The sequence below is a fragment of the Alteromonas profundi genome, assembly GCF_010500865.1.
In the GTDB taxonomy this organism is placed as follows: Bacteria; Pseudomonadota; Gammaproteobacteria; order Enterobacterales; family Alteromonadaceae; genus Alteromonas; species Alteromonas profundi.
On record NZ_JAAAWN010000001.1, the window covers coordinates 1 to 115343 of the forward strand.

The following is a 115343-nucleotide window of genomic DNA, read 5'->3' on the forward strand; positions in this document are numbered from 1 at the left end:
GCTGAACGTTCGTCTACCGAGTACATCAACTTTCATATCCAACGATTAAGATCCTGTTGTAGATTGGCTATTTCAATAGCATGCCCGATCTAAAACGGAACTAAAGATGTGTTAGCCGTACGCTTACGCTTGGTTCAGTTTTCAACTTAAAGTGTGGGTGTCCACGAGGGGTGGGTGTCCAAACTCCTCGGACGCCCACAAAACTGACGCCATAGACATCCACATAAATAGGTGTGGGGTGGGGTCAGCTTGGTTTAGTTTTCAACTTAAAGTGTGGGTGTCCACAAGGTGTGGGTGTCCAAAAACTGCAATATGTGGGTGTCCCGCAGTGACTATAGCCTTTGGCTGAATGAGAGAGACAGAAAGTCTAGGCCTGGGTTTGGCTTTTTAAAGCCGGCATTTGAATAATGGAGATACCTGAGTGATACTCGATACTCATTACTTTTGCCGAAGGTAGTAGAAAAGCCAATTCGATCTTCAAATTGATAATGTGTTGATACGTCCTTTCCAGCGAACTGGGTATCATCCAACAACGAAACCCCTATGCCTAACTCTAATTCCACGGGCTTATTAAATGCTGTGCCGATAGGCAATCGCACTATAGGTGAAAGCGCGAGTACAACGTTGGAGTCGTATTTGTTTTGCTCTCCATATTCCCAGAAGTTGGCACTGGTCTCCATAGTTAAAGTAAGCGGCCATGAAATATCTAAGGGCTGATCGATATTGTATTGGTAAGCTAACTTGATGCCGTTTACCGAGCCTTCGCCTCGAATGAAATCGATGGCATATCCGTGGTTAGCGTAAGCAGGTGTTAAAACAGTGAATAAAAGTAATGCGAATATAAATGTGTTTTTCATGTGTGTTCCTCCACCGCCTATATAGGGTGGGGAATTGAATAACCCAATTCTAAATTCTGTATAGGTTCAATCGAAATTTACGAATAATTTTATTTATCTATCTTATGCTAAATATTGCTGGTTTTCTGGTTCCACTACTTGTTAAGTAGTGCACGTTGGTAGGATGGAGGGGACACAAGGGGAAATGTTGAAATTAAGAGGGAGATAACACGAAAGCAGAAAGGTAGGACGATGGACAGAATTTTTAATAAAAAACAAGGCTATTCACTATGGTGAATAGCCTGAGGCTATATTAGTGTCAACGTCTATGCCGAGCGAAGCTCCCTACGAAGAATTTTACCTACGGTAGATTTTGGAAGTTCCTCAAGTACAGTTATGCGCTTAGGTATTTTATAGTTAGTTAGGTGCTTCTTACAGTAGTCGATAACCTCTTCGGTATTAAGGGCTTTGCCTACGGTAATAAACGCACATACTTTTTCCCCCGTCCTGTCATCGGGTTGCCCCACAACCGCGGCTTCCATGACATCCGGATGTGATGTAAGTACATCTTCAATTTCATTAGGATAAACGTTAAAGCCTGAAACTATAATCATATCTTTGAGGCGATCGACTATCTTAATCGCTCCAGACTCAACGCGTATGCCGATATCACCGGTTTTGAAAAAACCATCTTTTGTCATGACTTTGGCGGTTTCATCGTCTCGATTCCAATACCCTAGCATTACTTGAGGCCCACGTACGGCAATTTGTCCGGATTCCCCCTGACCTGCTGGTTCATCGTTCACATCAAGTAAGGCGACTTCGGTATCTTGTAAAGGCATGCCAACAGTACCGATTTCTTCTTGGCCTGGGAGATTAAACGATACAACCGGCGCAGTTTCTGATAGGCCGTAGCCCTCGGTGATCATATTACCAGTTACGTCTTTCCAAATTGAGACTGCGCCTTGGGTAAGGGCGGTTCCCCCCGACATGGTTAGATGAAGACGAGAAAAGTCTAATTTAGCAAATTCAGGATGACGTCCAAGACCAACAAACAGTGTGTTAATACCGGCGAATGCGGTTATTGAGTAGGGTTTAAGCGTTTGTATAAAGCCGTCTATATCCCGCGGGTTTGGGATAAGAAGGATTTGACTGCCTTTGGAGAAGAGTGCCATCATGCATACGGTAAACGCGTAAATATGGTACAAGGGCAGTGGGCAAACCACAATTTCTTTGCCCTCTTCGAATTCGCCGCCCAAACGGTCGATCATTTGGATACAGTTGGCCAAAATGTTTTTATGGCTTAACGCCGCACCTTTAGACACGCCAGTAGTGCCACCGGTATATTGTAGCATTGCTAAGTCATCTAACTGCATAGCCTTTCTGTTAAAAGATGGCTGTTCTTCTCCTTCACTAATGGCCTGTGACAGCGACACGGTATTACCTATTTCCGCAGCTGTCGCTGGGTCGAGTAGTTCAGTGGCTGACGTAGTGATAACGGTAGAAATTTGCGTGTCATTTTCTATTGCCGCAAATTTTGGATACAAGTCACTTAAGATGATAAGAGCACAGGCTCCGCTATCAGTAAATTGATGTTTCATCTCCCTTTCAGTGTAAAGAGGGTTGGTGTTTACCACAACTAAACCAGCGCGTAAGGCAGCATATACAGCAATTGGGTTTTGAATGAGATTAGGTAGCTGAATAGCAATTCTATCGCCGGCTTTTAATTTTGCGCTATGTATAAAATAACGTGCTAAGGCAGCAGATTTTTCATCAATATCTTTAAACGTAAGTGTTTGACCTAATGCGGTATAGGCAGGGTTGTCCGCGTATTTTTCCAGTACGCTTTCTATGTAATCTGCAAGGTTGGTGACACTGTCGGGGTAGTTAATCATAAAACATCATCCAATTAGCCTGTTAATAGGGTAACAGTAGCAAAGGTGTATTTTTATTTACATACTAATTACATTATAACGAACTATTTTTCTGAGTGATGAATGCGCCCGTTATCAATAATTAATATTTTGTTTCTGTATACTTCTTAGACCAAATAGTGCGCCGCCTAACACCCCGGCTCCACTTTGCAGCATAAAGCCTAAGGTTCCTCTTGAACCTGCGATGAGGGTGATATTCATAATAGGCTGCATAGCAAGCAATGTTACTGCTATTGCTACCCCGCCCGATAAACTAAAAAGTAAAAGTATAGGTAGGGCAGAAAGAGGGCGCGCTGATTGCTGGCACCATCGGATAAGAGTGATGGTTGCACCGAATGCAATACACAAGGCGACGGCGATAATTACCCCATAAGTAGGTAATAAACCAATGAAATCTCCAACGATAGTTGTGAGCCAAGTAAACCAAGGAATAAAAACGTCTAAGGCGGATAGGTTAACAAGCACGCAAAGAGTATGAAAGAGTGATGCAAAAGCAAACGTCACTAACCATGCAGGGAAAAACTGTATTGCAAACCATCGTGTGAATTTCGAAAGCTTTGTAAAACGAGGCTGCTTATTTTGCATATTTAATCACGAATCAAAGTTAGAGGTCTCTAGTGCACCATAGCAAAGCCTTACATTTATTTCCTATATGAATTGTGAGCAAATGGTATGGCTTTCTCAGTGCGGTATTGCCATTATCACTAAAACAATGTGGTTTAACATGCTCGGGCCTAAATACATATCTAAAGGAGAGGTGATAATGAGAGGGGGAGTAATTATGGCAGGGCTGATTAGCTTGTTCGTGGGTGCAAGTGAAAGGGTACATGAGACAGCGTATACACTTACTACATTAACAAGTAGCCTCTCCTATCCTAAAGCTATGGTGCAGTTACCCGATCTACGCTGGCTTATTACACTTCGTAATGGCGAGTTAGTATTTGTCGCACCAAATGGCGATGTTGAGCGCTCTAGGCTTGATCTTCCCCAATTGTACACTGAAGGCCAAGGGGGAGTGCTTGATGTGGAACTCGCTACTGATTTCACTTATTCAAAAAACGTTTTCTTTTCTTATTCAAAGGGCAGTAAAGCACAAAATCATTTAGCGGTGGTGCGCGCTACACTAGCGCATAATAGCGCTGATTTTAGTGAGGTCACGGCTATTTTTTCTGTGGATACACTGAAAGATACACCGGTACACTATGGGGGGAAGTTACTTGCGCTAGATAATAATGAATGGTTGCTTACATCAGGAGATGGTTTCGATTTTCGAGAGCAAGCGCAATTGCTTACTTCACAGTTAGGAAAGGTACTTAGATTTAGTAGCACGGGTGAGGCAAGCGCTTCGGCCCCTTTCCCTAAGGCACCTTACATTTATACCTATGGTCATCGTAATCCCCAGGGTCTTATAGCTTTACCAGACGGTATTTTGCTTTTACACGAACATGGCCCTGATGGCGGCGATGAAGTTAATCAGCTTATAGCAGGAAATAATTATGGCTGGCCGGTGGTCACCCTCGGCAAGGATTATTCAGGGGCAAGTATATCTCCCTTTGAGCACTATCCTGGTATGGTAGACCCTATCGTCGATTGGACGCCTTCTATTGCACCGTCATCTATGACGTATTATGCTCACCCCGCATTTCCTTCTTTACATAATCATGTGTTAGTAACCGCACTTAAAGCCCGCGCCATATATGCGTTAGATATATCTTCAAGCCCAATTGAGCAAAAACGAATCTTTCCTAGCGTAAATAAACGGTTGCGCGATGTAGCAATAGGAAAGGACGGCAATATCTATCTTTTGACCGACGGCGAGAAAGGCCAACTTATTCGTGTATCTGCGAAGTGAAATTGCACTGCTATAGTGCTCTAAATGCAGAGTTAAGCGCAGGTATATTGATGAATTCACATGGCAGAATGGGTTAATCAACTCGGTTATTTTAGACGAATTTGGCCGGGTGATTGAAAAAACACCGCAAACCATTATAAATATAGAAAATACCTAAAATAAATAGCGGTGACCTTACTTATGTGAATAGTTCTCATTTACAAAAGCGGTTGGCTTGTAGTACTTCAGGTGGTTTCTTTTAGTTGTTGATTTGCAGTTGTTTTTTTGTATTTTGTATCTTGGGGTAAGCGTCTCCTTTACATTTATTTCATTTACATTACCGACCGGTTTTCATTTTGCAAAGCCATAACGTCTTTGTCCACTTTTGCACGTATTACCAGCGGCTGCAAAATCAGTTAAGATAGTGCGATTCAAAAATGCGCATGGTTAACTCCGACGTATTACAACCCCTACGTATAACTAATACCTACGTATAACCAAGACCGAGAGAATTATATGAGTTTGTATTCAGAATACATGGCAGAAATCGAGACCCGTAAAACGGAACTTGGTTTGCATCCAAAGCCTATCGACAGTGCTGACTTACTGTCAGAAATCATTGCCCAAATCAAAGATACTGAAAATGAGCACCGTGAAGACTCACTTAATTTCTTTATCTACAATACGTTGCCGGGAACCACTAGCGCAGCTGGCGTAAAAGCTGAGTTTCTAAAAGCCATTGTATTAGGCGAAGAAAAAGTAGCTGAAATTACACCAGAATTTGCTTTAGAGCTTCTTTCTCACATGAAAGGTGGCCCATCTGTAGAGGTATTGCTTGACCTAGCCCTTTCTGACGACGACGCTGTGGCAAAACCAGCGGCTGAAGTGCTAAAAACACAAGTTTACTTGTACGAGGCGGATACTGAACGTTTAGAAGCGGCTTATAAAGCAGGCAATGCAATTGCAAAAGACATCTTAGAAAGCTACGCAAAGGCAGAGTTTTTCACTAAGTTACCTGATGTGCCTGAAAAAATAGATGTAGTGACATACATTGCGGCAGAAGGTGATATTTCTACTGACTTACTTTCTCCTGGTAACCAAGCCCACTCTCGTGCAGACCGCGAATTACATGGCAAATGCATGATAACGCCTGAAGCCCAGCAAGAAATTGTTGAGCTCGGTAAAAAGCATCCTAACGCCAAGGTTATGCTTATTGCTGAAAAAGGCACCATGGGCGTAGGTTCGTCACGTATGTCTGGTGTGAATAACGTGGCATTATGGGCCGGTGAACCGGCGAGCCCGTATATTCCATTTGTGAATAAAGCCCCTGTGGTTGCCGGTACTAATGGTATTGCCCCCATATTCCTAACCACGGTAGATGTAACAGGCGGGATTGGCTTAGACCTTAAAAACTGGGTTAAGAAAACTGATGAAAACGGTGAAGTTGTTCGCGATGCTAACGACGACCCAGTGCTTGAAGAAGCGTATTCGGTTGCAACCGGCACAGTATTAACGATTGATACCAAGGCGAAAAAACTTTACAAGGGTACAGAAGTAGTAGCTGATGTAGCCAGTGCCTTTACGCCACAAAAAATGGAATTTATGAAAGCCGGTGGCTCTTACGCGGTGACATTCGGTAAGCAACTTCAATCGTTTGCAGCAAGCACACTCGGTATCGAAGTGCCTCAAGTTTACGCACCATCAAAAGAAGTGTCTGTAGCAAACCAAGGCCTAACAGCGGTAGAAAAAATCTTTAACCGCAATGCGGTAGGGGTTAAGTCTGAAACGCCGCTTCACGCTGGCTCAGACGTACGCGTTAAAGTAAATATTGTGGGTTCACAAGATACTACCGGTCCAATGACCTGCCAAGAGCTTGAGTCAATGGCTGCGTCAACGATTTCCCCGCTTGTTGATGGTGCATACCAGTCGGGCTGTCATACCGCATCGGTATGGGATAAGAAAGCGCAAGCTAATATACCTAAGTTAATGTCGTTCATGAACAACTTTGGTGTTATTACGGCACGGGATCCTAAAGGCGTTTACCACGCAATGACCGATGTTATCCACAAAGTATTGAACGATATCACGGTTGATGATCGCGCCATTATTATTGGTGGTGACTCCCATACCCGTATGTCAAAAGGCGTCGCCTTTGGTGCCGACTCAGGTACGGTTGCGGTAGCACTTGCGACAGGTGAAGCGGCAATGCCCATTCCAGAGTCAGTAAAGGTAACCTTTAAAGGCCACATGAAGAGCCACATGGATTTCCGTGATGTGGTACACGCTACGCAAGCGCAAATGCTTAAGCAGTTTGGCGGTGAGAATGTGTTCCAAGGCCGCGTGATTGAAGTACAAATCGGCACATTACTGGCTGACCAAGCGTTTACGTTTACCGATTGGACAGCTGAAATGAAAGCTAAGGCATCAATCTGTATTTCAGACGATGAGACGATGATTGCGTCGCTAGAGCTTGCTAAAAAGCGTATCAACATCATGATCGACAAGGGCATGGATAACGACGCAAATATGCTTCAAGGCCTTATTGATTTAGCTGACAAGCGTATTGCTGAAATCAAATCTGGAGAAGAGCCAGCACTTGCACCAGATGACAATGCGAAATACTACGCAGAAGTGGTGGTTGATTTAGACCAAATCGATGAGCCAATGATCGCTGATCCAGACGTAAATAACGATGATGTTTCTAAGCGTTATACCCACGATGTAATTCGTACCGTATCTTATTACGATGGTAAGTCTGTGGACTTGGGCTTTGTTGGCTCATGTATGGTTCACAAAGGCGACATGCAAATTATTGCACAAATGCTGCGTAACCTAGAAAAGCAAAATGGTAAAGTTGAATTTAAAGCACCATTGGTTGTAGCACCACCAACGTACAATATCGTTGATGAGCTTAAAGCAGAAGGCGATTGGGATATTTTAACTAAATATGCCGGTTTTGAATTTGATGATGCTAAGCCAAAAGAAGCGGCACGTACTAAGTACGAAAACATTATGTACCTAGAGCGCCCCGGATGTAACCTATGCATGGGTAACCAGGAAAAGGCTGAACCAGGTGACACTGTAATTGCTACTTCTACACGCCTATTCCAAGGCCGTGTAGTAGCAGATTCAGAAGAGAGAAAAGGCGAGTCGTTACTAGGTTCTACCCCACTTGTAGTGCTATCTACAGTATTAGGTCGCTTCCCAACTATAGATGAATACAGGTCTGCGGTTGAAGGCATTAACCTAACGGAATTTGCTCCACCATCTGAAGATATGGCTGTTCAACCAAAATTTACGCCAAGCGTAGCGGTGAAAACAGTTCACTAAGCATCAACACATATTACGTGTAAAACATTTATGCGAAAGCCCTAACCTTGGTTAGGGCTTTTTTTTGCCCAGCGAAGCTGGCAAATCCGTTAGGTCGGAAGAAACCTTCCATCTACCCTCATGGACACCCACTTTCTCTCATCACCTTCGCGCATGGACACCCACCGTAAATAAGCCAATTCATAGTCAAAAAGGACGCTCTTTTTTTAGCCACCCACAGAGACTGTGGATGTCTAAGCGAGGGTAAGAAACAGTGGGTGTCCAAGCGGGGGGCGGTGTCCAAGCGAGGGGTTGAAACTGTGGGTGTCCAAGTTGGGAGGGGGGGGGAACTGTGGGTGTCCACGCGGGGGAGGGGAAGAACTGTTCGTTGGTGCAGTTTAATTGGATGGCGGGTTGCGTACACTTTGTGGAGGTAAATCAACAAAGGGGGGCGGAATGAAATATGTTTATTATTTAGTTGTAATGCTACTTTGTAGCCCTGTTTTTCGCGGGTGGGCGGAGTCTGCGCAGCCTAACACCGGCCAAATTGATATCGGCTCGCTTCAATTAGCGAAGCGCTATGAAGGCAATATCAATGTGGCCGATTACTTGATAAGTGAAAAGCTTGATGGCATTCGTGCGCGTTGGACGGGGGCGCAACTGATTACCCGTAACGGTAATGTCATTCACGCACCTCCTTGGTTTACTCAATATTGGCCCGAGGTTGTGTTGGACGGTGAGTTATGGACCCAGCGAGGGGATTTTGAAAATATCGCATCAATTGTATTATCAGATAACCCAGATGGGCGGTGGCAGCAGGTAAAAATGATGGTGTTTGATATGCCTAAAGAAAGTATGCCTTTTGCTACACGAATGGAAAACCTTGCGGCTTTGCTTAGAAAAAACACAAGCGAGACCTTAGTCATAGTGCCGCAATTTAGGCTTCATTCACTATTGGCTCTGGAACAGAAAATAGATGCTATTACAGCAGCGGGCGGGGAGGGACTTATGTTGCATCACCGCAACGCGCTTTACAAGAGCGGGAGAAGCCAGCAGTTACTTAAGGCCAAACGTCATCAAGACGCTGAAGCAAAGGTGGTTGCTTATATCAAAGGCCAGGGTAGGTTCAGCGGTATGCTAGGATCTTTACTGCTAGAGATGCCAAACGGGGTTCGATTTAAAGTGGGAAGTGGCTTTACCCTTTTAGAACGTCAACACCCTCCGCCCATAGGTAGTTGGATAACCTACAAATATTTTGGTAAAACAAAAAAAGGCGTTCCACGTTTCGCCAGTTTCCTACATTCTCGGCCTAGAAAAGATCGACCTGAATAATTATAGAGTATCAATCGTGATACCACGTTAATTGTCATAGAGGCGCATGGTTTCAAAGCGAAGATAATTGGTTTATCCAATAGTTTACAGTTACCCATCGGTGTGATTTATTTAAACCTTGTGATTGGTAAGCTAGCCACCACATTACTTTAGTGTCATTTCTGTTTTTTGCGTTGTAGTGAAGTGAGGGAGTGCGAGTGCACTATTGCGTATACAAAATGGCGACTATAAACAAATAAAACAGGCTTAAAATGTAAACTTGTTGGATGAATTACTATAATTAGCGTGATTTGTTCATTCTACCTTGCGCCCACAGGGTATCTAACCGCTCACTCCCCATGCGCAAGCTAACCAAGAGGAAGAGACTGTGTTACAAGACTATCGCAAACACGTTGAAGAACGTGCCGCCGAAGGGATCCCACCGAAGCCGCTAAATACTGAGCAAGTGGCTAGCTTAGTTGAGCTACTTAAAGATCCGCCTAAAGGCGAGGAAGAATTTCTTATTTCATTACTCTCAGAACGGGTTCCCCCAGGTGTAGATGAAGCCGCCTACGTAAAGGCTGGGTTTCTAAGCGCTATAGCCAAAGGTGAAGATAGCTGCGCGCTTATCTCAAAAGAAGATGCCATTAAGCTCCTCGGTAATATGCACGGTGGGTATAATATTGCCACCCTAGTTGAATTACTCGATGACGAATCTTTAGCTCCGCTAGCGGCAAAAGAACTCAAGCATACCTTATTAATGTTTGATGCCTATCACGATGTGGAAGAAAAGCACAAAGCTGGTAATAAATTCGCCACAGAGGTGATTACCTCTTGGGCTGAGGGAGAATGGTTTACTTCTCGCAAGTTAATGGACGACAAAATAACCTATACGGTGTTTAAAGTTACTGGCGAAACCAATACTGATGATTTGTCCCCTGCGCCAGATGCATGGTCGCGGCCAGATATACCGCTGCACGCACTTGCTGCCTACAAAATGCCCCGTGAGGGGCTAGATCCTGATGAGCCGGGTGTCAAAGGTCCAATGCGTCAAATTGACGAAGTAAAAAGTAAAGGCTACCCGGTGGCCTTTGTTGGTGATGTAGTGGGAACCGGTTCTTCGAGAAAATCAGCTACCAACTCAGTGTTATGGTTTTTCGGTGAGGACCTTCCTGGGGTACCAAACAAACGTAGCGGTGGCGTATGTATTGGCGGTAAAGTGGCGCCCATTTTCTTCAATACAATGGAGGACGCGGGTGCATTAGTGTTTGAAGCCGATGTAGATAAGCTAAATATGGGCGATGTAATCGACATCTACCCGTTTGAAGGCAAAATCACTAACCACGAAACAGGCGAAGTATTGTCACAATACCAATATAAATCTAAGGTTATTCTTGATGAGGTACGCGCCGGCGGCCGAATTAATTTAATCATAGGCCGAGCCCTTACCGATAAAGCAAGGGAAACCCTAGGCTTAGGTGCTACCGACTTATTCCGTACCCCCGAGCAGCCAGAAGATACAGGTAAGGGCTTCTCTTTGGCGCAAAAAATGGTGGGTAAAGCATGTGGTGTAGAAGGTATTCGCCCCGGTACCTATTGTGAGCCTAAGATGACCACAGTAGGTTCTCAAGATACCACAGGGCCTATGACCCGTGATGAATTAAAAGACCTCGCGTGTTTAGGTTTCACCGCCGATTTAACCATGCAGTCTTTTTGCCATACCGCCGCGTATCCAAAGCCGGTTGATATTGAAACCCAACACACCCTGCCAGACTTTATTATGAATCGTGGCGGGGTTTCTCTACGCCCCGGTGATGGTATTATCCATAGTTGGTTAAACCGTATGCTTCTGCCAGATACGGTAGGTACAGGGGGCGACTCACATACCCGCTTCCCGCTGGGCATTTCCTTCCCTGCAGGCTCTGGCCTAGTAGCTTTTGCTGCCGCCACAGGGGTAATGCCTTTAGATATGCCAGAGTCTATTTTGGTGCGCTTTAAAGGCGATATGCAGCCGGGTATTACGTTGCGAGATTTAGTTCACGCAATCCCACTTTATGGCATTAAGCAAGGCCTGTTGACGGTGGAGAAAAAGGGTAAGAAAAACGCGTTTTCTGGCCGTATTCTTGAAATAGAAGGGCTGGAAAACCTTACGGTTGAGCAGGCGTTTGAATTATCAGATGCCTCTGCTGAGCGTTCTGCCGCCGGTTGTACGATTAATCTGTCAGAAGAATCTATCGCCGAGTACCTAAGATCGAACATCACTATGTTGCGCTGGATGATTAATGAAGGGTACGGCGACCCGCGCACCCTAGAGCGTAGAGCGCAAAAAATGGAAGAGTGGTTAGCTAACCCTCAGTTAATGCGCGCTGACGGCGATGCTGAATATGCTGAAGTCATTGAAATTGACCTTAACGATATTAAGGAGCCTATTGTTTGCTGCCCTAACGATCCTGACGATGCGAAAACATTGTCAGAGGTAGCGGGCGATAACGTTGATGAGGTATTTATTGGGTCGTGTATGACCAATATTGGCCACTTCCGGGCCGCCGGTAAGTTGCTTGAGCAATATAGTAAAACCTTGCCTACGCGTCTGTGGATGTCTCCGCCCACTAAGATGGATAAAGCTCAACTTATGGAAGAGGGGTATTACAACATATATGGGCGAGTGGGAGTGCGCACCGAGATGCCTGGGTGTTCGCTTTGTATGGGTAACCAAGCACGGGTAGAGCCAGGCGCGACAGTGCTCTCCACCTCTACTCGAAACTTCCCTAATCGTTTAGGTGATGGCGCAAATGTCTATCTTACATCGGCTGAGTTAGCCGCGGTGGGCGCTATTGTTGGGCGTATTCCAACGCCAGAAGAATACATGCAATACGCCAGTAAAATTAACGCCATGTCGGACGAAGTCTTCCGTTACTTAAACTTCGATAAAATGCCCAGTTTCAAACAAGCTGAGGAAGAAGCAAAGGCGAATATCATTCCAACGTTGAATGTTGCTTAACTTAGCGTATAAACTACCAAGCCGGACACTCGCTGAGTGTCCGGCTTTTTTATGGCCAAAAGGAACGTCTCATGGGTAAATATTTATTGGTTATCGTAATGCTAATCGCAGGGGGTGGCTGTGCGCAGGCACAGGTAAATCAAGCGCAGCAGCTTAACGCTGTACAGTTTGATACTATCACTGTGAGCATTGGTGGCGAAAAATATAAGGTAGAGTACGCAAAAACCTTCGAACAACGGGCCCGGGGGCTTATGTTCCGCAAAGAATTATGTGAAGATTGCGGCATGCTTTTCAATTTCAATGCTTCGAAATATGCGGGCATTTGGATGAAAAACACTTTTATACCCTTAGATTTGGCATTTATCGACAGAAATGGCGTGATTACAGATATAAAACCTTTAACGCCGCACAGTTTAGAATCTGTGGGGTCGTCTAAAAAGGTACTTTACGCGCTAGAAATGAACCAAGGGTGGTTCGCCAAGCACAATATAGCTGTGGGCGACCAAATCGAAATAGACCGTTAATCTACATCTGGTGACGAAACCAAGGTGTAGTTAAACCAGTAACAAACTGGTGTTTACCTGGAGTTAAATAAAGTGACAAATGCCTTATCGATAGCTAAGTTCGGCGGTACCAGCGTTGCCAATTATGAAGTGATGCAAAACTGTGCGCGAATTGTTGCCGGTAATGAAAATACGCGCATAGTGGTAGTAAGTGCCTCAGCAGGGGTAACCAATCATTTGGTGAACCTAGCGCACACCCCTATGACGCAGCAACAAACAGAAGAAACCTGTCAGGCAATTGCCGATATTGAATATGCAATTTTGAACAAGCTTTCAGATAAAGACAGTGTTGCGCCTAAATTGCAGGATTTATTGAGCGAAGTTCGCGCCTTGGCTTTCCATGAAGAAATACTGCACCGCAATGATTTAAAAGATCAACTATTGTCAATGGGAGAGCGTATGTCATCGCTCATGTTCTCCAGTGTATTGGCAGAAACAGGTGTAAAAACCATAAATTTTGACGTGCGAAAGGTACTTCGTACTAATGGCGAGTTTGGCGAAGCCAGCCCACAAATTGATGATATCGCAACGTTAGCTAAGCAGCTACTTGCCCCTGAAATCAAAGACGCCATTGTGGTTACACAAGGCTTTGTGGGAGCAGATGAGGAAGGGCGTACAACAACATTAGGGCGCGGTGGTTCTGATTTCACAGCAGCCCTATTGGCAGAAGCCTTAGATGCTGATACGTGCGAAATTTGGACAGATGTTATCGGCGTTTATACTACCGACCCGCGTATTACCGATGCAGCGCGCCCGTTACCAGAGCTTAGCTTTGAAGAAGCCGCGGAAATGGCGACCTTTGGCGCCAAAGTGCTACATCCTGCTACTATGGAGCCGGCGCTACGTAAAAATATCAAAGTATTTGTGGGGTCTAGCAAAGAGCCTGAGAAAGGCGGAACGTGGATAGTTCGAGATTGCGAGCACGAGCCCCCTTACCGCGCTATTACCCGCCGTAAAGAGCAGGTAATGGTAACCGTTAAAACACCGAAAATGATGTATGCACAGGGCTTCCTACAACAGGTTTTTGCCATTATCGCTAAGCATAAATTAAGCGTAGACTTAGTGACCACCTCAGAAATTTCTGTGTCATTCACCTTAGACAACCCGGCTAATTCGGTTGCGCAGCGGTTAAATAAAGAAACCATCGCAGAGCTTGAAACTATATGTGATGTTAAGGTTGAAAAAGGTTACGACTTGGTCACTGTGGTAGGTAACAATATGCAAACCTCGATAGGTGTATCGAGTAAAATTTTAGCCGCAGTATCCGACTTTAATTTACGAATGATTTGCTTTGGCGCTAACCCACACAACCTGTCGTTTCTGGTCAATGAAACAAACAGTGATGAAGTGGTACGCAAACTTCACAAAGCGTTGTTTGAGTAGCCTAAATAAGTAATAACGAATGAGAGAAAAAGGGCGCTTATAGCGCCCTTTTTAACAGAAGTTAGATGTTTCGTTTAATAGAACGAAAGCGTATCGCTAAACCTTAAACTGGCGAATAGATTGTTGTAATTCGTCAGCCAGTTTGGCCACCTCATGGCTCGAGTCTGCCGTTTGCTGGGCGCCTGTTGTGGTTTCTTCTGCAATACTCACAATAGTTTCCAGCTTTTCACTGATTTCTTGGGAGACCGTATTTTGTTCCCTAGCAGATTGTTCGATTTGTGAGCTTACGTCATGAGCTTTGTGAACCGCATCGGAAATAATATCCAGCGCTTGGGTCGCTTTTTCAGTTTGCGCCACACAGGCATTGGTTTGCTCTTTACCTGCATTCATCACGGCTACAGCACGTTCAGCTCCTGCCTGTAATACTTCAATCATGGCGTTAATTTCTTGTGTCGACTCTTGAGTACGACTTGCCAGTGTCCGCACTTCATCTGCCACTACTGCAAATCCTCTGCCTTGTTCGCCGGCACGGGCCGCTTCAATTGCAGCATTAAGTGCAAGTAAATTAGTTTGGTCGGCAACCCCTCGAATAACATCAAGAATACCGCCAATACTTGCGCTGTCTTGATGAAGTTTATTAATCACTTCTGCAGCATCCTCAACCTCGCGGGCTAAGACCTCGATGGTATTTTTATTTTCAAGTGAGATTTGGCGCACATTTTCCGCTTCGGCATCGGCGTGGCGAATTTGACTTAGCGTGTCTTCAGCATTTTGTACCACAAGTTGCGATGTGGAGTGCATTTGCGTTGTAGCGGTAGCCACTTGCCCAATCTGCGATTTTTGATCTTGAATAGAGTGGGTGGTTTGTGCGGTAACCGCTGATGTCTCTTCAGAGGCCGCAGCGAGTTGCTCTGCACGTTCGTTAATTGCTGTAATCAGTGCTTTTAAACTACCGATAAGGTTGTTGCAGTTACGTGCCAATAAGCCAAATTCATCTTGTGCACTGTCATCAAGACGGTGAGTTAAATCGCCAGAAGCCGCTACGTTAAGCAATTGGTTCACGCGATGAAGGGGAATGGTAATAGCACGCACGGTAACATAACCAATACCTGCGGCCACAGCTATAGATATAAGTACCACAATAATCACAAAAGAGTTGCCGGTTGCTATGGCTGAGTTTACTTGCTCTTCAATATCAGCGGCTTTGCTATCAGCAAGGGAAAGTAGCTTCTCTAGCTCCACAATGCCTTGGGCAATATTGTCATCTGATGCATTAAGTGCTTGTTCTGCTTGGTTCTTATGCTCTAGTCGTTCAACATGCAATTGAACTACGCCATCGTTTGCAGTAATTGCGTTAAGGGCATTGTTCACCAACTCATTAATTTCCTGCAAACTACCCGAGTCGTCTCTACCACCAGCAGCCTGCATCATATCGCTTAGCAAAGTGGCTACTTTATCTACTACCAAATCCACTTCGTTGCCTAGGGTTTGCGAACGTACCAAGGTTTCAGTATTCACATATTCATACGAAGCGGTTAGCAGCGTAAGAAGGGAGGTTTCTAATTGCCCGCCAATGTCTGACGCACGGCGCAAATTCGCATCGTTTTGTACGGCCTCTAAATCTGAAAAGTCCAAGATGTAGGTTGAAGCGTCATCTGCACTGTCTTCGGCATCGCCCAGTTTATCATCTATTGCATTGCGTAAGTCCATGAATTGCTGGTGATTTGTATACATAGACTCGACATTTACCACATAGGCGTCATAGGCATCGCGTACACTATTTAGGGTTTTTTTGAGTTCCGGTTGGTCGGTTACAGCCTTAGCAAGCGTGCTAAACTCTTGCTCGAAGTTTTCCTGACTTTCTTTGAACGCCTGATGTTTGCTTTTTAGGCCGCTTAGGTTTTCTTCGATATATGACTCGAAGGTAAGACGCCCCATATTAAGAAAACTGGCTTTTAATGCGTTGCTTCCGGCTACGGTAGGCAAGGCAACATCGTTAACTTCTTCGGTGGCTGACCCTATAGAATTTAAGTTATAGAGCGACACTACACTTATGACAATCAGTAGCAAGCTGATTGCAACAAATCCCCCGATTACGCGAGTGGCTACAGTAATCTTCATCGGAACTCCTAGACTGATGCTTTTTAATTTTTATACAAGACGATATTACCTTGCAATAAAGGTTAAATATACCTCTTAATCCCGTTTGCTATATACTTTGGACGTAAAAAAGTAACTTAACCTTTACCACTCTTTACTATCGGCAGCGAATGGTATTTGTTTACCAAAAAAGAGTAATTATGTTGCTGACACTAAAATAAACCGCCACTAAGCGGTAACTTGAATTAAACGGTGCTCTTCTATATATAGCATTGTCAGCGCTTGCCCCCAAACATAGCCAGTATCCAGGCCGATAAAATGCGCGCTATGGGTGTCGCCATTAAGCGCAGCCCAATGGCCAAAAAGTACCTTTTCGCTAGGCGCAAGTTGTTTATTTGGAAGCTCAAACCAAGGCAGTAGCCCTTTTGGGGCTTGGGATGGGTGGGTCTTTGTATCAAACTCAAGCTGCGCATTTTTATCCACAAATCGCATGCGTGTACAGGCGTTAATAATAAAACGTAGCCGGGCCACACCCGATAATGATTTTTTCCACGATTTAGGGGAATTACCGTACATAACTTCTAATAGTTGCGTGTAGTTCGGTTGTTTTAAATAGTAACTTACTTCCTCGCTTAAGCTTAACAACTGTTGCGTGGACCAAGCAGGGTAAAGGCCCGCATGCACAATAGTATGCTCTGGGCTAACACGAAGTGCTAACGGGAATTGGCGTAACCAATCTGCTAGTTCGCGTTTGTCGGGGGCCTCTAACAACGGTTGAAGGTTATCCGCCTTCTTTGCCTTGCGTATACCATTCATGGTGGCGAGAAGGTGTAAATCATGATTACCCAGCACGCTTGAAAAGCTATCGCCCAGCGACTTTAGGTAGCGTAATGTACCAAGCGAGTCTTCGCCCCGCGCTACAAGATCGCCAACCGCGTAAAGTTTGTCATTTTTCGGGTCGAATTCCACTTTGTTTAATAAGCGCTGAAGGCCTTGGTAGCAGCCTTGAATATCGCCAATAACGAAGGTTCTTTGCAATGACATAAATAACCTAACTAATGAATAACGTTGCGTACGGCTAGGCGAAAAGCCTCGATAGGCACGCGGAAGCGTTCACCGTTTTCGTGCTCCATTTCGTAATAGCCTTGCATACTGCCTACAGGCGTATCGATAACTGCACCACTTGTGTACTCAAAGGTTTCACCTGGGCCTAAGATAGGTTGCTTACCCACCACGCCAGCCCCTTGCACTTCAGCAGCTTTGCCATTGGCATCAGTAATTCGCCAATAACGGTTAATTAGCTGCACCGTACTTTCACTGTGGTTAACTATACTAATATGATAAGCAAAGGCAAATTGGGTAGCGTCGGATGGAAGATGTTCAGGTAGGTGACGGGTTTTCACCCGCACCTCAATATTACAATCGCTCATGGTAGTAGCCTTATGACTCGTCAGAGTTCTCTAGGGCGCTTACTGCGTTGGCAAGAGTCGCGAAATCTTTTAAAGAAAGTACCTCAGCCCGTGACGTAGGATCAAGCCCTAATTCACTTATTTGGGTTTCATTCAAACAATCTTTTAATGAATTGCGAATAGTTTTACGGCGCTGGTTAAATGCTTGTGCGCACACGCGCTCAAGGGTATTTAACGAGATGACGTCCACCGGTGCAGTGGCATGGGGAACCAAACGAACCACTGCAGAATCCACTTTCGGAGGTGGCTTAAACGCACCAGGCGGAACGTTCAATACCGGTATAACATGGCAATAATACTGCGCCATAACCGATAGTCTGCCATAGCTTTTCGAACCTGGCCCTGCCGCTAAACGATTTACCACTTCTTTTTGCAACATAAAGTGCATGTCTTCAATGCTAGCGGCGTGGTCAAACAGGTGGAACATAAGCGGCGTAGAGATGTTGTATGGAAGGTTACCAAACACTCTCAGCTTAGTTTCAGGCGCCGACATCGACTTTAATAACGCGGTAAAATCTAACGTCATAGCATCTTGCTCTATAACATTAAGTTTTGTGCCGTTAAAAGGATGATGACGTAATCGTTTCGCAAGGTCTCGGTCTAACTCAATAACAGTAAGTGCATCAACTTCATCACATACTGGATCGGTCAGTGCCCCTAAACCCGGCCCTATTTCTACTAAATTTTGTCCGCTTTGTGGGTTAATTGCTGAAACGATTTTTCCAATAACATAATCGTCGTGCAAAAAGTTTTGCCCAAAGCGCTTTCTGGCCGTATGGCCTAAATGTGTTTTACTCATTGTGTGTGTTGTGCAAGCTCAATCGCTTTTTCCAATGCTTTTCTGAAACTGCCAGGATCGACGTTTCCAGTACCGGCTAAATCAAGGGCGGTACCGTGATCTACTGACGTTCGAATGAAGGGTAAACCTAGTGTGATATTCACTGAGGCGCCAAAACCTTTGTATTTTAACACAGGTAGGCCTTGATCATGATACATTGCAAGCACAACATCCGCATCGTCTAAATATTTAGGCTGAAAGATGGTGTCGGCGGGTAAAGGACCTGTGATATTCAATCCTTCTTCACGCAGTGCATCAAGGGCAGGAATAATGGTATGAATTTCTTCAGTACCTATATGGCCGTCTTCGCCAGCATGCGGATTTAGGCCACACACATAAATGTGCGGGGACTTAATACCAAATTTTAGCTTTAAATCGGTATTAATAATGTGAATAACTTTATGTAACCGTTCTTTCGTTATGGCACGAGAAACATACTCAAGTGGTATATGGGTGGTCGCTAAAGCCACATTAAGGCCTTGCGTTGCTAACAGCATCACTACATCAATCGTATTCGACTGATAGGCAAAAAATTCAGTGTGGCCACTAAAAGACACGCCAGCCTTATTGATGATGCCTTTGTGCACTGGGCCTGTCACCACCGCAGCAAAGTCGCCATCCATATTTGCCTGACAAGCCTGGCGCAATGTTTCTACCACATATAAACCATTTTCGCTGTCGAGCTCGCCTGGCACTACATTAGCTTGCTTGTCTATCTGCTTAATATACAGAGAGCCTGCAGGTTGTATCTGCAGATTATCGGCATCATAAGGGAGTAACGTCAACGGTAAGCCAAGCATTTCGGCGCGGTCTTTTAAAACCTCGCCATCAGCGAAAACAACTAATTGCGCCTGCCACGACTCCTGGGCCAGTTTAATTATTAAATCTGGCCCTATGCCGGCAGGCTCTCCTGGGGTAACTGCTATTTTTAACGGTGTTGTCATTAAATCAGTCTATTTACTTTCAAGTACTTCGATATACGCCGCATCGCGCATTTCACGTAGCCAATTTTCCGTTTCTTCTGAAAATTTACGGTTAAAAATGAGCTGGTAAGCTTTATCTTCTTTCTTACGCTCAGTGGCGTCGTCTATGCGTCTATCGATAAGTTGGATTAAGTGCCAGCCGTGAACTGAGCGTACCGGTTCACTGTATTCATCTGGCGATAATTGCGCTAAGGCGTCTTTGAAAGCAGGAACGTAGTTATTTGGATCTGCCCAACCTAGCTCTCCGCCGCGTAGCGCAGAACCGGGATCTTCCGAATGCTCTTTTGCTAGCTCTTCAAAGCTAACTTCGCCCGCTTCTAACTGTGTTTTAAACTCGCTTAACATCGCTTTCGCTTTGTCTTCACTAAGAATTATAGAAGGCTTTACTAGTATGTGGCGAGCGTTAACTTCTTCCACGGTTACTTTTTCTATACCACGGGTATCCATAACTTTAAGAATATGGAAGCCTGCGCCACTACGTATCGGCCCTACAAGTGCATCTTTACCCTTACCTAGCACCGCTTCTGCGAATAACGTAGGCATGGCGTTTATGTTTAGCCAGCCCATATCACCGCCTTCTAGTGCTTCGTTACCTGACGATGAAGCAATAGCGATCTTTTTAAAGTCAGAGCCTGAGTTCAGTAGTGTTAAAACTTTATCTGCACGGTCGCGGGCAGCAGTAATATCTTCGTCAGTAGGATCAGACGGGAAGCCTATTAGAATATGACCTAAACGGTATTCTTCTTGCTCAGCACCTTGCTGTTCCATCAGTTCAAGTAGGGTATTAATTTCCTGTTCGGTGATATAAACCCGACGACGGACATTCGCACGACGCACCTCGCCCATAATGATTTCTTCACGTATATCTTCGCGGTAATCTTCATAAGAGATACCTTCGATAGCCAACTGTTTACGTAGCGCCTCTACGGTGACGTTTTGGTTAGCCGCGATGTTAGAAATCGTTTGCTCTAACTGGGGATCGCTAATTTGTATCCCCATACGCTCTGCCATTTGCAATTGTAAGCTCTTAATAATTAATCGCTCAATTGCCTGGGTGCGTAATGCCCTATCAGAAGGTAACGATTGGTTGTTGGCCTTCGCATTTCGCTTCACATCACTGATGAGCGCCTGAACCTCGCTTTCTAGCACAACGCCTTGGTCGACAATAACCGCTACACGGTCAAGCATAACTTCTTGCGCTACACTACCGAATGATAGTACTGCGCCTAGTAACAAGGCACGGATTATGAACTTCATACTCACTCTTTTCTTATTGGTTAATGCTTTCACGTTCGCCAGCGACAAACGCAACAACGGGTTAATTTAAACTATATGGCTGCCGATAGCCAAACAAGCCATCTTGTAGCATGCTTCTTCGCGTGCCAGATGAGCCTATACCTTTGAAAATAAATTGCATAGAGACACCGGAATCGAAATCATTTGTTGATTGCTCCCCGGTAGTACTATAACGGTTATTTAAGTTTCGATACGCTACCACTCGTACAGCCCAACAGCAGGACTCGTATTGAAGGCCTGTATAGGTTTCGATACTCCGATTGTCTTCCAGATCTCGGTAGGTACGTCCTACCCATTGCCAGTTTTCAGTAATAGGCCAACTTGCTGAAATACCGATTTGATCAATGGTTTCGTCACTTAAGTCACGTACATAGCGATGACTCAATTGAATAAAACGGGCGGCATCTTTACGGTATTCTATGCCAGCACTACTTAAATCTACTTTGTCTGTATCAGTGGTTACCTGAACATCTGAATGTACATACCAGTTCTTGTTCAATCGCCAGTCTACTTCAGCTGCAAGGGCCGAACGGTCTTGGTTTTTAGTCGCCGCCACTACCTTATTATCTTCAAGGTAGAATATCTGACCCACACTTAACACAAATTGTTCCCGATTGTTTTTATCGAGCATGCGGGTAGTTAGCCCTAACGTAATTTGGTTATTGTCACTGATTCGGTCAAGACCGGTAAATTCTTGTCCTCTAAACAGCCCCTCTACATCGGTTAGCAATGGCGTAGAGTCGTACAATCCAATATCTGTTTGGTCTTGATAAGAGGTATATAAATATTGAATTTTAGGCTCTAGTGTCATTGACATGTCCGGGTTAAACCATGCGCTGTCTTTTTCAAAATACAGTGCCCCAAACAGCCTTGCCTGACCTAAGGTTCTATCTACGTTTTCGCTAAGCTCGTTGTCTTGAATATTTTCTTGGCGATAAAAGGTTTGCAGTAGGGTTGTTTCGGCCACCAATTCGCCCCATGCAGAACGTAAGGGCATAGACAGCGTAGGCGCAATATGAAAACGGGTAGCTTTCGGTGCGCTTTCAGAGGTGCTATCAAAATACGCCAGTTCAGAGTCAAGGATAAAATCGAAGTATTCACCTAACGAGGTTTGATAGTTTACCTTCAGTTCAGGTAACGCACGGTAGCTTTCCGCAGTATCCCCTAACACTTCGAAGTCTTTAACATGCATACCTACTAGCAAATCTTGCGAGTAGTAGTTAAGACTAACGGTTCTATACAAATGAGTATCTGATCGGTTGTAGTAATCAGAGCCTAAATCAACCAGGTAGTTGTCATCGCTTAACCCATTAAAATCTACATCAAGCACCCAGTTATCAGTAAGTTGGCCCTGATGCTCTAATCGATAGAAATAACGGTCGGGGTTCCCGTCCATGTCATTATCGCTGGGTAAATATTCTACATACGCCATGCTTTCGCTAGACTCGCTCAAATGACGAAATTGGGTATTTAACTGCAACCCGCGCAACGTCATAAGTCGAGGCGTAATCGTCATATCGTAATTGGGAGCGATATTCCAATAAAACGGCTGTCGGTAGTCTACGCCGGTAGTACTTGAACTGGTGAGTTCAGGAAACAGTAACCCGGTTTGGCGCTGATTACTTACAGGGAATGCAAAATAGGGGAGGTAAAAAACCGGCACATCGGCCACATAAAAGCGGGTATGTTTGGCTTGTCCCCATACCGTGCCTTTTTCCAAACTGATTTCGCTGGCGCGAATCATCCAATCTTCATCACCTTCTGGGCATGTAGTGAAACTTACCTCTTTAAGAACAATACCCGTATCGGTATCAAGTAAAATATCTTGCGCCGCTCCTTGCCCCACAAAGCCAGTTAATTGGTAACGGGTATTTTGCATTTCTAAACGTTCTTCTTTTGAACGTAAAGATACGGCATCACTTTGTACGCTTAATTGGGCGTCTTGGTATTGTACGTCGCCTTTGGCAATTAAATCTTGGCCATTTTCGTTTACCTGCGCTTGATTAGCGCTAATAATCGCGGTGTCAGAGGTAATATCTACGTTGCCAGAAAACAGTGCTACTTTGTTCTCAATAATTTCTGTTCGGTTTGCTTCAACCTTTACATGCCCTTTTGGCATTAAAGCAGAACTGCTGAACGACACAGGTTCCACATTACAAACGGATAATGGGGGCGTAGTCTCAGGGAGATCTTCCTGTGCGTTTGCGACAGACAATAAAAGGGTCGCAGAAGCAAACGTGGCGCAGGTCTTTTTCATGCGGTGGTGAGCGGCCTGTTTAATAATTAAGTGGGTAAACCAAGTACAGTGACCATAGAAGGCACAATTTAGTTCGCCAAAAATGTTAATAATACACTGCCGCCGAATAAGGTGCAGCAGTTATCGTTATTCGTTGTGCGCCAATTCTAAGCACTTCTGGGCTATTTACCAACCGTTGTGCGTAAAAAAAACCAGATAAGTCTTCATATCGGGGCGTTCTTTACAAAATTATCCGTTTTTTTCGTTTATTCATCTAGTCTCATTGAGAAAAACCACGCCACCGCCACCGGGGCCATTGAAATCTACCGTATCGTACTTACTTTTAAAGCGTTTGTTGTCTGGTATAGTGCTGATAAGTGTAGATAGGTTGAACATATCTACATTGGCATCACGCCCCCACCATAGTGATGGGGATAATTAAGGAGCGCAGTTAAATGGCGGTGTGGGGAAAAGTTTTAGGCTTTCTTTTTGGTTTCATGTTTCTAAAGATCCCTGGCGCCATTTTAGGGCTTTTCGTGGGACATATATTTGATAAAGCCTATAGTCAAGACTTCAATCAACTTGGCGGTTTTGGTCGGTTCTTTAGCGATCAAAATAGTCTCAAGCAGCAAGCGGTCTTTTTTCACAGCTTATTTTCCACGTTAGGTCATTTAGCAAAATCGGATGGTCAGGTAACGCCAAGAGAAATTCAAATTGCCACAGCCCTGATGGATGATATGAATTTAACTGGGCAGGCGCGCAAAGAGGCACAAGAAGCGTTTAGGGAAGGAAAATCCCGCGACTTTCCATTACTCGATACCTTAAAAGGCTTATATGACGGCTGTCATGGACGTCGCGATATTTTGCAGGTTTTTCTTGAAATTCTTATTCAGGCTGCCTTTGCTGACGGGCAGCTATCTCAAGAAGAGTATGTAGTATTAGAAAAAGTGGCTAAACCATTAGGGTTTCGTCGTCGCGATCTTGATTATCTTATTTCTATGTTTGAAGCAGAGCTTCGCTTTAGACAGCGAGGCGGACAGCAGCGTGGGGGGCAACGCCAATCGCAGCAACAATCAACGTACACAGATAAGCAATCGTTAGACGACGCCTATCGAATTCTTGGCGTGTCAGCGAGCGACGATGAAAAGGTAATTAAGCGAGCTTATCGCAAAAGAATGGCCGAACATCACCCCGATAAACTCGTATCAAAGGGGCTGCCTGAACAAGCAATGGAAATTGCCAAAAAGAAAGCGCAAGATATTCAGTCTGCCTACGAAATGGTAAAACAAAAGCGTGGCTTTAAATGAAACGCGAGCTAACTTATGTGCCTGCTGCTAGTCAGGTACACATCGATAACTTTATAGAAATGTTGTGGCTGGAAAAAGGACTATCTGAACATACTCAGCAAAGTTATCGTACTGATTTGAAAAAGTTAGCCATTTTTTGTAATAACCACGGGGTTAAGGACATTAGCTTACTTAGCACAGAAACCCTCCAAGACTATCTGGCATATCGCCACGACAAAGGTTTGTCCACCAGAAGTACCCAACGGGCGATGAGTGCCATGCGGGCTTTTTTTGTGTACTTAATTGGGCAACAGGTGCGAATTGATAACCCGGTGTCTTCCCTGGCTAACCCCAAAATTCCTAAGTCGTTGCCCAGCTCCCTTAGTGAGGCTCAAGTAGAAGACTTGCTACATGCGCCTAACACTGATGATCCCATCGAATGCCGTGATAAATGTATGCTTGAGGTATTGTATGCCACTGGGCTTAGGGTAAGTGAACTGATTGCTTTAACCCTCGATCAGGTAAGTTTGCAGCAAGGGGTTGTGCGCGTAGTGGGGAAAGGTAATAAAGAACGCTTAGTGCCACTAGGTGAAGATGCCATTGACTGGCTGCTTACCTATATAAAAACGGCCCGGCCCACCTTGGCCACCAAACAATCTGACGTTGTCTTCCTAAGCCGCCGAGGGCAGCAAATGACGCGTCAGACCTTTTGGCACCGTGTAAAGTATTACGCAGTTAAAGCGGGTATTACACAACATTTATCTCCTCATACACTTCGTCATGCCTTTGCCACACATTTGCTTAACCATGGCGCAGACCTTAGGGTTGTACAAATGTTGTTAGGACACAGCGATTTATCCACTACCCAAATATACACACATGTGGCTACTGAACGGTTACAAACCCTCATTCATAGCCATCACCCACGGGGGTGACGTGTAGGTATGACACGACCAATGTCTATGTTACCTTCAAACGGCTGTGTTAGGATTAGGTATTGTTAAACGCGTGTTGGCAAAGTAAGAAATGAAACTTATTTTGCGGTTTATCGGTCTTAATATGACAACAATAAGGCCAAGGTATTTACTAACGCGTAAACGCAGAATTATTCGGAGTATAGGTAAAGTGAAAGTAGTAAAATTAGGGGTATTGGTTCTTGCTGTTTGTACGAGTTTCTTCTCGCAAGCCGCTGATGAAGAGGCCATAAGAAGTAAATTAACAAACATGCTAGGGCTTAAAGTCAATACTATCGCAGATGCACCTTTACCTGGCTTAGTGCAAGTTACGACCGACCGAGGGTTGTTCTATGTAAGCGACGATGCAAAGTATCTTGTTCAGGCGCACATCTATAATATAGATAAAGGTATGCGCGATGAAACAGAAGCCGCTTTAGCGTCGTTACGTGTTAAAGGCGCTGATGAATTTGCCTCTTCAAGTATTACCTACAAAGCGAAAGACGAAAAATACGTTATTTCGGTGTTTACCGATATAACGTGCGGGTATTGTCGAAAACTTCACAACGAAGTGGGTGCACTTAATGATGCCGGTGTTACCGTACAATATTTAGCGTTTCCACGAGCAGGAATTAATAGCGAAGTCTATCAAGATATGGTGTCAGTATGGTGCGCCGATGATCCCAATGATGCGCTAACCTCAGCGAAAAATGGCGGCGCAGTAACCGCTGCTAGGTGTGAAAACAAAGTGGCTGAACAATATATGTTCGGAAAAACGGTAGGGGTGAATGGTACCCCCAACATTGTCTTGCCTAATGGCGAGGTCATTCCCGGCTACCTTCCTGCCACACAAATTGTAAGCAAGCTTAAAACAGCAGGCTAATTAGGCCAAATTACGTCTTTATTTACTATTAGAGCACACGGGCTTAGCCTCGTGTGCTTTAGGTTTTACCTAGCGCAACATCATGGGTATCATGGTCCCTAATTTAGTTGTTTCGATGGTATAACATGATTTTGCCTATCATGCGCCGCGATGTTAGCGATGCGCCCTTAGCTTCACATCTTCACCCCGTACTCGACCGTATCTATCGGGGCCGTAATGTTCACGATATTGATGAGTTGGAAAACTCCCTTAAAGGGCTCACTCACTTCAATCAGCTTAAAGGTGTTGAGCAGGCTGCGGACATACTGGCCACTATCATTGCCAACAACAAGCGCTTGATTATAGTGGGCGACTTTGATGCCGATGGCGCCACAAGTACCGCATTATGTATTCTTGCATTACGCATGATGGGGTTTGCTAATGTAGACTATCTGGTGCCCAACCGATTTGATTTTGGCTATGGTCTTAGTGTGCCTATTGTAGACGTCGCTAAGCAAAAAGGTGCAGAAGCCATTATTACGGTGGATAACGGTATAGCCTGTATTGACGGCGTAAGCCACGCCAAAGCATTAGGCATGTCGGTTATCGTAACCGACCATCACTTACCGGCACAAACGCTACCGCCAGCAGATGCAATTGTTAACCCTAATCAACCAGGGTGCGATTTTCCTTCCAAGAATTTGGCCGGTGTGGGCGTAGCATTTTATTTAATGCTGGCATTAAAATCCCAGTTACAAAAACGTAGCTACTTTACTGAAAAAGCTATTACGCCTCCTAATCTTGCCTCTCTGTTAGATATTGTTGCGGTAGGGACGGTGGCCGATGTTGTCGTATTAGATAAGAATAACCGTATTTTAGTGCATCAAGGGTTACAACGTATACGTGCAGGGCAATGCCGTCCCGGTATAAAAGCATTGGTTGATGTAGCAAACCGCGATCATGGGTTACTTACCTCCACCGACCTTGGCTTTGTTATTGGGCCGCGCTTAAATGCAGCAGGCCGTTTAGATGATATGTCCCAAGGCATAGCGTGTTTGCTTGAAGATGACACCTTGCAAGCGCGTATGATTGCCAGTGAACTGGATGCATTAAATCGCGAGCGTCGAGAGATAGAAACGGGCATGAAAGCCCAAGCTGAAAAAGTGTTGGCTGCGCTTAATTTTACCGAAGAAAATGCCCCGGCGGCGCTCGTGGTATATCAAGCCGACTTTCACCAAGGTGTGATTGGTATTGTAGCTGGGCGCTTAAAGGAAAAATATTTAATACCTGTGATTGCGTTTGCCCATCAGGACGATGAAATCATCAAGGGGTCAGCGCGTTCAATTCCCGGCGTACACATTAGAGATGTGCTCGAACAAGTTAATACACAGTTTCCAGGCGTAATCGACAAATTTGGGGGCCACGCAATGGCAGCAGGGCTCAGTTTACCTGTGGCCAAGCTTGATATCTTTACCCGCGCGTTCGAGCAAATCGCTAAACAGCATATGGACAAACTCGAAGGGAGCCAGGTATTACTGTCAGATGGCCCGTTAAGTCGAGACGAATTATCATTGCCCTTTGCCCATTTACTTCGCCAAGCGGGCCCTTTCGGGCAAGGTTTCGAATCGCCCCTCTTTGACGGTGAATTTGCTATTGTGAAACAACGCCTAGTGGGCGAGAAGCATTTAAAATTAGTGCTTAAAGATGACAGTGGGCAAGAGATAGATGCCATTGCGTTTAACATAGATATTCACATATGGCCAAACGCGATGATTAAACGTGTGCACTTAGCCTATCGATTAGATGTAAATGTATTTCGTGGCCAAGAGACAGTACAGCTTATTGTTGAACAGATCACCCCAGCTTAGCGAGACGTCGATGAAAACGGACAGTGAAAAGTTAGTAAAAAAGCATGGGCAGCTAAATCAATCGGACAATATGAAAGTGGTATCCCATGTACAGCGCGATGAAGGCGACTGGGTTAGACATACCTTAATGTTAGAAAATGTCCACGTGCCCTTCGTGTTTCGCCGTAAACAGGGCTATCAAAGTTTACTGGGTGCTAGGGTTAATGTTACTTACTATCGACATATTGAAGAGGTCGCCGGTATTGAGTTTGAAACCATGAAAGTGGTACGAATTAAGCGCAGTTAAACGGTGCGACTAAACCTTTATAAATGGACGTCCCATGAACAATGAGTGGTTAACCGCGTTTGTACTTCATCGCCGTGCTTACCGGGAAACCAGCTATATCGTCGATTTTTTTACCTTAGAACAGGGTAAAGTAAGTGCAGTGGCTAAAGGGGTTCGAAATAGCAAATCAGATCGAAAGAGTTTGCTGCAACCTTTTCAATCCCTTAAATTGCAGCTTGCGGGTAAATCGGAGCTTAAGAATTTACGTCAGCTTGAAGGCGCAGCCCCTCCTATTCCGCTTGTGGGTACCGCGCTTTTCTGCGCTATGTATATTAATGAAATCACCAATCGAATTATGCCTGTAGGTTTACCTAGCGATGGCGCTTTTACTGCGTATACCAACGCATTGACGTCGCTACATCTAGATAGCGATATTGAAGTGTGTCTGCGTCAATTTGAGCGTGCTTTACTTGATGAAATGGGGTTAATGCCAGATCTCACTACGGATGTAGAATGGGGGGAACCCATTAGCGGCGAGCACCTTTATTCATTGCAACCTGAACTTGGTTTCTGTCGCGCCCCAAAAGGGCACCGACATGCTCTACCAGGGGCAGCACTTATGTCTCTCGCCCATGACCAATACACCCCGCTAAGTAAGAAAGTGGCGAAAGTTCTTTATCGGGAGTTGTTAAAGCCATTGGTAGGTGATAAGCCGTTAAAAAGTAGGGAATTATTTGCGCATAGAAAACCTAAATAACCCAGCGTTACGGTTATTTAATCTGTACTTTTTCCCATGTTTACGGGCAAAAATTTGTTACACTAGTGCTACATAAATTGACCAACGACCCACGTTTCATCTCGCGAGGGGAGTTATTTCTGTTACAACATAGGTATTTACAGATGAGCTCTATTCTTCTAGGCGTTAATATCGACCACATAGCTACACTTCGTAACGCACGGGGCACATCTTACCCCGATCCTGTACATGCAGCTGATATTGCAGAGCGTGCCGGCGCGGATGGGATCACGGTTCATTTACGCGAAGATCGTCGTCACATTAAAGACCGAGATGTACGCGTGCTTGCGCAAACCATTAACACCCGCTTAAATCTTGAGATGGCGGTGACCGAAGAAATGCTTTCTATCGCTGAGGAAATTAAACCGGTTTTTTGTTGTCTTGTACCAGAGAAGCGAGAAGAATTGACCACGGAGGGCGGGCTAGACGTAGCGGGTAACCTACCTGTAATGAAGCAAGCATGTGAACGTTTGGCTGCCGCAAATATAAAGGTGTCACTTTTCATCGACGCTGAGCAGCGCCAAATAGATGCGGCAGTGGCGTGTAATGCCCCCTACATTGAAATACACACGGGGCAATATGCCGAAGCAACCAGCGAAGAAGCGCAAGAGAAAGAATTGCAGCGTTTAGTTAGCGGTATTGAATATGCCGATAGCCAAGGGCTAAAAGTTAATGCAGGTCATGGTTTGCATTACCATAACGTAAAGCCTATTGCCGCTATTCCACAGCTTATTGAGCTAAATATTGGGCACGCCATTATTGCTCGGGCCGCCTTCGATGGTTTAGCTACCGCTGTGGCAGATATGCGCAAATTGATGCTAGAAGCAAGAGCCGGCATTTAAGTTATAGTGACATCTAACCTCGGAGAACGTACGTGGGGATAGCTGGTTTAGGCACAGATATTGTTGAGTTTGCACGCTTTGAGCGGGAGGGCGAGGTTAATCAACGCCTTGCCAAACGAATTTTAACTGAATACGAAATGCAGATTTTTACCCAAAGCCATACCCCCCTTCGCTATTTAGCTAAGCGCTTTGCAGCCAAGGAAGCCACAGTTAAAGCCCTAGGTACGGGTATAGGCAATGGAGTAAGTTGGCAGCATGTAGAAGTGCGTAATAATCAATTCGGCGCTCCCTTATTGCATTTTAGCGGTGAAATTGCCCGGCTGTGCGAGGCGCGGGGCATCACCCGCAGTTATATTAGTATTTCAGACGAACAGCACTACGCGGTTGCTACCGTGATATTAGAGTTTTAGCAAGAGCGGAGAACACGTGGTTACCTTTTATAAACCTAAAGGCGATAGCAATAATAAGGCGGCAGCGCCCGTTACCATCGACAGTTTAGATTGGAAAGGCCAGGGCGTAGCAAAGGGCAAAACAATGCACTTTGTTAGCGGTGCGCTGCCTGGGGAAACGGTTGCTATTAAGGTAACAAACAGCAATAAAAAAGTGCGCAGCGCACATGCTATCCGAGTCGATAACCCTTCTTCACACCGCGTAAAGCCTTTCTGTCCGGTTGCATCTCGCTGTGGCGGTTGCCAGCTTCAACATATTGAATCTGAAGCCGCACTATCGTTTCGCAATCTAGCTATTAAAGAAATGCTGCAACGTCAGCTTAAGTTTGCTGATGAGGCTTGGCACACGCCTATTAGCGGCCCACGCCCGGCCTATCGTCGAAAAGCGAGACTGGCTTTAGATGCGCGACAGCCAGAAAAATTTAAGTGTGGGTTTAGAGAACAGCAGGGTAAGGCGGTGGTGGATATACATCAGTGTCCCGTTTTACTTCCTACTTTAAGTAACTTAATTGCGCCCCTTAAGAAAGTGCTCAATAGCCATGAAAACAAACGTTTTTTAGGGCATGTTAGTTTACTTGCGGGCGATAATGTGGCGCAAGTCACTATTAAGCATACGCAAACCTTGGCAAGCCAGTATGTTGATGCCTTTGCAAGCTTTGCCTCACACCATAGGGTGAACCTTTTACTTGAAGACAGTAAAGGCGCGATACAGCCTGTGTTAGTTCACGCGCCTCTTATTTGCTCTACCCTTGATGGTGCTTATTTAACGCCTGGGCCAAACGATTTTGTGCAAGTTAACCCTGCTGTGAATCAGCAAATGATTGAACAAGCCATCGCGTGGCTCTCTCCTAGTGAAGGAGAACGTATTGCTGATTGGTTCAGCGGTCTGGGTAATTTCACATTGCCTATTGCTAAACGAGGGGCACAAGTACAAGCGGTTGAAGGCGTGGCAGAAATGGTGCAAAGGGCTAAGCACAATGCCCGCGAACAGGGCATTGATAATGTGCAATGGCTACAGTTAGATTTATTTGATGAAGACTCAGTTGCACATGCGTTAGCCAGTGGTATTGATAAAGTCTTGATAGACCCCTCTCGTGAAGGCGCGTTGACAGTTAGTCATGCGTTAGTAAAAGCAAAGCCAAGTACGATAGTGTATGTTTCTTGCAACCCGAGTACTTTTTCTCGAGATGCAGAGGTGTTGATTGAGGGAGGTTATACAATGGATAGAGCCAAGGTGGTAGAAATGTTTCCCTATACCCAACATATGGAAATGATGGCGCGATTCACACGCCAAAGTAAATAGCGAGTAACGGTTATGGTGTCCACAAGAAAAGTACATGCCGCAGAACGCCCACCATTTGAGGTGTGGCTAGATAGCCTTACCTTAAGTGAGGAAACGAAAGACAAGTTAAGAAGTGTATCTTCGATACCTGAGCGTTTATTGGTTGGCCAAGAAATGGTAGAAATTTTGTGCCAACTCAATATGGATGACGTAACGCTGCAAGCGGCCCTTGTTTTTCCCTATTGCGAGCAGCACAACCTATCTGATGACGATATAGCTCTGGAATTTGGGAGCGAAATTCGCGACCTTATTGTGGGTGTGCGTCGAATGGATGCCATTAAATCGCTTCACGCGAGAAAAAGAAACGGCTCCTCGTTTAATAACAGCTCAGATGAGCAGCATATCGATAGTATACGTCGTATGTTGCTAGCAATGGTAGAAGATGTACGTGCTGTAGTCATTAAGATGGCTGAGCGTATTTGTGCCTTGCAACAGGTTAAAAAAGCCGATGAAGAAACCCGCGTAATGGTGGCCAGAGAATGTGCAAGTATTTACGCGCCTCTGGCTAACCGTTTAGGTATAGGCCAGCTTAAGTGGGAATTGGAAGATTTAGCCTTTCGTTATCTACATCCTATTACCTATAAAAATATCGCCAAGCAACTAGACGGCAAACGTAAAGCGCGGGCTGACTATATCGATGCCATAGTGGACGATTTGCAATCGGTACTCAATGTGGAAAATATTCGTGCCGAGGTGTACGGGCGACCTAAGCATATTTACAGCATTTGGAAGAAGATGCAGAAAAAGCGGCTTACCTTTGAGCAGCTTTTTGACATACGCGCCGTACGAATTATTGCCGAGCGTTTGCAAGACTGTTATGCCGCCTTAGGTACAGTACATGCAAGTTACAAACACCTTCCAAGTGAGTTTGATGATTATATTGCAACACCTAAGCCCAATGGTTATCAGTCGATTCATACGGTGATACTGGGCCCGGAAGGAAAGCCTGTTGAAATTCAAATTAGAACCCAGCAAATGCATCAGGATGCAGAGCTTGGGGTAGCAGCTCATTGGAAATATAAAGAGGGGAGTACCGGTAAGCAATCGGGATACGATGAGCGTATTAACTGGTTAAGACGTATTCTAGCTTGGCAGGAAGAAGTGGCCGAGTCGGGAGATTTAGTTGAAGAGTTGCGCAGCCAAGTATTTGACGACAGAGTCTATGTATTTACCCCGAAAGGTGACGTAGTCGACTTACCCCAAGGCGCTACACCTTTAGATTTTGCATACTATATTCACAGTAACGTAGGTCACCGTTGTATTGGCGCGAAAGTGAATGGACGTATCGTGCCTTTTACCTATCAATTGCACAGCGGCGATCAAATAGAAGTTCTTACCGGTAAAGAGCTTAACCCTAGTCGAGATTGGATGCACCCCGGGCTAGGTTATGTGCATTCATCACGTGCAAGAGCCACCATTCATACCTATTTTAAAAAGCAAGATAGAGATAAAAACCTTACCGCCGGTAAAGAGTTACTAGAGCGCGAATTGCAGCGCGCGCATTTACCGCAAAAAGTGCCTATCGAAGCCTGCGAAAAGCACAACCTGCAAAGTGTAGATGACCTTTATACCGCTATAGGCGCCGGCGATGTACGCGTGATGCAGGTGATAAACTTTATTCATCAGTTGCATGAGCCTGAACCACAAACGCCTGAAATTAGCCCTAAGGTTAAAACCCGAAAAGTGGCGGGGGGCGCGGGTAAGAAAGATGCCATTGTGGTTCAAGGGGTTGGGCACTTAATGAGCCAATTAGCCAACTGTTGTAAACCTGTTCCTGGTGAACCTATTATGGGCTATATCACCCAGGGGCGCGGGGTAAGTGTGCATAAAGAAAATTGCGATCAGCTAAACCATTTACTGTCGCAGCACCCAGAACGGCAAATAGAAGTGAATTGGTCAGAGTCACTAAAAGTAGGCTTTGAAACAGCCATCGATATTTTCTGTTTCGATAGAACCGGCATGTTGCGTGATATCACCACCGTTTTAGCGAATGAAAGCGTGCCCTTGTTAGGCGTTAATAGCTTAAGTGATAAGCACCGCCAAACCGCACTTATCACCATTTCGGTAGAAGTGCAGGATCTTGACTCCTTGTCTAAAGTGCTCGCTCGATTACGTCAATTAAACGGAGTAACGGATGCCCGGCGAAAAGCAAATTAACCTACCAGCCACAGAGCGGTTGCTAAGTATTATGGCGCAGCTACGGGATCCTAAACTTGGGTGTCCATGGGATGTGAAGCAAACCATGAAGAGTCTAACGCGCTATACCATTGAAGAAACCTACGAAGTAGTGGATGCAATTGAAAATAAAGGGTTGAGTGAGGTAAAAGAGGAGTTAGGTGATTTACTCTTTCAAATTGTTTTTTATGCGCGTATTGCACAAGAACAGCAACACTTTTCTTTTGATGATGTCGCCGATGCGATAAGTCGTAAGCTAATACGCCGACATCCTCATGTTTTTGCTGCACCTTCAGGGCAGGAAAATAACCTGTCATCAGAGGCCCTCGCCAAGCAGTGGGAGGCGATAAAACAACAAGAAAATGCCCATAAAAATAATTCGCAAGAGAGTGTTTTAGACAGAGTTCCTAACAATATGCCCGCCTTGATGCACGCGCAGAAATTGCAAAAAGCTTGCGCAAAGGTGGGGTTTGATTGGCCGCATGTTTTGCCAGTACTGGACAAGGTACAAGAAGAGGTACAAGAAGTACGTGAAGAGCTAGAAGCTAAAACGGTGAACCAACAGGCTTTAGAAGAAGAAATTGGCGATGCACTATTTGCCATGGTAAATCTGGCGAGACATTGCAATGTGGATGCTGATACCGCGCTGCGTAACGCGAGCAACAAATTTGCCGCACGCTTTAAACACGTAGAAACGTTAGCACAGAAGCAAAATCGCCCCTTGGCCGATATGCCTTTAAGCGATATGGAAGCTCTGTGGCAAAAAGTGAAAGCCAAAGAGAAAGGCAATTGTTAGCCTATTTAGGCCGCTTAACTATACCGCAAGCGATATAATTAGCTGCCATCATTACAGTATTTCCCATTCATAATGTTTTTAATATCAAGGCGCGGTAAAAAAGTGCGCTTGGGTGTGGTTTTTTTACGTTTAGGGGGTTCGCATTTTACTCAATTCCTGTATAATTCGCGCCCTGCCCAGTTACGCCCACCTTTGGGAAGGTGGAAGAATCGGCCGGCTCGAAGGGGTCTTTGTGTTGATTTTATGGTGATTTCTGGTGTTCAGAAATCAGTAACGACGATATTATTCGGGTGATATTTAAATGAAAACTTTTGTTGCTAAACCAGAAACGGTACAACGTGACTGGTATGTGGTAGACGCCACAGACAAAACATTAGGCCGTTTGGCTTCTGAAATTGCATTGCGCCTTCGTGGTAAGCACAAGCCAGAGTACACGCCTCACGTGGACACTGGTGACTACATTGTAGTTATCAATGCAGAAAAAATTACGGTTACTGGCCGTAAAGCGCAAGGTAAAAAGTACTACGCGCACAGTGGCTATCCAGGTGGTCTGAAAGAAACAAACTTTGAAAAACTTCTTGCTTATAAGCCAGAAATGGTTCTTGAGAAAGCAGTTAAAGGTATGTTGCCAAAAGGTCCTCTAGGCCGTGCAATGTTCCGTAAAATGAAAGTTTATGCTGGTGCAGAGCACAAGCATACCGCACAGCAACCACAAGTCTTGGACATCTAAGGAGCAACTGACATGGCAGATACTCAATACTACGGCACTGGCCGCCGCAAAAGTTCTACTGCTCGTGTGTTCCTGCGTCCAGGCACAGGTAGCATTAAAGTAAACCAACGTCCTCTTGACGAGTACTTTGGTCGTGAAACCGAGTGCATGGTTGTTCGTCAGCCACTAGAACTTGTTGAAATGACTGAAAAATTCGACGTATACGTTACGGTTAAAGGTGGTGGTTCTAACGGCCAAGCTGGCGCTATTCGCCACGGCCTGACTCGTGCTCTTATGGAGTATGACGAAGCACTACGCCCTGATCTGCGGAAAGCAGGCTTTGTTACTCGTGACGCTCGTCGCGTTGAACGTAAGAAAGTGGGTCTACATAAAGCACGTAAGCGTCCACAATTCTCAAAACGTTAATTTTTACGTTTTTTGTATTGCAAAAACCCGGCTCATGCCGGGTTTTTTATTGCCTGAAAAAAAGTATAAATTTTGGAGGGTTTTGTTTACCGGTGCGTATTATTAGTAAGGTCTAGGTAGAGATAAGAAAGCGTGTGAAAATTGTTTATCTAAATACACAGTCGAGAGTACCCCAACAGACCAAGGATAACGGGACGCTCTACGACCTTATCAACGAACACGAAGGTGCACTAAGGCGCTTTATTCGTGTGCGGACCCGAGCTAGTGCCCAGGAAGTGGATGATATACTGCAGGAAATGTATGCGAAGTTATTTTCAATGGAAGGCATGGTAGAGAAAACCGAGCAACGGCAGGATACATTCAGGAGTTTTTTGTTTACCGTGGTGACGAATCTTATCATCGATCGTGAACGCCGCGCTAAAGTAAGAGCTCGGGATGCCCACGAAAGCTTTTCTGAATCACTCTATACTAATTTTGAAAATGAACCGGAAAAGCAAGCAGGTATTGCTGAAAAGCTGTCTGAAGTGGAGCAGGTATTAGACACGATAAATCCCTATCATCGTTCCGCGTTTGTGTTATGCCGCGTGGAGGGTAAACCGTACCGAGAGATTAGCGATATATTGGGGGTGTCTGTGAGTACGGTTGAAAAGTATATTGCGGCAGCACTGACTGCCATAAGAAATAAGGTTTGCGATTGATGACGTTAGATACTAACACGCAAAGTGAAATTAATCAGACAGCGAGTAACTATGTGGTTCGCCTATACTCCGGTGAATTAATCGCAAAAGAGGAGCAGGAGATCCTTAGTTGGTGTGACAAAAGCGAGGCTCATCAAATTGCTTTTGATGAAGCAATAACAGTATGGGAGGCAGCAAGTCAGTTACCTACTAGTATGAGCCTAAGGGAAAAGCTTGAAGGGCGTTTTTATTATGCCCGCTATATAGCCGCGTCTATTGTAGTTGCACTGCTGTGCCTCATTTTCTTTCAACAGGGCAATTTTGGTGGCAAAGCAGAGCCCTTGTCGCCTTCTCAGCATTATACTACGGCGATAGGTGAGGTGAGCAATGTCGGTCTGCCTGACGGCTCGATAATTACACTAAATACCGACACAGCCGTTGATGTGAAATTTAGCCCCCAAAAAAGGGAATTATGGTTACAAAAAGGCGAGGCTTTTTTCGATATAGCTAAAGCCCCCACACGCCCTTTTCTTATCCACACAGGGGGTAAGACAATTCGGGTAGTGGGCACTAAGTTTAACGTTAAGCTATCCGATAGCGGTTTTGATATCGCTGTTTCCGAAGGGATCGTGGCCATTGAGGAGTCGCAAGTAAGTGAACCGTCTCATTTTGCTATTAACGTAGAGCCCGTATTGCTTGAAGCCGGGGCAATGGCCACGTTTGATCAAGAAAATACACTAATTGCTAAACAAAATACTGATGTTGTCGAAAAAGCCCAAAGTTGGCGTTCTGGCTATCTTCGGTTTGATGATGAACGGTTAGATAAAGTGATAGAAAGCTTTAATCGCTACAGAACAAAAAAGATAGTGGTAGATGAGGAAGTCTCTAGCATGCGGATCAGCGGCGTTTTCACCCTCTCAGAAGGCGATGCAATCCTTACCGCATTGGAAGCAACATTGCCTATTGATGTACAAAAAAATGACAAAAACATTATTGTGGTAAAAAAATAGCGGAGGAATTTTTGTTGGGCTGCGTATTAGTAAAAGGGAACACAATACAATACTAAAGGAGCAGCCATGACGTTGCCAAAAACCACAACAAGTGCTTTAGCCTTGTGTATTGCGCTTGCACTAGGTTCAAGCGCTCACGCACAACATATCGATGATATCTCAATTCAATCCACCTCGTTAGATAGCGCACTGCTGTCGCTAGCAGAGCACAGCAATATACAAATTCTGTTTTCTGATAAGCGTATACAGCAACTTTCATCACCGCCATTGACAGGCAGCATGGACGTACAAGATGCTTTATCTTACCTACTCAAGGGAACGGGATTTACGTTCAAAAAAACGTCGAAAAGAACGTATATCGTTACCCCCATGGAGAACCAGCAGGCCCCGGTGCAAAGGGCTGATTCTCCCTCTTTGCAAGAGGGCGACACGACCGCGAACGTAGAGACAAAAGAAGCCAGCGTTGAGCGCATCCAGGTAACGGGTTCAAACATACGCGGTATGCAAGATACTGGCGCACTGCCTGTTACTACTATGTCTGCAGAAGACATCGAAGGCTTGGGATTAAGCAGCGGCGCGGAAATTTTAGCTGAATTACCCCAACAGGGGGCAGTAAATTTTAATAGCGAGCGTGTGGTTGGCGGGGTTAACGACGCACGGGGCGATGTTTCTTCAGTTAACCTAAGAGGGATAGGTACAGGTTATACCCTCACGTTGCTCAACGGTAGGCGTCTTGTTTTGCATCCGGGTACGCAAGCTGAAAACCTTGTGCCTGTCACCACAGTAAACTCAAACACACTGCCGGTTAAAGGGGTAAAGCGCGTTGAAGTGTTACGAGACGGAGCGGCAGCTATATACGGAACAGACGCCATTTCAGGAGTAGTTAACTACGTATTAGATGACAAATACACGGGTGGGGAACTTCAAGCCCAATATGGCAATAGTAAGGGCACAAGCCGTGACCAAATCAATTTATCAGGCGCTGCTGGTTGGTTGTTCAACGACGATAAAAGCCATATCACATTCAGTGGTGGCTACTATCACCGCGATATGGTTATGGCAAGCGAGCGCGATTATGCCGCTAGCTCAGATTTACGTAATTTCGATGAACTAGGCAGTGATTTTATAGGTGACACTCAGCTGGATAACCGCACTACCACCACCCCGTGGGGAGAATTTTCATCGGATAGTTTAGGCACTTTTCATTTGCAGCCTAGCAGTTATGGCGATTGTAGCGGGCAGGTTAGCGATGATGTTTGCGCCTCTTCAGGTTCCATACCCCGAGATCTAAGGTTTGATTCTAATGCCCAGCGTAGTTTGAGTTCGCAAGTTGATAGACTAAATCTATATGCGTTAGCAAATCACTACATTAACGATGACATAGAAGTTTACGCAGAAGGCCTATATTACTCAGCAACCGCTAAACGCATTCGGGAACAATCAGGTAATTTAACTGCGCAACGATTTACGGTTGCCGCAGATGCTTTTTACAATCCATTCGGTGAAGAAGTAACAGTACGCCGTTATCGTCCTATAGATACAGGGCCGCGCAACATTGAAGTTGATGACTATAGCTATCGCTTCCTTGCTGGAACCCGTGGTTACCTTGGCAATTGGGACTTCGATTCCGCTGTGCTTTACTCAAAAGCTAACACCCTAGATTCGGCGAATCGGATCAACACTACCTCGTTCCAGCAGGCTGTAAATAGTACTGATGCAAGTACAGCATACAACATTTTTAGTGGGGCAAGCCTGATAAGCCCAAACTCAATTGATGATACCGAGGTTTCTCAAAGTGTAATTGACAGCTTTACCATTGATGTAGAACGTGAATCCGAAACCGAATTGGCCTCTATTGATGCAAAGATTTCGCGGCCCGATTTATTTAGCCTTCCGGCTGGCGATGTAGGCTTCGCTGCAGGGCTTGAATATCGCTACGAAAGCTTCTTTGATAAACGAAGCGATGCCTTAAACGGCGCCCTGTATTTTACCGATTTAGTAAGCGGTACGTCGACGGAAATTGCAAGCCAAGTGTTAGGTAGTAGCCCCACTCCCGATGCCAGCGGGAGTAGAAATGTAGTGTCTGCGTTTGCTGAATTCGCGGTCCCGTTACTTGTTGATAAACCTTTCATTGAAAGTTTAAATATGCAAATTGCGGGTCGCTATGAGGATTTCTCTGATGTGGGCAGTATTTTTAAACCAAAAGTAGCAATGGCATGGACGGTAAACGAAAACGCAATGATACGCGGTGCGTATTCTGGCGGTTTTAAAGCCCCTGGTTTACCGCAAACTACAGCGGTTGATGTGGCGCGTTCTAATACACGAAGCGACCCATTGACGCAAACTCGCCGTGGCACGCTTGAGCTTAGAAATGGTAGCGATAGCTTGAGTCCAGAAGAAAGCGAAAACTACTCTTTAGGAGTGGTGCTTACACCAATGAAAGATCTCACATTAACCGTGGATTGGTGGGAAATTCAGCAAGAAAATACGGTAGGGATCTTAAACAGCCAGACCTTAATTTTATATGATGCGCTATTACGTAGCCAAGGGAGCGAATACGAAAATGTGGTACGTGACGAAAATAATGAGATTATCTATATTCGTAACGACTACACAAATTTACTGCCTAGGGAAATCTCGGGTATTGATTATAGCGCAGACTATCGTTTTGAAACCGAGGTTGGCAAGTTTTCTATAAAACTCAGCGCAGCGAATTTAAGGAAGTTTGACCAAGGTACCGATAGCATCACAGATAGGGTGCTTGAGGCCCAAGCAGCGGGCAATGAAGCCCTTTTGTACGACGCAGAACAGGTCTCAGTTTCAGGTACAAGCGGAAGCCTAATTCGCCAAAACGAGCGTCCTAAATGGCGGGCGAATGTATCTTTAGGTTACAGCAAAGATGCATGGCGTGCGGGGGTTAAGTATCGTTATGTGAGCGATGTTGAAGATACCAGTTTAAATTACACTAATGATGACGGTGATTTAGTTAACTACATTATTGATGATTGGTCGACACTAGATGCCTATGTGAGCTATCGCTTTAGCGAAGATGCCCTGTTTAGCGGGCGCACTAAGGTCACTGTCGGTATGCGAAATCTCACCGATGAGGCCCCGCCTTTTACTGATGAAACCTTTGGTTACAGTAGTAGCTTACATTCCTCGTTAGGGCGCTACACCTACGTAACGGTAAATCACAAATTTTAACTTAGCCGAATGCCGTTCCTGATAGCCCCCGTTGGGTATACCTAATTGGGACGGCAATTTCATGGAGATATTATGTATCGATTTTCAGTATTGTTTTGCGCGTTTTTTATGCTTTTCACCTCGTCAAATGTCGCTGCATGCGAGTTTGATGAAGTCACATTTAAGGCCGATTTTGCGGCGGCAAGTTTAGATAATTGTGAATTGAACGATAGTGGTGAGTATGTACTTACTTTTCTGCCGGAAGATAAGCCTATTAATCCTAGCCCTTGGTATTATTTCAGTGTTACCGCTAGTCAGCCCGAAGCCATACAGGTGATATTAACGTTTGACGGATTTTCGCCACGCTATCTACCTAAAGTAAGTCATGATAAGTCCCATTGGACCTATTTGCCCTTTGATACAAAGGGGGATGGCATGACAATAACGCTCAACGCCAGCCCAAAGCCGCTTTACGTTGCCGCGCAAAAACCGGTGTTAAACCAGCACTATACTGCGTGGATGGCGGATGCAGCAAAGCAGTTTGATATTCAGCGAGTGACGTTAGGCCAGTCGGTAGAGGGGCGGGATATAGCTGGCTTTACATTAGCAAAAGAAAGCAATACTGAGTGGGTTATTTTTGTTGGGCGTCAGCATCCCCCTGAAGTTACAGGTGCGGTGGCAATGTTTTCGTTTTTGGAGCAATTTTTAACTACGACCAAAAATGCGCCTGCATTTTTATCGCGTTTTAATGTTCTTGTAGTACCTAATATTAATCCAGATGGAGTTTTCCACGGTCATTGGCGTCACAATTTAGGGCACAAAGACTTAAACCGCGATTGGAACGTTTTTGCCCAACCGGAAACCCGTGCAGTAAAAATTTACCTTGATGGGATCACCGACGCTGGTGGGAAAATAGTAATGGGGATGGATTTTCACTCCACTCACAATAATGTGTTTTATACTATCCCGCAAACTGAAAGCATTGCTCCTACTCCCATGGTAGTCACATGGCTTGATAGCTTACAGCAGCAAACTAAAGGGGTGTTTAAAGTGGTAGATAAGCCTGGCACATCACCAGGTAAAGGCGTGTTTAAGCAGTTTATGGCAGATGTATATAACGTTCATGGGGTCACCTATGAAGTAGGAGATAACGAACCGGACGAAAAAACACGCTATGTCGCTCGGCATGCTGCAAATACGTTAATTGATATATTGCTTGCTACAAAACCTGAAGACTTTATGCTGCAAACGTGTGGTGCCAATGAATGTTGATGATTAAGTGAAATTAGCGAAGGGCTTAGATAATCAAGATACCTGAAAACAGGCATTTAAGCGTATGTAGCAGTGAGCTTTTCAAATAACAATGTTTTAATGTTTAACAAGAATTTGGGTGAAATTCGCCCAAATTCTTGATTTCATTTCAAACCCTCAAAAATTCATATCTTAGAGCGCATATTAATTTATTGCTTAAATATCAGTAAAACCTTGTGTTTATAAGGGCTTTTCTTTTATCATTTGCGGTCGAAAATTTAGTAAAATCTCGTGAATTCTTAGGTGTGTGAAAAAAAGCCCCTAAGTTGCTTTCATGACAAGCCATATGATGCCACGACGCAAGCGTGATAAAACCAGTATAAGTTTGTGTTACACATCATAACTATCCAAACCTGGAGAAATGTGGATGAGCAATGTATCTGTAGATGCAACAGAGTCTGCACACAATGATAACCAGCCAGAAAACAACACTCGTCGTCGGTTTTTGACCGTTGCCACGTCAGTCGTTGGTGGTGTAGGTGTTGTTGGTGCTGCAGTGCCTTTTATTGCGTCCTGGAATCCAAGCGCTAAAGCGAAAGCGGCCGGTGCTGACGTTGAAGTTGATATCAGCGGGATTGAGCCTGGACAATTAGTACGTGTAATGTGGCGAAGCAAGCCTGTATGGATTGTTCGACGCACGCCAGAGATTCTTGAAGAATTAGCTGCGCACGAAGATAAGCTTAAAGATCCAAACTCTGAAGCAGAGCAACAGCCTACGTTTGCTCAAAATCGTTTCCGTTCAATGAAAGAAGAGTACCTGATTCTTGTGGGTATCTGTACTCATTTAGGGTGTTCTCCACAGCACCTTAAAGACGGCGCTTTTGAAGAAGTGGTTGAAGGCGTGCCTGATGGTTTCTTCTGTCCATGCCACGGTTCAAAATTCGATATGGCCGGGCGTGTATTCCAAAACGTACCTGCACCATTGAATTTGGTGGTACCGCCTTATCAGTTCGTTGATGATACTAATATCATCATTGGTTCAGAAGCGGAGGCTGTATAATATGAATGGTTTTCTAGCTTGGATTGAAGAACGTATCCCTATGATGCGTGTGGCGAATATGCACGCCATTCAGTATCCTGCTCCCCGCAACATGAACCTTTGGTATGTGTTTGGGTTCCTCGCCACCATTGTATTGGTTAATCAAATTGTTACTGGTATTTGGTTAACGATGAACTTTGTCCCTACTTCTGAAGGGGCATTTAAGTCTGTTGAATACATTATGCGCGAAGTCGACTACGGTTGGATTATTCGCTATATGCACAGTACAGGCGCATCGGCGTTCTTTATTGTGGTTTATCTGCATATGTTCCGTGGCATGATTTACGGTTCGTACCAGAAGCCTCGTGAGCTTCTATGGGTGTTTGGTATGTTTATTTACCTAGCACTTATGGCGGAAGCATTTATGGGTTATGTGTTGCCATGGGGACAAATGTCCTACTGGGGTGCACAGGTAATCGTATCATTGTTTGGCGCTATCCCTGTAGTGGGCCCTGATCTTGTTATCTGGCTGCAGGGTGACTACGTTATCTCTGGTGCTACGCTAAACCGCTTCTTCGCCTTACACGTTATCGCGTTACCGCTTGTTATCGTTATTTTAGTGTTTTTACATATTATTGCGCTTCACGAAGTGGGGTCGAATAACCCAGACGGTATTGCAATTAAACACAAGAAAGGCTCACTGCCTGAGTCAGAAAAAACCAAATACAAAATTCATGAGTATTATACAAGCAAGTACGATATTGCTGATGATGTATTGCCATTCTTCCCACACATAGTGTTAAAAGACTTAGTGGCTTTCTGTGTGTTCTTGGCCTTGTTTACTTATGTACTTTTCTTTGCCCCTGAAATGGGCGGTAAGTTCCTTGAACATCCTAACTTTGAAATAGCTAACCCGTTGAAGACGCCTGAGCATATCTTCCCAGTTTGGTACTTCACGCCGTTCTACGCCATTTTGAAAGCGGTACCTGACAAACTATTTGGGGTATTGGCCATGTTTGGTGCTATTGCAGCCTTGTTTGCGTTACCTTGGTTAGACCGAGGTCGTGTGAAGTCGTGGCGTTATCGTTGTGGTTTGCACAAAGTAAACCTTATTGTGTTCGCTATTGTGTTTGTTTTCCTAGGTTACCTAGGTGGTACACCACAAGAGAACTGGAAGATTATCGCTTCGCAAGTAGCAACGGTTATGTACTTTGGTTTCTTTGTTGCTTTGTTCCTATACAGCAAAAATGAAAACACCAAGCCTGTACCAGAGAGGATCCCTAAATGAAAAAATTGATGTGCTTTTTAGCATTCTTCCTACCTGGGGTAGCGTTTGCCGCTGGTGGAAACGTGCATCTAGATGAGGCACCTATCGACTTATCAGATAAGGCGTCTTTGCAGCGTGGTGCGCAGTTGTTCATGAACTACTGCTTAGGCTGCCATTCAATGCAGTACCAACGCTATCAACGCACTTTTGCTGATTTGGGTATTCCTGATGAGCTAGGTGAGCAGTATTTGCAGTTTACCGGTGACAAAGTCTCAGACTATATCACTCGTGCTATGCCAGAAGCGTCAGCGGCAGGTTGGTTTGGAGCAGCTCCGCCAGACCTAACCCTTGTCGCTCGTGTGCGCGGCGAAGACTGGATATACACGTACCTTCGCTCGTTCTATGTTGATGAAAGTCGCCCATTTGGTGTGAATAATACTGTGTTCCCAGAAGTGGGTATGCCACACGTATTACAACCCCTTCAAGGCACGCCTACGCGTACATATGAAGAGCATATGGTTGACGGCGAAAAAGTTAAGCGTTACGTAGGCATCAAATCAGATGGTACGGGCGCACTTTCACCGGATGAGTACGACCAAGCTGTTGCAGATATTGTTAACTTTTTGGAGTACACCGGTGAGCCAGCCAAGCTTGAGTCGCACAGGATTGGTAAGTGGGTATTAGCGTTTATCGCAGTGTTGTTTGTATTTGTTTACTTACTTAAGAAAGAATACTGGCGAGAAGTGCACTAATTCGCATAGAATTATGTATAATATGAAAGGGGGCATCTCGCCCCCTTTTTTGGCATTTAAAATTCGCCCATTATATTGGGTTTAACTAGTTTCTCGACGGAGGAAAATGAATGGCCGTAGCCGCGAATAAACGTTCTATTATGACGTTGTTCTCTGACACAATCGATATTTACAGTCACCAGGCGCGTATTGTGTTGGCAGAAAAAGGTGTGGGTGTTGAAATCAGCTACACAGATCCTAGCAATCTGCCAGAAGATCTGCTGGAGCTTAACCCTTACGGTACCGTTCCAACGCTTGTTGACCGTGAGCTGGTGCTATATAACTCGCATATCATCATGGAATACCTAGATGAGCGTTTTCCGCATCCTCCATTGATGCCGGTATACCCTGTGTCTCGTGGTCAAAGTCGTCTAATGATGCACCGCATTGAGCAAGATTGGTACTCGCTAGCTGCCCGTATTTTCCGTGGAGAAGGCGATGTAGAATCTACACGCAACGATTTACGCGAAGCGTTACTGGCACTTGCTCCTGTATTTGGCGAAATGCCTTATTTCATGAGCGAAGAGTTCAGCTTAGTTGACTGTTATCTCGCACCGCTATTATGGCGCTTACCAGCTTTAGGTATTGAGCTAAATGGCGCGGGTAGCAAAGAAATCAATGCTTATATGAACCGTATTTTCTCACGCAGTTCATTTAAAGCATCGTTGACTGACCAGGAACGCGAGATCCATAACCCGCTATGACATCCATGACGTCTAATCAGCCCTATTTGTTGCGGGCCTTTTACGAGTGGATCGTGGATAACGACTTAACTCCTTATATGGTTGTCGATGCAACCAACGAGTTAGTTGATGTGCCACAAGAGTTTGTTAAAGACGGCCAAATTGTGCTTAACGTATCGCCGAGTGCGTGCGTTAACTTTATGCTTGATTTAAATGGTATCTCTTTTCAGGCTAGATTTGGTGGGCAACCCCGTCGGTTAAGTATGCCCTGTGAAGCTGTTATGGCTATTTATGCCCGTGAAAACGGTGCAGGTACAGTGTTTGCTACCGAAGAAGAAATGGCGAAGAATACAACTGATCCTGCGCCATCTCAGCCCCAAGGTCCTGCGTCGCTTGACGATAATGACATAACTGATAATTCAGACGCGCCCGTGCCGCCCAAAAAGGGTAAGCCTACGCTTAAAATTATTAAGTAATTAATACTGACTTTCTGCTTCTGGGCAGAAAGTCAGTTTATCGTGATTTTTTCGTGATATTTCTGTGATAAATTCCCGCCACTATTTCCTTCGAGCTTTATCAACAAAGAAGGAAAAGCCATGTTACGTTTCAATTCAAAAGGTTTTCGTAAAACAGTTTTAGCTACCGCGCTTTTTGCTAGTGCCGGTTTAGCGCACAGTGCCGATTTAGAAGTAACGGTACAAAATCTCACTCAAGGGATCTATTTTACCCCTATCTTAATTTCAGCCCACAGTAACGACGCTAGCCTGTTTGAATTAGGCGAAACAGCATCTGTAGAGTTACAAGCTATGGCCGAAGGGGGCGATATTAGCGGCTTGGCAACGGCTACTGAGGCACTATCTGCAAACAATATAGCCAACCCAGCAGAGGGGTTACTTGGCCCCGCTATGAGCACAACGGCGAGCGTTACCACCGATGAAGGAAACGACGTACTTAGTATTGTAGCTATGATGCTACCGACTAATGACGGTTTCATCGGGTTAGATAACTGGGCTATTCCTGAAGCGCCAGGTACCTATACCATTTACCTTAATGCCTATGACGCAGGCACAGAGGCCAATGATGAGATTCGCGGCAGTGGTGCCCCCGGCGAAGCAGGGTTACCTGTACCCCCACCCTTAGAAGACGTGGTGGGCAATAACGGCGTAGGCGTAACGGCTACTGTTGCAAATGACAGTGTACATATTCACCCTGGCAATATTGGTGATGATGATGCCACAGGTGGGGTAAGTGATGTAGATAACACCGTCCAGCGCTGGTTGAACCCTGTAGCCAAAGTGACTGTTGTCGTGAGCGAATAAGGGGGAACTATGAAGCGTTTAAATAAAACACTGTATAGCGTAAGTCTATTAGCGATGGCATTAGCCCTATCTGCCTGTTCACACGATGACGACGACAACGAGATAAGCGAGGTGGCGCCACCGCAGCCAGTAACCTATACATATCAAATAAAGGTGACCAATTTAACCTCGGGGCAGCCTGCTTCGCCTATTGCAGTGGCATTGCACAACGCTGATATGCCGCTGTGGACAATAGGAGAGAGCGCGTCAGACGGTTTAGCATTATTAGCAGAATCGGGGGATAACAGTGAGTTTTTAGCAAATACTGCACTGCTAGCCACGGCATCAGCCGAGCAACCCACACTACCGGGAGAAAGCATGGAAGTGAGCGTATCTATTGAAGATAATGCTGCTTCCACGTTAACGGTTGCAGCTATGTTAGGGAATACAAATGATGCATTTACAGGCTTCACTGCGATGGATTTATCACAGCTTGAAGTCGGCGAAACCTCCACACGTGTTAGTGTAGCTTATGATGCTGGTACCGAGGAAAACACTGAGTCTGCCATGTCGGTGCCTGGCCCCGCGGGAGGTGGTGAAGGCCCCAGTGAAGGTAGAGAAGCGCATGACTTTGTCTCTATGCATCCGGGTATAGTGTCGGCGGAAGGTGGCCTTTCATCTTCGGTACTTACCTCAGATCACCGGTTTGATAACCCGGTGTTAAGAATTTCTGTAATGAGAATGGAATAATTTTCAACACACTCCGGTCTTGTGTTTTAAGGGCAATACTGGAGTGTGACATGGTTCTTGTAATATTTAGCTGCAATCGACAACAACGCTAGATACAACAATGTCTAAACCAACATGGGTATCTGCACGATCTCGTTTCTACGTACGCCTCGGCAGAAGCGCTGCTATCCCAACAATACCTACTTATTATTGTGGAAGCGAAGGGAAGCCCTGCATGTAGTGAAAAAATAGCCAACATACGTGCTCAATGTGAAAATAGCTGCATAATGGCTATTGAACCAGACTGGATATTGACTGATGGCGCTAGTTACTTAGAAGCTGGCGCAGACGACCACCTTCCTCAACCGTTTAACGAGCGCGTATTTATCGCCCGCGTTCGCGCCCACTTACGGCGCGTAAATATGCTCGAAGCCTATGCAAATAATCATGAGCTAGCAACATCGGATGTTGTGGAAGCGGGCCCCTTTATCATCGATACTCAGTTACATAGCGTTACGGTTAATGGTGAAAGCGTAAAGCTTACCGCCCGAGAATTCACCTTACTTGAGCATCTTTGTCGCCACGCAAACCAGGTGTTTTCCAGAGATCAGTTGTTAAGTGCCGTTTGGGGGTATAACCATCAGGGCTACGAGCATACGGTTAATACTCACATGAATCGGCTGCGCAATAAGTTAGACGCCGTAGTGTCGTATCATCAAGCAGGTCAGTTGTTAGAAACCGTTTGGGGAGTAGGATATAAATTTAACAATAACGGGACGCCTACTGAGTTTGTAAGGGAAACAGCCTTGCGCGGGAATACAGCCTTGCGCGGGAATACAGCCCTGAGCGAGAGAACAGCCCTGAGCGAGAGAACAGCCTTGAGCGAGAGGAAACCCACAGGTAGAAAAACCTGGGCAGAAAAACGCCTTTGCGGGATAAGAGCGTCTTTAGCTCGGTGAAAGGGATGAACGCAGTATATAGCGACAAGCAGTGCTGGTAAGCTGTCACTAACCGTTACTTAAACCAAGAAAAGGGTGGCAGTACCTAAGAAAGCAAAAATACCCACCACATCGGTAATAGTAGTTAAAATAACGCTACCTGCAAGGGCGGGGTCTATTTTGAGACGCTTCATTATCATCGGCAAAGTGGCGCCTGCTAATGCCGCAGCAATCATGTTTACCAGCATAGCGAACGCAATTATCACGCCTAGCATATAATCTTGCTTCCACAGCGCAATAACACTGGCAATTAATACCGCCCAAATGGCACCATTTAAAAAGCCAATCGCGATTTCTTTGCTAATCAGCCAGCGTGAGTTATTTGCATTTACATGGCCTAGCGCCATACCCCGAATAACTAAGGTTAGGGTCTGGTTTCCTGCTACCCCCCCCATACTTGGTACTATGGTATTTAAAATAGCAAGAACGGCTAACTGACTTAACGTGGCCTCAAATAAGTCGCTCACCATAGCGGCCATCAACGCAGTAACTAAATTTACCGCCAGCCATACAGAACGTCTTTTTGTACTTTGTAGCACAGGGGCGAAAGTATCTTCGTCATCGTCTAAGCCTGCCATACTCATCATCGAGTGTTCAGCATCTTCACGAATAATATCTACCACGTCATCAATGGTAATTCGCCCTACTAAGCGGTTTCGCTCATCAACTACAGGCGCTGATAGCCAATTATAACGTTCAAATAGACTGGCTACTTCATCATCGGGCATATTAACCGGAATCGCTTCCGATTCTTCATCCATAATATCAGAAACTTTTGCATCGGTTTCTGCGGTAAGCAGGCGAGTGACTGGAATAATACCAACCAAATTATCGGTACGATTTACAACATAAAAGGTGTCGGTATTGTGGGGCAATTCGCCTTTTAAGCGAATATAACGAAGCACCACATCAATGGTAACGTCGGGACGCAGCGTAATGGTGTCGGTATTCATAATGAAGCCGGCAGTTTCTTCACCATAAGATAAGGCTTGTTCTGCTCTTAGCCTATCTTGCGCATCCATCGACTCGAGAATGTCATGTAAAATTGTATCGGGAAGGCTACTTAAGGTTTCCGCTAAGTCATCGGTATCCATTTCCTCTAGTGCATCAACCACATTAGCGGGCAGCATTTTAGTGATAATGCCGTTACGCACGTCATCTGACAGTTCTTCTAGTATGTCGCCATGGAAATCGCTGTCGATTAACTCCCATAGTTCATCCCGAGTACGGCTTGGGCTAGATTCTAAAATATGGGCAACATCAGAGGGGGGAAGTTCTAGCAGCAGTTTTCGTACAGAAACGAATTGGCCATTGGCTAATGCACCATTTAGCGCTCTCAATTGATTTTGAACATATTTAGAGACTAGCGCTTCTGCCACAAACTTTGCCTAACAATTTGGATTTACAGTATTTATAGGATATATCAAATGACTGGGCGCTGTCATGATAATTGCAGCCTTAAGGCCATAATATTCGCGCAATACGTACTTGGTCGGTAGGTTCGCAGGTAACGAGAGAGTCCCGTGCCCCTTACTATTCGTCTTCGTTAAAGCGTCCTTGGATTAGGGCTTCAATCGCATCCATAGCTTCATGGGCAGCATTGCCTTCAACCACTACTTTAACCTCTTCGCCTTGATGGCTTTCTAGCATCATTAACCCTAATACACTGGTTGCGTCTGCCTGCTTATCGGCTTTCACTAAGGTAATTTTAGCGTCAAACTGATTGGCTAATTGTACCAACTGCGTGGCCGCACGTGCATGCAGCCCCAGCTTATTAATAATAGTCAGTGTTTTTTCGATGGTCATTATTGGTTCAGCTCTCGGTGTCTCAACTGCACATCTGGATGTAAATCTTCAAACGTTTTGGCCAACGACTGCGCTATGTAGACAGAGCGGTGTTGCCCGCCAGTACAGCCAATGGCAATAGTGACATAACTACGATTATTGCGCTCTAAATGGGGCAACCATGTTGTTATTAAGTTTTGTATTTGCCAGATAAACTTGGTTACTACCGGCTGCGATCCTAAAAATACTTCCACCGGGCCGTCTAACCCCGTTAAGTGTCGTAGATCGGGTTCCCAATGAGGGTTGGGGAGAAACCTTGCATCAAAAACATAGTCGGCATCTTTTGGGATACCATGTTTAAACCCAAATGACTCAAATACCAATACTAAGCGTGAACTCTTTTTACCTAAAATACGCTCTCTTATTAGCTCAGCTAACTGATGAACGGTAAGTTTATCCGTATCTATATATAAATCGGCGCGCTCTACAATGGGCGCCAACAATTCAGCTTCCGCTTTGATAGATTCCGACAGCGACTTTTTAAGTTTAGCTAAGGGATGCAGACGGCGCGTTTCACTGAATCGCTTGACCAGAATATCGTCGCCAGCATCAATATAGACAATCGTCATCGACCACGAGGAGGGAAGGTAATCGAGAATTTCAACTAAGTCATCAGGGTTTTTGGGCAGGTTTCGTACGTCGATACTTACTGCAACCTGGTCGTACTCATCTGCCACCGTGTGAGTAAGCGTGGGAAGTAAGTTAACCGGTATATTATCAACGCAATAATAACCTAAATCTTCCAGTGCGCGTAACGCAACTGATTTACCTGAGCCAGAACGTCCACTAATAATAATTAGCTTCAACTGCCTTCTCCCTAATACTGAATAATATCGATTTTACTCGCACAATGCGGCAATGATGTCGTCGCTTGTCGTGGCTCGTCTAATTGCTTTTACTGTATCTTTATTACTAAGTTTCCCCGCCACGCTCGCCAGCGTTTGCAGGTGTCCTTCGGTTTGTTCTTCGGGTACTAACAATGCGAAAAAAATATCTACAGGCTGGTTGTCTAACGCATCAAAATTAATCGCTGGGGTGCAGGTGACAACAATCGCCATTACCTTTTCTAGATTAGGTAAACGCCCATGGGGAAGCGCAATGCCATTACCTATGCCTGTACTACCCATTCTTTCGCGGTTAAGAAGACTAGTAAGAACCGCAGACTCGTCGATACTGTCATTATTGCTTGCGGCAATATGACTAATTATCTCAAGGATCTTTTTCTTACTGTTACATTGAACCGCACATTCAGTGCGGTTCAGACTTACTATAGCTTCAAGTTCCATAGGAGTAATTTAATGCTTTTTCAGTTTTTCCTTATGCTTGATAACCTGCCTGTCGAGTTTATCAACCATGCTGTCTATCGCTGCATACATATCTAAGTTTTCTGATGAAGCAAAGACCTCGGCACCACTTAAGTGCATAGTCGCTTCGGCTTTTTGATTTAGTTTTTCAACGTTCAGGATGACATGTACATTAGAAATGTGATCAAAGTGACGTTCAAGCTTGCTGAACTTGGTATCGACATAATTACGCAAAGAGTCGGTGATTTCGACGTGATGACCAGTAAGGTTGATTTGCATATTTCGTCTTCCTTATATTTTCAAGCCTGTTAAATAAGGCTCTTGCGTTGGTTCGACGGTGGAATCGATAACGATTCCCGGTATTTTGCTATTGTTCGCCGAGCTACCTTAATACCTTGCTCGGCCAACAATTGAGCAATCTTGCTATCACTTAGTGGCTTGCTTGGCGTTTCCGCCGCCACAAGCTTTTTGATCAGCGCACGGATCGCAGTGGATGAACATTCACCACCGGACTCAGTCGCCACGTGGCTAGAGAAAAAGTACTTAAGTTCGAAAATACCACGTGGGGTGTGCATGTACTTTTGTGTTGTTACCCGCGAAATGGTGGACTCGTGCATATCAACCATTTCTGCGACATCATTCAACACCATAGGTTTCATCATTTCAGGGCCGTGTTCGAAAAAGCCCATTTGCTGTTGCACGATACAGTTCGCCACTTTCATCAAAGTATCGTTACGCGATTCCAAACTCTTGATAAACCATTTAGCTTCTTGCATGTGTGAGCGGATAAATTGCGAGTCGCTGCTATTTTTAGCCCGCCGACTCATAGCAGCATATTGCTGATTCACACTTAACTTCGGTAAGCTATCTGGGTTTAATTCAACCACCCAACGACCATTTTTCTTGGTCACAGAAACATCGGGTATAACGTACTCTGGTTCTTTGGTAATTAACGCGCTGCCAGGACGTGGGTTTAGCGTTTGAAGCAGGCGCATAGCCTCACGTAACTGATCTTCTTTCAACCGACTCTTACGCATCAGTGTGCGGTAGTCTTTGCTGCTAAGGAGGTCTGAGTAGTCTTCAATGAGCTGCTTTGCTTCATGCAACCAAGGCGTATCTTCTGAAAACTGGCGCAATTGAACCATAAGGCATTCTTGCGGTGTACGTGAGCCCGAACCGATAGGGTCGAACATTTGAATGCGTTTTAACACACATTCTATTTCGTCCATTTCTATTAGTTCTTCAGTATCTTCTGAGTTTACCGCCTCTAATATCTCGTCAAGTGATACGGTTAAGTATCCCGACTCATCAATTGAATCGATAATCGCTGTGGCAATAGCTCTGTCTGTGTCAGAAAAATGAGTAAGGCGCATCTGCCATGAAAGGTGAGCTTGAATATCGTCAGTGGTCTCGCCTTGAAAGATTTGCTCTTCGTCATTGTTTGCAGGCCCTGGAGCGGGCGCGGATGAGGCAGAATAGTACTCATCCCACGTACTATCGATAGGCAATTCGTCGGGAAGGTCATTTTTTTCTAAGGCATCACCGGCTTCAAGGGTGTCACTTGAGGCGGTGGGCGCGACTTCTAATGCTCCGTCGTCACCGTCGATGTTGTTTTTTTCACCTTGACTCTCATCGCCGCCTTCTTCAACTTCTAGAAGCGGGTTTGAGTCTAAAGCTTCTTGAATCTCTTGTTGGAGATCAAGCGTAGACAACTGCAGCAGCTTGATTGCCTGCTGAAGCTGCGGTGTCATGGTAAGTTGTTGGCTGAACTTTAACTGTAAAGATGGTTTCATCTACGTCTTATTTATGTGCTCTTATTGTGAATATATTGGGAGCGAAACTTTCACATTACAACCCGGTTACATTAACTATAGCCTGAATTGTTCCCCTAGGTATACATCTCTTACTTTTTGATTACTTAAAACCTGTTCTGCGGTGCCTTGGGCAATTAATTCGCCGTGGCTCACAATGTATGCTTTTTCACATACATCTAAGGTTTCTCTTACGTTATGGTCGGTGATAAGGATTCCTATACCACGATCTCGTAAGTGTTGAATAATTTTCTTTATATCATTAACCGAAATAGGATCAACACCTGCAAAAGGTTCATCAAGCAGAATAAACTGTGGGTTGGCGGCAAGTGCGCGTGCTATTTCAACACGACGTCGCTCACCTCCAGACAAACTCATGCCCGTACTATTACGTATATGGTTAATATTAAATTCATCAAGCAGCCCATCGGCTTCTTCTTCCTGCTGTGCTGCACTTAGGCCTTTTCGCGTTTGCAAAATAGCCATAATATTTTCAAACACCGTCAGCTTTCTAAATATAGAGGCTTCTTGAGGTAAATAGCCAATGCCCTTACGAGCACGCTCATGCATAGGAAGGTGAGTAAGTTCATCCTCATCTATGGTGATCGTGCCTTTATTAAGAGGAACTAACCCTACAATCATATAGAAGGTGGTTGTTTTACCTGCACCATTTGGCCCTAAAAGGCCTACTATTTGGCCTGTAGATACTGACAAGCTAACATCTCGCACTACTTGGCGTGATTTATAGGCCTTGGCTAAATTAGTTGCGCTTAACGTGGCCATGCTTACTTGTCGTCCTCATCGTCGTTTTCGTCTTGCTCACTTGATTCAGTTAGCCTACGAATAGCCTCGGGGCGAAATACGGTTGTTACACGGCCATCTTTCCCCTCGCTGCCGCCGGTGGCAAGTAGCTGCTCGGTGACCATATCAAAGGTAATCTTATCGCCTTGTACCATGCTGGTGTCTTGTTGCAGTTCTGCACTGCCGTTTAGCGAAATTGTACGTTTGGCAACTTCATAACGTATTTCGTTCGCTTTCGCGGTAACCGGTGTACCATCTTCAAGGGTTTGCGAATAACTTGCCGGTTTTCCGCGAGCGATAAAAATTTCACGTCCTTCACCTTCAGAGGCAACTACTTCTACTTCGTCAGCGCTAATAACTAGCGAGCCTTGGGTGATACTTACGTTATCTTTAAACAAGGATGTCTTATTTTTCCCATCAACAAACTGTGACTTAGAGTCCACGGTGATAGGCTTATTAAAGTCGTTTTCTGTCGCCGAGGCATTGTACGCAGCTAATGCGAAGAAAAAGCTAGTTGCCAGGAGAATAAATGGTTTGTACATGATCAATTAACTCATATTCCTGGGTACGCAAATTTGCATTAAACCCATTACTATTAATGACATATTGAAGGCCGCGGATTTCTACGGGTTGATCAGATGTCATCTGCTTGGTGTTCAAATTTATTTCAATAAATGCAGTTGTAATAGTTTTTACAAAATCATCTTCGGTTTGGTTTTCAATTTGAACATTATTTTCTAATTGAATCAGTTCATTATTGTATAACGTACCTTCAGTAGCAGTGACTTCCCACGGCGATGCTGCATTTTCTGTATATAGTGTATATCTGGGCTGTTGGAACAAAACAAACCCCAGTTGATCATAATGTTCCATTGAACGGGCGAATACTTTGTGATTTAGCTGGCCGTCTTGGTTGTATAAGGTGGTGGTTAAGTTTTTTGCTTTATAGGCTGGTTTGAGTGCATCAAGCCCGTTAGCGCTTGCTTGTTCCGGCGCTTCTTCCATCCAAATAGGCAAATACATTAACAAAGCCAGCACAAACAGCGCAGAGATACTGAGCCCTAATCGGTTAAAGCCAAACTTATTCACACGCTTGCCCCTTGAATTCCGCCTAAATTACCTTGAGCTTGAAGTAGGGTGTCGGAAATCTCACGTACGGCGCCAAACCCGCCGCGGGTTTGGGTAACCCAATTAGCTTGGTGAATTACCATGGGGTGGGCATCATTCACTGCAATCTTAATATCTGCATGCCTAAAAATCCCTGTATCTGGCATGTCATCGCCCACCGCTGCTACTTGCGCGGAGGTAAGTGATAACGTGGCCATTAACGCAGATAATGCTTGTTGTTTGTTTTCTTCGCCTTGAATAATGTGCGCAACGTTTAGCGCCTTCATTCTATCTTCCACAATTTTAGAACGTCGCCCGGTAATTACAGCCACCTCTACGCCGTGGCTAACAAGTGCTTTTACACCGTAGCCATCACGGGTATGAAAGGCTTTTAATTCTTCGCTGTTATTACCTAAATAAATGCGTCCATCAGAAAAAACACCATCCACATCACAAACAAGCAGCTTTATTTGCGCAAGCTGGTTATACAGCGAAAGGGGCAAAGGGGCATATAACGTGTCTTTCATCGCCTCACAGGCCATTACAAAACTCCTGCTCTAAGTAACATATGCATGTTAAATGCACCAACCGGTTTTCTTGCTTCATCAGTAACCATCAACGCGCTAATTTTATGTGCTTCCATTACATTTAACGCTTCTACCGCTAATTGTTCAGGCTGGGTAGTTTTTCCTCCCACCGTCATCACGTCTTGTACCAAGGCGGTATGTAAGTCTACTCTGGCGTCTAAAATACGGCGTAAATCACCATCGGTAAAGATACCCACTAATACACCAAGCTCGTCAACAATGCCTGTCATACCTAAGCCTTTATGCGATATTTCGAGCAAGGCATCTGCCACTAGCGCATCATGTTTAACTAAGGGGAGGTCATCGCCTGTAAGCATAATATCACTTACTTTTAACAGTAATTTCCTGCCTAAACTGCCCCCAGGATGAGATAATGCGAAGTCATCAGACGTAAAGCCGCGTTCATCAAGAAGCGCTACCGCGAGTGCATCGCCCATCACTAAGGTAGCCGTGGTACTCGATGTAGGTGCTAACCCCAACGAGCAGGCTTCTTTTTCCACGCTAATATCTAACACGACATCGGCGTGTTGGCCTAACGCGCTATGTTTGCTATTGGTCATGGCAATAACCGGTACATTTAAGCGTTTTACCACGGGGAGTAAGTTCACCAATTCTGCGGTTTCACCGGAATTTGAAATAGCCAGCATTACATCCCCTTTACTTAGCATTCCCAAATCGCCGTGGTTGGCTTCGCCCGGGTGCATAAAAAAGGCAGGGGTTCCTGTGCTTGCAAAGGTGGCGGCAATTTTATTGCCCACATGGCCAGATTTTCCCATGCCACTGACAACCACTTTGCCTTTACAGTTTTTAAGCATAGTACAGGCATCTACAAAGTCTTGTCCCAGCCGCGACGCCAAGGCACTAATCACTTTCGCTTCTATGTCGATAACACGCTTTGCCGATGTAATAAATGAATGTTGTTCTGTTACCATTAGCTAAACAGCCAAACTTGATACCCTATAAAGCAAGAGATAAAGAGTACCCCGTTGGTGCGGGAGATCTTACGCTTACCGATAAGGTCGAAACTAAATAAGAAGAGTAATAAGGTTAGCCCCAGCATTACCCACATATCTCGGTTGATAACATCAACGTCAAGTAATCCAGGTGCAATGAGACCAGGCATACCTAATACGGCCAAAAGATTGAATATGTTGGAACCTATAATATTGCCCAGTGCTAAGTCGTCTTCGCCTTTTAAAACCCCAGCTACACTGGCCGCAAGTTCCGGTAGGCTTGTACCTAGTGCAATAATGGTAAGGCCTATGATTAAATCAGAAATACCGAAATAACGGGCAATTTCTACTGCTGAACCCACCATAAAGTGTGCACTTAAAGGCAGTAGTACAAGCCCAACACCTACCCAGATCAACGCAGAGGTTGTAGGCACGTCCTTCGGGATTTCATCCGCGGTTTCAGCCACAAGGGGATCTTCTTTATCAACCTGCAATGACAACCACGCCATCATTGCCAAAACGAAGATAAACATGCCTAAGAGAATGATCCCTTCATAGCTTTCTAACTTGCCATCAAATAGAAAACCAACCGCAATAAGTGAAATAAACAATAACGCAGGAAGTTCCCGTTTTAACGTGGTAGACGATACCAATAGGGGTTTAACTAATGCCGTGATACCTAACACCAAAGCGATATTAGTGATGTTCGAACCCAACGCATTACCCACTGCGGTGTTCGTATTTCCGTTAGCAGAAGCAATAGCTGAAACCACAATTTCAGGGGCAGAAGAGCCCATGGCAACTATGGTAAGTCCTATCATCATAGGCGATATGCCTATATTTTTGGCTAGTGCAGAAGCTCCATAGACGAAGCGATCGGCACTCCAGCTAAGAACAATAAGCCCAAGGATAAAAATAGCGACGTTTAAAAGCACAACAACCTGTAATCCTGACGATTTTCAGCGATTGTCGCAAAAACAAGGTCGTTTGCCTATCGTATCTGTGGGTTATTTTTATTAATGATAGAATACGCGGTGAATATTTAGCCTTACGGCGGCTTTCTATGCGGTGTACAGGGTAAAATTAGACCATTCGATAATATAGAACATATATTGTAACTTTTTGCTTTTGGCGCAAGCCTTGAAAAAGCGTACAATGCCACTAAATTACACTCGTCAGTAAACTTTACTCCATATTTGTGTTCCTAAGGCACAGTTATTGCTGTTTTGTTTCATTACGCGGGGCAAAAAGCGCCATTCGCTGTACTAGTAGCCATAGGCACTACTACCGCTTACACCTAGTAAACACTCAAGGGTTGACCATAAAAACGCTATGGATCATTTAGTCGAAGTAGACAAACTTACCTTTAGCCGAGCTGACCGTCTTATCTATGACGGGGTTTCGCTCAACGTGCCAAAGGGAAAAATAACCGCCGTAATGGGCCCAAGTGGCATCGGCAAAACCACCTTATTAAAGTTAATTGGCGGGCAGTTAACGCCTGATAGCGGCGATGTGCGCTTTGACGGTAACTCAATTGTATCGATGAACCGCAAAACCTTATACCAAACGCGTCGTCGCATGAGCATGCTTTTTCAAAGCGGAGCCTTATTTACCGATATGAGTGTGTTTGACAATGTGGCGTTTCCACTGCGTGAACACACCGCGTTATCTGAAGAGGTTATCGCCACAACTGTCGCACTTAAGCTACAGGCTGTGGGCTTACGTGGTGCTGCCTCGCTCATGCCTAGTGAACTATCGGGTGGTATGGCCCGTCGTGCTGCGTTAGCAAGAGCTATTGCGTTAGACCCCGATCTCATCATGTACGATGAGCCCTTCGCTGGGCAAGATCCTATTTCAATGGGCGTGCTGGTAAAACTCATTCGTGAGCTAAATGATGCATTAGGACTGACCAGTATAGTGGTAACCCACGATGTGACGGAAGTACTCACTATTGCTGATTATATTTATATTTTGGCGGATAAACGGGTTATTGGTGAAGGTACAGCGCAGCAAATAAGAGAAAGTGACTCTGAGTTGGTGCAACAGTTTCTTACAGGGCAAGCTGACGGACCGGTGCCGTTTCATTATCCGGCAACAGATTTGGAACAAAGCTTGTTTGGAGATACTAAGTGAATTTCTTTCAATCAATTGGCGCGTCCACGCTAGCAAAAATGAGTGCAGTAGGGCGCGCAGCTATTATGTTGTTTGGCGCATTATTTGCCTTGCCGCGGTTAAAAAATGTGCCACTGACAATTAAGCAAGTTTATGTGGTGGGCGTTCAGTCTTTGTTAATCATAGTAGTGTCAGGCTTGTTTATCGGCATGGTTATGGCACTGCAAGGTTATACCATTTTAGTTGATTATGGCGCTGAAGGGAGTTTAGGCCCCATGGTGGCGCTATCTTTATTACGAGAGTTAGGCCCTGTGGTAACCGCGTTGTTATTTGCTGGTCGCGCAGGTTCTGCTTTAACCGCCGAAATAGGCTTAATGAAGGCCACTGAGCAGCTGAGCAGTTTAGAAATGATGGCGGTTGACCCGCTACGTAGGGTAGTAGCTCCGCGCTTTTGGGCCGGCATCGTGTCTATGCCCATGCTAGCGCTTATCTTCAGTGCCGTAGGTATTTTAGGTGGCCACCTTGTAGGCGTAGATTGGCTGGGCGTTGATGCCGGTAGTTATTGGTCGATTATGCAATCCACAGTAGATTGGCAGCAAGACGTGATAAACGGAGTGATTAAAAGCCTCGTTTTCGCCTTAGTTGTGACTTGGATTGCCATATTTAAAGGTTACGATTCTATTCCTACTTCGGAAGGGATCAGCAAAGCAACAACGCAAACCGTTGTGTTTTCTTCATTAGCAGTATTAGGGCTGGACTTCGTGCTTACCGCCCTTATGTTTGGTATCGAGTAGGGGATTGATTGGTATGAATAAATATAAAACGGAAATCATGGTTGGTGTGTTCGTGGTGTTAACCATCGGCGCTATTTTATTATTGGCGTTGAAAGTGGCGAACCAATCGATGACAAGCGAAGGTGATACCTACACGCTATATGCCAAATTCGACAATATAGGAGGCTTAAAACCCCGCTCTGCCGTTAAGGTGGGGGGCGTTACCGTAGGCCGCGTTAACTCAATTACTTTGGACCAAGATAACTTTACGCCCGTAGTAGAGTTATCCATTTCTAAAAAGTATACAGGTTTCCCTGAGACCAGCTCAGTTTCAATTCTCACTTCTGGGTTATTAGGTGAACAATACGTAGGGTTCCAGCCAGGCTTTTCATTTGATGGCGTGGCCGATTTGCAAGACGGCGATTATCTGCAAGACACCAAGTCAGCATTGGTGCTCGAAGACTTAATAGGGCAGTTTTTGTTTAATCGTGGAAACGACGACGAGTAAGAGATTTTTGGCAACTTGATGAAACCATACGTGGGAAAATCGGGTCTGCTGTTATAGGACACAGTTTAGGAGAGTTACATTGAAAAAGTTGATGGCGGCTATTGGGTTACTATTACTATCGGTAGTAGGTACGGCACAGGCACAAGAACAAGAGATAAGTGGCGAGAATCCATACCTATTAGTAAAGAACGTGGCAACAAAAACCTTTGCACGAATTAAGCAAAACCAGGAGGAAATTAAAGCCGATCCTGAAATGCTGCGCACCATAATGGAAGAAGAGTTGGTTCCTCATATAGACTATAAATTTGCCGCATTTATGGTTTTAGGCAAGCACTTTAAATCGGTACCACGGGAAAAAATGGGCGAGTACATTAGTGTATTTAGACAATACCTAATTACGACTTATGCCGTTGCTATGGGCTACTATGACAATCAAACGGTTATCTTCGAACCTGAATCTAACTTTGATGGACAAAAATCGGTAACGGTACGTGCGGTGGTTCAAGACCCTCAGCGTCCTGAAATTAAAATTGCCTTTAAAGTGCGCAAAGACAGTAAAACAAACGAGTGGAAAGCCTACGATATGGTTGCCGAAGGTATTAGTATGCTCAACAGCAAGCGTAGTGAATTCGAGTCAATTCTTCGTCAAGACGGTATTGATGCTGTTATTGCGCTTATGCGCGATAAAATTGGTAAGCCTGTAGAGCTTAACCAAGATGAACCTTACGATTTAGAGGGAGATACTGAGTGAGCCTGATCCAGATTAATGAATCAGGGAATGTCAGTGTCCACGGATGTCTGGATCAAGCTTCGTTGTCTAAAGACTTTTGGTTAGCTATCTCAGCAAAAGAGCACGAAATGCTTTCCACCAACAAGCGCTGTAGTATTGATTTGAGTGACGTCGAGCGAGCAGATACTGCCGGTTTGGCGTGGCTTATCAATGCGATTAGAGATGGAAAGCAACAGGGGATTGATGTTAGCCTGCAAGCGTTACCCGAAAAGTTACGAAAGTTGGCTAAAATAAGCGGCGTAGATAGCTTTTTACCCGTAGAATAAAGACAGTTGATAGAGAAAAGAAGTAAGTTATGGAATTGTCAGAAATTGAAAACATCCTTAAAGACGCGCTGGATCTCGATGAGGTTCATGTACGTGGAGAGGGCTCCCATTATAATATTATTGCAGTAAGCGATACGTTTAATGAAATGAGCCGTGTAAAACGCCAGCAAGCTGTGTACGCGCCGCTTGCTGATAAAATTGCGGATGGTTCAATGCATGCCATTACGATTAAGACATTTTCTGTAAAAGACTGGGAGCGCGAGCGCCAGTTTAACATTCCTCAATAATCAGGTCTTTTCTCGTGGATAAACTTGTAATAACTAAAAGCCCTGCACTACGTGGTGATGTTCGGATATCGGGGGCGAAAAATGCCGCGCTACCCTTATTAATGACCTGCTTATTAACCGATGAACCTTGTCGGTACACCAATGTACCTCGCCTACGCGATATTACTACTACACTGTCATTATTGCGGGAGTTAGGGGTTGAGGTGGCGCAACCTGCGAGCAATGATGTATTGCTCAATGCCAATACGCTAAAGAGTGTAACCGCTTCATATGATTTGGTTCGCACCATGCGCGCGTCAATTTTAGTGCTAGGTCCTTTGCTTGCGAAACAAGGCAAAGCAAATGTGTCTTTGCCCGGCGGCTGTGCCATTGGTGCACGCCCTGTTAACCTTCATTTAACGGGCCTTGAAAAGATGGGCGCGAAGATTGAAGTAGATGAAGGCTATATTCGAGCTGAAGTTGAAGGTCGGCTAAAAGGCGCACGTATCTTTATGGATATGGTGAGCGTTGGAGCGACGGAAAACCTTATGATGGCTGCAGCAATAGCACAAGGCACGACAATATTAGAGAACGCCGCCAGAGAGCCTGAAATTGTTGATTTAGCGCATTGCCTAATACAAATGGGCGCAAAAATAAAAGGTGCGGGAAGTGATAAAATCACTATTGAGGGGGTCGAACGTCTATCTGGATGCGACTACCGAGTATTGCCCGATCGTATTGAAACCGGAACCTTCTTAGTTGCTGCTGCAGTTACAGGCGGGCACGTACGCTGTACACACGCAGCGCCAGATACATTAGACGCGGTGCTGGACAAGTTGGAACAGGCGGGCGCTAAAATTACCACTGGTGAAGACTGGATTGAATTAGATATGGAAGGTAGAAAACCTACCTCTGTTAGTCTTAAAACAGCCCCCCATCCAGCATTCCCTACCGATATGCAAGCCCAGTTCGTAACGTTAAACTGTATTGCTGAAGGGACGGGCGTAATAACCGAAACTATTTTTGAAAACCGCTTTATGCATGTGCCTGAACTGCAGCGCATGGGTGCCGAGATAGCGCTAGAAGGTAATTCTGCAGTTTCCCGGGGGAGTTCACAATTAAAAGGCGCACCAGTCATGGCCACTGACTTGCGCGCATCAGCGAGCTTAGTGATTGCCGGTTTAATTGCCGAAGGTGAAACGCACGTAAACCGTATTTATCATCTCGATAGGGGCTATGAGTCTATTGAAGAGAAGCTTGGGGCGTTAGGGGCCAATATTAAGCGCGTTCAAGAATAGCCGTGAGATGTTGAAAAGTGTCAACGCTATTTAGGATAGGTCAAAACTTATAAAAAAAAGCCGCTTCATTTTGCGGCTTTTTTTATTTTAACGGCTGGCAAGTTCGCCTACTACCGCTTCAATTGTGATAAGTTTCTCGCCGCGACTTACCTCTAGGGTTAAGGCGGTGTTAGGCGTTGTTTCGGCAATCATATCTAATGTTTTCGATGCGCTTTCAAGTCGTATGCCGTCAATCGCCATGATAATATCACCCGCACGTAAGCCCGCGATATCTGCTGGACTGCCATTAGCAACAGCGGTTACCTCAATACCAGGGTGATTACGATTTTCACTGCCAATAAAGCCAAGCTGCCCGCGAATTACGCGGCCATGATGGATAATTTCATCCATTACACGCTTTGCTAGGGCATAGGGAACAGCGAAGTTGATACCATCGACATTACGCACCCGGTTTCGAGAATCGCGTACTTGGAAGTTAGCATTGGTAATGCCGAGTAATATTCCATTACTGTCGACCAAAGCGCCCCCTGAATTTCCTTGGTTTAATACAGCGTCGGTTTGTATAAAGTCGACGTAATTAGATAGACCATTGCGTCCTGCGCGACTTACGATCCCTTGAGTAATAGTTTGTCCTAAATCAAACGGGTTGCCTATCGCCATTACTACATCGCCAATGTGGGTATCTGGCTCAGTAACTTGTGGGATAACATGAAGGTTGTCGGCGGACACCTTAAGCACAGCGAGGTCAGTAAGGGGGTCGTTACCGACAATTTCCGCCTCTAGAATGCGGCCATCTTGCACCGCCACAAAAATACTATCAGCATTTTGTACCACATGGTGGCAGGTAAGCAGGTAGCCATTTTCGGTCATAATAACGCCTGAACCTAGACTCGTACGTTCTCTCGGTTGATTTCGAAAAAGGCCGGTATCTTTTTCTATACTCACGCTATAAATATTGACCACGGCAGGCGCTGAACGGCTAAGCGGGGTAAAGTAGCTCTCTCGGCTCGCACTGACCGAAGCCTCGGAAAATAACCCTTGGGTAAAGCCATTACCTTTGCGTAAGTCAGGCAACAAGAACAGCAGCAGTAACGCGACTATGGTGCCAAGAAAAACTGATTTAATAATAAAGTTAACAATTGAGCTGCCAGTCACGGTTCACACTTATATTTTGTTCTTATTGAAAATTGGGCCAATGGTGGCGATGCCAAATATATGATTAATCTAAAGGATACCACCTAATTCATAGTTCTGTCGTAAAGAATATGCCAAGGATGATTTATTTTACGTCAAAACCTAATTATGCAATTTATGTACATAAAAAAACAGCGCCTTAGGGCGCTGTTTTCGTTCACTATAGTATCGCTATCGAATAACTAAATACAAGGTTGAATTACCCCGACGTACGTTAAGCGCAATGACACCTTCTGCGCCATCTAAGCTGTTTCGTAGCGCGGCCACCGTATTGGTTCTAATACGATTTACACCAATAATAACGTCATCAGCTTTAAGCCCAATACGCGCCGCCGGGCTACCTCGCTCTAAGTCAGCTATTACCACCCCGTCGTTACCCGCATCATCGGCGCCATTTGCCAAAGTCGCACCTTCTAATGCTGGATGAATTTGAGCTGCCGTAACGGTTACCGATGTGGCATCGTCTAATACTACATCTACATTAACTTCTTTACCTTTGCGAATTAAGGTTAGTTCAACTTCAGCGCCTGCGCCCATACTGGCAATTTTAGCGCGAAGCTCTTGGAAGCTATGTAACGGTCTGCCATTCACTTCAGTAATAATATCACCCGCTTGAATGCCCGCTTCATCAGCCGCAGATTCAGGCGTTACTTCGCTAACAAACGCACCAATATTAATTTCAGCATTCATGGCCTCCGCCAATCCTGCATCAATATCATTCCCTTTAATACCTAATAGGCCGCGGCGTACTTCACCGAATTCAGCAATTTGGTCAACAAGGCTTTTCATCATGTTAGCGGGTATAGCGAAGCCAATACCCACATTACCGCCGTTCGGGCCAAAAATAGCGGTATTAATTCCGACTAGTTCGCCGCGCAAGTTAACTAAGGCGCCACCAGAATTACCACGGTTTATCGCTGCATCCGTTTGGATAAAGTCTTCATAGCCGCCAATATTTAAGCCAGAGCGTCCTAGCGCACTAACAATACCAGAAGTAACGGTTTGGGAAAGACCAAATGGATTACCGACAGCCACCACAAAGTCACCGACCCGTAGACTGTCTGAATCGGCGATAGGCAAAGCCGTTAAATCATCAGGATCAATTTTTAATAATGCGATGTCGCTTTGATCATCAGAGCCAAGCTTTTTGGCAGTAAACTCTCTGCCATCAGTAAGTTTTACCGTAATTTCGTCCGCATTATCAACCACATGGTTATTGGTAACCACGTAACCTTTATCAGCGTCGATAATTACCCCAGAGCCTAAGCCTCGAAAGGGACGCTCTTGAACTTGTTCTTGCGGCGCACCAAAAAAGTACCTAAACATTTCGGGAACCTGCTGCCGCGAGGTTTGTGTTCCCTGAACGGCGATGCTGACTACGGCAGGAGTCGCTTCTTCGAGCATAGGCGCCAGTGAGGGGATTTCATCCTTCTTATCAGAAAAGAAAGGCAGGGCTGCACTGGCAGTTACACTAAAGCCCAAAGAGCTAACTACAACGGCGGACGCCAAAATATAATGACGAAAAGACATTTTCATGTTCGCTTACACTCCTTCATGTTATTGCGACATATTATCGTTCACTAAAGAGTCTGAGGTAATTGAAAAAGTTCCGACGGTTACGACTTTTCTGCGGCAGATTGCTCGGATTTTCCGGCGAACAAGCCAGAGCCCGTATTTGCAAAGTCTTTTGGCTGAGTATCTGCAACCCGCGTGATTTCGGACTTTTCAGTGTTATTTAAATTGTTACGCAGGTAAGTTGTGGCTTGCTCACCATAAAACGGAACTTTGGCATCTTCGTCGTCAGTTTGCGACAGTAGTGCTTCATATTCGTCCATCTGCGACTTTAATGTAGCGCACTGTGACTCAATGCTTTCAATGCTTTGACGCGTTTGATGAATATGATGTTGCGCTTGTTGCGATAAAATTTCTTTAACCTGTTTTTCCGTGTTTTGCGCACTGCCAGCAGACTGCTTTGATTGAACAAAGCGACCTAAGAAAAAACCAATTACCAAACCAACTACTAATAAAGCCAAGGACACTAACAGTTCCATTTCGATCTCCGAATCATACTACTATATTCATCTATTCTGCTTGCTGGGCTCAAATAGATGCAGTTTTCACCTTTAGATTATAGCAAGGTGAGACGCTAAGCACGCCTATAGTTATCATTAATGATTAATATAACAGTGGCAACGCATATCAAGCTGCGATTCTACCGTGATTTCAAGTAAAATTAAGGTCATAATGGAGAAAATCAAGCAGGTCGGTGCAGCCCTGCGCACTATTGACATTATTAGGAGTGGTATTGGCGATGACGCCGTGGGAAAAGTATCAAACAGATTTAGCCTCACCCGAGTTTCATCACGACGCCGCGCAAGAAAATGCGGTGAGAGAGCTTCAGCGTTTATTCGATGAATTAACCAAACGAAGAAAAAAAGCTAAATGGCGGGTAAAATTAAAGTCTGCATTTGGTAAAGGCCATAAAACTGCAGGCATTCAAGGAATTTATTTTTACGGCGGCGTAGGTCGAGGGAAGACGTATCTGGTTGATACCTTTTTCGATTGTTTACCCTTTGAGGAGAAAATGCGTGTACATTTTCACCGATTTATGCACCGTGTGCACGACGAACTAAAGCAGTTAGACCGCGCCGAAGACCCACTAAAATCCATCGCAGCTAAGCTTGCCAAAGAGGCACGTGTTATTTGCTTTGACGAATTCTTTGTTTCGGATATTACGGATGCCATGATCCTAGGGACACTAATGGAGGAATTGTTCAGCCACGGGGTAGTACTGGTTGCGACTTCAAACATTGTGCCGGATGATTTATACAAAAACGGTTTACAGCGCGCACGCTTCCTTCCCGCAATTGACCTAATAAATCAAAATACGCGTGTGGTAAATGTTGATAGTGGCATTGATTATCGCCTGCGAACGCTAAAGCAAGCAGAAATATATCATTATCCGCTGGATGATAAGGCCACAAAGAACTTACATAATTATTTTAGCCAACTTGCACCAGAGGAAGGCTCAGTAGGTCAAACTATTACAGTTAATAATCGCAAAATAGAGACCCTACGTGACGCCGATGGCGTGTTAATGATCGAATTTTCTGAATTGTGCGATGGACCTAGAAGTCAAAGCGACTATATTGAGTTAAGTCGTTGTTATCATTCTGTATTGTTGGCAAACGTAAAAGAGATGGGTCAGCACAATGACGACGTCGCTCGGCGTTTTATTGCCATGGTTGACGAATTTTATGAGCGCCATGTGAAGCTAATTATTTCTGCCGAAGTCGCGTTATCTTCTTTATATGCCGAGGGCCGCCTTAATTTTGAATTTAGACGCTGCTTAAGTCGATTAAAAGAAATGCAGTCTCATGAATACCTTGCTTCTGAGCACTTACCCTAGAAGAATAAGGATGAAAAACAGATGCAGAGCGTCTAAGCCCTGTATTATTGAATGTAATATAGGTAGAATTTAGCCAATTTTTTTCTGCTGCGGGGTTTTATTCATACTCGTAACTTTTTCTCTGACGGCTAGCGCTTTTAGGAAAAGGTTAATCGTGCAGTAGAGTTCCAATCGCGAAAAAAGAGAATATTAAGATGGGAAGAGCATTTGAAGTAAGAAAAGCAGCCATGGCAAAAACGGCTGGCGCGAAAACGAAGGTTTATTCAAAGTACGGAAAAGAAATTTACGTATGCGCGAAAAACGGGGGTACAGACCCTGATACAAACTTATCCCTTCGTCGTTTGATGGAGAAAGCAAAGAAAGATCAAGTGCCAGGGCATGTTATTGACAAGGCCATTGATAAAGCAGCAGGTGGTGCAGGTGAAGATTTTCAACCTATGCGCTACGAAGGCTTTGGCCCGGGCAATTGCATGGTTATTGTCGACTGCCTATCAGACAATGCTAATCGCACAATTACCGACGTACGCAACTGCTTTACAAAGACCAATGCGAAATTGGGTGCGCAAGGGGCGGTTTCGCATATGTTCGATCATCAAGCTGTTTTCCAGTTTGCTGGGGACGATGAAGATGCTGTGCTTGAAGTACTAATGGAAGATGATGTAGACGTAACAGACGTAGAATGCGAAGACGGTAAAGTTACGGTTTATGCGCCTCACACAGAATTTTTCCAAGTAAAAACCGCGCTTACCAGTGCGTACCCTGATATCAGTTTTGATGCAGAGGAAATGAGCTGGATACCGCAAACAGAAACTGAGATCAGTGAAGATGACATGCCTATGTTTGAAAAATTCATGGATATGCTAAATGATTGTGATGACGTGCAAGATGTTTATCACAATGCAGTAACGCCAAGCTAATTGTTCACAGTAATTACGTTGTTTAAACAGTATGAACAGCGCATTTTGCAATAAAAGCAAAAAGCGGCAATTGCTTGAAGAGATAATCATAAGCCTTACGGGAAACCGTAAGGCTTTTTTATATCGTTAACGCCTCCCCAATCACAACCTTAAATGGCTTAGTGTAATTTCTGCTCACACGAACTGTTCTATCGCCATAAAGGCTCACGTACCGCTTACTTACTTAAAAAACTAAATAAAGACAGTCATATTTAGACAAACTAAATAAAGACAGTCATATTTAGACTATCTTTTCAAAAAAACTAAAAGAAAACTAAAAGAGACAGACATGTTTAGAGACGAAAGATCTAAACAGGAGGGCTATTTTATGATTATTTGTATAGGTAAATTTATTTAAAAGGTGGGCCGACAATGTAGATGATTGTTTAAGTCTATTTTCCGCTAAATAGTACTTATTCCTTCATCAAAGTGAAACGTTTATAAATTTAGCTAGTTAAGTTTTTCAAGTGTGGCTAGCCCAGCAATCGCATGGCATTTCGTCGCCCCTGAACTCGTTTTTGATGGTGATTATGGGCATACTGCTCAAGGTGTATCACTTTGCCCGCCGCTTGTTTAAAGCAGGTTTCAAATTGCGTGGTTAAGGTTAGCCATTGTTCGTGTTCAATATTAAGGCGCTCTAAAATAGTAGGCAGGCTAGGGTCGACTTTCCCACGCTTGTTTGGGCTTATTCGCCGGCTGGTGATATCAACAAGCTGAAGATAATCGGGAAGCGTAAAGGGTAAGCCCTGTGGCATTGCTTGCCTTGGGTTGCCTGAAAACGGCATAAGCCGTTTGGGGGTTTTACCTACTCTAGCGGCGTTAATACGGTATTTAATGCTTGTATGGTCTGAGGTTTCGGGCGTTTTTGCTATGTTTGCCCGAACTGGGTTTAAGTCGACATAGGCCATACAGGCGGCAAGGGCCGATTCATCGAGTAAGGCCTGTGATTTAAATCGCCCTTCCCAGAAGTGCCCGGTGCAGTCATCCTCTTTGTTTGCGGCCCTGGCAATATATTCGTTTAATGCACGCATAAACCAGCTGATATCAAATAACCGTTTGCGCCAGATTTCAGCTGTTAACGTCACCGTTTCAATCTGAGTTTCGTGTAACTCTTTACGCAGTTCTAGAGACATGTAGCGCTGTGTGAGTAAGGTACCTTTATACAGCCTGTGCCAACGTTGAATCACCTCTTCTGTACTCAGTGCTTGCGCTTTATCTTTCGCTATATGCAGCACCAAATGTGTATGATTGCTCATTACCGCATAAGCACATACATCAATAGCAAACACCTCACTTAAAATATGAATACGGTCTTCCACCCATTGACGACGATGTTCAAAGCTTCTACCGTTTTCCTCGCCACACAAATATGCACGGCGAACGCAGCGTGACACACAGTGATAATACGGCGTATCTAATAAGCTAATTTGCGACTTTCGGGCTTTAGGCATCAGGTTTTCTGACTTTGATTTATTCACCTAGAAGTATGAAGAGCCGTGCGCGCTAAAGAAAGTGGCCTGAAGTACAGCTTTTATGCTGGGGTGTTGTGCCTGTCTTTATAACCGTTGCGAACGCAGCGTGACACGCAGTGATAATACGGCGTATCTAATAAGCTAATTTGCGACTTTCGGGCTTTAGGCATCAGGTTTTCTGACTTTGATTTACTCACCTAGAAGTATGAAGAGCCGTGCGCGCTAAAGAAAGTGGCCTGAAGTACAGCTTTTATGCTGGGGTGTTGTGCCTGTCTTTATAACCGTTATAACCTCGATGTTGCTCAAAAATAGCCTGAATTCCCCCTAGGTTAAAAAGTTTCCAACTATACTAAATGGGTTGATTGTTTGTTATTAACGACTCACGTTATAATTATGTCTCTTTAGAGCAAATGGAAACTGTCAGTGCCTGCGAATACGATCTCTACGTTAGAGAGTTTATATAGCGAATTCCCAACAGACGACTCGCAACCGATTTATGCCAAATTGAAACAAGCCATTAGGCAAAAAATTACGGCGGGGGAATGGAAATCGGAGCAGCGTGTGCCTTCAGAAGCGGAATTTGTTAAAGCCCTCGATGTAAGTCGAATGACAGTAAATCGCGCGTTGCGTGAGCTAACAGCCGAAGGTTTTTTGGTTAGACAGCAAGGTTCTGGCACATTCGTTGCGCAGAAAAAATCACATTCGGCATTATTTGAAGTGCATGATATCGCAGAAGAAATAGCTGAGCGTGGTCACAAGCATTTTTCAAAGCTTCTAGTGCTAGAGTCGGCGAAAGCATCTGTAGAAGAAGCGATGACACTTGGCGTGCGAACCAATCATCGAATTTTTCGCTCGGTAATTTTACACTATGAAAATGAATTACCTATTCAAATAGAGGAGCGTGTGGTCAATGCTAAGCGAGCGCCTGACTATGACAAGCAAAATTTTGTCGAGAATACCTCTTATGGGTATCTAATGCGTGTTGCGCCAATGACAGAAGGCGAACATTTAGTTGAAGCTATATTACCGAGTAAGTTAGACTGTGAGCGCTTACAGATACCACAAAATGAACCTTGTTTGCAGATAAGAAGGCGTACGTGGGCGGGGGACGATATTATCACCGCCACGCGGTTATTGCATCCTGGTTCAAGGTTCCAACTATTTGGCCATTTTGGTCGTTAGCTCCGTATATCTTTACCTCTATACGTGCTTTATCATTGTTTTGAGTAATACGGCTTCTGATGGAAGCTCATTTACTGTACAACACCTTTCTAATAACATTGATGAATTTTTTTCGGCTTGCATCTTCATAATGATGCCGATACTGCTTTATTTGAGGTTGTCCTGCTACATACACATCTCGGATAATATTTTCGTTGCACGCAAATATCCATCGATTTAAAAGATCTTTAGGGTCACTTGCCGCCACAAAAGGATTTTGGTTATCTAGAACCATAAAATCTGCGCGACTCCCCACGGCTAAACCAAATTTCACATCGCAGGCTTGGTTACCGCCGAGCCGCGCTTGTTGAAAGAGGTTATCACCTATATGTTGTTGTTGGGCTCGATATAAACGATTACGCTGCTGATCGCGGAGCCGTTGGGCGTACTCTAACGTACGCAACTCTTCGACAATAGAAAGGCTTACGTGACTGTCTGACCCTATTCCCCATTTTCCATCTAACAACGTATAGTCTGTCGCTGGAAAGATCCCGTCCCCTAAGTTAGCTTCTGTGGTAGGGCACAACCCCACCGTTGCTTTACTACTCGCCAGCGCACTCATTTCCTTTTCATCTAGGTGGGTTGCGTGAACTAAACACCAACGTTGATCTATACCTATTTCATCACAAAGCCATTGGACGGGCCTTTGTCCAGTCCATGCGACGCATTCTTCTACTTCTTTTTGTTGTTCTGCAATATGAATATGTATTGGCTTATTTTTACCAACTACATCCAACACATCTTCTATTTGGTTTTTATTTACCGCGCGTAAGGAGTGAAAACAAACGCCAGATGTGTGAAGTGAGTGAGGTTTGAGGAATGTTTCGCATTGCTGGTAAAGGGTTAAGTAACTTTCAGTATTATTTATGAAGCGAGCTTGCCCCTCATGAGGTGGCTTTTCGCCGAAACCAGAATAGGAGTACAACACGGGGAGCAGTGTAAGCCCTATACCTGCATCATTGGCAGCTTGAAGCAATTGCTCTGCTATTTCAGACTTGTTCTGATAGGGGGTACCATTTGGAGTATGATGTAGATAGTGAAACTCACCTACTTGGGTGTACCCAGCTTTTAACATGTCGATATAAAGTTGTGTAGCAACAATACGCACATCGTCAGGGGTGAGTTTTTGTACCACCTTATACATCAATTCTCGCCAGCTCCAGAAACTATCGTTTGGATCTAAACTTACTTCTGCCGCCCCAGCCATGACACGTTGAAATGCGTGAGAATGCACGTTAGCTAATGTTGGCAATACGGGGCCGTGTAAACAAACCGTATCCGATTTTGGTGTTGTATTAACCTCTATTTTAAAAATGGCCCCATTTTTTACGTCGATCGCGACGTTACTTTCCCACCCCGTAGCGAGCAAAGCATGTTCAGCATAATAGCGTAGATGGCTATTTTCAGGATGAGGGGATAAAGCGTTCACAGCGGTTCCTTAAAATACAATAGTTATATAGCAGTATAGTAGGGTGATATTGTATATACAAGTTTAATTTATCTGACTTTAATTTCGTTTTTACATGCTTTGTTAGCACTTGTGTAAACATTTATAATTAAATTTTCGTTTGAAATTATTTTTAACTTATTGATAGTTAAACATTAATATTGTTTTTCTAAAAAATAGTTGCAAATATCAGCGCAACAAATTACCTTAAGTTAAATTGTATATACATTTAATTCAGATGAGGCGGTATTACCATGATAAATACAACAACATTCTCCCGTCGCCGAGAAGGCGTCGTCAAAGCCCCCACAGGCTCTGCACTAAGCACCAAGTCGTGGTTCACCGAAGCACCTATGCGTATGTTAATGAACAATCTAGATCCTGAGGTGGCAGAGAACCCTGAAGAGCTTGTGGTTTACGGAGGAATTGGTCGCGCGGCTCGAAATTGGGAAAGTTACGATCAGATTATTGCCAGTTTGAAGTGTTTAGAAGATGACGAAACTTTACTTGTACAGTCTGGTAAGCCTGTCGGTGTATTTAAGACACACACTAATGCCCCCCGCGTCCTTATTGCCAATTCAAATTTAGTTCCTCATTGGGCAAATTGGGAACATTTCAATGAGTTGGACGCTAAAGGGTTAGCGATGTATGGCCAAATGACGGCCGGTTCTTGGATATATATTGGTAGTCAAGGTATTGTTCAAGGGACCTATGAAACGTTTGTAGAAGCGTCCCGACAGCATTACAACGGTACCTTAACTGGGCGTTGGGTGTTAACTGCTGGTTTAGGAGGAATGGGGGGGGCACAGCCGCTTGCCGCCACATTGGCAGGTGCCTGTTCGTTAAATATAGAATGTCAGCAAAGTCGTATCGACTTTCGTTTGAAAACCGGCTACTTAGATGAGCAAGCAAGTAATTTAGATGATGCTCTTGCACGGATCCAAAAATATACCCAAGCAGGTCAAGCTATCTCGGTGGGTCTGTGCGCCAATGCAGCTGATATTTTACCTGAAATAATTAAACGAAATATTCGGCCTGATATGGTGACAGATCAAACATCTGCGCACGATCCACTAAATGGATATTTGCCCACAGGGATGAGTTGGGAAGAGTATCGTAAGCAAGCGCAATCTCAACCAAAAGAAACTATTTTGGCCGCAAAGGAATCTATGGCAATACATGTGCAAGCCATGTTGGAATTCCAAAAAATGGGAGTGCCAACCTTCGACTATGGCAATAACATCCGTCAAATGGCATTGGAGCAAGGAGTAGACAATGCGTTTGATTTTCCAGGCTTTGTTCCAGCGTATATTCGACCCTTGTTTTGCCGAGGTATTGGTCCATTTCGTTGGGTTGCATTGTCGGGCGACCCTGAAGATATCTATAAAACAGATGCAAAAGTAAAAGAATTGATTGCAGACGATAAGCATTTGCACCGCTGGCTTGATATGGCCCGTGAACGTATTCAGTTTCAAGGCTTACCAGCACGCATCTGTTGGGTAGGACTTGGTCAGCGGGCGAAGTTAGGATTAGCGTTTAATGAAATGGTGCGAAACGGTGAGTTAAAGACACCAATCGTAATTGGTCGCGACCACTTAGACTCTGGGTCAGTGGCAAGTCCCAATCGTGAAACGGAAGGGATGCAAGATGGGTCGGATGCTGTGTCCGATTGGCCTCTATTAAATGCCCTTTTAAACACGGCGTCAGGCGCTACATGGGTGTCGTTACACCATGGTGGTGGGGTTGGAATGGGTTTTTCTCAGCACTCAGGAATGGTTATCGTGTGCGATGGCAGTGATGAGGCGGCAGAACGAATAGCACGTGTACTACACAATGATCCAGCCACAGGCGTGATGCGCCATGCTGATGCCGGTTACGACATCGCGATAGCATGCGCAAAAGAACAGAGGCTAAACTTACCTATGAGTGCAAAATAGACGCCCATTTACCAGAATAATTGAGAAAAAACATGTTTGAATTAATGATAAAACCTGGTCAATTAAGCCTTAGCAATTTACGTGAAATTAGCCGTAGAAAAGTGAAACTAAGTTTGGATCCTGCTGCACTTGAAGGTATTCATGCAAGTACCCAGGTGGTGAACGACGTTATTGCAGAAAACCGCACCGTATATGGGATTAATACAGGATTCGGCTTACTTGCCAACACGCGTATTGCACCTGAGGACTTAGAGGAATTACAGCGTAGCATTGTGCTTTCTCATGCCGCGGGCATCGGTGAGTTAATGGATGATAGTACCGTAAAGCTAATTATGACGCTTAAAGTAAATAGCTTAGCCAGAGGGTTTTCTGGAATACGCTTAAAGGTTATTGAAGCGCTGATTACACTGATCAACAAAGAGGTATATCCCTGTATACCGAAGAAAGGGTCCGTGGGTGCATCAGGTGACCTAGCACCATTAGCGCACATGAGTACGGTACTATTAGGAGAAGGTAAGGCACGCTATAAAGGAGAGCAGATTTCCGGAGGTGCGGCTTTATCAATAGCTGGATTAGACCCTATTTCACTGGCGCCCAAAGAAGGCCTGGCACTGCTAAATGGAACCCAAGCCTCTACAGCTTTCGCGCTAGAAGGTTTATTTCAAGCCGAGGATTTGTATGCATCAGCAGTAGTCTGTGGTGCATTATCGGTAGAGGCTGCATTAGGAAGCCGCAGTCCTTTCGATGCTAGAATTCACCAAGCCAGAGGTCATCAGACTCAAATTGATGTGGCGGCTGCTTATCGTCACTTATTAGGTGAAAAAAGTGAAATTGGCAATTCACATCAAGATTGTGAAAAAGTACAAGACCCGTATTCATTGCGGTGCCAGCCGCAGGTCATGGGAGCATGCTTAGAACAAATCCGCAATGCCGCTAATGTATTGCTTGTAGAAGCAAATTCCGTATCTGACAATCCACTTGTGTTTGCTAGCGAAGGTGACATTATCTCAGGCGGTAATTTTCACGCAGAACCCGTGGCTATGGCAGCAGATAACCTCGCACTGGCAATTGCTGAAATAGGCAGTTTATCAGAAAGGCGAATGGCACTATTAATCGATAGTAACCTAAGCAAGTTACCGCCTTTTTTAGTAGACAATGGCGGGGTTAACTCTGGTTTCATGATTGCACAAGTTACGGCAGCTGCTTTGGCCAGTGAAAATAAAACCTATGCCCACCCCGCTTCCATAGACAGCTTACCTACCTCTGCCAATCAGGAAGATCATGTTTCTATGGCTACCTTTGCTGCCCGTCGACTAAAAGACATGGCGGAGAATACTCGTGGAATACTGGCGGTAGAACTTCTTGCGGCCGCGCAAGGGCTTGATTTTCGTAGTCCACTAACCTCGAGTGAACCATTGGAGCAGGCACGTGCCACATTACGCTCACGCGTTCCATTTTATGACAAAGATCGTTACATGGCGGCTGATTTAGAAAAAGCCAATGCGCTCCTTTTGGAAGCCGTGCATAACGACTGTATGCCTGAAAACTTATTGCCTAGTTTTCATTAATGCCTGTGTTTTTTAAGGAGGGAGTATGACTCAAGCTACGCCTATTCTATTAGATAGCCTGTGGCATAACGTTAATGTCGCAACCATGAAAGACGGTATTTACAATAGTATTATCAATGCTGCTATTGGGGTTAAAGATGGCCGTATAGCGTGGCTTGGCGAAGCAGGCAAGTTACCAAACTATCACGCTAATGAAGTGCATGATATTCAAGGCGGTTGGGTTACCCCAGGTTTAATAGATTGCCATAGTCACGTAGTTTTTGGCGGCAATCGCGCAGCAGAATTTGAACAACGGCTCAATGGCATTAGCTATCAGGAGATCGCTAAGAATGGCGGGGGAATTGGTGCCTCGGTGCGAGCCACGCGAGAGGCGAATGATGACGCCTTGCTTAACAGTGCGAAGGCAAGACTCCAAAGCTTAATGGCCGACGGCGTAACAACGATAGAAATAAAGTCAGGCTATGGTTTGTCGTTAGATAGCGAAATGAAAATGTTAAGGGTAGCGACGGCGTTAGGAAACCAGTTACCTATTACAGTGAAGCGTACCTGTTTAGCCGCTCATGCCTTACCACCAGAACATGAAAATAATGAAACCTATCTGGATTATGTGTGTGAAACCGTATTACCTGAAATAGCTGCTTCCGGCTTCGCAGATGCAGTGGATGCTTTTTGTGAAGGGATAGCTTTTAGTAAAGAGCAGGTACAGCGCTACTTTACTAAAGCAAAAGCGCTTGGGTTACCTGTAAAAATTCATGCTGAGCAGTTATCGTCGTTAGGAGGCGCACGCATGGCGGCGAAGTTTAATGCGCTATCGGCAGATCATATTGAATATGCTGAGGAAGAGGATATTCGAGCAATGGCCCAATCAGGTACGGTGGCCGTCTTACTGCCAGGTGCTTTTTACACCTTAAGAGAAACCCAGCGTCCGCCTATCGCTTTAATGCGTCAATATGATGTGCCCATGGCCATTGCTACCGATGTAAACCCTGGTACTTCACCTGCGTTATCGTTACGTTTGATGATGAATATGTCGTGTACATTATTTGGCTTAACGCCAGAGGAATCATTAGCTGGAGCAACTCTTTTTGCCGCTCAAGCATTAGGTATAAAAGACACCCATGGTTCATTAGAAGTCGGTAAAGTCGCTGACTTTGTCTGTTGGGATATACAAAGCCCAGGTGAACTGTGTTACTGGCTAGGAGGTAATTTGGCTAAACGGCGGGTTTATCATGGAAACGAAACGATGCACCAGAAGATAGTTGACTAAAGCAATGGGAAATATATGAATAAACAGTCATTGTTACCTCAGTCTGCGTTTGATTTTACTCAAGGGCAAACACCTTTATTGGTAAGTATGCCTCATTCTGGGCTGGGTTTAACACCGCAGGTAAAAAGTGGGTTGACGAGCGAGGCGACGACGCTGCCTGATACAGATTGGTATTTGCCAGAACTGTATGATTTTTTATCTGAATTAAACGTTGGATGCATAAAAGCGAACTATTCGCGTTATGTTATTGATTTAAATAGACCTGTTGATGATAAGCCTTTGTACGAAAGTAAAACAACCGGTCTTTTTCCAACAATATTGTTTAATGAATCTGCTGTCTTTCAACAGGGAAAAGAGCCTAGTGAAGACTTGAAAAATCTTTATAAAAAAGAAATTTGGCATGCGTATCATACGAAAATTGCTCACGAGTTGGCACGTTTAAAACGCCAATTTGGCTTCGCTATTTTGTTTGATGCCCATAGTATCGCCGAACAGGTTCCAATGTTATTTGACGGGACGCTTGCTGACTTCAATTGGGGAACCAACAGAGGACAATCTTGTGCTCTTTCTTTAGCAACGAGGGTGCAAAACAACGTAGAGGCGCACTATAGTCAAGTCCTTAACGGTCGCTTTAAGGGCGGATATATTACCCGTCATTTTGGTCGCCCTAGCGACGGCATACACGCTATCCAGTTAGAGCTTTCTCAGGCGACTTATTTAGACGAGCGGGGCCGTCATCAGGGCGTTTATAGCGTATGCAAATCGAAGAAGTTATTTATTCGTCAGCAGTTAAAAAGAACAATTAAAAGCTTACTTAGCGCAACCATATAGGCAAATTTACTAAGCCATTGGTTGAGTTTCAATGGCTTCGGTAGTTACTCAATTAAACCAATGGCTCTGGCTTTATTTATCGCGTTAACCCGCTTATCTACATCTAATTTCTTAAAGATGTTCTTAAGATGGAACTTAACTGTGTGGTTAGTCATATAAAGTGCTCGAGCAATCTCTTTGTTAGCGAGGCCATGGGCTAATTGGTTTAATACTTCAGTCTCTCGCTTGCTCAGTGCTTGTTCAAGCGAGTTGTCTTCTTCTCCAAGAAATAACCGGTGATACTGTTTAGCGCATTGGCTTAAAAAAGCAAGTTCTAGTCTGTGTATATTGCTATTTCTAAAGTATTCAATGCACGCTTTAATACTATCTATTGTGAGTCGAGAAAGAAAAAATGGCGTTTTCACTTCAGAGCGCGTAGCGAAGCCTGCAGCACTTATTAAATCGTCAAAGCACAACGATTTTTCACCGCGTGAAGCGTACATAGTAGCCCGCAATACCAGTAGCCGTATCAAGTATAATGTTGCGCCTATTCTCTGTGTGCGGACAATAGCCTCATCAATGTCTGTTTTTGCGTGTTCACTGCTATAGCCTTTTAAGTGTGCTAATCCAAGCGCAAAACATTTTTCACATAACAAAAACCAGTTTTCATGAAGGGCGGCGGTGGGGGATGTAGAACTCCCCAACTCCTTCATCGCAAGCAAAATCTCGTTTGGTTTGCCTTGTGTCATTGCATAAGTTAAGCGATAGATATTACTAAGCGCTTTAAGCCGGGGTAACTGCCTTTTTCTTGCGGTTTCAATACTCAACGCCAATAAGTTAGCAGACGCCTCTCTCATGTTAAAAAGCCGAAAGTACTCGAATTGAGAGGAAAATCCTGCCGCGTATATCTCTGACCATCCATCGGTTGTGCACGCAGTATGTATTAGCTCTTGCATCTTTTCGAATGAAATCGAGCTGGGACTCTGCCAGAATTCTAGAGCAAGTAAATTAATCTCACTGTTTGTCTTTAACCGACTATCTATGCCAAAGTTTTTATTTGCCATTCCAATCGATTCGCTAAGATGTTGTTTCGCTGATTCGAATTTTGCCTGATGTAAAGCTATCTGCCCTAGGTGAAGTACAAGATAGTTTGCGCCAAGTACTGATTCTGCTTGGCGCATGGCACTAAGTCCTTTAACTGCCGCCATTTTCGCATCATTAAACATACCTAGTGCCATAGAGCTTAGCACAATAACAGATTCGATTATTGCAACTCCAAGTAAATCGGCTTTATTCCATCTTGCTAGTTTGTTTTTCATTTCTTGTAATGCAGTAATGTTAATTAGCTCATCACGATAGGAATTCAATAAGCGTCCAACTAGGTATAGATCTCGGCCAAGTAGCTTGTTTGTTGCATGCTGTGTAGTTAGTTTAATTTTATTAAATTGAGCTTCTGCTTCATCAATATACCCGTCTTTTAACAAGGAGTAGACATTTGCCAAACGAACGCGTGGGTGACGTGCGAAATCGGGTGACTGAAAGTTGCGCAATAAACTGCGCATCAAGCCTACTCCCCCATATAAAACAAGTTCCCACCCACCAGCGTTCAAAAATAACTGAGCGGCCCTATCCATATCGCCTGATAGTCTGGCATGTGCTACCGCACTCGATATTTGCTGATTTGATTCAAACCACCGCGATGCTTTCAAGTGAAGTGAGTTAATAAGTTCTGGTTGTTGATGCTTTAGCTTGGTGTATAAAATCTCACAGAACAAGTGGTGATAGCGATACCAAACTTGTTGAGAATCAAGTGATATAAGAAGCGAGCGAATATGGGGCGAGGTGTTGATTAAACCTTGAACATTATCAATACCCGTAACTTCGCTTGCAAGCTCAATATTAAATTGCTCTAAAATAGAGGTATACGTTAAAAACTTACGCTCTTGTGGGGTAGAGCGGTCGAGTATCTGCTCGGTGAAGTAATCAGTAATATATTGCTGCTTACCTTTGAAAAGCGTATCGAGGTTTGTACTTCCCTTATTCGCTACTGTGGCCAGTTGAACGGCCACCGCCCAGCCTTCTGTTTGCTCGAGTAAGGTTTTAGCGTATTGATCACTGGCATCGGGCCCGATAAAGCGCTTTAATTCGTCTAAAGAAAAACTAAGCATTTGTTGATTAATTTCAAAGGCACGATTGCTCAAGACCCGTGATGCTACGTTTACTTGGGGTTGAGAACGGCTACTTATGATTATGCGAAAGTTATAGGGGAGGTGATCTAAAAGTTGATTTATTAACCCGTTAACCTCTACGGATTCAGCGCGATAGAAGTCGTCTAATATCAGTACTACTTTTTCATTTATGCACGATAGCTTTGCTATTAAAAGTGTAGAGACTTGTTCAACAGAAAATTCAACTAAGCATTTATAAGCGGCAAATTCGAGTGATCCTAATGGCAATCCTGCCTCGGTGAGCGCAATAATTAAATAGCTTGCAAAGTGTCGTAAGTCTGTGTCATTTGCATCTAATGATAACCAGGCAACTTTTATATCACGCTGCAATAAAGACTCACGCCACTGAGACAAAAGCGAAGATTTACCAAACCCGGCCGGTGCAACAATAAACCCTGAGCCGATTTCATTTGCATTATTCAGTAAAGATGCCGCCTCTACTCGTTCAATTAGGCGGGCATTCGCTCGTGGCGGAATGAGCTTTGTTCTAATAAACCAAGGCTCGGTAAGCTCGTTATTACTTAGCATTCGTGACATTTTCCTTCAGTTTTACATGTACTGTGCATGCTATCACTTTGCTGCCATTCGTTACTCTCAGTAATACTCTCAAACCACTCATTTATTAATACTGCCCTTTAGGGTAGTTGCTGCTAGCTTTGAAATTATGGGATAACTTTTAAACAAGTTGGCGTTTATGCAAAAAAACGCAGCGGCAATTAGTTATAAGTTGCTGGCCTAGATTATAAAAACTAAATATCTGTCAAACAAGTAAAAAGGAAAACTCATGCCCAGCCGAAGAGTATTATTGACACGCAAGAGTATATTAGCGCTTTCAGTGGGGGTTGTTTCCTTACCTATAAGCAGCCCCTTATATGCGCAAGAAGAAGCGGTTAAATCGCAACAAGAAAAATCAATAGAGAATATTACCGTCACAGCACGTGGACGAGTTGAAACTATTGTCGAAGTACCGCTATCAGAGCGCTATTTTTCTGAAATGGAAATTGAAAACGCGAGAATAAAAGGGGTGGAAGACTTCATTGGATTGACTCCTGGCGTCACTATAGCAAATGCGCAAGACTCTGGTACCAACTTCATTACTATTCGTGGCGTTTCGCAAGTAAGAAATGGTGAACCGCCGGTAGCTGTTGTGGTTGATGATGTTATACAGGTTAATAGCCGTAGTTTCGACCAAGGGCTATTTGACTTGCAAAGTATCGAAGTATTGCGTGGTCCTCAAGGGGCGTTGTATGGGCGAAACGCCACTCAAGGCGCTATCCTCATCAATACGCAAAAGCCTAGTGATATCTTAGAGGGCTATGTGCAAGGTGGGATCGGAAGAGGAAATGAGTACCACATTGAAGGGTCAGTAACTGGGCCTATATCTGATGACGTTGCCTTTCGATTATCTGCTCGTTACTACGATACCGATGGTATATACGACAATATCACCACGGGCGAAAAGATAAACTTTAAGCAAGACACAACGCTGCGTGGACATCTAAGCTTTACACCAACAGACGCCTTGAGTATTGATATTCGAGGAAGCTATTCAGATACTTCTTCTGATGCAAACACCTATACCTATCAGGGGGTAACTATCGATCCTGACACGGGAGAAGTTTCAGGGTATCAAGATGCAAGTGCCTTCGACTCTAATAGTGTGCGTCGTGATACAGCGGCAAATAATAGAGGATTCGATGAGCGACAAACCAGTCAATTGTCTGTACGAGTTAACTATGATTTGGATTGGGTGACAGTAAAGTCTGTTACTGCTTATGACACTCTTGAACAAAGTACAGGTGCCGATCAGTTTCCCTATTCTGCAAATACCAGTGTAAACCCAGGAATTTCATTTGTTGATGGTACACAAAACCAATTCATTGATGTTGAAGCAATTAGCCAAGACCTTCGTTTTATGTCAAACGATGATGAGCTATTGCGTTGGATGTTTGGTGTCTATTATCTAGCGACTGACCGATATATATCTTCAAGCACCGGATACGATTTGGGTATGGGTATTGAAGATGTGACACGTGCTCCTCTTTTAGGAGGCGCAATTAACCCCACAAGTTCATTTTCAGCAGATGACAATGATAACACTGCGTATGCCGGATATTTTAATTTTGCTTACGACATCATCGACGACTTAGAGCTATCTATTGCAGGCCGTTACGATAAAGACAAGCGCAAACAGTATGTTGATGAGCGACAAGGGGCGTACAGCATTGATGGCGAGTACACAGGGGCTATAGGCTCACCGGGCGCGGTTAACGAAGCAGAGTTTTCAAGTTTTCAGCCTAAAGTAAGTTTGCGTTATTTGTTTGACAGTAATACTGCACTCTACACCTCGTGGGGAAAAGGGTTTCGTAGCGGACAGTTCAACCAAAATGGTGTAGGGGCTCAGGCCACAGCACTTGGCTTGAATGTTTCGGACGTTTTAGACCAAGAAAATACAGAAACTTATGAGGTAGGTTTTAAAACAACGCTTCTTGACGGACGTTTGCATACCAGCGGCGCTGTGTATAGCACCGATATTGAAAATGCGCCCTTTTTCGTCTTTGTTGGAGACCTAGGCGCCCAAGTTTTAGTTGGCATTGACGAAATTTCCATCGAGGGTGGAGAAATAGAAGCGTCATACGATATTAGTGACGACCTTAAGATTTATGCAGGTTTTGCTATCAGTGACAGTACGGTGGAAGCATACGACCTAGAGCCGTCTTACGAAGGAAATAAAGCCCCGTATGTTCCTGATACTACGTTTAATACTGGTTTGCAGTATAGAACAGGTATTTCAGACCAATTGGATTTCTTTAGCCGCGTCGATTACCAGCGCCTTGGCGGTCAATATTGGGACCCAGCAAATATTACCAAACGAGAACCTGTTGATTTAACCAATTTGCGAATAGGTATTGAATCAGCAGATGGCGTATGGAGCGTGGTTGGCTCGGTAAATAATCTTTTTGATGAAGAGTATAACGCTGAGTACGTTACGGGGGGCTTTGCCTATGCTGCAGCGCCACGAGTATGGCGTATCGATGTGCGCTATAACTTCTTTTAGCCCGCTTTGTTAACACCACAATTTAATAGATGGGTATTCTGAATTTGGGGTACCCCCTTTCTTTGTTAGGAAATATTATGCAGACTATTCGAGCAGCCAGCGATATTGGCGGCACTTTTACTGATTTAGTTTATTACGAGATGGACCCAAAAACTGGGATGGCATCAGACATAAAAGCGGTTAAAGCCCATACTACCCCTTCCGAATTCCAGCAGGGTGTTCTCAATTCTTTAGAAAAAGCGAATATTCCTCTTGAGGAATTGACCTTTTTTGCCCACGGTTCCACGGTTGTTATCAATGCACTAACTGAGCGAAAAGGGGTGAAAACCGCCCTTATTACGACCAAGGGATTTCGTGATGTTTTAGAAATTGCACGTGGCAATAGACCTGATTTTTTTAATTTGCAATATAGAAAGCCAGACGCTTTTATCCCACGTCATCTACGTTATGAAATCACTGAGCGATTATCATATAATGGCGATGTTATCTCTCCTTTAGCGATTTCTGAACTTGAACCACTGCTTACAAACATGCAAAAGGAAGGCGTGCAAGCTATAGCGGTGTGTCTACTTCACTCCTATGCTAACCCAGAGCATGAACAGGCTATTGCTGACTACATCGCTACGCATTGGCCAGAGGTAACCGTGGTGACTTCCCATCAAATATCTCGTGAGTGGCGAGAGTATGAGCGCACTAATACCGCTGCCCTATGCGCTTATGTGCAACCTATTGCCGCGCAATATTTAGCAAAAATGGAAGAGGCACTAGATGAAAGAGGCTTCGACGGTAAGTTTTATGTTATGCAATCCAACGGGGGGATTGATACTGTTGAGTCAGTGAAGAAAACGCCTATCTCAATTGTCGAATCAGGGCCCGCAAGTGGTGTTTTAGGTGCGGCAGCGCTTGGTAAATTAATTGGTGTAAATAACATTATTGCCTTTGATATTGGTGGCACTACAGCAAAATGTTCACTTATAGACAATGGTCGGGTGAGCTTAACTAGCCAATATATGATTGAAAAAGATGAACGTTCAGCGGGTTACCCTCTTATGACCCCCGTGGTTGATATCGTTGAAATTGGTAATGGTGGAGGTTCTATCGGTTGGATCGATGAATTCAATAAAATGCACGTTGGCCCACAAAGCGCAGGTGCATTTCCCGGACCAGTAGCTTACGGCCAGGGCGGGACATCGCCCACCACAACCGATGCTAATTTGATGTTAGGACGCATTAACCCGAACTATTTTATTGGCGGTGAAATTGTTGCTGATATGGATGCGGTGGAGCATGCGTTTGACACCTTGGGTACGTCATTAGATTTAAGTGCTATAGATACCGCGCGCGGGGTTATCCGCTTAGCAAACCACAACATGAGTAACGCACTTAAGTTAATTTCAATTAATAGAGGCTATGATCCTAGGGACTTCACCCTTCTTGCCTTTGGCGGCGGCGGCGCAATGCATGCTACCGTATTAGCCAAAGAATTAAGTATCCCCCGTGTGATTATTCCTGCCCATGCCTCAGTTTTCTCCGCTTGGGGCATGCTGATGTCCGATTTGCGACGGGACTATATCCGTACCCAACCTGTCGCGTTTGTAGCGTCCAAAGCATCTGAAATATCAAAAACTTTGGAAAGCATGCGTAAAGATGCACTAAGTACATATGTCAAGGAAGGGTTTGAAGAGCAAGATGTATACTTCGAACCGCTATTGGAGATGCGCTATGTTGGGCAAGAGCATACGGTGCAAATCGATGTTGGAACAAGTGAGATAACGGGGGCCGATATCGCCAAACTTATTCAAGATTTCAATAAAGAATATGAAAAGAAATATACCTATTTCTTAGAGAATGATATTGAATTGGTTAGTTACAAGCTTACAGCCTATGCGCGCATTGAGCGTCCTACCCTAGCAAAAATTTCGGCTACAGGTGATATTCAGTCGGCTATTAAAGAAACACGTCCTGTAGATTTCGATGAATCAGGCTTTGTAGACACAGTTATTTATGATCGAGATAAATTGTTTGCAAATGCGCAGTTTAGTGGTCCCGCAATTGTTGAAGAGTCGGGAAGTACAACGGTTATTCTTCCAGGCCAGCAGGTCAACGTAGATGATTACGGCAACTTACATATTGAGATAGGAGCATAGCGCGATGAGTGAAATGGTTAAAAGCAGCGTTAAAATAGACCCGATTACCGTTGAAATCATACAAAATTCAATGCGTGCTATTACCGAAGAAATGTTCGCTACCATGCGTAAAACGGCAATGAGCTCAATTATCTACGAAGTATTAGACTTCGGTGTGGCGATGTTTGACGCCCAGGGGCAGCTAGCAAGCTCTGGCTCGGGAATTCCTGGGTTTATAGGCATGCTAGAGCCTGGCGTAAAGTCTGTGCTAGAGAAATTTGATAAGCCTGACGCAATTCGCGAAGGGGATGTTTTCATGACGAATATCCCTCATCATGGCGGTGTGAGCCACTTAAACGATGTTGTACTTATATTGCCTGTTTATCATGAGGGTACGCTGATTGGTTGGTTAGCAAATAAAGCCCATTGGGTGGATGTGGGCGGTTCTTTCCCTGGGAGTATAAGTGCTGACGCCCTTGATATTTATCAAGAAGGATTGCAGTTACCTTGTATTAAGGTTATCGAGCAATTTACGCCTAATCAGGCAGTCATCGATATTTTTATGGCAAACAGCAGACAGCCCGAGGTGTCAAAAGGTGACTTTTGGGCAGGCATTGCCTCAATGCGAGCAGGCGAAAAACGATTCAAGTCATTAGTTGAAAAGTACAGCTTGCAAGCAGTGGCTTATGCCATTGAAGACTATATTGAACTTGGAGAACGGGTGGCTCGGGCTGCGCTTAAAGCACTACCTAAAGGCACATTTGAAGCTTCAGAGGTAACCGATAATGGACTATCAATTAAAGCCAAAATAACCATTACAGATGAAGAGTTTCTGGTTGATCTTCGCGGTAACCCGCCCACACAGCCTAATGGGTTAAACGCTACCTACGACTCTACCATGGTCGACGCACAAATGTTATTTAAGGCGATAGCTAGCCCCCAGACGTTTGCTAATGCAGGTTCTTTCAGACCAATCCGTTTACTTGTCGATGATGACTCTATGTTTGCAGCTAAATACCCTGCCGCTACTAGCGTATATTACGAAAATAGCATGATGAGCTTTGACCTCGTTTGGAAAGCATTAGCACTTGCTATGCCAGATGCATTAACAGCCGGTCACTATGGCTCTATTTGCGGTACATTTTTAGGCGGGCCTCATCCTAAAACTGGGCATTCACATAGTATCGTAGAGCCGCAAATAGGCGGTTGGGGCGCGAGCTCTAAGTTTGACGGTATAAACGCACTGTATACCGGCTTTCACGGTGAAACCTTTAACGTACCGGTAGAAATATCCGAGCAACGTAATGGATTACAAATAGATCGTTTAGCCCTAAACGATGAAGAAGGTGGCGAAGGTGAAACCAATGGGGGTAAAGGGATTAAATTAGACTACAGAGTATTAACTGACAATTGGTGGCTAACGATGGCATATGTCCGCTCAGAGAATGGCCCATGGGGGCTAAAAGGCGGTAATAGGGGCTCTACCAACTACGTAAATGTAGTGAGAACATCAGGCGAAACACAGCGCTATAGTGTGTGTACTGCCCTTCCTTTAAATGAAGGCGATGTAGTTCAGGTTGTCACTGCAAATGGCGGCGGTTTTGGCAACCCGGCTAACCGTCCAAAAGAAAAGGTGCTAGATGATATTAAAAATGGATACGTTACCTATGAAAGAGCGCAAGAAGTCTATGGTATCAACTAAATGAGTAAAGTAGATGGTGTAAAAGCAAAGTCCAATGACTTTGCTTTATCTTCAGTCCCCGAGTCTCAAACGAAGTCGGGCTGGAATCTTGCGTTTATCATTATTGGTGGCATCGTAGGTTTTTCGGTTTTTCTTGTTTCCTCTCAGATCGGGGGCTCGCTTGGCTATCGAGATGCAACGATTGCATTTTTGTTTGGAGGGGGAATACTCGGCTGTCTCGGGGCTGTGACAAGTTATGTTGCGGCAAGAAGCCGCCTATCTACCTACATGTTAACGGAGTTTGCCTTTGGCCGACAAGGAGCCAAGATAGCCAATGTAGTTATTGCTATATCGCTTATTGGGTGGTATGCCGTAATTAGTAATTTTCTTGGACAGGCATTGCAACATGTTTTGCATGATATTCTAGGGCTGCTCATCCCTGTTTATCTACTGACCATTATTGCTAGTGCTTTGATGATTGCGGTTACATTAAATGGCTTCTCTGGTATCGATAAACTGGCTTTAGCATTAGTTCCTTTTATGATCGCATTTTTATTCTATGCAGCCTTTAAAAGTGACCCATTTAGTACCACAAATCAGCTGGTTATTAATGAAAGTGCATTTACCTTTAAAACGGCAGTCTCAGCAGTTGTAGGCAGCTATATTGCTGGTGTGGTAATACAGCCTGATTACAGCCGTTTTGCTATAAACAAAAAGCAGGCTGTATGGTCAGTACTTATCTCTTTGGGAGTGGGATATCCAATTATTATGGTGCTGTCAGCAATTCCAAGTATGGTAGCTGGGAACGCTGATTTACTGGCAGTTATGTCTACGATTGGTCTTGTTATACCAGCAAGTCTTTTATTATTGTTTGGTTCTTGGTCGAGTAACGTACTATGCCTTTACTCTTCAGCACTATCTATTTCCACTTTACTTCCGAAAATTTCCCTAAAAAGAATTATTTTCACCATTGGGGTTGTAGGTACGTCGTTAGCGTTAGTTCAGGCGCAGAGCTACCTAATAGGTTTTTTGGTTATATTAGGGCTCACTATTCCGCCAATCGGTGCTATTTATTGTACGGAGGTTTTGATAGCACGCCGTCATGGCTGCAATATTGAAGACTTAGGATCTGAGCCAGCAGTTAGAAGTATTGGGTTTATATCATGGTTTGTCGGCACGTTTATCGGTTATTTAAGTCAAAACGATGTCGTTAATTTAACGTCTATCCCCTCTTTGGATGCGTTGTTAGCTTCATCGCTATTGTTTGGTGGTGTAAGGGCGTTACAAGCAAGGGCGGTGTTGTATGAAAACTGATGTCATTAAAATACGCTTTGAAAGCACCCTGGGCGAGTGGACAGCTAATTTATATCCAGCACTCGCGCCAAAGACGGTCTCTTATTTTATTAACCTCATTAATACTCGAGAATTAGACAATACAAATATTTATAGAATTGTATCGCTTAATAACCAACCTGTTAGCCTAGAGGAAAAAATTGAAGTCATTCAAGGTGGGCATGCTATCCCGACGGACAGCGAATCCTTCGACTTTTTGAGTCATGAATCTACGCATATGACGGGAATGCGACATACTAAATACACGCTTTCAATGCCGCGTTTTGGTCTTAATGAGGTGTATCGAAGTTTCTTTATCACGATGGGTGAGTACGCGTGTCTTGACTATTTAGGAAAAAGACACAAAGATACACAGGGGTTTGCGGCGTTTGGTAAAATAACCAGTGGGTTTGAGATCTTAGGTCGTATCTTTAGCCGTGCCGAACACTCTGATATGTTGTCGAACAAAATTAACCTCATATCGGTCAAAGTCGTCAAATAGTGTATTAATCTACTCAATTATAAAGAGACTTTGAAGCGACATCCCGGCATCGCAGTGTTTGATTTCGTCCGGCGCGCTTGGCCGCAAGCAAACTACTATCTGCTAATTCAAATGCGTGTTGAAATGGTTTTTTCGGATCAAGTTCGCTAACACCAAAACTGCAGGTTATAGTCAAAGCAGGGTGGGGGAAGGTTAACCTTTCTACACGTTGGCGCATCTGTTCTGCTACCGCTACTGCGTCGTCTTCGTTGGTTTGTGGTAACATTACCATAAACTCGTCACCGCCAAATCTGCCAAGAATATCGCTTTCCCGGAGGGATTCTTTAACTTCAAGGGCAATATTTCGTAGAACCTCGTCACCAGTAGAATGACCAAATGAGTCATTTACCGCTTTAAACTTATCCACATCAATTAAAATAAGCGAAATAGCTTGCCGGTATCGCTTCGCTTGCTTCATCTGATGCTCTGCTAACGTGAAAAAGTAGTCTCGAGTAACCGTACCCGTGAGGTGATCGGTTTGATTTTTTTGGTGTAATTCTCGGTTTGCTGATAGTAACGCAGGAACACCCATAACGAAATACACGCAGCACGCGACTACGCTTAAAGCCACTTGATAAATAAAAGCAAGGGTATCTATGCCATAGAGGGTGACTAAAGCCGCCGTAGTTACACTGTAAAGCGCAAGGCTCAATATCGACCGAAATGGAGTTTCAGTGTAGACAATCCACATCTGAGGAAGGGCGAGAAAAAACACAAAGCAGGCAATTTCCGGTGAGTTAAATAGATGGGCCAAAGTAACCACGGTGGTTAGTAATAGCGTACTAAACGCTAATTTGATGCCATAGCCCCACCGTTTATCGTGTAGTGGCGAGCTATATTGTAAGGCAGTAAGTAACCCGCGTTTAGGATAAAGGCGATTCATAAACGCCACAAAAAGAGGGCTAAGAACGAGAATGCCCGATAAGTCACCTATCCACCATCCCAGTACGCTTTGACTAAGCGTATCAAGGGTGAGTCCATCGTATAACGTAAGTACGCCACCTATCGCCATACATAAACTTGAAATTGCTGCAACTGTCATAAACCGCATAACCACATGATAGAGGTTATAGCTATCTATACGATTGATTACACCACGTAATAAATGTGCACTTATTCCGTAAATAAAGGAATGGATAAGTGCGAATTGGGTACCAGAGAAAAGAAGGTGTTGAAGCGTTCTTTCATCGTTATAGATATGGTGTTCCCAAATTGTAGATAAAATACAGGCGAGAGAAATTGTGCCAATGACCCGCCAACCTCCAAGTAAAAAAGCGGCAAACGTAAGGCCAGCAGGGGGAAACCAGATGCTGGCGTGGGGGGCATACTCCATTAACACGGCAAGCCGCCAAAGCGCAAGCCAAGAAAACACGAGTAATAAATGTTTGCCAACTACAGAAAGCTTCATAACCGTTACATTACTTCTTATTGTTAGGGATAACCACGTGATTTTCCCTTAAAGTGTACTCACAAACCAATGAAAGGGTAATAAAATTAATAAGTGCACTAAGTCCTACAGAAATTATCAACGCCGCATCTTTGAATTTATCGGCTTGCCCCCATAATAGAAAAAACGTGCCAGGCTAATATTTACTTTCTAGCCACCTTTACTAAGTTTAAATGACACAACAATACTTTCAGATTTCGCCGTTATCAAAGGCGCCAAATTCTGCTGCGCCCTTTTTTATGGCGTGGTTATTGTCGTTTGTGTTATTCAACGTTGCTTTTTTTGCTGAAAGCGCTAAAGCCACACCGTCAGCAACCCCTTTGTCACCAGCAGTGGCGTTTTACGATATAGGGGGGGCACTAGCCGCACGTTTTTCCAATATCGCTGAGAAACAATACGGCCAAAGTGATCAGCACGGTTTTTTACCCCCAAACCGTCTTCGCTTAAGTTTATCTCGCGTATTGGGGTATTTTAGCGCTTTTTTCTATACACAGCCGGCGTACCCAATAGCCAGTTGGAAAGGTATTTCAAAACGGGGGCCGCCCGAATTCCTGTGATTTCTCAATTGTAATTCCATATCTGCCTAAAATTATTATTTTTTGAGGCATTTTGTTTTATTCTTTTTACAGGAACACTCCTTATGACACGATTCTCTATTCGTGGCGTTATTTATGTATTGGTGGTTATTTTAGGCCTACTATGCGCTGCCCCCAATATGTTGCCATTATCAGTTAAAACGTACCTACCTCACTGGTATACACAAACTACGTTATCTCTAGGTCTCGACTTGCAGGGCGGCTCGCATTTGCTGCTTGAAGCAGATACTAACAGCCTGTTTGCCAGGCAATTAGAAAGTTATAGCGATAACTTATTGCAAGCTTTACGAGAAAAAGGCGTGCGCTACACCAAACACACTAGTGCTCGCGCGCAAGCAGTTAGCATTAGTTTGCGCAACCTTGAACATGCTGCGAAGGTAAAATCTTTGGCTAATGAAGTCTCTGCCCAAGGCGATGGTACACGCGCTTTGGCTGTAGATACTTCAGGGGCCAATATCACCTTAACATTAGATGAAAACTATAAAAAAGCACTTGAAAAAGACGCTATTAACCGGGCTGTGGAAGTGGTTAGAAACCGACTGGATGAAACGGGCCTCACTGAACCCAATGTTTCCCGCCAGGGCAGCACCGCCATTTTAGTGCAAATGCCCGGCGTGTCAGACCCTTCGCAGGTTAAAGCTCTTTTAGGTACTACCGCACAAATGCGCTTTCATTGGCAGGCGAACAGTCAAACGCAAGAGCGTATCACCCGTATAGACACCCATGATAGGCCATACCAACTTGATGCGCGGGTGGCAATGGAAGGTGAACATATTACCGATGCTACTGCCGCTTTTAGTCCCGAGACGGGTCAACCGGTAGTAACCTTTAGGTTGGACAATGAAGGCGCCCGCCAATTTGCCTCGATGACGCAAAAAAATGTCGGCAGGGTACTTGCCGTGGTGTTAGACGATACCGTGGTGACAGCGCCCGTAATTAATGGCGCTATCCCCGGCGGGCGAGGCGAAATTGTAGGTAGTTTTACCATGAGCGAAGCACAGGACGTCGCACTAATGCTACGCACCGGAGCGCTACCAGTACCCTTAACGATAGTAGAAGAGCGCAGTGTTGGGCCAGATCTTGGTAGCGATGCAATTCAAAGTGGAGTAATTAGTGGCGTGGCCGGAGGGCTGGCGGTACTGGCCTTTATGGTGGGTATCTATGGGCGTTGGGGAGCCATAGCTAGCGTAGCTTTGTCCGTAAATATGGCGCTGGTTTTTGGTGTATTAACCTTACTGGGCGCTACACTTACTTTGCCCGGCATCGCAGGCTTAATTCTCACCATGGGAATGGCTGTTGATGCGAACATTCTTATTAACGAACGCATTCGAGAAGAAACTAAGGGAGGGCGCCCCGCCGGTAGCGCTTTAAGCGCGGGGTTTAACAGTGCAATAAGTACCATCGTCGATTCCAACATGACCACGCTAATAGCGGTTAGCCTATTGTTTATGTTTGGTAGCGGCCCTGTAAAAGGGTTCGCGGTTACTATAGCAATTGGGTTAATTACTTCTTTATTTACCTCAGTAGCACTTACCAAAATGATTATGCAGTGGGTAACACGTAAAGCGTCAAGAGAGCCGCTGCGTTTCACCGCGCCTTTACTCATGCTGGCAGACAAACGTCCTACACTTCATGTGCTAAAACGGTGGAAGTTAGCATTAATGGTATCGGTCTTATTTACAAGTGCGTCGATAGGCCTATTTTATAAACCGGGGCTTAACGATGGGGTGGATTTTACCGGTGGCACTATGATTGAGCTCGAAGCGCCAGGGCTCTCAACAGATGCCTTGCGTGGTGCTTTATCCGCACAAGGTATGCACAAAATTACTCTGCAAGAATATGATGAACCTGGCTATTACTTATTGCGGGCCCCCGCAGAAGTGCAGGGCGAGGCGCGCACTCAGCAAGTGGAAAACATCAAACAGATAATTTCTCAAGCAGATAAAGATGTCGTGTTTCATAAGGTCGACATGGTGGGGCCAAAAGTAAGTAACGGATTTGCCGAACTATCCATTCTTGCACTATTGATTGCCGGCACGGGCATGCTAATTTACTTATGGGTACGCTATGAAGCCCATTTCGCCAGCGCCGCTTTACTTACTGTAGCCTTAGATCTCACTAAAACCATTGGTTTTTTTGCTTTAACTGGTATCGAGTTCAACTTAACGGCAGTGGCGGCACTTTTAGCGCTCATTGGTTACTCAATTAATGATAAAGTAGTAGTGTTAGATAGAGTAAGAGAACTGATACGCCAAGACAGCACAAGAAAGTTAAACGTCGTTATTGATGAGGCGATAAATACAACCTTAAGCAGGACTATATTTACGTCTTTAACTACGTTGCTTGCGTTATTCCCCATGGCGATATGGGGGGGCGAAGCGGTAAGAAGCTTTGCGCTTCCTATGGTTTTCGCAGTAATTATAGGAACATCGTCAACACTCTTTATAACTTCTGCGCTACTTTATTTACTAGGTAAACGAAGAGCGCGCCAAGGGAAAGCACAATTGAGACCTACTTCTGAAGAAGTTAAAGCGTCTCTTGCTCATATTCCTTGAAATTAATAATGGGGGGCCTATTAAAATGATGGAAAGGCTCCCCTCACACTATCGCAATGTAAAATGAAAAGGAGAATGAAGGTTGTTTGCGGTTGATCATATTATCTTGCTTAGTGCGGTATTGGCCCTGTTCGGTGTGCTGATAAGTAAATTGTCACCCCGTTTCGGTGTGCCTGTGCTCGTCCTATTCTTAGGTGTAGGAATGCTGGCAGGAGAAGATGGTATTGGGCGTATCTCTTTCGACAATGCCGATGCCGCTCATAGTATTGGTACCCTAGCCCTTATTCTCATTTTGTTCGATGGCGGTATTCAAACGTCTAAAAAGTCGATAAAGAACGCGTGGAAACCTGCCTCACTGTTGGCCACCCTAGGGGTAATAGGCACCGCCTCTATTACCGGGCTCGCAGCCATGTACATTCTCGACTTACCCTTATACTTAGGCCTATTGCTAGGCGCAATTGTTGGTTCTACCGATGCGGCCGCTGTTTTTTCTGTGATGCGCAATGCAGGTATTAAGATACCTGAAAAAATAAAATCCACGTTAGAGTTAGAAAGCGCATCGAATGATCCTATGGCAATATTTCTCACCATTGGCTTAATTACGCTTATACAAGATGGTAGTACTAAACCAAGCGAGTTGTTTCTCTTATTCATCAATCAAATGGGGGTTGGTGCGCTTACAGGCTTACTCGTCGGTGGGCTAGCGGTGTGGTTATTCCGCCGAGTTAAACTTATGGCAATTGGTTTATATCCTGTGTTTGTCATGTTGTTTGGCGTGCTGGCGTTTGGCCTTGCTGCAAACCTAGGGGGGAGCGGTTTCCTTGCTACCTTTATTACCGGGGTTATCGTGGGGAATAGCCGCTTTGCCTATCAACGCAATACGTTTTTATTTCTTGATGGATTAGCGTGGTTAGGCCAAATAGCAATGTTCGTAATTTTAGGCTTACTTGTTACGCCTTCGGAATTACTGCATAGCTGGAAAGAGGGGCTGTTAATTGCAATGGTGCTAATTTTTATCGCGCGGCCTTTAGTGGCCATGCCTATCTTGTTATTAAGCCGGTTTACTTTTCGCGCCTCTGTGCTCATTTCCTGGGTGGGCTTGCGGGGGTCCGTGCCTATTATCCTTGCGATATTCCCGCTAATTTATAATTTGCCTAGCGCAGAGCTCATTTTCAATGTGGTATTTTTCATTGTCATTATTTCTGCTCTTCTCCAAGGCGGAAGCCTTCCTGTAGCGGCGCGCAAACTAGGTTTAGTGTTAAAAACCCCCGCTCACGAATCGAATACCCTCGAGATAGTGAAGGTAGCAAAAAATAAGCGTGAACTGATTGAAATTACGATTAATGAAGACTGTGCGGGGGTAGATAAAACCATTGCACAGCTAGGGCTTCCGGTGGATACCGTAGTGGCTTTAGTCGCGCGGGGTGAAAACACTCTTATCCCTAAAGGCAGCACCTGCTTACGGGCAGACGATCACGTATTTGTCATTACTAAATTAATGGATAAAACGAAAGTTGAGAGATGTTTTTACGGTGATGGAAATTAGCCCATAAGGGGAGTCGCTAATTGGCTTAACTTCATGTAGAATGCGCCGCGGAGTTGGCCAGACAATCGCCGCTTTCTTAGGAAAGGGGAGGAAAGTCCGGGCTCCAAAGGGCAGGGTGCCAGATAACGTCTGGGCGGCGTAAGCCGACGACAAGTGCAGCAGAGAGAAGACCGCCTAAGCCAGCAATGGCCGGTAAGGCTGAAAGGGTGCGGTAAGAGCGCACCGCGCACCTGGTAACAGGTTGCGGCAAGGTAAACTCCACCCGGAGCAAGACCAAATAGGATCCCTCAACGTGTTGCCCGCATGGGGATCGGGTAGGTTGCTTGAATCAGTGAGCGATTGCTGATCTAGAGGAATGATTGTCCACGACAGAACCCGGCTTATCGGCCAACTCCACCTTTTTAACACGCTCTGGCCTTCAGGTAGGGCGTCGTGTCGCTACTAAGCGTTAGTTTTTATACCGCAATGCCATCTTTTTGCCGTGACCAATATTCTACTTTTTCAATTAAATCATGGGCGTTGAAAGGTTTGCTTAAGTAATCATCCATGCCCGCTTGGCGGCAAATTTCCCTATCCCCTTTCATGGCATTCGCGGTAAGCGCGATTATGGGAATGCTTTCATACTGTTCGCCCGCCTCTCCGGCGCGAATACGGCGCGTTGCTTCAAAGCCATCCATTTCAGGCATCTGACAATCCATTAAAATAACATCAAAGGTCGCTTTAATCTTATTAAGCGCGGCAAGCGCCTCAACCCCCGATTTTGCGGTGAGCGTTTTATGCTTACTTAAATGTTGCTTAACAATAATCTGATTAATATCGTTATCTTCCACAATAAGTATATTACGTTTTTTAAACGCGATCACAGCACCGTCAGTAGATTTTTGAGTAGGGGGAAGCAAGCTATCGTCACCTTTGGCTAAGAGAATTTCAAACGTAAAGGTGCTGCCTTCTCCTTTTTCGCTGGTAAGGTGAATGCTTCCGCCCATAAGTTCGCACAATTGCTTACTAATGGATAAGCCTAGGCCAGTGCCGCCAAACTCACGGGTAGTGGAAATATCTTCTTGATTAAAGACCTCAAATATCCCGGCCTGTTTGTCTTTTGCAATACCTATTCCGCTATCCTTAACACTGCATGTTAGTCGCAGTGATGCGTCTGCTTTTTGCTCTATGCTGGTGGTAACGTCAATGTGCCCTTTTGGGGTAAACTTAACGGCATTACCGAGTAAGTTTGATAAAATTTGGCGTACCCGAACTGCATCACCATGTACCACGTGATGGTCTTGAAGGTTAAAGTGAAAGTGTAAGGCGAGCCCTTTTTCATGGCATAAAATAGCGTATTGAGACTGTAGACTCTCTAATTCGTGCAGTATGTCAAACGGATGCTGTTCAATGTGTAACTGCCCGGCTTCTATTTTGGAGAAGTCCAAAATATCGTTAACTATATGCAGTAGCCCTTCAATACTATATTCAGCCAACGACACATAATGTTTCTGTTCACTGCTTAATTCAGAGTCGTTGAGCAACTGAAGTACACCAGATATACCATGTATTGGAGTACGTATTTCATGGCTCATACTGGCTAGGAAGCCCGATTTTAACCGTGCGGATTCTTCCGCTTTTTGTTTTGCTTGCTGTAAGTAATCTTCTGCCTGGCGCTGTTGTGTAATGTCTTGTTGAAAACCAATATAGTGCGTAACTTCGCCTTCTATTTTTACCGGTGTAAGTATCAAGCGGTTGTAAAAAGCAGTGCCGTTTTTGCGATAATTTAGCATGGTAGTTTCAACAGGCTTTCTTTGCGCGATGGCCAAACTGACCTTATCAGCTGACGTGCTATCATCTTGCTGGTTCTGCAAAAAACGACAGTTGCGGCCTATTACTTCTTCTTGGGCGTAACCTGTAAGTCGAGAAAACGCATTATTGGAATACACAATAGGTTGGTCGGGCCGAAGGATATCGGCAATAACAATAGATACTGTGGCTTCATCTATTGCATGGCTAAGAATTTTTACGTTACTTTCTAGGGCCCGATGGCTGGTATTATCAACGCCAATATAAATACTGCCTCTTACTTTGCCATTGGCATCTTCAAGCGCAGTTTTGCTCCAACGAATAAAACGTTGCTTACCCGTGGTGCTTGACAGATGAGCAAGTTCAACCGATGTATCAAGCTTTAGCCTGTCTACCACGTACTCTACTGTTAATTCTACCGCATCATTTTGCTGTCGACTAAACCTGTCGAATTGGCGGTTGCTTAGGAGTACTTGGTTTGATGTGTCTACCACCACCAATAAATCGCCAATAGAGTCAATGACATCGGAGAACTGTTCATTTGAAAGTGACGCTTTGGTTAAGTCTGACAACAGCTTGTCGAAAGCAGCCTTTATCTTCACGAGCTCGCGAGCCTCTTGCACAGTGGCAGTAGCCGTTTTAAAAGACTTATTGTTCAGCCGATTAACGATGTCGCTATATAAGCGTGATAATGTGTCCTCGGCGAGCACGCCTGTGGTACGTACTATATGCAAGCTAATAATTAGCATGCCACCAATCATAGCAATAAGCACTAACGCCGCCCAAGACAAGGCGCGGTAAGCTGTGGCAAAGGGTTGTATGCTATATAGCGATAAATTCGCCCACTGGGCTGTTGTAGTAGAAAAGCCGTCGGTATTTAACTGTGATAGCGATACGTAAGGGGGAAAAAGCGCGGTATCACTACCAAATAAAATCACGCCGTTACTGTCGGTTACTACCTGATTGGTGAGGCGGGGGTAGGGGGCAAGCAACGACTGTAAACTATCAACGTGCATAACTAATGCGCCTTCTGCTGCATTATTTAATAGCACAGGAACGGAAAACAACACACCATGTTTAGATACTGAGTAATAAGTACGTGAGGCGCCTAATGTTCGTTCCTGCCACGCTTGCACAATATTTACGGGTAGGTTGGCGTGCCAATTTTTATCAATAATAATGGCCCCGGAAAAGTCGAACAACGCAAAGCTTACATTGCGTGAGTGGGTCAAATTAAGTGAGCGAAAAAACATAGGCAAGTAGTTTTTTCGTTGCTCAACATCAATCAAGGCGTTAATAATAATGTCGTTCGCGGCAAGATCTGACAGTTGTCTTGTGGTGTCGTTTAACGTGAAGGATAAGTCTTGCTGCAAGCTAGTGAGCGACTGTTTATGCACTTCTGCCACTTGGCCGCGCACTATATAAAAAGCAACGGCAAGTAAGATAATAGCAACCAGTGCAACTAATGCCGCCAACCTCGGCAGCATAGTTTTTATTAAAACGGTGCGTAATGGCGAAGAGGGCTGCATTATGGGTTATCCGGCAAAACCAAATGGCCATTGTCGTCCATAGAAACCATAAAGTAGTCCAATGCCGTGAGGGCATCGTGGGCATCTTTGCTAAAAGCAGGGCTGTAGGTTTTTACCACTCCCTGGTAGGGAGGTAAGTTTTCCATTGCCGCTTTTATCTTAGTCACATCGAATTCGTTTGCGATACGGGTAGCAATCGCAAGTAAGTGAACTAAATCGTAGGCATGTGCTAGGCCTACTTTTGCAGGAATAGCATTGGCCGCAAAGGGGCCATACTTCTGGCGATATTGCGCTAATAGGTGCTGGGCTCTCGGATGGGTTTGTTTTTCAAAATGAAAGGTTTGTAATACCGTTAAATTTAACGTCGAGGGTGACACCTCAAGAAGATTAATAAAGTTTCCTGACGCAATACCCCAATGGGATATTATTGGTAGCTTAGATAACCCCTGTTTATGAAATTCATTGGCAACCACAGCCCCTTCAGGAGCGTTGGTCACCAAAATTACCGCGTCTATGTTTAACGCCTTAATGCTGGCTACGTCTTCTGAAAACGATTTTTGCTGCCAATTAATCCAATGCACAGACGCAATATCAATATCCTGGGCATTGGCCGCTAAACGAATAGAGCGATAGTTAGAACGCCCCCATTCGGTTCGCTCTAGAACCAGTGCCACTCGTTTTGCTTGTAGCGAGCGTGCGTGGCCTATAAGCACGCTGGCCGCCTCGGTATCACTTACCGATACACGAAATACATTATTAGGTGAGAATTGGTTGTCTACCAGTGCTGTACCCGCGGCCCAAGGGATCAAAAATAACATATTTTGTTGGTGAATAATGTCCAGCTCGGTAACTACCACAGGGGTATGAACACCTCCTACTACGGCCAACAAATCGTTATTTTTGGCTAACTGTTTTAAGTTAGCCACACCTCTAGCGGGGTTGCCTCTATGATCTTTAGCTATAATTTTCAGCTCGCGGCCTAATAGCCCCCCGGCCTGATTTATTTCATCTACCGCTATTTGCACGCCGCGCTGTATGGCCACACCGCCTTCAGCTGCAACCGCCGAAAGGTCGGCATCAATACCAATATAAAGGGGCGCAACGGTATCCTTTGCATGAGCACTAAAAGCAAGGCCAATAAAAAGTGAAAACCACAGTAGCGTACGAAAAGCCATAGGCGCCCATAAGAAAGAATTTAACTGCTTAAGTGTATAGTATTCAGCGGCGAGAATGGCGAAGCCCAGCTTATTCTTTCGTCTAATTTTGCAACAAAAATTTCGAAAAAACGGGCAATACGCTAGTAAATGGCATGTTTAGGCGCTCTTTTTTTGAACGGGAGTAGTTTGATAATAACGTTTGAATTCCCGTGAAAACTGAGAAAGGCTCTTATACCCCACGGCCTCAGCGGCATCTCCCACCCGATAACCTGCGTTAATTAACTCACGTGATTTCGCCAAACGTATTTTTTTAATGTACTGAACGGGAGAATCAAAAACGATATCTCTAAAAGCTCGGTGAAAACCTGATGAACTCATGCTTACCTGCTTAGCCAAATAGTCTACACTCAGCGCAGTTGCATATTCTTGATGGATAATAGAAAGAGAGCGCGCGACTTTTGCGTAGTGGCTGTTATCTGTAAGACCACTTAATACGTAACCTGCCGGGCCATTAAGCACATGAAAAATAATTTCCCGTACAAAGCTTTCACCTAATGCTGCGCTTTTTTGTTTGCTTAATAGGGCATCTAGTAAACGCCCAGTGGCATCACTGATGGTCGTGTCTAACGACTGCTGACTTAGGGTAAACGGGGAAGTATGTTTATCCGATAGAGGAATTTGCCATTGTACAAGCTCAATAAGTAGCGGCGAAGGCACATCAACAATTAACCCTAAAATACAATCGTCGCCATCGGTAGCCGCTTCACACTCAGCGGGAAGTGGCATACCTAAAACAATATAGTCCCCCTTTTTGTAGGTAATTTCATGGTTGTCTACATACAAACGTTTGCTGCCTTGCAGCATGATAATAATACCGGATTGGTATAAAAGCGGTTGACGAGTACTACCGAGGGGATCTCTGAATAACCGAACCCCAGGCAACAGAGTAGACGTTATACCATTTAAGTTACTTTTGCCTGATTGGCGCAATACTTCTTTGGCCAATGCTGCTAGCAGAGCGTTATTGTTGTCTTTTATAGGATTAGGCAATTTATTTCCAGTTTTAGACGGTTTTTATTTGTTAATTGCCACTATTATGCATGAACGAGAGAAAAAAAGCATAGAGGTAAAAATGAAATTTTCGTTTAGTAATCCCACACGTATCGAATTTGGACAAGGGCAGATTGCTGCTATTGAGACACTAATACCGAAAAACCAGCGAGTTTTAGTATTATACGGTGGTGGCTCAATCAAAAATAACGGCGTGTATGATCAGGTTTCTAAAGCGCTTGAAGGTTATGAGTGGGAAGAGTTCGCAGGTGTTGAGCCTAACCCGACAGTGGAAACGTTAGACAAAGCTGTAGCCCAAGTTAAATCATCAAAAGTTGACTTCATTCTTGCTGTAGGGGGAGGAAGCGTAATTGATGGTGCAAAATACGTAGCAGCGAGCGCAAAATATGATGGCGATGGTTGGGATATTCTTACTGGTAAGCATACGGTAGATGCGGCCCTTCCTATAGGCGCGATATTAACACTACCGGCCACGGGCTCTGAATCTAACGGTGGGTCGGTTATCAGTAAAAAGGCCACGCAACAAAAGCTTCCTTTTATGTCTCCCTTTGTTTACCCCAAATTTGCCGTTCTCGACCCAGATGTGATTAAGAGTCTGCCACAGCGTCAGGTGGTTAACGGGTTGGTTGATGCATTTGTCCATGTTTGTGAACAATACCTTACGTTCCCGCAGCACGCGCCAGTGCAAGACGGCTACGCTGAAACCTTGCTTAAAACGTTAATTGCGTTAGGTAAAGATGTTGATGCACCTGATGATGCATGGCGCGCCAACCTTATGTGGTCAGCAAACCAAGCATTAAATGGCTTGATTGGCGCCGGGGTTGTTCATGATTGGGCAACGCATATGATAGGCCATGAACTTACCGCATTGTACGGGGTAGATCACGCTCGCTCGTTGGCCATCGTACAGCCTTCGTTATTACGCGTTCAGTTCGATAGCAAGCAACAAAAGCTAACCCAAATGGGTAAAAATGTATTTGGGTTTGAAGACGGCGAAGACACGGCGCGGAAAACCATAGACGCTATAGAAGCGTTTTATCAAAGCTTATCAGTAGATACACAGCTTACCGACTATCAAGGTGACAAAGATACGGCTATCAGTAAAATTCTTAGCCAGCTTAAGAACCACAATATGGTGGCCCTAGGCGAAGAGAAAGCTATTACACTTGAAGTGAGTGAGAAAATACTACAAGAAGCCGTGGCCGATAAATAACACGGCCCTCATACTCGTCTTTAAAATTTAATACAAACTGGCACGATTTTACCATTAGCTTTTATCATCGATAACACTTTAATTGGTAATGTAGTGCCAGTTTGCGTTGAGACGCCATAAGAGGATTCGTTTACTCTTTCAATACATTGTTTACCCGTAAACAGTCAAGGGTAGAGTAAGTGGCAGCGCAGCAGGCGTAAGCAGTCAAGGGAGTCAGCTTGCGAAAAATATATCCGCCTTCCATCATTGATGTAGAAGCAAGTGGTTTTGGCGCGAAAAGTTATCCCATTGAGATTGGGGTAGTGCGCTATGATGGTGCAAAGTGGGGCCAGCTAATTCGGCCTTTGGATTCTTGGGTGCATTGGGATCAGAAAGCAGAAGCCTTACATGGCGTAAGTCGAGATACACTCGAAGAGCAAGGGGTAAGCGTTTTTAAAGTATGCGATGAACTTAATGCTTTTTTAGGCAATACCTTGGTTTATAGTGATGGCTGGGTGGTCGATAACCCGTGGCTAATTAAACTGTTCGCTGCCGCCGCTGTAGATATGACGTTTTCATGTCGCGCATTAGAGTACGTGCTCAGTGAACCGCAAATGGATATTTGGCATGGGGTTAAAACCGATATCGAAGCACACACTGAGTCGTGTCGGCACCGTGCAATAACCGATGCTTTGGTAATTCAACAAACGTTTGTAAAAACGAAAGCATTAACCACCCATGGGTAACATGTAAACACATCGGGCAATTCTTGTGTTAAAACCAATAGTGAACCCCTAATTGAAGCGCGTTGCTCTCACTACTGCCTACCTTTCTATGCTCATACTCTATGGCCATATTTAAGGTTTCTGGGTCGCCTAGTAACCACCCTAGCCGGGTGAAGGTACCTATATTCTGAGGTAAATATTGCCAGTTAACATTATATGGTTGCGATGTGTCTGTACGGTCAAAAGAAGCATAGAAATGCTGCGGGTAGCGAAAATCAAATGCTCGGCGTGCACTTACGCGGGTGGAGTTTATATTTGGGTAACGCAAGTCGCCCCGGCCTAATACCAGTATTTCTAACGGTTGCTGGGCAAAGCTGCTTTGCACGTTCCATTTGGCAATTTTTTTGCTTTTAAACACTATAGGGCTGTACGAGCCTTCTAACGATGACGCATGGCTGTTAACGGCGTACATATTGAAACCCACTAGCGCACAAAGCAGCACACACATGCGAGATGTGTTCATAGTTGTCGTTCCAGTTCAGTGTTGTGTGTTGTCTTTTACTCTATCGTTTTACTGGTTTAATAAATTAAACGTTAACGAACGGGAGCAACCACCAAAGACGCATGTTTCTATTTATTGCTCTTTTTTACTACTCAGTGGCCCAAAGGCGTGATCACAAATTAATGTTCTTTGATCTGATATCAGCATCTCAACAAATGAAACGTGCGATGCGAGAACAATAACCGCCATTGCATGAAAAATATGAATTGGATAGCCAGCAAGCTCTACAAAATAGGTGCTTTAGATAATAAGTGTAGACCGTAATAGTCATTGTGAAAACAAAATAGCGTAAATTTTAATCGCTGTGCATTTTGCTATGTCAATGAAAATACGGAATATGAAGGGGAGAGAAAGCAGATGCTGCTCAAGGCAATAATAACCTATGAGCAGCCTATTTTGCTTAATTAGGGTTTTATACTGATGCGCGCAATGCGTCAGCTTTATCGGTTGCTTCCCAAGGAAAAGCTTCGCGGCCGAAGTGCCCGTAAGCCGCCGTAGCGCGATAGATAGGGCGTTCCAAATCAAGCATTTGAATTAGCCCATAAGGGCGTAAATCGAAGTGCTCGCGTACTAAGGCAACTAAGGTTTTTTCGTCTACCACGCCTGTGCCAAAGGTATCAATACTAATTGAGGTAGGCTGAGCTACGCCAATGGCATAAGATACTTGGATTTCGCAGCGCTTGGCTAACCCAGCAGCAACGATATTTTTCGCCACATAGCGCCCAGCGTACGCTGCGCTACGGTCAACCTTTGATGGGTCTTTACCTGAAAAGGCGCCGCCGCCATGACGTGCCATGCCGCCGTATGTATCAACAATGATTTTACGTCCAGTTAGTCCGCAGTCACCCATAGGTCCACCTATAACAAAGCGACCCGTTGGGTTAATGTGAAACTGAGTATTGCTATCAATCCACTCACTTGGCAGTACGGGTTTAATAATTTCTTCCATTACCGCTTCTCTTACTGTCTCGGTTGCCACTGAGTCACAATGTTGCGTAGACAGTACGATAGCATCAATGCCTACCGGCTTATGGTTTTCATACTTAAAGGTTATTTGGCTTTTCGCATCGGGGCGTAGCCAATCCAGTTTACCTGACTTTCGTACCTCGGCTTGCTTTTGGACAAGGCGATGAGAATAAGTAATAGGCGCTGGCATAAGTACGTCAGTTTCATCGCTGGCGTAGCCAAACATTAAGCCCTGATCGCCAGCGCCTTGTTCTTCTAAGCTCTCACGATCAACACCTTGGTTGATATCCGGTGATTGTTTACCAATCGCATTTAATACGGCACAAGAATCGGCATCAAAGCCCATATCAGAGTGGGTGTAACCAATTTCTTTAACGGTTTTACGGGTTAACTCTTCGATATCTACCCATGCTGAGGTGGTGACTTCACCGCCTACTAACACCATTCCGGTTTTTACGTAGGTTTCGCAGGCCACTCGAGCACGAGGGTCTTGCTCTAGAATTGCATCTAGAACGGCATCTGAAATTTGATCGGCAATTTTATCCGGGTGCCCTTCAGACACTGATTCGGATGTAAATAAATGCGTGGCCATACATGCTCCGTAAGCGTTTAAATTTTTAAAGTTGCGGTATTGTACTAAAACAAATTACAAATACCAGTCTTTACTTCTAGACGTCTAAAAGACTTTTCGTTACGATTTGTTGACACCTGAGGATCACTTAGGTGTATATGGTTGTAGCAATACCCCTAGCCTGTGAACAAATATTCTTTAGTTGGCCAATAATAAGGACGAATTCCTATTATTTTGGCTAACTTTCGACAATGGCAATGAAAAGCCATTGAACTGTACGGTGGCATGGGTAAGAATAACGACCACATTCAGACGTATAGTCAAGTCATGCTACCAGGCCGAATGAGCGGCCTCATCCACAGCGTACTTAACTGCGAAAATAAATCAGGAGACAACATGCCCTCTCGTCGTGAACTCGCCAATGCCATCCGTGCATTAAGTATGGACGCCGTTCAACAAGCCAAATCTGGACATCCAGGAGCCCCTATGGGCATGGCAGATATTGCGCAAGTATTATGGGGTGACTTTTTATCACATAATCCGGCAAACCCATCGTGGGCGAACCGCGATCGCTTTGTGCTTTCAAACGGTCATGGTTCCATGCTGTTGTATTCACTTCTTCATCTGTCAGGTTACGCGTTGCCCATTGAAGAGCTGAAAAACTTCCGTCAACTACACTCGAAAACGCCAGGCCACCCAGAGTACGGTTATGCGCCAGGCGTAGAGACCACTACGGGCCCGTTAGGGCAGGGGATCAGTAATGCAGTGGGTATGGCGCTTGCTGAAAAAGTGTTAGCGGCGCAATTTAACCGTGACGAACATACTATCGTCGATCACCACACTTATGCTTTCTTAGGCGATGGCTGCTTGATGGAAGGTATTTCTCATGAAGTATGTTCGCTTGCCGGTACACTTGGCCTTGGTAAGCTAGTGGCGTTTTGGGATGACAACGGTATCTCTATCGACGGTGAAGTGGAAGGTTGGTTTACTGACGACACCCCTGCACGTTTTAAAAGTTACGGCTGGCAAGTTATTGAAGGCGTAGATGGTCACGATGCTGAGCAAATAAAAGCGGCAATCGAAAAAGCGCAGGAAAACACCACACAACCTACACTAATTTGTTGTAAAACCACCATTGGTTTTGGCTCACCTAATAAAGAAGGGACAGAGTCATGCCACGGTGCGCCATTAGGCGATGATGAAATTATTGTAACCCGCGAAAAATTGGGTTGGAAACACGGTGCGTTTGAAATTCCAGAAGACATTTATGCAGGCTGGGATGGTAAAGATAAAGGTGCTAAAGCAGAAGCTCAGTGGAACGAAACATTTGCCGCTTATGAAGCCGCTTACCCAGAGCTTGCTGCTGAATTCAAACGTCGTGTTAATGGCGAACTTCCGACCGACTTTAGCGAAAAAGCAGATGCAATTATTGCTCAGCTTCAAGCTAACCCGCAAAATATTGCCTCGCGCAAAGCATCGCAAAATACGCTAAATGCATTTGGGCCCTTGCTTCCTGAATTGCTCGGTGGGTCCGCCGACCTTGCAGGCTCAAACCTTACTATCTGGGATGGCAGTAAAGGCGTTGAAGCCACCAATGCGACAGGTAACTATATTTATTATGGTGTGCGTGAGTTCGGTATGTCAGCCATGATGAATGGTATTACCTTACACGGTGGCTTTAAAGCGTATGGCGCAACTTTCCTAATGTTTATGGAATATGCGAGAAATGCGGTACGTATGGCTGCGCTAATGAAGCAACCGGCTATTTTCGTATATACCCACGACTCGATTGGCCTAGGTGAAGATGGCCCCACTCACCAACCGGTTGAGCAAGTGGTGGCGCTACGTGCAACACCTAACCTTGATAACTGGCGTCCTTGCGATCAGGTAGAGTCGGCGGTTTCTTGGAAATCAGCCATCGAACGTACAGATGGGCCTACTACGCTTATCTTTACCCGCCAAGGTTTAGCGCAGCAAGAGCGTAATGCTCAACAGGTTGCTGATATTGCTAAAGGCGGTTATGTGCTTAAAGATTGCGCTGGTACGCCTGAGCTTATTCTTATTGCAACTGGCTCAGAAGTACAACTCGCGGTGGAAGCCGCTGATAAGCTAAGCGAACAAGGTAAGGCTGTACGTGTTGTGTCAATGCCTTGTACCGACGTGTTCGATCGTCAGTCTGCTGATTATCGTGAAAGCGTATTACCTTCAAATGTAGTTAAACGTGTTGCGGTAGAAGCCTTATCAAAAGATAGCTGGTACAAATACGTAGGCTTTAATGGCGCTATTGTTGGCATGGATACCTTTGGTGAATCTGCCCCGGCAGGCGACCTATTCAAGCACTTCAATATTACCACTGAAGCAGTAGTAGAGGCGGCGTTGTCGCTAAGCTAAGAGGTTAACAAAAACCTATGGTAAACATTGCCATAAATGGGTTTGGTCGTATTGGCCGCAACGTATTACGTGCACTTTATGAAAGTGGGCGTAATACGCAATTTAATGTGGTGGCTATTAACGACATTGCCGAACCCGAAGGCATTGCACATCTGCTTAAATACGACACCGCCCACGGGCGGTTTCGTTTCGATGTGACTTTAGAAAATCAAACCCTTATCGTTGCGGGTAGCCCTATTCAGCTATTGGCTGAACCCGATATTACTAACTTGCCTTGGCAGGCGTTAGGGGTAGATATTGTGCTGGAATGCACCGGTAAGTTCGATGATAGAACCTCTGGGCTTGCACATATTAATGCCGGCGCTGGCAAGGTATTATTTTCTTCGCCAGGGGCCACCGATTTAGACAACACGGTTATATTTGGTACCAATGAAGATACCTTAACCAGTGAACATAAATTAGTCTCTAACGGCTCGTGTACAACCAACTGTATCGTGCCGGTAATTCAAGCACTAGATGCAGCCTTTGGGGTTGAAAGTGGGACGATTACAACTATTCATGCTTCTATGCATGATCAGCAAGTGATTGATGCGTATCATCCCGATTTACGCCGTACGCGGGCAGCCAGCCAATCCATTATTCCTGTAGACACCCGGTTAGCGGCGGGCATTGAGCGCATACTGCCGAAGTTTGCGGGTAAATTTGAGGCGATTGCCGTTCGCGTACCTACCATTAATGTCACGGCAATGGATTTAAGCGTAACCTTAACCAGTGAAGTTACTATCGCGCAGGTGAATCGAGCGTTAAATAAGGCGAAAGAGGGGCGTTTACACGGTATATTAGACTATACAGAAGAGCCTTTGGTATCGGTAGATTTCAATCACGATCCCCATTCATGTATTGTGGATGGTACCCAAACCCGTGTAAGTCATAAGCAATTAGTGAAAACCTTGGTGTGGTGTGACAACGAGTGGGGCTTTGCAAACCGAATGCTCGACACCGCGCAAGCCATGGTCGACGCGATGTAATCAAATTTTTGCTGCCAAGGTTGGTAGCGCCAGCCTTGGCAGCTTTCAGTGTTATTTAGTTTTTAATTAAATGAATATAGGAAAGACGATGGCAATTCCAAGTATGAGCGATATGGCCCTAAGCGGTCAGCGTGTTCTTATCAGACAAGATTTAAACGTGCCTGTAAAAGACGGTAAAGTTACCTCTGATGCACGTATTAAAGCATCTATACCTACCCTTAAAGCTGCGCTAGACGCAGGTGCCTCAGTAATGGTGATGTCTCACCTTGGCCGTCCCACAGAAGGAGAGCCTGCTGATGAGTTCTCGTTACAACCTGTGGTGGATTATCTCAATGACGCCCTTGACGTACCTGTGAAACTTGTTAAAGACTACCTTGACGGTGTTGAGCTCGCTGACGGCGAGTTGGTTATTCTTGAAAATGTGCGCTTTAATAAAGGCGAGAAAAAAGATGATGAAACCCTAGCCAAGCAATATGCAGCCTTATGCGACATTTTTGTTATGGATGCTTTTGGTACTGCCCATCGCGCGCAAGCCTCTACCCATGGCGTGGCTAAGTTCGCGCCTAAAGCTTGTGCAGGCCCTTTGTTAGCGGCAGAGTTAGACGCGTTAGGTAAGGCGTTAGATAACCCTAAACGCCCTATGGTAGCGATTGTTGGAGGCTCAAAAGTATCTACCAAGCTAACCGTACTTAAAACGCTGGCCGAGAAAGTTGACCAACTAATTGTCGGCGGTGGTATTGCAAACACATTTATCGCAGCTCAAGGCCATAACGTAGGTAAATCTCTTGTAGAAATGGATTTAACCGAACAAGCAAGCCAGTTGATGAATGAAGCACAAGCAAATGGTGGCAATATTCCTGTACCTACCGATGTAGTGGTAGGTAAAGCATTTGATGAAAATACCGAAGCTACCTTAAAAGCAGTTTGTGATGTAGCCGACGATGACATGATCTTCGACATCGGTCCTGATTCTTCAGAGGCCCTAGAAAGCATTATAAAAAATGCCGGTACCATTGTATGGAACGGTCCTGTTGGGGTGTTTGAATTTGACCAATTTAGTGCGGGAACCAAAGCACTTTCTAAAGCGATAGCGCAAAGTGATGCGTTCTCAATTGCAGGTGGTGGTGATACACTAGCTGCTGTAGATAAATACGAGATAGCAGATCAAATTTCTTATATCTCTACTGGTGGCGGTGCCTTTTTAGAGTTTTTAGAAGGTAAAACCCTGCCAGCGGTAGCCGTGTTAGAAGAAAAAAATAAATAAACCTAACAGGCTACGTCAATCGGCAACGATTCCGCCGGTGCTACAGTGACGTACACCGGCATATAACGATAAACCCTACAACTGTCATTAAAGGCAGTAATATAAAAAGGAGTGTTGCAATGGCATCACAAGCACAGCAAGCTATGCTGGATAAACTAAACACGCTACCTGGTTTTATTGCAGCGTTAGATCAAAGCGGCGGCAGTACACCTAAAGCGTTACGTCTGTATGGCGTTGAAGAGTCTGAATACAGCACAGACGAAGAAATGTTCAACCTTGTGCACGAAATGCGTACCCGTATTATTACGAGTGCTCCTTTCAGTGGCGAGCGCGTGTTAGGCGCTATTTTATTTGAAAATACCCTAGACCGTGAAATTGAAGGCATGTCGAGCGCCCATTATTTGTGGCAGAAAAAACGGGTTATTCCGTTTTTGAAAGTAGACAAAGGCCTTGAAGCAGAACACAACGGTGTACAGGTGATGAAGCCCATTGCTGGGCTCGATGGTTTACTGGCAAAAGCAGTAGCCCAAGACGTGTTTGGTACGAAAATGCGCAGTGTGGTGAAACTTGCTAATCACGAAGGTATTAAAGCCGTTGTTGAACAGCAGTTTGAAGTGGGTAAGCAAATTTTAGCCGCTGGCCTTGTGCCCATCATCGAGCCAGAAGTGGATATTCATAGCCCACAAAAAGCGGAAGCTGAAGCGCTGCTTAAATTAGAAATTTTAACCCAATTAAATTTGCTCGACGAAGGTCAAGAAGTGATGTTGAAACTAACATTACCTTCAGAAGCAAACTTTTATAAAGAGTTAGTTGATCATCCGCGTGTGCTTAAAGTTGTAGCACTCTCTGGTGGCTACAGTCGTGACGATGCCAATGCTAAATTAGCTGAAAACCAAGGTATTATTGCAAGCTTTTCCCGTGCACTTACCGAGGGTGTATCTGCAAAGCAGTCGCAAGACGAGTTTGAAGCCACGTTAGATAAAGCCATTGAAAGTATTTATCAAGCTTCTAAGGCCTAATAGCCGAAAGCGAAATATGTAAGTGCTTGTTGAAAAAAGGAGAGCGAACGCTCTCCTTTTTTATGCGCGTAGTTAAAGGCCGCCTAAAGCGTACTTTTGTTGCTGTACGCAAACAATAATGGGGCGGGCTATTTATCGGATAAAACGGTCAAGCCCAAATCTAACGATTTCCAATAGCCAATTTCTCGCATTAGGTCGGCGGTAATAATAGGCTTTTCATCTAACCAACCTTCGGGGAAGGTTATTTCAATGTCGTTGCCGCCAGCTTTAATTTTAAAGTCAGGTAAAAAACCTTCTTGGCGCTTAATATTAAGCAGCACACTTAATCGTAATAACGCAATTAATCGCTTAATTGCGTCTATATCGTATAGGTTAAAACTGGGAATGTCGTTTTTGCGTATTTTCTTTCTGTGGCAACGCACTAAGGTTGCTAACAGCATTTGCTGCTCTTGTGTAAAGCCTGGCATATCGACATTCGCTAATATATAAGCACTATGACGCTGTACGCCTCGAGAGTTTATTTGCAGGCCTACTTCGTGCAATAAGGCTGCCCAACCCAGCATATTCCTAAAGTCTTGCTGTCGTAACTTCCATGTTTTATCAACTTGGTCGAAAAGGGTTAGCGCAGTATTTAAAACCATATTTGCTTGGGTAGTATCCACATCGTAGCGTGTGGCTAAGCTACTTGCGGTTCTACCGCGAATATCAGCATGGTGCAGCACATCTTCCATCTGATAGAGAACGCCCTCACGTAACGCGGCAGGGGAGTAAACCAGTGCTTCTATATTAAGTGCTTTAAACGCGGCAATCAGAATAGCTAGGCCACCGGCGATAACCACCCGTCTATCTTCGCTTAACGCGGGATAATCAAGTTCATCGATATGCCCTGCACTAATAAACTGCTTCATCAGTTTGCGTAAGCTTTTTAGGGTAACCGGAATATCGTGGCCATTTGGCCTATCTTGCTGACATAGGTTAAATAAAGTGCGTATGGTTCCAGAAGTGCCCACACATTGTACCCAACCTAGTTTGCGATAGCGTGTTTCAATAAGCTCAAGTTGTTGTGAGGCAGAGGTTATCGCCTTATCGAAGTTCTTTTTCTTCAGCTCGCCGTCGGCAAAAAACCGCTGGGTATAGCTAACGCAGCCCATTTGTAAGCTGCGGCAAAGCATGGGGGTAAGGCCTTTGCCTATTACAAACTCTGTTGAGCCCCCGCCAATATCAATAACCAGTTGCTGACCATCGGCATGATTGGTATGGGCCACGCCCGAATAAATAAGGCGTGCCTCTTCAACCCCAGAAATCACTTCTACGGGATAGGGAAGAATATCTTTCGCTGAGTTAATAAATAGACGAGCATTGACCGCTTTACGTAAAGTATGGGTAGCAACAATACGCACCGAGTCAGGCTCAAAGCCCCGTAAACTTTCTGCGATAACGCGCAGCATGGATAAACCACGCTCCATGGCTTCATCAGAAAGCACATTATTCTCATCCAGCCCTTCAGCAAGACGCACTTTTTGCTTTACACGGTGCAGTATCTGCACCGAACCAGCCACAATACGTGCTACCACTAAGTGAAAGCTGTTTGAGCCAATGTCCAATGCGGCGACTTTGTTGGAATCCCGACTCTCTACGGTGTCAAAAACAGTTTGCTGCTGCGTCATTAAATATTAACTTCCTGCTTCTTGATCTTCTATCTGCTTCAAATAGTCATAAATTTCTATTTGTGAGCGTAACTTTTTGCGGTTACCTCGCGGCACGTACTTATTGCTTTGCTCTCTGTCAATCACACGTGCTTTTAAGGTATCTTTAAACTGCAATTCCATAATATCAACAATGCGCTGTTGCAACGTTTTATCGTAAATTGGACAACCGACTTCAATACGATTATCCATATTTCGGGTCATCCAGTCTGCAGAGGAAATAAACACCTTGCGCTCACCGCCCCCTTCGAAGATCATCACCCGGGGGTGTTCTAAAAAGCGATCTACGATAGATATAATTTCGATATTTTCACTTAGCCCTTTTACACCTGGATTAAGGGAACACATACCTCGCACAATGCCACGAATTTCCATTCCCGCCTGTCCCGCTCGATATAAGTCGTCAATAAGCTCTTTATCTACCAGATTATTAATCTTAAATGTAATCTTAGCAGGCCGGCCTTCTTTCAAATGTTGAATTTCCTGACGAATAAGCGACTGAATTTTAGTTCGAGCATTCAGCGGCGATATTTGTAAGTGTTGGAATTTATACCTACGGTAAGGATAGTTTATCAGATCGAAAACGCTAACCCCCTCATCGGCAAGTTCTTGGTTTCGCGTAAACAAGCTGAAATCGGTATATATTTTAGCGGTCTTCTCGTTAAAGTTTCCGGTGCCAAAGTGGGCATAGTTTACCAGTGAACCGCGCTCCTCTCGGGTAACAATACACAGTTTAGAGTGAATTTTTAGCGTAGGTACACCTAATACAACACGGATCCCTGCATCCGTCATGCGTTTAGACCATTCGATATTTGCTTCTTCATCAAATCGGGCACGAATTTCTACAACAACGGTAACCTTTTTGCCATTATCCACCGCGTCGATTAGCGAGTTGATGATGCGAGAATTGCTGGCTACACGGTAAATATTAATGCGAATGGCTTTTACACTGGGGTCGAAGGCCGCTTGGCGTACAAATTCGGTAAAGTGTAAAAATCTATGGTAGGGGTAATACAGCAGAATATCGTGGGCTGTAATAGCATCAAATACGGTGTTGTATTTTGAGAAAGCATTCGAGTCTATTGCGGGGAGCGGCGCATGGGTTAAATATTCGCGCCCTACATTAGGAAAGCCTATGAAGTCTTTAAAGTTACGGTAGTGCCCGGCAGCGTGCATAGTATCAAGCTTGGTGATCTTTAATCGTTTCCTAAGGTCGTTTACCATATCTTCGGGCATATGGTTGTCGTAAATAACGCGAACCGGTTCAGCAATCAAACGCTGCTTCATGCTTTCAGACATTTTTTCAACGTAGCTTTCGTCAATTTCATCATTAATTGAGTATTCTGCGTCGCGGGTCATTTTAAATGAGAAAGACTCGATTTCATCAAACTTCACGAAACCACGGAAAATATCCTCAAGGCATAGCTGAATGACATCATCTAGCATAATAATGTGCTTTTGCTTACGGCTACGTTCTGGTGGAATTAGCATAAAGCGTGACATTTCACCGGTAGGAACCTGAATAACAGCAAAGCGCGTATTACGCTCTTTTCTGCGCAGTGCCACATAAAGGTATACAGACGTACCATTTAAGCGGCTTAACAAGTCTACCTTCTTATCAATTAATATAGGGGCGATATGGCGCAGAACTTTGTTTACAAAAAATTTGCGCACCCAACTTTTTTGATAATCGTTAAGCTGATTTTTACGTAAAATATGAATGTTATAGCGGGCAAGAGATTTAAGTACATCTTTGTGAATTTCATCAAATTTATCAGAGAGCTGTACTACTTTGTTTTGAATGCGTTCCATCAATTCAATTTGCCGCTCAGCTTCTGCTTCGTTGCCATCATTTTGGGCAATGGTTATTTGGCGCTTAACACCTGCGGCTCGAACGCGATAAAACTCATCAAGGTTATTGGAATAAATACCCAGGAAACGGATACGCTCTACGGCGGGGGTATTTTCATCTGCGGCTTCTTGTAATACGCGTTCGTTGAAGGCGAGCCAACTCAGCTCTTTGGGATAATATAAGTCTTCGTTATCCATAGAATTTGGTATTCACTTGTTAAAAAAGGTGACAGACTGCCATGGGTCAATGACATTGCTATGACAGTGGGGAAATCTTAAGTTGTCGGGCCAGGCCACCGCCTCGTAAGACAAGGCGTTATTGTTTAGTTTCAATTTCTACCACTAAATCGTTAGACAAAGACTCTAATGCTTGTTGCAGCGCGTCATGGTCAAATTCGGTAGGCACAGCGATTACCGCGGTAGCTTTAAACATTAAACTTCCCCAATTTGGCGCGCTCTCACAATGAGAAGTAAAGTTGACAATGTTAAGATTGAATTGGTTTAACACACTGGTGAGTTCTTGAACGATACCTGGTTTGTCGTTACCCATAACTTCAACCGACAGTTCGGTGGGGTGGGGGGTAGCAGAAGCATTGGTTTCTACTGCTTGTACTGATAAATCGCTAATACTATCTAGCGCGTCAATAAGCGGCTGCTTTTTATCGGCACTGACATGCACTTCTACAAAGCCAGTGAACATACCCGCCATATGCGCAAAACTTGAACCCAGCCAGTTTCCACTATGCTGATAAATACATTTAGCCAACGCATCAACGATACCCGGTTTATCTTTACCCATAATACTGATAACAAGGGATTGCATATAAAACTCCTGTTTCATGCCTGACAAAATGCATGTACTAATGTGGTTTGTTCGACATATTATCGGTCACAACGTGTTGACGCGATAGGTTTATCAAAAAAAC

General features: G+C 44.6%; 96 protein-coding genes, 1 other RNA gene and 1 pseudogene. 60 read left to right on the plus strand and 38 right to left on the minus strand.

The genetic code is table 11. The features are described 5' to 3' along the window. Positions 1-332: 332 nt before the first annotated feature. From GTH32_RS00005 to GTH32_RS00015, 3 genes are all read right to left on the minus strand, one after another. Positions 333-857, minus strand: a complete 525-nt coding sequence (locus GTH32_RS00005; protein WP_163083186.1) for an acyloxyacyl hydrolase — start codon at positions 855-857, stop codon at positions 333-335. A gap of 305 nt (positions 858-1162) precedes the next feature. Then, positions 1163-2731, minus strand: a complete 1569-nt coding sequence (locus GTH32_RS00010; protein ID WP_163083187.1) for an AMP-binding protein — start codon at positions 2729-2731, stop codon at positions 1163-1165. 114 nt (positions 2732-2845) lie between these two features. After that, positions 2846-3355, minus strand: coding sequence for a hypothetical protein (locus GTH32_RS00015; protein ID WP_163083188.1), 510 nt, complete (start codon positions 3353-3355; stop codon positions 2846-2848). A 178-nt stretch (positions 3356-3533) separates the two neighbouring features. Between GTH32_RS00015 and GTH32_RS00020 the strand changes: the two genes are divergently transcribed. From GTH32_RS00020 to lysC, 6 genes are all read left to right on the plus strand, one after another. Beyond that, positions 3534-4622, plus strand: a complete 1089-nt coding sequence (locus GTH32_RS00020; protein ID WP_163083189.1) for a PQQ-dependent sugar dehydrogenase — start codon at positions 3534-3536, stop codon at positions 4620-4622. 495 nt (positions 4623-5117) lie between these two features. Further along, on the plus strand, positions 5118-7931 hold the full coding sequence (locus tag GTH32_RS00025; RefSeq protein ID WP_163083190.1) for a bifunctional aconitate hydratase 2/2-methylisocitrate dehydratase: 2814 nt from the start codon (positions 5118-5120) through the stop codon (positions 7929-7931). Positions 7932-8366: 435 nt separating this feature from the next. Beyond that, positions 8367-9242, plus strand: a complete 876-nt coding sequence (locus GTH32_RS00030) for a DNA ligase (protein ID WP_246223081.1) — start codon at positions 8367-8369, stop codon at positions 9240-9242. Between the two features lie 367 nt (positions 9243-9609). Then, entirely contained in the window at positions 9610-12222 is a 2613-nt protein-coding gene (gene acnB, locus GTH32_RS00035; protein WP_163083191.1) for a bifunctional aconitate hydratase 2/2-methylisocitrate dehydratase, read from the plus strand. A 71-nt stretch (positions 12223-12293) separates the two neighbouring features. Beyond that, a complete protein-coding gene (locus GTH32_RS00040) occupies positions 12294-12746 on the plus strand; it encodes a DUF192 domain-containing protein (RefSeq protein ID WP_163083192.1) in 453 nt (150 codons plus the stop codon). Positions 12747-12818: 72 nt separating this feature from the next. Further along, positions 12819-14168, plus strand: a complete 1350-nt coding sequence (gene lysC / locus GTH32_RS00045; protein ID WP_163083193.1) for a lysine-sensitive aspartokinase 3 — start codon at positions 12819-12821, stop codon at positions 14166-14168. Between the two features lie 96 nt (positions 14169-14264). On the opposite strand, the gene GTH32_RS00050 is transcribed toward lysC, so the two are convergent. The 7 genes from GTH32_RS00050 to GTH32_RS00080 form a co-directional block, all read right to left on the minus strand. Further along, entirely contained in the window at positions 14265-16289 is a 2025-nt protein-coding gene (locus GTH32_RS00050) for a HAMP domain-containing methyl-accepting chemotaxis protein (RefSeq protein WP_163083194.1), read from the minus strand. Between the two features lie 207 nt (positions 16290-16496). After that, positions 16497-17312, minus strand: coding sequence for a symmetrical bis(5'-nucleosyl)-tetraphosphatase (locus GTH32_RS00055; RefSeq protein WP_163083195.1), 816 nt, complete (start codon positions 17310-17312; stop codon positions 16497-16499). 11 nt (positions 17313-17323) lie between these two features. Beyond that, a complete protein-coding gene (gene apaG, locus GTH32_RS00060; protein WP_163083196.1) occupies positions 17324-17698 on the minus strand; it encodes a Co2+/Mg2+ efflux protein ApaG in 375 nt (124 codons plus the stop codon). 10 nt (positions 17699-17708) lie between these two features. After that, a complete protein-coding gene (gene rsmA / locus GTH32_RS00065) occupies positions 17709-18536 on the minus strand; it encodes a 16S rRNA (adenine(1518)-N(6)/adenine(1519)-N(6))-dimethyltransferase RsmA (protein ID WP_163083197.1) in 828 nt (275 codons plus the stop codon). Continuing rightward, entirely contained in the window at positions 18533-19519 is a 987-nt protein-coding gene (gene pdxA, locus GTH32_RS00070; RefSeq protein WP_163083198.1) for a 4-hydroxythreonine-4-phosphate dehydrogenase PdxA, read from the minus strand. The genes rsmA and pdxA overlap by 4 nt, the downstream gene beginning before the upstream one ends. Before the next feature lie 9 nt (positions 19520-19528). After that, positions 19529-20821, minus strand: a complete 1293-nt coding sequence (gene surA / locus GTH32_RS00075) for a peptidylprolyl isomerase SurA (RefSeq protein ID WP_343033361.1) — start codon at positions 20819-20821, stop codon at positions 19529-19531. 55 nt (positions 20822-20876) lie between these two features. Next, positions 20877-23111 carry an LPS-assembly protein LptD gene (locus GTH32_RS00080; protein ID WP_163083200.1) on the minus strand — a complete coding sequence of 745 codons (2235 nt, stop codon included), beginning with the start codon at positions 23109-23111 and terminating at the stop codon, positions 20877-20879. A 434-nt stretch (positions 23112-23545) separates the two neighbouring features. On the opposite strand from GTH32_RS00080, the gene djlA reads away from it, so the two are divergent. The 25 genes from djlA to GTH32_RS00205 all read left to right on the plus strand — a co-directional run bounded on the left by djlA (position 23546) and on the right by GTH32_RS00205 (position 48746). Then, complete coding sequence (djlA, locus tag GTH32_RS00085; RefSeq protein WP_163083201.1) at positions 23546-24397, plus strand: co-chaperone DjlA; 852 nt, start codon at positions 23546-23548, stop codon at positions 24395-24397. Continuing rightward, entirely contained in the window at positions 24394-25311 is a 918-nt protein-coding gene (xerD, locus tag GTH32_RS00090; protein ID WP_163083202.1) for a site-specific tyrosine recombinase XerD, read from the plus strand. Before djlA ends, xerD begins: the two co-directional genes overlap by 4 nt. Positions 25312-25501: 190 nt before the next feature. After that, complete coding sequence (dsbC, locus tag GTH32_RS00095) at positions 25502-26212, plus strand: bifunctional protein-disulfide isomerase/oxidoreductase DsbC (protein ID WP_343033362.1); 711 nt, start codon at positions 25502-25504, stop codon at positions 26210-26212. Positions 26213-26337: 125 nt separating this feature from the next. Next, a complete protein-coding gene (recJ, locus tag GTH32_RS00100; protein ID WP_163083203.1) occupies positions 26338-28059 on the plus strand; it encodes a single-stranded-DNA-specific exonuclease RecJ in 1722 nt (573 codons plus the stop codon). Positions 28060-28069: 10 nt separating this feature from the next. Continuing rightward, positions 28070-28345 (plus strand): hypothetical protein, encoded by a 276-nt coding sequence (locus GTH32_RS00105; RefSeq protein WP_163083204.1) that lies wholly within the window; start codon positions 28070-28072, stop codon positions 28343-28345. A gap of 34 nt (positions 28346-28379) precedes the next feature. Next, positions 28380-29081 (plus strand): DNA repair protein RecO, encoded by a 702-nt coding sequence (recO, locus tag GTH32_RS00110; RefSeq protein ID WP_163083205.1) that lies wholly within the window; start codon positions 28380-28382, stop codon positions 29079-29081. Positions 29082-29224: 143 nt separating this feature from the next. Further along, on the plus strand, positions 29225-29962 hold the full coding sequence (gene pdxJ / locus GTH32_RS00115) for a pyridoxine 5'-phosphate synthase (RefSeq protein ID WP_163083206.1): 738 nt from the start codon (positions 29225-29227) through the stop codon (positions 29960-29962). A 32-nt stretch (positions 29963-29994) separates the two neighbouring features. After that, positions 29995-30372 (plus strand): holo-ACP synthase, encoded by a 378-nt coding sequence (gene acpS, locus GTH32_RS00120; protein ID WP_163083207.1) that lies wholly within the window; start codon positions 29995-29997, stop codon positions 30370-30372. Between the two features lie 16 nt (positions 30373-30388). Further along, positions 30389-31714, plus strand: a complete 1326-nt coding sequence (gene rlmD / locus GTH32_RS00125) for a 23S rRNA (uracil(1939)-C(5))-methyltransferase RlmD (RefSeq protein WP_163083208.1) — start codon at positions 30389-30391, stop codon at positions 31712-31714. Between the two features lie 12 nt (positions 31715-31726). Next, positions 31727-33910, plus strand: coding sequence for a GTP diphosphokinase (gene relA, locus GTH32_RS00130; RefSeq protein WP_163083209.1), 2184 nt, complete (start codon positions 31727-31729; stop codon positions 33908-33910). Then, positions 33888-34724 carry a nucleoside triphosphate pyrophosphohydrolase gene (gene mazG / locus GTH32_RS00135; RefSeq protein ID WP_163083210.1) on the plus strand — a complete coding sequence of 279 codons (837 nt, stop codon included), beginning with the start codon at positions 33888-33890 and terminating at the stop codon, positions 34722-34724. The genes relA and mazG overlap by 23 nt, the downstream gene beginning before the upstream one ends. Positions 34725-35025: 301 nt before the next feature. Beyond that, positions 35026-35454 carry a 50S ribosomal protein L13 gene (gene rplM, locus GTH32_RS00140; RefSeq protein ID WP_163083211.1) on the plus strand — a complete coding sequence of 143 codons (429 nt, stop codon included), beginning with the start codon at positions 35026-35028 and terminating at the stop codon, positions 35452-35454. Positions 35455-35466: 12 nt separating this feature from the next. Beyond that, entirely contained in the window at positions 35467-35859 is a 393-nt protein-coding gene (gene rpsI, locus GTH32_RS00145) for a 30S ribosomal protein S9 (RefSeq protein ID WP_163083212.1), read from the plus strand. Between the two features lie 134 nt (positions 35860-35993). Further along, positions 35994-36557, plus strand: a complete 564-nt coding sequence (locus GTH32_RS00150) for a sigma-70 family RNA polymerase sigma factor (RefSeq protein ID WP_163083213.1) — start codon at positions 35994-35996, stop codon at positions 36555-36557. Next, positions 36557-37546: a FecR family protein gene (locus tag GTH32_RS00155; RefSeq protein WP_163083214.1), complete on the plus strand. Its 990-nt coding sequence runs from the start codon at positions 36557-36559 to the stop codon at positions 37544-37546. Before GTH32_RS00150 ends, GTH32_RS00155 begins: the two co-directional genes overlap by 1 nt. 66 nt (positions 37547-37612) lie before the next feature. After that, positions 37613-40750, plus strand: a complete 3138-nt coding sequence (locus GTH32_RS00160; RefSeq protein ID WP_163083215.1) for a TonB-dependent receptor — start codon at positions 37613-37615, stop codon at positions 40748-40750. A gap of 72 nt (positions 40751-40822) precedes the next feature. Then, on the plus strand, positions 40823-42001 hold the full coding sequence (locus GTH32_RS00165; protein WP_246223082.1) for a M14 family metallopeptidase: 1179 nt from the start codon (positions 40823-40825) through the stop codon (positions 41999-42001). Positions 42002-42407: 406 nt separating this feature from the next. After that, positions 42408-43040: a ubiquinol-cytochrome c reductase iron-sulfur subunit gene (gene petA, locus GTH32_RS00170; protein ID WP_163083216.1), complete on the plus strand. Its 633-nt coding sequence runs from the start codon at positions 42408-42410 to the stop codon at positions 43038-43040. Between the two features lies 1 nt (position 43041). Beyond that, the gene (locus GTH32_RS00175; protein WP_163083217.1) at positions 43042-44307 is read left to right on the plus strand and encodes a cytochrome b; all 1266 of its coding nucleotides are present in this window, start codon (positions 43042-43044) and stop codon (positions 44305-44307) included. Continuing rightward, entirely contained in the window at positions 44304-45038 is a 735-nt protein-coding gene (locus tag GTH32_RS00180) for a cytochrome c1 (RefSeq protein WP_163083218.1), read from the plus strand. Before GTH32_RS00175 ends, GTH32_RS00180 begins: the two co-directional genes overlap by 4 nt. Before the next feature lie 110 nt (positions 45039-45148). After that, positions 45149-45781, plus strand: a complete 633-nt coding sequence (gene sspA / locus GTH32_RS00185) for a stringent starvation protein SspA (RefSeq protein WP_163083219.1) — start codon at positions 45149-45151, stop codon at positions 45779-45781. Beyond that, the gene (locus GTH32_RS00190; protein ID WP_203565301.1) at positions 45778-46236 is read left to right on the plus strand and encodes a ClpXP protease specificity-enhancing factor; all 459 of its coding nucleotides are present in this window, start codon (positions 45778-45780) and stop codon (positions 46234-46236) included. Before sspA ends, GTH32_RS00190 begins: the two co-directional genes overlap by 4 nt. Positions 46237-46356: 120 nt before the next feature. Continuing rightward, entirely contained in the window at positions 46357-47079 is a 723-nt protein-coding gene (locus tag GTH32_RS00195; RefSeq protein ID WP_163083220.1) for a spondin domain-containing protein, read from the plus strand. A gap of 9 nt (positions 47080-47088) precedes the next feature. After that, positions 47089-47808, plus strand: a complete 720-nt coding sequence (locus GTH32_RS00200) for a spondin domain-containing protein (RefSeq protein WP_163083221.1) — start codon at positions 47089-47091, stop codon at positions 47806-47808. A gap of 266 nt (positions 47809-48074) precedes the next feature. Continuing rightward, a complete protein-coding gene (locus GTH32_RS00205) occupies positions 48075-48746 on the plus strand; it encodes a response regulator transcription factor (RefSeq protein WP_246223083.1) in 672 nt (223 codons plus the stop codon). Positions 48747-48805: 59 nt separating this feature from the next. Here the strand turns inward: GTH32_RS00205 and mgtE are convergent, their stop codons facing one another. From mgtE to GTH32_RS00265, 12 genes are all read right to left on the minus strand, one after another. Beyond that, positions 48806-50164 (minus strand): magnesium transporter, encoded by a 1359-nt coding sequence (mgtE, locus tag GTH32_RS00210; protein WP_163083222.1) that lies wholly within the window; start codon positions 50162-50164, stop codon positions 48806-48808. Positions 50165-50318: 154 nt separating this feature from the next. Next, positions 50319-50591 (minus strand): HPr family phosphocarrier protein, encoded by a 273-nt coding sequence (locus GTH32_RS00215; RefSeq protein WP_163083223.1) that lies wholly within the window; start codon positions 50589-50591, stop codon positions 50319-50321. After that, positions 50591-51436, minus strand: a complete 846-nt coding sequence (gene rapZ / locus GTH32_RS00220; RefSeq protein WP_163083224.1) for an RNase adapter RapZ — start codon at positions 51434-51436, stop codon at positions 50591-50593. The genes GTH32_RS00215 and rapZ overlap by 1 nt, the downstream gene beginning before the upstream one ends. 33 nt (positions 51437-51469) lie before the next feature. Next, positions 51470-51916: a PTS IIA-like nitrogen regulatory protein PtsN gene (ptsN, locus tag GTH32_RS00225; protein WP_163083225.1), complete on the minus strand. Its 447-nt coding sequence runs from the start codon at positions 51914-51916 to the stop codon at positions 51470-51472. Positions 51917-51925: 9 nt separating this feature from the next. After that, positions 51926-52213, minus strand: coding sequence for a ribosome hibernation promoting factor (gene hpf / locus GTH32_RS00230; RefSeq protein WP_163083226.1), 288 nt, complete (start codon positions 52211-52213; stop codon positions 51926-51928). Between the two features lie 29 nt (positions 52214-52242). After that, positions 52243-53727, minus strand: coding sequence for an RNA polymerase factor sigma-54 (locus GTH32_RS00235; protein ID WP_163083227.1), 1485 nt, complete (start codon positions 53725-53727; stop codon positions 52243-52245). Between the two features lie 75 nt (positions 53728-53802). Then, a complete protein-coding gene (gene lptB / locus GTH32_RS00240; RefSeq protein WP_163083228.1) occupies positions 53803-54528 on the minus strand; it encodes an LPS export ABC transporter ATP-binding protein in 726 nt (241 codons plus the stop codon). Between the two features lie 2 nt (positions 54529-54530). Further along, positions 54531-55088 carry a lipopolysaccharide transport periplasmic protein LptA gene (gene lptA, locus GTH32_RS00245; protein ID WP_163083229.1) on the minus strand — a complete coding sequence of 186 codons (558 nt, stop codon included), beginning with the start codon at positions 55086-55088 and terminating at the stop codon, positions 54531-54533. Further along, the gene (gene lptC / locus GTH32_RS00250; protein WP_163083230.1) at positions 55057-55635 is read right to left on the minus strand and encodes an LPS export ABC transporter periplasmic protein LptC; all 579 of its coding nucleotides are present in this window, start codon (positions 55633-55635) and stop codon (positions 55057-55059) included. The genes lptA and lptC overlap by 32 nt, the downstream gene beginning before the upstream one ends. Then, complete coding sequence (gene kdsC, locus GTH32_RS00255; protein ID WP_163083478.1) at positions 55632-56180, minus strand: 3-deoxy-manno-octulosonate-8-phosphatase KdsC; 549 nt, start codon at positions 56178-56180, stop codon at positions 55632-55634. Before kdsC ends, lptC begins: the two co-directional genes overlap by 4 nt. A 14-nt stretch (positions 56181-56194) precedes the next feature. Further along, positions 56195-57172: a KpsF/GutQ family sugar-phosphate isomerase gene (locus GTH32_RS00260; RefSeq protein WP_163083231.1), complete on the minus strand. Its 978-nt coding sequence runs from the start codon at positions 57170-57172 to the stop codon at positions 56195-56197. Beyond that, positions 57172-58128: a calcium/sodium antiporter gene (locus GTH32_RS00265; RefSeq protein WP_163083232.1), complete on the minus strand. Its 957-nt coding sequence runs from the start codon at positions 58126-58128 to the stop codon at positions 57172-57174. Before GTH32_RS00265 ends, GTH32_RS00260 begins: the two co-directional genes overlap by 1 nt. A gap of 397 nt (positions 58129-58525) precedes the next feature. Here GTH32_RS00265 and mlaF point away from each other — a divergent pair, with 397 nt between their 5' ends. The 7 genes from mlaF (at position 58526) to murA (ending at position 63206) form a co-directional block, all read left to right on the plus strand. Then, on the plus strand, positions 58526-59326 hold the full coding sequence (mlaF, locus tag GTH32_RS00270) for a phospholipid ABC transporter ATP-binding protein MlaF (RefSeq protein WP_163083233.1): 801 nt from the start codon (positions 58526-58528) through the stop codon (positions 59324-59326). Continuing rightward, positions 59323-60099, plus strand: coding sequence for a lipid asymmetry maintenance ABC transporter permease subunit MlaE (mlaE, locus tag GTH32_RS00275; protein ID WP_163083234.1), 777 nt, complete (start codon positions 59323-59325; stop codon positions 60097-60099). Before mlaF ends, mlaE begins: the two co-directional genes overlap by 4 nt. Before the next feature lie 13 nt (positions 60100-60112). Beyond that, positions 60113-60586 carry an outer membrane lipid asymmetry maintenance protein MlaD gene (mlaD, locus tag GTH32_RS00280; RefSeq protein ID WP_163083235.1) on the plus strand — a complete coding sequence of 158 codons (474 nt, stop codon included), beginning with the start codon at positions 60113-60115 and terminating at the stop codon, positions 60584-60586. Between the two features lie 79 nt (positions 60587-60665). Beyond that, on the plus strand, positions 60666-61337 hold the full coding sequence (locus GTH32_RS00285; protein ID WP_163083236.1) for an MlaC/ttg2D family ABC transporter substrate-binding protein: 672 nt from the start codon (positions 60666-60668) through the stop codon (positions 61335-61337). Continuing rightward, positions 61334-61642: an STAS domain-containing protein gene (locus GTH32_RS00290; protein ID WP_163083237.1), complete on the plus strand. Its 309-nt coding sequence runs from the start codon at positions 61334-61336 to the stop codon at positions 61640-61642. The genes GTH32_RS00285 and GTH32_RS00290 overlap by 4 nt, the downstream gene beginning before the upstream one ends. Before the next feature lie 29 nt (positions 61643-61671). Next, on the plus strand, positions 61672-61929 hold the full coding sequence (locus GTH32_RS00295) for a BolA family protein (RefSeq protein ID WP_163083238.1): 258 nt from the start codon (positions 61672-61674) through the stop codon (positions 61927-61929). Between the two features lie 14 nt (positions 61930-61943). Further along, positions 61944-63206 carry a UDP-N-acetylglucosamine 1-carboxyvinyltransferase gene (gene murA, locus GTH32_RS00300; RefSeq protein ID WP_163083239.1) on the plus strand — a complete coding sequence of 421 codons (1263 nt, stop codon included), beginning with the start codon at positions 61944-61946 and terminating at the stop codon, positions 63204-63206. Between the two features lie 87 nt (positions 63207-63293). On the opposite strand, the gene GTH32_RS00305 is transcribed toward murA, so the two are convergent. The 3 genes from GTH32_RS00305 to GTH32_RS00315 form a co-directional block, all read right to left on the minus strand. Beyond that, on the minus strand, positions 63294-64361 hold the full coding sequence (locus tag GTH32_RS00305) for a trypsin-like peptidase domain-containing protein (RefSeq protein ID WP_163083240.1): 1068 nt from the start codon (positions 64359-64361) through the stop codon (positions 63294-63296). A gap of 210 nt (positions 64362-64571) precedes the next feature. Then, positions 64572-65930 carry a DegQ family serine endoprotease gene (locus GTH32_RS00310; RefSeq protein WP_163083479.1) on the minus strand — a complete coding sequence of 453 codons (1359 nt, stop codon included), beginning with the start codon at positions 65928-65930 and terminating at the stop codon, positions 64572-64574. Positions 65931-66016: 86 nt separating this feature from the next. Further along, positions 66017-66451 (minus strand): ZapG family protein, encoded by a 435-nt coding sequence (locus GTH32_RS00315; RefSeq protein WP_163083241.1) that lies wholly within the window; start codon positions 66449-66451, stop codon positions 66017-66019. Between the two features lie 260 nt (positions 66452-66711). Between GTH32_RS00315 and zapE the strand changes: the two genes are divergently transcribed. Continuing rightward, positions 66712-67809 carry a cell division protein ZapE gene (gene zapE / locus GTH32_RS00320; protein WP_163083480.1) on the plus strand — a complete coding sequence of 366 codons (1098 nt, stop codon included), beginning with the start codon at positions 66712-66714 and terminating at the stop codon, positions 67807-67809. Between the two features lie 194 nt (positions 67810-68003). Then, complete coding sequence (locus GTH32_RS00325) at positions 68004-68726, plus strand: YebC/PmpR family DNA-binding transcriptional regulator (protein ID WP_163083242.1); 723 nt, start codon at positions 68004-68006, stop codon at positions 68724-68726. Between the two features lie 512 nt (positions 68727-69238). Here GTH32_RS00325 and GTH32_RS00330 read toward each other — a convergent pair. Both GTH32_RS00330 and GTH32_RS19770 read right to left on the minus strand, forming a co-directional pair. Continuing rightward, a complete protein-coding gene (locus tag GTH32_RS00330) occupies positions 69239-70216 on the minus strand; it encodes a transposase (RefSeq protein ID WP_163083243.1) in 978 nt (325 codons plus the stop codon). Between the two features lie 89 nt (positions 70217-70305). Then, positions 70306-70407: pseudogene (locus tag GTH32_RS19770) on the minus strand (transposase); the annotation flags it as partial. Positions 70408-70660: 253 nt separating this feature from the next. Between GTH32_RS19770 and hutC the strand changes: the two are divergent. Then, complete coding sequence (gene hutC / locus GTH32_RS00335) at positions 70661-71419, plus strand: histidine utilization transcriptional repressor HutC (RefSeq protein WP_203565302.1); 759 nt, start codon at positions 70661-70663, stop codon at positions 71417-71419. Between the two features lie 67 nt (positions 71420-71486). Here hutC and GTH32_RS00340 read toward each other — a convergent pair whose 3' ends face one another. Further along, positions 71487-72887, minus strand: coding sequence for a formimidoylglutamate deiminase (locus tag GTH32_RS00340; RefSeq protein WP_163083244.1), 1401 nt, complete (start codon positions 72885-72887; stop codon positions 71487-71489). A 272-nt stretch (positions 72888-73159) separates the two neighbouring features. Between GTH32_RS00340 and hutU the strand changes: the two genes are divergently transcribed. Genes hutU through hutG form a run of 4 tightly spaced genes read left to right on the plus strand, consistent with a single transcriptional unit; the run spans position 73160 to position 78508 of the window. Next, on the plus strand, positions 73160-74842 hold the full coding sequence (hutU, locus tag GTH32_RS00345) for a urocanate hydratase (protein WP_163083245.1): 1683 nt from the start codon (positions 73160-73162) through the stop codon (positions 74840-74842). A gap of 32 nt (positions 74843-74874) precedes the next feature. Then, the gene (hutH, locus tag GTH32_RS00350; protein WP_163083246.1) at positions 74875-76410 is read left to right on the plus strand and encodes a histidine ammonia-lyase; all 1536 of its coding nucleotides are present in this window, start codon (positions 74875-74877) and stop codon (positions 76408-76410) included. 43 nt (positions 76411-76453) lie between these two features. After that, entirely contained in the window at positions 76454-77677 is a 1224-nt protein-coding gene (gene hutI, locus GTH32_RS00355; protein ID WP_343033372.1) for an imidazolonepropionase, read from the plus strand. A gap of 15 nt (positions 77678-77692) precedes the next feature. After that, positions 77693-78508 carry an N-formylglutamate deformylase gene (hutG, locus tag GTH32_RS00360; RefSeq protein WP_163083248.1) on the plus strand — a complete coding sequence of 272 codons (816 nt, stop codon included), beginning with the start codon at positions 77693-77695 and terminating at the stop codon, positions 78506-78508. 44 nt (positions 78509-78552) lie between these two features. Here hutG and GTH32_RS00365 read toward each other — a convergent pair whose 3' ends face one another. Beyond that, on the minus strand, positions 78553-81243 hold the full coding sequence (locus tag GTH32_RS00365) for a helix-turn-helix transcriptional regulator (protein WP_163083249.1): 2691 nt from the start codon (positions 81241-81243) through the stop codon (positions 78553-78555). Between the two features lie 277 nt (positions 81244-81520). On the opposite strand from GTH32_RS00365, the gene GTH32_RS00370 reads away from it, so the two are divergent. The 5 genes from GTH32_RS00370 to GTH32_RS00390 all read left to right on the plus strand — a co-directional run bounded on the left by GTH32_RS00370 (position 81521) and on the right by GTH32_RS00390 (position 89414). Further along, the gene (locus GTH32_RS00370; protein WP_246223085.1) at positions 81521-83773 is read left to right on the plus strand and encodes a TonB-dependent receptor; all 2253 of its coding nucleotides are present in this window, start codon (positions 81521-81523) and stop codon (positions 83771-83773) included. A 77-nt stretch (positions 83774-83850) separates the two neighbouring features. Next, entirely contained in the window at positions 83851-85920 is a 2070-nt protein-coding gene (locus tag GTH32_RS00375) for a hydantoinase/oxoprolinase family protein (protein WP_163083251.1), read from the plus strand. Between the two features lie 4 nt (positions 85921-85924). Then, positions 85925-87601: a hydantoinase B/oxoprolinase family protein gene (locus GTH32_RS00380; protein ID WP_246223086.1), complete on the plus strand. Its 1677-nt coding sequence runs from the start codon at positions 85925-85927 to the stop codon at positions 87599-87601. Then, complete coding sequence (locus GTH32_RS00385; protein ID WP_163083252.1) at positions 87602-88894, plus strand: purine-cytosine permease family protein; 1293 nt, start codon at positions 87602-87604, stop codon at positions 88892-88894. It begins immediately after the preceding gene. After that, positions 88884-89414 carry a peptidylprolyl isomerase gene (locus GTH32_RS00390; protein ID WP_163083253.1) on the plus strand — a complete coding sequence of 177 codons (531 nt, stop codon included), beginning with the start codon at positions 88884-88886 and terminating at the stop codon, positions 89412-89414. Before GTH32_RS00385 ends, GTH32_RS00390 begins: the two co-directional genes overlap by 11 nt. Positions 89415-89427: 13 nt before the next feature. On the opposite strand, the gene GTH32_RS00395 is transcribed toward GTH32_RS00390, so the two are convergent. Continuing rightward, positions 89428-90861: a sensor domain-containing diguanylate cyclase gene (locus GTH32_RS00395; protein ID WP_163083254.1), complete on the minus strand. Its 1434-nt coding sequence runs from the start codon at positions 90859-90861 to the stop codon at positions 89428-89430. A gap of 212 nt (positions 90862-91073) precedes the next feature. Here GTH32_RS00395 and GTH32_RS00400 point away from each other — a divergent pair, with 212 nt between their 5' ends. The 4 genes from GTH32_RS00400 (at position 91074) to rnpB (ending at position 95996) form a co-directional block, all read left to right on the plus strand. After that, the gene (locus GTH32_RS00400) at positions 91074-91457 is read left to right on the plus strand and encodes a hypothetical protein (RefSeq protein WP_163083255.1); all 384 of its coding nucleotides are present in this window, start codon (positions 91074-91076) and stop codon (positions 91455-91457) included. Between the two features lie 83 nt (positions 91458-91540). Continuing rightward, entirely contained in the window at positions 91541-94051 is a 2511-nt protein-coding gene (secD, locus tag GTH32_RS00405; RefSeq protein ID WP_163083256.1) for a protein translocase subunit SecD, read from the plus strand. 82 nt (positions 94052-94133) lie between these two features. Then, positions 94134-95597, plus strand: a complete 1464-nt coding sequence (locus GTH32_RS00410) for a potassium/proton antiporter (RefSeq protein ID WP_163083257.1) — start codon at positions 94134-94136, stop codon at positions 95595-95597. A gap of 49 nt (positions 95598-95646) precedes the next feature. After that, positions 95647-95996: RNase P RNA component class A (gene rnpB / locus GTH32_RS00415), an RNA gene on the plus strand. A gap of 56 nt (positions 95997-96052) precedes the next feature. Here the strand turns inward: rnpB and GTH32_RS00420 are convergent. The 3 genes from GTH32_RS00420 to GTH32_RS00430 all read right to left on the minus strand — a co-directional run bounded on the left by GTH32_RS00420 (position 96053) and on the right by GTH32_RS00430 (position 101121). Continuing rightward, positions 96053-98914: a hybrid sensor histidine kinase/response regulator gene (locus GTH32_RS00420; RefSeq protein WP_163083258.1), complete on the minus strand. Its 2862-nt coding sequence runs from the start codon at positions 98912-98914 to the stop codon at positions 96053-96055. Further along, positions 98914-100089 carry an ABC transporter substrate-binding protein gene (locus GTH32_RS00425; RefSeq protein ID WP_163083259.1) on the minus strand — a complete coding sequence of 392 codons (1176 nt, stop codon included), beginning with the start codon at positions 100087-100089 and terminating at the stop codon, positions 98914-98916. Before GTH32_RS00425 ends, GTH32_RS00420 begins: the two co-directional genes overlap by 1 nt. Before the next feature lie 138 nt (positions 100090-100227). Continuing rightward, positions 100228-101121 carry an AraC family transcriptional regulator gene (locus GTH32_RS00430; protein ID WP_163083260.1) on the minus strand — a complete coding sequence of 298 codons (894 nt, stop codon included), beginning with the start codon at positions 101119-101121 and terminating at the stop codon, positions 100228-100230. Positions 101122-101203: 82 nt separating this feature from the next. Between GTH32_RS00430 and GTH32_RS00435 the strand changes: the two genes are divergently transcribed. Together GTH32_RS00435 and GTH32_RS00440 are read left to right on the plus strand one after the other, a co-directional pair. Continuing rightward, on the plus strand, positions 101204-102355 hold the full coding sequence (locus tag GTH32_RS00435) for an iron-containing alcohol dehydrogenase (protein ID WP_163083261.1): 1152 nt from the start codon (positions 101204-101206) through the stop codon (positions 102353-102355). Between the two features lie 218 nt (positions 102356-102573). Continuing rightward, on the plus strand, positions 102574-103080 hold the full coding sequence (locus tag GTH32_RS00440; protein WP_163083262.1) for a 3'-5' exonuclease family protein: 507 nt from the start codon (positions 102574-102576) through the stop codon (positions 103078-103080). Between the two features lie 28 nt (positions 103081-103108). On the opposite strand, the gene GTH32_RS00445 is transcribed toward GTH32_RS00440, so the two are convergent. Then, positions 103109-103582, minus strand: a complete 474-nt coding sequence (locus tag GTH32_RS00445; RefSeq protein WP_163083263.1) for a hypothetical protein — start codon at positions 103580-103582, stop codon at positions 103109-103111. 451 nt (positions 103583-104033) lie between these two features. After that, positions 104034-105179 (minus strand): methionine adenosyltransferase, encoded by a 1146-nt coding sequence (gene metK, locus GTH32_RS00450; RefSeq protein ID WP_163083264.1) that lies wholly within the window; start codon positions 105177-105179, stop codon positions 104034-104036. A 375-nt stretch (positions 105180-105554) separates the two neighbouring features. On the opposite strand from metK, the gene tkt reads away from it, so the two are divergent. From tkt to GTH32_RS00470, 4 genes are all read left to right on the plus strand, one after another. Further along, positions 105555-107549, plus strand: a complete 1995-nt coding sequence (gene tkt, locus GTH32_RS00455) for a transketolase (protein ID WP_163083483.1) — start codon at positions 105555-105557, stop codon at positions 107547-107549. 17 nt (positions 107550-107566) lie between these two features. Next, on the plus strand, positions 107567-108577 hold the full coding sequence (gene epd, locus GTH32_RS00460; RefSeq protein WP_163083265.1) for an erythrose-4-phosphate dehydrogenase: 1011 nt from the start codon (positions 107567-107569) through the stop codon (positions 108575-108577). Between the two features lie 88 nt (positions 108578-108665). Beyond that, complete coding sequence (locus GTH32_RS00465; protein WP_163083266.1) at positions 108666-109841, plus strand: phosphoglycerate kinase; 1176 nt, start codon at positions 108666-108668, stop codon at positions 109839-109841. 119 nt (positions 109842-109960) lie between these two features. Beyond that, positions 109961-110860, plus strand: coding sequence for a fructose bisphosphate aldolase (locus tag GTH32_RS00470; RefSeq protein WP_163083267.1), 900 nt, complete (start codon positions 109961-109963; stop codon positions 110858-110860). 128 nt (positions 110861-110988) lie between these two features. On the opposite strand, the gene ppx is transcribed toward GTH32_RS00470, so the two are convergent. The 3 genes from ppx to GTH32_RS00485 form a co-directional block, all read right to left on the minus strand. Continuing rightward, on the minus strand, positions 110989-112527 hold the full coding sequence (gene ppx, locus GTH32_RS00475; RefSeq protein ID WP_163083268.1) for an exopolyphosphatase: 1539 nt from the start codon (positions 112525-112527) through the stop codon (positions 110989-110991). Positions 112528-112533: 6 nt separating this feature from the next. Then, positions 112534-114615, minus strand: coding sequence for a polyphosphate kinase 1 (ppk1, locus tag GTH32_RS00480; protein WP_163083269.1), 2082 nt, complete (start codon positions 114613-114615; stop codon positions 112534-112536). Between the two features lie 118 nt (positions 114616-114733). Continuing rightward, entirely contained in the window at positions 114734-115240 is a 507-nt protein-coding gene (locus tag GTH32_RS00485; protein WP_163083270.1) for a glycine cleavage system transcriptional repressor, read from the minus strand. Positions 115241-115343 lie beyond the last annotated feature (103 nt).

Coding starts and splice junctions, on each gene's coding strand:
- rplM (WP_163083211.1), top strand. CDS start 35,026: ATGAAAACTTTTGTTGCTAAACCAGAAACGGTACAACGTGACTGGTAT.
- GTH32_RS00165 (WP_246223082.1), top strand. CDS start 40,823: ATGTATCGATTTTCAGTATTGTTTTGCGCGTTTTTTATGCTTTTCACC.
- kdsC (WP_163083478.1), bottom strand. CDS start 56,180: ATGAAAGACACGTTATATGCCCCTTTGCCCCTTTCGCTGTATAACCAG.
- GTH32_RS00375 (WP_163083251.1), top strand. CDS start 83,851: ATGCAGACTATTCGAGCAGCCAGCGATATTGGCGGCACTTTTACTGAT.
- GTH32_RS00260 (WP_163083231.1), bottom strand. CDS start 57,172: ATGGTAACAGAACAACATTCATTTATTACATCGGCAAAGCGTGTTATC.
- GTH32_RS00390 (WP_163083253.1), top strand. CDS start 88,884: ATGAAAACTGATGTCATTAAAATACGCTTTGAAAGCACCCTGGGCGAG.
- GTH32_RS00160 (WP_163083215.1), top strand. CDS start 37,613: ATGACGTTGCCAAAAACCACAACAAGTGCTTTAGCCTTGTGTATTGCG.
- lptB (WP_163083228.1), bottom strand. CDS start 54,528: ATGGCCACGTTAAGCGCAACTAATTTAGCCAAGGCCTATAAATCACGC.
- GTH32_RS00325 (WP_163083242.1), top strand. CDS start 68,004: ATGGGAAGAGCATTTGAAGTAAGAAAAGCAGCCATGGCAAAAACGGCT.
- pdxA (WP_163083198.1), bottom strand. CDS start 19,519: ATGACAACACCGTTAAAAATAGCAGTTACCCCAGGAGAGCCTGCCGGC.
- GTH32_RS00330 (WP_163083243.1), bottom strand. CDS start 70,216: ATGCCTAAAGCCCGAAAGTCGCAAATTAGCTTATTAGATACGCCGTAT.
- GTH32_RS00215 (WP_163083223.1), bottom strand. CDS start 50,591: ATGACCATCGAAAAAACACTGACTATTATTAATAAGCTGGGGCTGCAT.
- rsmA (WP_163083197.1), bottom strand. CDS start 18,536: ATGAGTAAAACACATTTAGGCCATACGGCCAGAAAGCGCTTTGGGCAA.
- GTH32_RS00235 (WP_163083227.1), bottom strand. CDS start 53,727: ATGAAACCATCTTTACAGTTAAAGTTCAGCCAACAACTTACCATGACA.
- GTH32_RS00050 (WP_163083194.1), bottom strand. CDS start 16,289: ATGAAGATTACTGTAGCCACTCGCGTAATCGGGGGATTTGTTGCAATC.
- GTH32_RS00470 (WP_163083267.1), top strand. CDS start 109,961: ATGGCATCACAAGCACAGCAAGCTATGCTGGATAAACTAAACACGCTA.
- GTH32_RS00030 (WP_246223081.1), top strand. CDS start 8,367: ATGAAATATGTTTATTATTTAGTTGTAATGCTACTTTGTAGCCCTGTT.
- GTH32_RS00025 (WP_163083190.1), top strand. CDS start 5,118: ATGAGTTTGTATTCAGAATACATGGCAGAAATCGAGACCCGTAAAACG.
- mazG (WP_163083210.1), top strand. CDS start 33,888: ATGCCCGGCGAAAAGCAAATTAACCTACCAGCCACAGAGCGGTTGCTA.
- GTH32_RS00385 (WP_163083252.1), top strand. CDS start 87,602: ATGAGTAAAGTAGATGGTGTAAAAGCAAAGTCCAATGACTTTGCTTTA.
- GTH32_RS00015 (WP_163083188.1), bottom strand. CDS start 3,355: ATGCAAAATAAGCAGCCTCGTTTTACAAAGCTTTCGAAATTCACACGA.
- recO (WP_163083205.1), top strand. CDS start 28,380: ATGAACAATGAGTGGTTAACCGCGTTTGTACTTCATCGCCGTGCTTAC.
- GTH32_RS00365 (WP_163083249.1), bottom strand. CDS start 81,243: ATGCTAAGTAATAACGAGCTTACCGAGCCTTGGTTTATTAGAACAAAG.
- GTH32_RS00315 (WP_163083241.1), bottom strand. CDS start 66,451: ATGGAACTGTTAGTGTCCTTGGCTTTATTAGTAGTTGGTTTGGTAATT.
- GTH32_RS00485 (WP_163083270.1), bottom strand. CDS start 115,240: ATGCAATCCCTTGTTATCAGTATTATGGGTAAAGATAAACCGGGTATC.
- xerD (WP_163083202.1), top strand. CDS start 24,394: ATGAAACGCGAGCTAACTTATGTGCCTGCTGCTAGTCAGGTACACATC.
- djlA (WP_163083201.1), top strand. CDS start 23,546: ATGGCGGTGTGGGGAAAAGTTTTAGGCTTTCTTTTTGGTTTCATGTTT.
- GTH32_RS00195 (WP_163083220.1), top strand. CDS start 46,357: ATGTTACGTTTCAATTCAAAAGGTTTTCGTAAAACAGTTTTAGCTACC.
- GTH32_RS00155 (WP_163083214.1), top strand. CDS start 36,557: ATGACGTTAGATACTAACACGCAAAGTGAAATTAATCAGACAGCGAGT.
- apaG (WP_163083196.1), bottom strand. CDS start 17,698: ATGAGCGATTGTAATATTGAGGTGCGGGTGAAAACCCGTCACCTACCT.
- GTH32_RS00200 (WP_163083221.1), top strand. CDS start 47,089: ATGAAGCGTTTAAATAAAACACTGTATAGCGTAAGTCTATTAGCGATG.
- ppx (WP_163083268.1), bottom strand. CDS start 112,527: ATGACGCAGCAGCAAACTGTTTTTGACACCGTAGAGAGTCGGGATTCC.
- GTH32_RS00425 (WP_163083259.1), bottom strand. CDS start 100,089: ATGGCTTTTCGTACGCTACTGTGGTTTTCACTTTTTATTGGCCTTGCT.
- GTH32_RS00055 (WP_163083195.1), bottom strand. CDS start 17,312: ATGTCATTGCAAAGAACCTTCGTTATTGGCGATATTCAAGGCTGCTAC.
- GTH32_RS00380 (WP_246223086.1), top strand. CDS start 85,925: ATGAGTGAAATGGTTAAAAGCAGCGTTAAAATAGACCCGATTACCGTT.
- GTH32_RS00465 (WP_163083266.1), top strand. CDS start 108,666: ATGGCAATTCCAAGTATGAGCGATATGGCCCTAAGCGGTCAGCGTGTT.
- GTH32_RS00420 (WP_163083258.1), bottom strand. CDS start 98,914: ATGCAGCCCTCTTCGCCATTACGCACCGTTTTAATAAAAACTATGCTG.
- GTH32_RS00395 (WP_163083254.1), bottom strand. CDS start 90,861: ATGAAGCTTTCTGTAGTTGGCAAACATTTATTACTCGTGTTTTCTTGG.
- hutG (WP_163083248.1), top strand. CDS start 77,693: ATGAATAAACAGTCATTGTTACCTCAGTCTGCGTTTGATTTTACTCAA.
- epd (WP_163083265.1), top strand. CDS start 107,567: ATGGTAAACATTGCCATAAATGGGTTTGGTCGTATTGGCCGCAACGTA.
- recJ (WP_163083203.1), top strand. CDS start 26,338: ATGATTTTGCCTATCATGCGCCGCGATGTTAGCGATGCGCCCTTAGCT.
- rpsI (WP_163083212.1), top strand. CDS start 35,467: ATGGCAGATACTCAATACTACGGCACTGGCCGCCGCAAAAGTTCTACT.
- mlaD (WP_163083235.1), top strand. CDS start 60,113: ATGAATAAATATAAAACGGAAATCATGGTTGGTGTGTTCGTGGTGTTA.
- petA (WP_163083216.1), top strand. CDS start 42,408: ATGAGCAATGTATCTGTAGATGCAACAGAGTCTGCACACAATGATAAC.
- GTH32_RS00205 (WP_246223083.1), top strand. CDS start 48,075: ATGGCTATTGAACCAGACTGGATATTGACTGATGGCGCTAGTTACTTA.
- GTH32_RS00080 (WP_163083200.1), bottom strand. CDS start 23,111: ATGAAAAAGACCTGCGCCACGTTTGCTTCTGCGACCCTTTTATTGTCT.
- GTH32_RS00040 (WP_163083192.1), top strand. CDS start 12,294: ATGGGTAAATATTTATTGGTTATCGTAATGCTAATCGCAGGGGGTGGC.
- tkt (WP_163083483.1), top strand. CDS start 105,555: ATGCCCTCTCGTCGTGAACTCGCCAATGCCATCCGTGCATTAAGTATG.
- GTH32_RS00190 (WP_203565301.1), top strand. CDS start 45,778: ATGACATCCATGACGTCTAATCAGCCCTATTTGTTGCGGGCCTTTTAC.
- GTH32_RS00175 (WP_163083217.1), top strand. CDS start 43,042: ATGAATGGTTTTCTAGCTTGGATTGAAGAACGTATCCCTATGATGCGT.
- hutU (WP_163083245.1), top strand. CDS start 73,160: ATGATAAATACAACAACATTCTCCCGTCGCCGAGAAGGCGTCGTCAAA.
- GTH32_RS00435 (WP_163083261.1), top strand. CDS start 101,204: ATGAAATTTTCGTTTAGTAATCCCACACGTATCGAATTTGGACAAGGG.
- pdxJ (WP_163083206.1), top strand. CDS start 29,225: ATGAGCTCTATTCTTCTAGGCGTTAATATCGACCACATAGCTACACTT.
- GTH32_RS00445 (WP_163083263.1), bottom strand. CDS start 103,582: ATGAACACATCTCGCATGTGTGTGCTGCTTTGTGCGCTAGTGGGTTTC.
- secD (WP_163083256.1), top strand. CDS start 91,541: ATGACACGATTCTCTATTCGTGGCGTTATTTATGTATTGGTGGTTATT.
- ptsN (WP_163083225.1), bottom strand. CDS start 51,916: ATGGAACTTGAAGCTATAGTAAGTCTGAACCGCACTGAATGTGCGGTT.
- GTH32_RS00310 (WP_163083479.1), bottom strand. CDS start 65,930: ATGTCTTTTCGTCATTATATTTTGGCGTCCGCCGTTGTAGTTAGCTCT.
- sspA (WP_163083219.1), top strand. CDS start 45,149: ATGGCCGTAGCCGCGAATAAACGTTCTATTATGACGTTGTTCTCTGAC.
- lptA (WP_163083229.1), bottom strand. CDS start 55,088: ATGTACAAACCATTTATTCTCCTGGCAACTAGCTTTTTCTTCGCATTA.
- mlaF (WP_163083233.1), top strand. CDS start 58,526: ATGGATCATTTAGTCGAAGTAGACAAACTTACCTTTAGCCGAGCTGAC.
- GTH32_RS00105 (WP_163083204.1), top strand. CDS start 28,070: ATGAAAACGGACAGTGAAAAGTTAGTAAAAAAGCATGGGCAGCTAAAT.
- hpf (WP_163083226.1), bottom strand. CDS start 52,213: ATGCAAATCAACCTTACTGGTCATCACGTCGAAATCACCGACTCTTTG.
- GTH32_RS00180 (WP_163083218.1), top strand. CDS start 44,304: ATGAAAAAATTGATGTGCTTTTTAGCATTCTTCCTACCTGGGGTAGCG.
- hutH (WP_163083246.1), top strand. CDS start 74,875: ATGTTTGAATTAATGATAAAACCTGGTCAATTAAGCCTTAGCAATTTA.
- GTH32_RS00020 (WP_163083189.1), top strand. CDS start 3,534: ATGAGAGGGGGAGTAATTATGGCAGGGCTGATTAGCTTGTTCGTGGGT.
- zapE (WP_163083480.1), top strand. CDS start 66,712: ATGACGCCGTGGGAAAAGTATCAAACAGATTTAGCCTCACCCGAGTTT.
- GTH32_RS00295 (WP_163083238.1), top strand. CDS start 61,672: ATGGAATTGTCAGAAATTGAAAACATCCTTAAAGACGCGCTGGATCTC.
- metK (WP_163083264.1), bottom strand. CDS start 105,179: ATGGCCACGCATTTATTTACATCCGAATCAGTGTCTGAAGGGCACCCG.
- GTH32_RS00400 (WP_163083255.1), top strand. CDS start 91,074: ATGACACAACAATACTTTCAGATTTCGCCGTTATCAAAGGCGCCAAAT.
- ppk1 (WP_163083269.1), bottom strand. CDS start 114,615: ATGGATAACGAAGACTTATATTATCCCAAAGAGCTGAGTTGGCTCGCC.
- relA (WP_163083209.1), top strand. CDS start 31,727: ATGGTGTCCACAAGAAAAGTACATGCCGCAGAACGCCCACCATTTGAG.
- GTH32_RS00005 (WP_163083186.1), bottom strand. CDS start 857: ATGAAAAACACATTTATATTCGCATTACTTTTATTCACTGTTTTAACA.
- GTH32_RS00010 (WP_163083187.1), bottom strand. CDS start 2,731: ATGATTAACTACCCCGACAGTGTCACCAACCTTGCAGATTACATAGAA.